Origin of the sequence: Pseudomonas sp. EA_65y_Pfl1_P113 (genome assembly GCF_963970525.1) — a bacterium.
Classification (GTDB): domain Bacteria; phylum Pseudomonadota; class Gammaproteobacteria; order Pseudomonadales; family Pseudomonadaceae; genus Aquipseudomonas; species Aquipseudomonas tritici.
The window spans coordinates 1-111,145 of the sequence record NZ_CAXAQM010000006.1; the positions used below are offsets into that span (position 1 = coordinate 1).

At 58.1% G+C, this 111,145-nt stretch carries 116 protein-coding genes, 4 tRNA genes and 3 pseudogenes (1 of these 123 cut by a window edge); 86 read left to right on the top strand and 37 right to left on the bottom strand.

What is annotated here, in order from left to right; translation table 11 throughout:
- The first annotated feature begins 247 nt into the window (after nucleotides 1–247).
- The 50 genes from birA (at nucleotide 248) to bfr (ending at nucleotide 37,583) form a co-directional block, all read left to right on the top strand.
- Nucleotides 248–1,207 carry a bifunctional biotin--[acetyl-CoA-carboxylase] ligase/biotin operon repressor BirA gene (birA, locus tag AACY52_RS07605; RefSeq protein ID WP_339428437.1) on the top strand — a complete coding sequence of 320 codons (960 nt, stop codon included), beginning with the start codon at nucleotides 248–250 and terminating at the stop codon, nucleotides 1,205–1,207.
- Nucleotides 1,197–1,946 carry a pantothenate kinase gene (locus AACY52_RS07610; protein WP_339417042.1) on the top strand — a complete coding sequence of 250 codons (750 nt, stop codon included), beginning with the start codon at nucleotides 1,197–1,199 and terminating at the stop codon, nucleotides 1,944–1,946. Before birA ends, AACY52_RS07610 begins: the two co-directional genes overlap by 11 nt.
- Nucleotides 1,947–1,953: 7 nt before the next feature.
- Entirely contained in the window at nucleotides 1,954–2,400 is a 447-nt protein-coding gene (locus AACY52_RS07615; RefSeq protein WP_339417040.1) for a hypothetical protein, read from the top strand.
- 142 nt (nucleotides 2,401–2,542) lie between these two features.
- Nucleotides 2,543–2,627 (top strand) — tRNA-Tyr (locus AACY52_RS07620).
- Nucleotides 2,628–2,651: 24 nt separating this feature from the next.
- Nucleotides 2,652–2,725, top strand: a tRNA-Gly gene (locus AACY52_RS07625).
- A 26-nt stretch (nucleotides 2,726–2,751) separates the two neighbouring features.
- Nucleotides 2,752–2,827 (top strand) — tRNA-Thr (locus AACY52_RS07630).
- Nucleotides 2,828–2,986: 159 nt separating this feature from the next.
- Nucleotides 2,987–3,062: transfer RNA gene (locus tag AACY52_RS07635), tRNA-Trp, on the top strand.
- Nucleotides 3,063–3,107: 45 nt separating this feature from the next.
- Nucleotides 3,108–3,476, top strand: a complete 369-nt coding sequence (gene secE, locus AACY52_RS07640) for a preprotein translocase subunit SecE (protein WP_058414067.1) — start codon at nucleotides 3,108–3,110, stop codon at nucleotides 3,474–3,476.
- Nucleotides 3,477–3,485: 9 nt separating this feature from the next.
- Entirely contained in the window at nucleotides 3,486–4,019 is a 534-nt protein-coding gene (nusG, locus tag AACY52_RS07645; RefSeq protein ID WP_003176436.1) for a transcription termination/antitermination protein NusG, read from the top strand.
- Between the two features lie 116 nt (nucleotides 4,020–4,135).
- Complete coding sequence (gene rplK / locus AACY52_RS07650; protein WP_003210097.1) at nucleotides 4,136–4,567, top strand: 50S ribosomal protein L11; 432 nt, start codon at nucleotides 4,136–4,138, stop codon at nucleotides 4,565–4,567.
- Nucleotides 4,567–5,262, top strand: coding sequence for a 50S ribosomal protein L1 (rplA, locus tag AACY52_RS07655; RefSeq protein ID WP_003232403.1), 696 nt, complete (start codon nucleotides 4,567–4,569; stop codon nucleotides 5,260–5,262). Before rplK ends, rplA begins: the two co-directional genes overlap by 1 nt.
- A gap of 198 nt (nucleotides 5,263–5,460) precedes the next feature.
- Complete coding sequence (gene rplJ / locus AACY52_RS07660) at nucleotides 5,461–5,961, top strand: 50S ribosomal protein L10 (protein WP_015886139.1); 501 nt, start codon at nucleotides 5,461–5,463, stop codon at nucleotides 5,959–5,961.
- 78 nt (nucleotides 5,962–6,039) lie between these two features.
- Complete coding sequence (gene rplL, locus AACY52_RS07665; RefSeq protein ID WP_003176432.1) at nucleotides 6,040–6,405, top strand: 50S ribosomal protein L7/L12; 366 nt, start codon at nucleotides 6,040–6,042, stop codon at nucleotides 6,403–6,405.
- A 219-nt stretch (nucleotides 6,406–6,624) separates the two neighbouring features.
- The gene (gene rpoB, locus AACY52_RS07670) at nucleotides 6,625–10,698 is read left to right on the top strand and encodes a DNA-directed RNA polymerase subunit beta (RefSeq protein ID WP_339417034.1); all 4,074 of its coding nucleotides are present in this window, start codon (nucleotides 6,625–6,627) and stop codon (nucleotides 10,696–10,698) included.
- A gap of 64 nt (nucleotides 10,699–10,762) precedes the next feature.
- Nucleotides 10,763–14,962 carry a DNA-directed RNA polymerase subunit beta' gene (gene rpoC, locus AACY52_RS07675; RefSeq protein WP_339438564.1) on the top strand — a complete coding sequence of 1,400 codons (4,200 nt, stop codon included), beginning with the start codon at nucleotides 10,763–10,765 and terminating at the stop codon, nucleotides 14,960–14,962.
- A gap of 217 nt (nucleotides 14,963–15,179) precedes the next feature.
- On the top strand, nucleotides 15,180–15,551 hold the full coding sequence (gene rpsL / locus AACY52_RS07680) for a 30S ribosomal protein S12 (protein ID WP_002555494.1): 372 nt from the start codon (nucleotides 15,180–15,182) through the stop codon (nucleotides 15,549–15,551).
- Nucleotides 15,552–15,668: 117 nt separating this feature from the next.
- Nucleotides 15,669–16,139 (top strand): 30S ribosomal protein S7, encoded by a 471-nt coding sequence (rpsG, locus tag AACY52_RS07685; RefSeq protein ID WP_002555493.1) that lies wholly within the window; start codon nucleotides 15,669–15,671, stop codon nucleotides 16,137–16,139.
- 30 nt (nucleotides 16,140–16,169) lie between these two features.
- Nucleotides 16,170–18,275, top strand: a complete 2,106-nt coding sequence (gene fusA, locus AACY52_RS07690; RefSeq protein ID WP_339417031.1) for an elongation factor G — start codon at nucleotides 16,170–16,172, stop codon at nucleotides 18,273–18,275.
- A 30-nt stretch (nucleotides 18,276–18,305) separates the two neighbouring features.
- Nucleotides 18,306–19,499, top strand: a complete 1,194-nt coding sequence (gene tuf / locus AACY52_RS07695; protein ID WP_003176426.1) for an elongation factor Tu — start codon at nucleotides 18,306–18,308, stop codon at nucleotides 19,497–19,499.
- 159 nt (nucleotides 19,500–19,658) lie between these two features.
- Nucleotides 19,659–19,970 carry a 30S ribosomal protein S10 gene (rpsJ, locus tag AACY52_RS07700; protein ID WP_003186070.1) on the top strand — a complete coding sequence of 104 codons (312 nt, stop codon included), beginning with the start codon at nucleotides 19,659–19,661 and terminating at the stop codon, nucleotides 19,968–19,970.
- Nucleotides 19,971–20,051: 81 nt separating this feature from the next.
- Nucleotides 20,052–20,687, top strand: coding sequence for a 50S ribosomal protein L3 (gene rplC, locus AACY52_RS07705; protein WP_003194649.1), 636 nt, complete (start codon nucleotides 20,052–20,054; stop codon nucleotides 20,685–20,687).
- A gap of 12 nt (nucleotides 20,688–20,699) precedes the next feature.
- A complete protein-coding gene (gene rplD, locus AACY52_RS07710; protein WP_049711296.1) occupies nucleotides 20,700–21,302 on the top strand; it encodes a 50S ribosomal protein L4 in 603 nt (200 codons plus the stop codon).
- Nucleotides 21,299–21,598, top strand: coding sequence for a 50S ribosomal protein L23 (gene rplW / locus AACY52_RS07715; protein WP_002555488.1), 300 nt, complete (start codon nucleotides 21,299–21,301; stop codon nucleotides 21,596–21,598). The genes rplD and rplW overlap by 4 nt, the downstream gene beginning before the upstream one ends.
- A 14-nt stretch (nucleotides 21,599–21,612) precedes the next feature.
- Nucleotides 21,613–22,437, top strand: a complete 825-nt coding sequence (rplB, locus tag AACY52_RS07720) for a 50S ribosomal protein L2 (RefSeq protein WP_003176423.1) — start codon at nucleotides 21,613–21,615, stop codon at nucleotides 22,435–22,437.
- 16 nt (nucleotides 22,438–22,453) lie between these two features.
- Nucleotides 22,454–22,729 (top strand): 30S ribosomal protein S19, encoded by a 276-nt coding sequence (gene rpsS, locus AACY52_RS07725; RefSeq protein ID WP_003232420.1) that lies wholly within the window; start codon nucleotides 22,454–22,456, stop codon nucleotides 22,727–22,729.
- An 11-nt stretch (nucleotides 22,730–22,740) separates the two neighbouring features.
- Nucleotides 22,741–23,073, top strand: coding sequence for a 50S ribosomal protein L22 (gene rplV / locus AACY52_RS07730; protein WP_003103908.1), 333 nt, complete (start codon nucleotides 22,741–22,743; stop codon nucleotides 23,071–23,073).
- A gap of 13 nt (nucleotides 23,074–23,086) precedes the next feature.
- A complete protein-coding gene (gene rpsC, locus AACY52_RS07735; protein ID WP_003176422.1) occupies nucleotides 23,087–23,773 on the top strand; it encodes a 30S ribosomal protein S3 in 687 nt (228 codons plus the stop codon).
- A gap of 12 nt (nucleotides 23,774–23,785) precedes the next feature.
- Nucleotides 23,786–24,199, top strand: a complete 414-nt coding sequence (gene rplP, locus AACY52_RS07740) for a 50S ribosomal protein L16 (protein WP_003232424.1) — start codon at nucleotides 23,786–23,788, stop codon at nucleotides 24,197–24,199.
- A complete protein-coding gene (rpmC, locus tag AACY52_RS07745) occupies nucleotides 24,199–24,390 on the top strand; it encodes a 50S ribosomal protein L29 (protein WP_002555481.1) in 192 nt (63 codons plus the stop codon). The genes rplP and rpmC overlap by 1 nt, the downstream gene beginning before the upstream one ends.
- Before the next feature lie 2 nt (nucleotides 24,391–24,392).
- The gene (rpsQ, locus tag AACY52_RS07750) at nucleotides 24,393–24,659 is read left to right on the top strand and encodes a 30S ribosomal protein S17 (RefSeq protein ID WP_003176419.1); all 267 of its coding nucleotides are present in this window, start codon (nucleotides 24,393–24,395) and stop codon (nucleotides 24,657–24,659) included.
- A 23-nt stretch (nucleotides 24,660–24,682) separates the two neighbouring features.
- On the top strand, nucleotides 24,683–25,051 hold the full coding sequence (rplN, locus tag AACY52_RS07755; protein WP_002555479.1) for a 50S ribosomal protein L14: 369 nt from the start codon (nucleotides 24,683–24,685) through the stop codon (nucleotides 25,049–25,051).
- Between the two features lie 11 nt (nucleotides 25,052–25,062).
- Complete coding sequence (gene rplX / locus AACY52_RS07760; protein ID WP_186546713.1) at nucleotides 25,063–25,377, top strand: 50S ribosomal protein L24; 315 nt, start codon at nucleotides 25,063–25,065, stop codon at nucleotides 25,375–25,377.
- Between the two features lie 20 nt (nucleotides 25,378–25,397).
- Nucleotides 25,398–25,937 (top strand): 50S ribosomal protein L5, encoded by a 540-nt coding sequence (gene rplE / locus AACY52_RS07765; RefSeq protein WP_003176415.1) that lies wholly within the window; start codon nucleotides 25,398–25,400, stop codon nucleotides 25,935–25,937.
- Nucleotides 25,938–25,950: 13 nt separating this feature from the next.
- A complete protein-coding gene (rpsN, locus tag AACY52_RS07770) occupies nucleotides 25,951–26,256 on the top strand; it encodes a 30S ribosomal protein S14 (protein WP_003176414.1) in 306 nt (101 codons plus the stop codon).
- A gap of 208 nt (nucleotides 26,257–26,464) precedes the next feature.
- Entirely contained in the window at nucleotides 26,465–26,857 is a 393-nt protein-coding gene (rpsH, locus tag AACY52_RS07775; RefSeq protein WP_003176413.1) for a 30S ribosomal protein S8, read from the top strand.
- A gap of 12 nt (nucleotides 26,858–26,869) precedes the next feature.
- A complete protein-coding gene (rplF, locus tag AACY52_RS07780; protein WP_003176412.1) occupies nucleotides 26,870–27,403 on the top strand; it encodes a 50S ribosomal protein L6 in 534 nt (177 codons plus the stop codon).
- Nucleotides 27,404–27,413: 10 nt separating this feature from the next.
- Nucleotides 27,414–27,764 (top strand): 50S ribosomal protein L18, encoded by a 351-nt coding sequence (gene rplR / locus AACY52_RS07785; protein WP_003176410.1) that lies wholly within the window; start codon nucleotides 27,414–27,416, stop codon nucleotides 27,762–27,764.
- 3 nt (nucleotides 27,765–27,767) lie between these two features.
- Nucleotides 27,768–28,268, top strand: a complete 501-nt coding sequence (gene rpsE / locus AACY52_RS07790) for a 30S ribosomal protein S5 (protein WP_003176409.1) — start codon at nucleotides 27,768–27,770, stop codon at nucleotides 28,266–28,268.
- A 2-nt stretch (nucleotides 28,269–28,270) separates the two neighbouring features.
- Nucleotides 28,271–28,447 (top strand): 50S ribosomal protein L30, encoded by a 177-nt coding sequence (gene rpmD / locus AACY52_RS07795; RefSeq protein WP_003176408.1) that lies wholly within the window; start codon nucleotides 28,271–28,273, stop codon nucleotides 28,445–28,447.
- A 3-nt stretch (nucleotides 28,448–28,450) separates the two neighbouring features.
- Nucleotides 28,451–28,888, top strand: a complete 438-nt coding sequence (rplO, locus tag AACY52_RS07800) for a 50S ribosomal protein L15 (RefSeq protein ID WP_003176407.1) — start codon at nucleotides 28,451–28,453, stop codon at nucleotides 28,886–28,888.
- Complete coding sequence (gene secY, locus AACY52_RS07805) at nucleotides 28,889–30,217, top strand: preprotein translocase subunit SecY (protein ID WP_003176406.1); 1,329 nt, start codon at nucleotides 28,889–28,891, stop codon at nucleotides 30,215–30,217.
- A 28-nt stretch (nucleotides 30,218–30,245) separates the two neighbouring features.
- Nucleotides 30,246–30,362 (top strand): 50S ribosomal protein L36, encoded by a 117-nt coding sequence (gene rpmJ, locus AACY52_RS07810; RefSeq protein ID WP_002555468.1) that lies wholly within the window; start codon nucleotides 30,246–30,248, stop codon nucleotides 30,360–30,362.
- Between the two features lie 129 nt (nucleotides 30,363–30,491).
- Nucleotides 30,492–30,848, top strand: a complete 357-nt coding sequence (gene rpsM, locus AACY52_RS07815) for a 30S ribosomal protein S13 (protein ID WP_003210063.1) — start codon at nucleotides 30,492–30,494, stop codon at nucleotides 30,846–30,848.
- Nucleotides 30,849–30,878: 30 nt separating this feature from the next.
- Complete coding sequence (gene rpsK / locus AACY52_RS07820; protein ID WP_002555466.1) at nucleotides 30,879–31,268, top strand: 30S ribosomal protein S11; 390 nt, start codon at nucleotides 30,879–30,881, stop codon at nucleotides 31,266–31,268.
- Nucleotides 31,269–31,286: 18 nt separating this feature from the next.
- Nucleotides 31,287–31,907, top strand: coding sequence for a 30S ribosomal protein S4 (gene rpsD, locus AACY52_RS07825; RefSeq protein WP_003210056.1), 621 nt, complete (start codon nucleotides 31,287–31,289; stop codon nucleotides 31,905–31,907).
- Nucleotides 31,908–31,929: 22 nt separating this feature from the next.
- Nucleotides 31,930–32,931, top strand: a complete 1,002-nt coding sequence (rpoA, locus tag AACY52_RS07830) for a DNA-directed RNA polymerase subunit alpha (protein ID WP_003176403.1) — start codon at nucleotides 31,930–31,932, stop codon at nucleotides 32,929–32,931.
- A gap of 41 nt (nucleotides 32,932–32,972) precedes the next feature.
- Nucleotides 32,973–33,359 (top strand): 50S ribosomal protein L17, encoded by a 387-nt coding sequence (gene rplQ / locus AACY52_RS07835; protein WP_017135967.1) that lies wholly within the window; start codon nucleotides 32,973–32,975, stop codon nucleotides 33,357–33,359.
- A gap of 476 nt (nucleotides 33,360–33,835) precedes the next feature.
- Nucleotides 33,836–35,257, top strand: coding sequence for a group II intron reverse transcriptase/maturase (gene ltrA / locus AACY52_RS07840; RefSeq protein WP_339421384.1), 1,422 nt, complete (start codon nucleotides 33,836–33,838; stop codon nucleotides 35,255–35,257).
- Nucleotides 35,258–35,514: 257 nt separating this feature from the next.
- A complete protein-coding gene (locus tag AACY52_RS07845; RefSeq protein ID WP_339417024.1) occupies nucleotides 35,515–36,963 on the top strand; it encodes a catalase in 1,449 nt (482 codons plus the stop codon).
- A gap of 155 nt (nucleotides 36,964–37,118) precedes the next feature.
- Nucleotides 37,119–37,583, top strand: coding sequence for a bacterioferritin (bfr, locus tag AACY52_RS07850; RefSeq protein WP_015886133.1), 465 nt, complete (start codon nucleotides 37,119–37,121; stop codon nucleotides 37,581–37,583).
- 66 nt (nucleotides 37,584–37,649) lie between these two features.
- Here bfr and uvrA read toward each other — a convergent pair whose 3' ends face one another.
- Nucleotides 37,650–40,484 (bottom strand): excinuclease ABC subunit UvrA, encoded by a 2,835-nt coding sequence (gene uvrA / locus AACY52_RS07855; RefSeq protein WP_339417023.1) that lies wholly within the window; start codon nucleotides 40,482–40,484, stop codon nucleotides 37,650–37,652.
- A 178-nt stretch (nucleotides 40,485–40,662) separates the two neighbouring features.
- Here uvrA and AACY52_RS07860 point away from each other — a divergent pair, with 178 nt between their 5' ends.
- From AACY52_RS07860 to AACY52_RS07900, 9 genes are all read left to right on the top strand, one after another.
- Nucleotides 40,663–42,057 carry an MFS transporter gene (locus AACY52_RS07860; RefSeq protein WP_339428436.1) on the top strand — a complete coding sequence of 465 codons (1,395 nt, stop codon included), beginning with the start codon at nucleotides 40,663–40,665 and terminating at the stop codon, nucleotides 42,055–42,057.
- A 9-nt stretch (nucleotides 42,058–42,066) separates the two neighbouring features.
- Nucleotides 42,067–42,594 (top strand): single-stranded DNA-binding protein, encoded by a 528-nt coding sequence (locus AACY52_RS07865; protein WP_010467282.1) that lies wholly within the window; start codon nucleotides 42,067–42,069, stop codon nucleotides 42,592–42,594.
- Between the two features lie 215 nt (nucleotides 42,595–42,809).
- Nucleotides 42,810–43,946: a site-specific integrase gene (locus AACY52_RS07870; protein WP_339560394.1), complete on the top strand. Its 1,137-nt coding sequence runs from the start codon at nucleotides 42,810–42,812 to the stop codon at nucleotides 43,944–43,946.
- 5 nt (nucleotides 43,947–43,951) lie between these two features.
- The gene (locus AACY52_RS07875; protein WP_370468015.1) at nucleotides 43,952–45,475 is read left to right on the top strand and encodes a site-specific integrase; all 1,524 of its coding nucleotides are present in this window, start codon (nucleotides 43,952–43,954) and stop codon (nucleotides 45,473–45,475) included.
- A complete protein-coding gene (locus tag AACY52_RS07880) occupies nucleotides 45,468–47,501 on the top strand; it encodes an integrase (RefSeq protein WP_339560396.1) in 2,034 nt (677 codons plus the stop codon). Before AACY52_RS07875 ends, AACY52_RS07880 begins: the two co-directional genes overlap by 8 nt.
- Entirely contained in the window at nucleotides 47,501–47,914 is a 414-nt protein-coding gene (locus AACY52_RS07885) for a hypothetical protein (protein WP_339560397.1), read from the top strand. Before AACY52_RS07880 ends, AACY52_RS07885 begins: the two co-directional genes overlap by 1 nt.
- Nucleotides 47,914–48,354: a VPA1267 family protein gene (locus AACY52_RS07890; protein ID WP_339560398.1), complete on the top strand. Its 441-nt coding sequence runs from the start codon at nucleotides 47,914–47,916 to the stop codon at nucleotides 48,352–48,354. Before AACY52_RS07885 ends, AACY52_RS07890 begins: the two co-directional genes overlap by 1 nt.
- Nucleotides 48,351–50,633 (top strand): AAA family ATPase, encoded by a 2,283-nt coding sequence (locus tag AACY52_RS07895; protein WP_339560399.1) that lies wholly within the window; start codon nucleotides 48,351–48,353, stop codon nucleotides 50,631–50,633. Before AACY52_RS07890 ends, AACY52_RS07895 begins: the two co-directional genes overlap by 4 nt.
- Before the next feature lie 494 nt (nucleotides 50,634–51,127).
- Nucleotides 51,128–51,823 (top strand): hypothetical protein, encoded by a 696-nt coding sequence (locus AACY52_RS07900; protein ID WP_339560400.1) that lies wholly within the window; start codon nucleotides 51,128–51,130, stop codon nucleotides 51,821–51,823.
- Between the two features lie 19 nt (nucleotides 51,824–51,842).
- Here the strand turns inward: AACY52_RS07900 and AACY52_RS07905 are convergent, their stop codons facing one another.
- On the bottom strand, nucleotides 51,843–52,751 hold the full coding sequence (locus tag AACY52_RS07905; RefSeq protein ID WP_339417019.1) for a LysR family transcriptional regulator: 909 nt from the start codon (nucleotides 52,749–52,751) through the stop codon (nucleotides 51,843–51,845).
- Nucleotides 52,752–52,851: 100 nt separating this feature from the next.
- Between AACY52_RS07905 and tam the strand changes: the two genes are divergently transcribed.
- Complete coding sequence (gene tam, locus AACY52_RS07910; protein ID WP_339437003.1) at nucleotides 52,852–53,613, top strand: trans-aconitate 2-methyltransferase; 762 nt, start codon at nucleotides 52,852–52,854, stop codon at nucleotides 53,611–53,613.
- 21 nt (nucleotides 53,614–53,634) lie between these two features.
- Here tam and AACY52_RS07915 read toward each other — a convergent pair whose 3' ends face one another.
- Nucleotides 53,635–54,198, bottom strand: coding sequence for a cysteine hydrolase family protein (locus AACY52_RS07915; RefSeq protein ID WP_339417016.1), 564 nt, complete (start codon nucleotides 54,196–54,198; stop codon nucleotides 53,635–53,637).
- 96 nt (nucleotides 54,199–54,294) lie between these two features.
- Here AACY52_RS07915 and AACY52_RS07920 point away from each other — a divergent pair, with 96 nt between their 5' ends.
- From AACY52_RS07920 to AACY52_RS07930, 3 genes are all read left to right on the top strand, one after another.
- Nucleotides 54,295–55,254 (top strand): GlxA family transcriptional regulator, encoded by a 960-nt coding sequence (locus AACY52_RS07920; RefSeq protein ID WP_339560401.1) that lies wholly within the window; start codon nucleotides 54,295–54,297, stop codon nucleotides 55,252–55,254.
- Nucleotides 55,255–55,425: 171 nt separating this feature from the next.
- A complete protein-coding gene (locus AACY52_RS07925; RefSeq protein ID WP_339417013.1) occupies nucleotides 55,426–56,535 on the top strand; it encodes a DUF3182 family protein in 1,110 nt (369 codons plus the stop codon).
- Entirely contained in the window at nucleotides 56,525–57,280 is a 756-nt protein-coding gene (locus AACY52_RS07930; RefSeq protein WP_339417011.1) for an alpha/beta fold hydrolase, read from the top strand. Before AACY52_RS07925 ends, AACY52_RS07930 begins: the two co-directional genes overlap by 11 nt.
- 127 nt (nucleotides 57,281–57,407) lie before the next feature.
- Here AACY52_RS07930 and AACY52_RS07935 read toward each other — a convergent pair whose 3' ends face one another.
- The 4 genes from AACY52_RS07935 to AACY52_RS07950 are packed head-to-tail and all read right to left on the bottom strand — an operon-like array spanning nucleotide 57,408 to nucleotide 60,790.
- Nucleotides 57,408–58,364: a lysylphosphatidylglycerol synthase domain-containing protein gene (locus tag AACY52_RS07935; RefSeq protein WP_339417009.1), complete on the bottom strand. Its 957-nt coding sequence runs from the start codon at nucleotides 58,362–58,364 to the stop codon at nucleotides 57,408–57,410.
- Nucleotides 58,354–59,616, bottom strand: a complete 1,263-nt coding sequence (gene clsB / locus AACY52_RS07940) for a cardiolipin synthase ClsB (protein ID WP_339417007.1) — start codon at nucleotides 59,614–59,616, stop codon at nucleotides 58,354–58,356. The genes AACY52_RS07935 and clsB overlap by 11 nt, the downstream gene beginning before the upstream one ends.
- Nucleotides 59,613–60,389, bottom strand: a complete 777-nt coding sequence (locus tag AACY52_RS07945; RefSeq protein WP_339417004.1) for an endonuclease/exonuclease/phosphatase family protein — start codon at nucleotides 60,387–60,389, stop codon at nucleotides 59,613–59,615. The genes clsB and AACY52_RS07945 overlap by 4 nt, the downstream gene beginning before the upstream one ends.
- Nucleotides 60,386–60,790 (bottom strand): DUF72 domain-containing protein, encoded by a 405-nt coding sequence (locus AACY52_RS07950; RefSeq protein ID WP_339436993.1) that lies wholly within the window; start codon nucleotides 60,788–60,790, stop codon nucleotides 60,386–60,388. The genes AACY52_RS07945 and AACY52_RS07950 overlap by 4 nt, the downstream gene beginning before the upstream one ends.
- Before the next feature lie 177 nt (nucleotides 60,791–60,967).
- Here AACY52_RS07950 and AACY52_RS07955 point away from each other — a divergent pair, with 177 nt between their 5' ends.
- Entirely contained in the window at nucleotides 60,968–63,073 is a 2,106-nt protein-coding gene (locus AACY52_RS07955) for a mechanosensitive ion channel domain-containing protein (protein WP_339560402.1), read from the top strand.
- Nucleotides 63,074–63,114: 41 nt separating this feature from the next.
- Here AACY52_RS07955 and AACY52_RS07960 read toward each other — a convergent pair whose 3' ends face one another.
- A complete protein-coding gene (locus AACY52_RS07960) occupies nucleotides 63,115–67,365 on the bottom strand; it encodes a DEAD/DEAH box helicase (protein WP_339417001.1) in 4,251 nt (1,416 codons plus the stop codon).
- 142 nt (nucleotides 67,366–67,507) lie between these two features.
- Between AACY52_RS07960 and AACY52_RS07965 the strand changes: the two genes are divergently transcribed.
- A complete protein-coding gene (locus AACY52_RS07965; protein WP_339417053.1) occupies nucleotides 67,508–68,392 on the top strand; it encodes a sugar nucleotide-binding protein in 885 nt (294 codons plus the stop codon).
- Nucleotides 68,393–68,469: 77 nt separating this feature from the next.
- On the opposite strand, the gene AACY52_RS07970 is transcribed toward AACY52_RS07965, so the two are convergent.
- From AACY52_RS07970 to AACY52_RS07990, 5 genes are all read right to left on the bottom strand, one after another.
- Nucleotides 68,470–69,168, bottom strand: coding sequence for an OmpW family outer membrane protein (locus tag AACY52_RS07970; RefSeq protein WP_339417000.1), 699 nt, complete (start codon nucleotides 69,166–69,168; stop codon nucleotides 68,470–68,472).
- Between the two features lie 94 nt (nucleotides 69,169–69,262).
- On the bottom strand, nucleotides 69,263–69,775 hold the full coding sequence (locus AACY52_RS07975) for a DUF3299 domain-containing protein (RefSeq protein ID WP_339416999.1): 513 nt from the start codon (nucleotides 69,773–69,775) through the stop codon (nucleotides 69,263–69,265).
- Nucleotides 69,776–69,866: 91 nt separating this feature from the next.
- The gene (locus AACY52_RS07980) at nucleotides 69,867–71,132 is read right to left on the bottom strand and encodes an ABC transporter permease (RefSeq protein ID WP_339416998.1); all 1,266 of its coding nucleotides are present in this window, start codon (nucleotides 71,130–71,132) and stop codon (nucleotides 69,867–69,869) included.
- Between the two features lies 1 nt (nucleotide 71,133).
- Nucleotides 71,134–71,844, bottom strand: coding sequence for an ABC transporter ATP-binding protein (locus tag AACY52_RS07985; protein ID WP_339416997.1), 711 nt, complete (start codon nucleotides 71,842–71,844; stop codon nucleotides 71,134–71,136).
- Nucleotides 71,845–71,992: 148 nt separating this feature from the next.
- Nucleotides 71,993–72,580 (bottom strand): DUF2796 domain-containing protein, encoded by a 588-nt coding sequence (locus AACY52_RS07990; RefSeq protein ID WP_339438544.1) that lies wholly within the window; start codon nucleotides 72,578–72,580, stop codon nucleotides 71,993–71,995.
- A 136-nt stretch (nucleotides 72,581–72,716) separates the two neighbouring features.
- Here AACY52_RS07990 and AACY52_RS07995 point away from each other — a divergent pair, with 136 nt between their 5' ends.
- Nucleotides 72,717–73,058 carry a hypothetical protein gene (locus tag AACY52_RS07995; protein ID WP_339416995.1) on the top strand — a complete coding sequence of 114 codons (342 nt, stop codon included), beginning with the start codon at nucleotides 72,717–72,719 and terminating at the stop codon, nucleotides 73,056–73,058.
- Here AACY52_RS07995 and trxA read toward each other — a convergent pair.
- The 3 genes from trxA to AACY52_RS08010 are packed head-to-tail and all read right to left on the bottom strand — an operon-like array spanning nucleotide 73,055 to nucleotide 75,093.
- Entirely contained in the window at nucleotides 73,055–73,927 is an 873-nt protein-coding gene (gene trxA / locus AACY52_RS08000; RefSeq protein ID WP_339416994.1) for a thioredoxin, read from the bottom strand. The genes AACY52_RS07995 and trxA overlap by 4 nt on opposite strands.
- A 57-nt stretch (nucleotides 73,928–73,984) precedes the next feature.
- Nucleotides 73,985–74,641 carry a 50S ribosomal protein L11 methyltransferase gene (locus tag AACY52_RS08005; RefSeq protein WP_339416993.1) on the bottom strand — a complete coding sequence of 219 codons (657 nt, stop codon included), beginning with the start codon at nucleotides 74,639–74,641 and terminating at the stop codon, nucleotides 73,985–73,987.
- Complete coding sequence (locus AACY52_RS08010) at nucleotides 74,638–75,093, bottom strand: YbaY family lipoprotein (protein ID WP_339436991.1); 456 nt, start codon at nucleotides 75,091–75,093, stop codon at nucleotides 74,638–74,640. Before AACY52_RS08010 ends, AACY52_RS08005 begins: the two co-directional genes overlap by 4 nt.
- 140 nt (nucleotides 75,094–75,233) lie before the next feature.
- Here AACY52_RS08010 and nrdR point away from each other — a divergent pair, with 140 nt between their 5' ends.
- The 10 genes and pseudogenes from nrdR to AACY52_RS08060 all read left to right on the top strand — a co-directional run.
- Nucleotides 75,234–75,704, top strand: coding sequence for a transcriptional regulator NrdR (nrdR, locus tag AACY52_RS08015; RefSeq protein ID WP_049713467.1), 471 nt, complete (start codon nucleotides 75,234–75,236; stop codon nucleotides 75,702–75,704).
- The gene (ribD, locus tag AACY52_RS08020; protein WP_339560403.1) at nucleotides 75,701–76,837 is read left to right on the top strand and encodes a bifunctional diaminohydroxyphosphoribosylaminopyrimidine deaminase/5-amino-6-(5-phosphoribosylamino)uracil reductase RibD; all 1,137 of its coding nucleotides are present in this window, start codon (nucleotides 75,701–75,703) and stop codon (nucleotides 76,835–76,837) included. The genes nrdR and ribD overlap by 4 nt, the downstream gene beginning before the upstream one ends.
- Before the next feature lie 46 nt (nucleotides 76,838–76,883).
- On the top strand, nucleotides 76,884–77,546 hold the full coding sequence (locus AACY52_RS08025) for a riboflavin synthase (protein WP_339560404.1): 663 nt from the start codon (nucleotides 76,884–76,886) through the stop codon (nucleotides 77,544–77,546).
- A 15-nt stretch (nucleotides 77,547–77,561) separates the two neighbouring features.
- Complete coding sequence (gene ribBA, locus AACY52_RS08030; protein ID WP_339427966.1) at nucleotides 77,562–78,653, top strand: bifunctional 3,4-dihydroxy-2-butanone-4-phosphate synthase/GTP cyclohydrolase II; 1,092 nt, start codon at nucleotides 77,562–77,564, stop codon at nucleotides 78,651–78,653.
- 90 nt (nucleotides 78,654–78,743) lie between these two features.
- Nucleotides 78,744–79,220 carry a 6,7-dimethyl-8-ribityllumazine synthase gene (gene ribE, locus AACY52_RS08035; protein ID WP_003194576.1) on the top strand — a complete coding sequence of 159 codons (477 nt, stop codon included), beginning with the start codon at nucleotides 78,744–78,746 and terminating at the stop codon, nucleotides 79,218–79,220.
- Nucleotides 79,217–79,717: a transcription antitermination factor NusB gene (gene nusB, locus AACY52_RS08040; protein ID WP_065873720.1), complete on the top strand. Its 501-nt coding sequence runs from the start codon at nucleotides 79,217–79,219 to the stop codon at nucleotides 79,715–79,717. The genes ribE and nusB overlap by 4 nt, the downstream gene beginning before the upstream one ends.
- Nucleotides 79,718–79,735: 18 nt before the next feature.
- Nucleotides 79,736–80,698 (top strand): thiamine-phosphate kinase, encoded by a 963-nt coding sequence (thiL, locus tag AACY52_RS08045; RefSeq protein ID WP_339438538.1) that lies wholly within the window; start codon nucleotides 79,736–79,738, stop codon nucleotides 80,696–80,698.
- A gap of 148 nt (nucleotides 80,699–80,846) precedes the next feature.
- Complete coding sequence (gene ribA / locus AACY52_RS08050) at nucleotides 80,847–81,464, top strand: GTP cyclohydrolase II (RefSeq protein ID WP_339416985.1); 618 nt, start codon at nucleotides 80,847–80,849, stop codon at nucleotides 81,462–81,464.
- Nucleotides 81,461–81,880 carry an MFS transporter gene (locus AACY52_RS08055; RefSeq protein ID WP_339416984.1) on the top strand — a complete coding sequence of 140 codons (420 nt, stop codon included), beginning with the start codon at nucleotides 81,461–81,463 and terminating at the stop codon, nucleotides 81,878–81,880. The genes ribA and AACY52_RS08055 overlap by 4 nt, the downstream gene beginning before the upstream one ends.
- Nucleotides 81,877–82,662: pseudogene (locus AACY52_RS08060) on the top strand (cobalamin-binding protein); the annotation flags it as partial. The gene AACY52_RS08055 and the pseudogene AACY52_RS08060, both read left to right, overlap by 4 nt.
- Nucleotides 82,663–82,673: 11 nt before the next feature.
- On the opposite strand, the gene AACY52_RS08065 reads toward AACY52_RS08060, so the two are convergent.
- From AACY52_RS08065 to AACY52_RS08090, 6 genes and pseudogenes are all read right to left on the bottom strand, one after another.
- Entirely contained in the window at nucleotides 82,674–84,569 is a 1,896-nt protein-coding gene (locus AACY52_RS08065; protein ID WP_339560405.1) for a TonB-dependent receptor domain-containing protein, read from the bottom strand.
- Between the two features lie 95 nt (nucleotides 84,570–84,664).
- The gene (gene dxs / locus AACY52_RS08070) at nucleotides 84,665–86,563 is read right to left on the bottom strand and encodes a 1-deoxy-D-xylulose-5-phosphate synthase (protein ID WP_339416981.1); all 1,899 of its coding nucleotides are present in this window, start codon (nucleotides 86,561–86,563) and stop codon (nucleotides 84,665–84,667) included.
- Nucleotides 86,564–86,674: 111 nt separating this feature from the next.
- Nucleotides 86,675–87,562, bottom strand: coding sequence for a (2E,6E)-farnesyl diphosphate synthase (gene ispA / locus AACY52_RS08075; protein ID WP_339416980.1), 888 nt, complete (start codon nucleotides 87,560–87,562; stop codon nucleotides 86,675–86,677).
- Nucleotides 87,559–87,801, bottom strand: coding sequence for an exodeoxyribonuclease VII small subunit (locus AACY52_RS08080; RefSeq protein ID WP_003176346.1), 243 nt, complete (start codon nucleotides 87,799–87,801; stop codon nucleotides 87,559–87,561). Before AACY52_RS08080 ends, ispA begins: the two co-directional genes overlap by 4 nt.
- Nucleotides 87,802–87,926: 125 nt before the next feature.
- A complete protein-coding gene (locus AACY52_RS08085) occupies nucleotides 87,927–88,304 on the bottom strand; it encodes a MerR family transcriptional regulator (protein WP_339530745.1) in 378 nt (125 codons plus the stop codon).
- Nucleotides 88,243–88,380: pseudogene (locus AACY52_RS08090) on the bottom strand (flavodoxin family protein); the annotation flags it as partial. The gene AACY52_RS08085 and the pseudogene AACY52_RS08090, both read right to left, overlap by 62 nt.
- 120 nt (nucleotides 88,381–88,500) lie before the next feature.
- On the opposite strand from AACY52_RS08090, the gene AACY52_RS08095 reads away from it, so the two are divergent.
- Nucleotides 88,501–89,532: a PDDEXK nuclease domain-containing protein gene (locus AACY52_RS08095; protein ID WP_339416977.1), complete on the top strand. Its 1,032-nt coding sequence runs from the start codon at nucleotides 88,501–88,503 to the stop codon at nucleotides 89,530–89,532.
- 96 nt (nucleotides 89,533–89,628) lie between these two features.
- On the opposite strand, the gene ycaC is transcribed toward AACY52_RS08095, so the two are convergent.
- From ycaC to AACY52_RS08130, 7 genes are all read right to left on the bottom strand, one after another.
- Entirely contained in the window at nucleotides 89,629–90,261 is a 633-nt protein-coding gene (gene ycaC / locus AACY52_RS08100; RefSeq protein WP_049711340.1) for an isochorismate family cysteine hydrolase YcaC, read from the bottom strand.
- A gap of 104 nt (nucleotides 90,262–90,365) precedes the next feature.
- Entirely contained in the window at nucleotides 90,366–90,752 is a 387-nt protein-coding gene (locus AACY52_RS08105) for an OB-fold domain-containing protein (protein WP_339416976.1), read from the bottom strand.
- Nucleotide 90,753: 1 nt separating this feature from the next.
- Entirely contained in the window at nucleotides 90,754–91,932 is a 1,179-nt protein-coding gene (locus AACY52_RS08110) for a thiolase domain-containing protein (RefSeq protein ID WP_339416974.1), read from the bottom strand.
- On the bottom strand, nucleotides 91,929–93,926 hold the full coding sequence (locus tag AACY52_RS08115; protein ID WP_339438533.1) for an acetoacetate--CoA ligase: 1,998 nt from the start codon (nucleotides 93,924–93,926) through the stop codon (nucleotides 91,929–91,931). The genes AACY52_RS08110 and AACY52_RS08115 overlap by 4 nt, the downstream gene beginning before the upstream one ends.
- Before the next feature lie 119 nt (nucleotides 93,927–94,045).
- Nucleotides 94,046–94,774: a TetR family transcriptional regulator gene (locus AACY52_RS08120; protein WP_339416972.1), complete on the bottom strand. Its 729-nt coding sequence runs from the start codon at nucleotides 94,772–94,774 to the stop codon at nucleotides 94,046–94,048.
- A 75-nt stretch (nucleotides 94,775–94,849) separates the two neighbouring features.
- A complete protein-coding gene (locus AACY52_RS08125; RefSeq protein WP_339416969.1) occupies nucleotides 94,850–96,121 on the bottom strand; it encodes an aminotransferase class III-fold pyridoxal phosphate-dependent enzyme in 1,272 nt (423 codons plus the stop codon).
- Nucleotides 96,105–97,436: an amino acid permease gene (locus tag AACY52_RS08130; protein WP_339416968.1), complete on the bottom strand. Its 1,332-nt coding sequence runs from the start codon at nucleotides 97,434–97,436 to the stop codon at nucleotides 96,105–96,107. The genes AACY52_RS08125 and AACY52_RS08130 overlap by 17 nt, the downstream gene beginning before the upstream one ends.
- 614 nt (nucleotides 97,437–98,050) lie before the next feature.
- Here AACY52_RS08130 and AACY52_RS08135 point away from each other — a divergent pair.
- From AACY52_RS08135 to AACY52_RS08170, 8 genes are all read left to right on the top strand, one after another.
- On the top strand, nucleotides 98,051–98,632 hold the full coding sequence (locus tag AACY52_RS08135; protein WP_339417052.1) for a YjfI family protein: 582 nt from the start codon (nucleotides 98,051–98,053) through the stop codon (nucleotides 98,630–98,632).
- A 17-nt stretch (nucleotides 98,633–98,649) separates the two neighbouring features.
- Nucleotides 98,650–99,348 (top strand): PspA/IM30 family protein, encoded by a 699-nt coding sequence (locus tag AACY52_RS08140; RefSeq protein ID WP_339416966.1) that lies wholly within the window; start codon nucleotides 98,650–98,652, stop codon nucleotides 99,346–99,348.
- Nucleotides 99,349–99,405: 57 nt separating this feature from the next.
- Nucleotides 99,406–99,966, top strand: coding sequence for a rhomboid family intramembrane serine protease (locus tag AACY52_RS08145; protein ID WP_339416965.1), 561 nt, complete (start codon nucleotides 99,406–99,408; stop codon nucleotides 99,964–99,966).
- Between the two features lie 72 nt (nucleotides 99,967–100,038).
- Nucleotides 100,039–101,073, top strand: coding sequence for an ion channel (locus AACY52_RS08150; RefSeq protein WP_339416963.1), 1,035 nt, complete (start codon nucleotides 100,039–100,041; stop codon nucleotides 101,071–101,073).
- Nucleotides 101,060–101,734 carry a DUF2491 family protein gene (locus AACY52_RS08155; protein ID WP_339416962.1) on the top strand — a complete coding sequence of 225 codons (675 nt, stop codon included), beginning with the start codon at nucleotides 101,060–101,062 and terminating at the stop codon, nucleotides 101,732–101,734. Before AACY52_RS08150 ends, AACY52_RS08155 begins: the two co-directional genes overlap by 14 nt.
- A gap of 16 nt (nucleotides 101,735–101,750) precedes the next feature.
- On the top strand, nucleotides 101,751–102,179 hold the full coding sequence (locus tag AACY52_RS08160; RefSeq protein ID WP_065873700.1) for a DUF350 domain-containing protein: 429 nt from the start codon (nucleotides 101,751–101,753) through the stop codon (nucleotides 102,177–102,179).
- An 18-nt stretch (nucleotides 102,180–102,197) separates the two neighbouring features.
- Entirely contained in the window at nucleotides 102,198–102,908 is a 711-nt protein-coding gene (locus tag AACY52_RS08165) for a DUF1190 domain-containing protein (RefSeq protein ID WP_339560406.1), read from the top strand.
- Between the two features lie 12 nt (nucleotides 102,909–102,920).
- The gene (locus tag AACY52_RS08170) at nucleotides 102,921–104,078 is read left to right on the top strand and encodes a glutathionylspermidine synthase family protein (RefSeq protein WP_339416959.1); all 1,158 of its coding nucleotides are present in this window, start codon (nucleotides 102,921–102,923) and stop codon (nucleotides 104,076–104,078) included.
- 107 nt (nucleotides 104,079–104,185) lie between these two features.
- On the opposite strand, the gene AACY52_RS08175 is transcribed toward AACY52_RS08170, so the two are convergent.
- Both AACY52_RS08175 and AACY52_RS08180 read right to left on the bottom strand, forming a co-directional pair.
- The gene (locus AACY52_RS08175; RefSeq protein WP_339436982.1) at nucleotides 104,186–105,274 is read right to left on the bottom strand and encodes a macro domain-containing protein; all 1,089 of its coding nucleotides are present in this window, start codon (nucleotides 105,272–105,274) and stop codon (nucleotides 104,186–104,188) included.
- Nucleotides 105,271–105,882: a DUF4433 domain-containing protein gene (locus AACY52_RS08180; protein WP_339437002.1), complete on the bottom strand. Its 612-nt coding sequence runs from the start codon at nucleotides 105,880–105,882 to the stop codon at nucleotides 105,271–105,273. The genes AACY52_RS08175 and AACY52_RS08180 overlap by 4 nt, the downstream gene beginning before the upstream one ends.
- 32 nt (nucleotides 105,883–105,914) lie before the next feature.
- Between AACY52_RS08180 and AACY52_RS08185 the strand changes: the two are divergent.
- Nucleotides 105,915–106,144 (top strand): annotated as a pseudogene (locus AACY52_RS08185) (hypothetical protein).
- 302 nt (nucleotides 106,145–106,446) lie between these two features.
- On the opposite strand, the gene AACY52_RS08190 reads toward AACY52_RS08185, so the two are convergent.
- From AACY52_RS08190 to eutC, 6 genes are all read right to left on the bottom strand, one after another.
- Nucleotides 106,447–107,223: a S24 family peptidase gene (locus tag AACY52_RS08190; RefSeq protein WP_339416946.1), complete on the bottom strand. Its 777-nt coding sequence runs from the start codon at nucleotides 107,221–107,223 to the stop codon at nucleotides 106,447–106,449.
- 214 nt (nucleotides 107,224–107,437) lie between these two features.
- On the bottom strand, nucleotides 107,438–107,965 hold the full coding sequence (ppa, locus tag AACY52_RS08195) for an inorganic diphosphatase (protein ID WP_049711351.1): 528 nt from the start codon (nucleotides 107,963–107,965) through the stop codon (nucleotides 107,438–107,440).
- Between the two features lie 109 nt (nucleotides 107,966–108,074).
- Nucleotides 108,075–108,890 (bottom strand): M90 family metallopeptidase, encoded by an 816-nt coding sequence (locus AACY52_RS08200; protein WP_339427974.1) that lies wholly within the window; start codon nucleotides 108,888–108,890, stop codon nucleotides 108,075–108,077.
- Nucleotides 108,891–108,896: 6 nt separating this feature from the next.
- Nucleotides 108,897–109,553 carry a DedA family protein gene (locus AACY52_RS08205; RefSeq protein ID WP_339416943.1) on the bottom strand — a complete coding sequence of 219 codons (657 nt, stop codon included), beginning with the start codon at nucleotides 109,551–109,553 and terminating at the stop codon, nucleotides 108,897–108,899.
- 250 nt (nucleotides 109,554–109,803) lie between these two features.
- Nucleotides 109,804–110,262 carry a GNAT family N-acetyltransferase gene (locus AACY52_RS08210; RefSeq protein WP_339416942.1) on the bottom strand — a complete coding sequence of 153 codons (459 nt, stop codon included), beginning with the start codon at nucleotides 110,260–110,262 and terminating at the stop codon, nucleotides 109,804–109,806.
- A 92-nt stretch (nucleotides 110,263–110,354) separates the two neighbouring features.
- A protein-coding gene (gene eutC / locus AACY52_RS08215; RefSeq protein WP_339416941.1) for an ethanolamine ammonia-lyase subunit EutC crosses the window boundary here: on the bottom strand, nucleotides 110,355–111,145 show its 3' portion. The gene runs 43 nt beyond the window's last position; the window shows 791 of its 834 coding nt (coding positions 44–834); the start codon falls outside the window, past its right edge; its stop codon occupies nucleotides 110,355–110,357.

The following is a 111,145-nucleotide window of genomic DNA, read 5'->3' on the forward strand; positions in this document are numbered from 1 at the left end:
TCCCGAACTCAGTAGTGAAACGATGCATCGCCGATGGTAGTGTGGGGTTTCCCCATGTGAGAGTAGGTCATCGTCAAGATTAAATTCCGAAACCCCTGTTTGCTAACGCAAACAGGGGTTTTGTTTTGGGCGGTTGGAAAGTTCGAAGAGGCTCATCTCGGCAGCCTTCAGTGCTAACGCTCGGCCTTTCTATGCAATGACTCTGCGCATGGCTATCATGCGTGCCTCATTGTGAGGCGATACCTGAATGCTGACGTTGTTAAAACTTCTGAAAGATGGCCGATTCCATTCCGGAGAAGCACTTGGCGCCGCCCTGGGCGTCAGTCGCAGCGCTGTCTGGAAGCAGCTCCAGCACCTTGAGGCTGAATTGAATCTGCCCATCCACAAGGTTCGTGGCAAAGGGTATCAATTGGCGTCACCGCTGGTTTTCTTGAGTGCTGAGGACATTGCGCTGAATGCACCTTCCTTGGCGTGGCCCGTTCATATCTCTGACTCCATTGACTCCACGAATGCCGAAGCCTTGCGTCTTGTTAATGCAGGATGCGCGGCTCCGTTCTTGGTGCTTGCGGAGCAGCAAACGGCGGGAAGAGGCAGGAGGGGACGAAAGTGGGTCAGCCCGTTTGCACAGAATGTGTATTACAGCCTCGTATTGCGCATCGAGGCTGGTCTGCGGCAGTTGGAGGGCCTGAGCCTGGTGGTGGGCTTGGCGGTCATGCAGGCCTTGCGCGAGTCAGGTGTGCAGGGGGCGGCACTGAAGTGGCCAAACGATGTCTTGGTAGGGCAGAAGAAGATTGCCGGGATTTTGCTGGAGTTGGTAGGAGACCCTGCTGATATCTGTCACGTTGTTCTCGGAATTGGTATCAACGTCAATATGCAGAGAGCTGACGAGGTCGATCAGCTATGGACTTCGGTGCAGCTCGAGACGGGCTCTCCTGTCGATCGCAACGCTCTGGCGGCGCGATTGGGCCTGCAGTTGCAAAGCTACCTTGATCAACACAGGGCACACGGTTTTGTCGCGCTTCAAGAGGAGTGGGAGCAAAATCACGCATGGCAGGGGCGTTCAGTATCCCTCATCGCCGGCGTTAACCAGGTTGACGGGGTTGTATTGGGTGTAGATCGTCAGGGAGCATTGCGCCTGAGTGTCGATGGCGTTGAGAAAATATACAGTGGTGGTGAGTTAAGCCTGAGGCTGCGTGATGATTCTTGAGCTCGACTGCGGGAATAGCTTTATTAAATGGCGAGTGCTTGATTCGGATAGGGCGAGTGTCTCGGCGGAGGGGGTTGTTGGTTCGGATCTGGCGTTGATTGAAAGCCTTGTCGCGGTCCCAGAGTTGTTGCTGACACACTGCCGATTGGTAAGCGTTCGTGCCCTGGAGGAAACAAGCAAATTAGTTACGGCTCTGTATGAGGCTTTCGGCGTTGTTGTTGCCTGCGCTGGTCCCGCGCGAGAAATGGCCGGAGTGCGTAACGGCTACGAAGATTTCGAGCGTCTGGGTCTTGATCGCTGGTTGGCGATGCTTGGTGGATTCAAGCTGGCGCGCGGCGCTTGCCTAGTGCTCGATTTTGGCACCGCAGCAACGGCGGATTTTATTACGGCTGATGGTGAGCATCTGGGCGGCTTTATATGTCCAGGCATGCCTCTGATGCGCAGCCAACTGCGGACTCATACGCGCAAGATTCGTTACGACGACGCTGCTGCTGAACGAGCGCTGGAGTATCTCTCGCCAGGTCGTACGACTGTGGAGGCTGTAGAGCGCGGCTGTACGTTGATGTTGAGAGGGTTTGTGCTAACTCAATTGGAGCAGGCGCGGAGCTACTGGGGTGATGACTTCACTGTGTTCCTGACTGGCGGGGATGCTGATCTGATATCGGATGCGGTGCCACAGGCTCGGCTCGTTCCTGATCTGGTTTTTGTCGGTTTGGCGATGGCGTGCCCTTTGTCCTGAGGTGATTATGCGTTGGCTTTTTTTACTTTTACTTGTTCTCAACGCCTTCTACTACATTTGGCATCAGCAAGAAGCGCCTTTGCGCGCTAAAGATGTCACGCCTCTAAGTCTCTACAAGGGGTCGCAGCAGGACATTCGTCTATTGAGTGAATCCTCTGACACGGTAATGCGCAGGGAGCGAGCAAGAGCGCCTGAGGCACAAAATACGTGCCTGTACATCGGCGGATTTGCGGATCAACGCCAGGCGCAGCTCGTTGAGCAGCGCCTCACAAGCCTGGATATAAAGGTCAGGGTCCAATTGCTGAATGCTGCTGATGCTTCCGGCTACTGGCTCCGCGTTGCCCCTGAAAGTCGACGCCTTGCTGACGACCTGCCCTTTGAAAACCTTGCTAAGGAATTCAATGAGTTAAAACATAAGATAATGTTGTGCGAAGGCGTTGCAACTCTCGAATAGTTTGCATAGAATGGCGCCCGCTTCGCAGTGAAGACCTTTTGGGTCAACAGTGCGAAGCGAAGGTCAACGCAGCTAACCTCATATTTTTAATGAGAAAATGCTTGACAGAAGGCCGGCGTGATGTAGAATGCCGGCTCGCTTAGGAGGGGTTCCCGAGCGGCCAAAGGGATCAGACTGTAAATCTGACGTCTACGACTTCGAAGGTTCGAATCCTTCCCCCTCCACCATTTTTAGCGTGAGCTGCAAGCTCCGCGGGTATAGTTTAGTGGTAGAACCTCAGCCTTCCAAGCTGATGATGCGGGTTCGATTCCCGCTACCCGCTCCAAGTTTGCAGGTTGTGCACGGTGTTTTGCTCTTGTAGCTCAGTTGGTAGAGCACACCCTTGGTAAGGGTGAGGTCAGCGGTTCAAATCCGCTCAAGAGCTCCATATAACAAGGCAGATATGAAAATATCTGCCTTTGTTTTAACAACTAATCTCGGTTTGATGGTGTTTTGCCTGGTGTTGTCAGGTGATTTCAAATCTCTAGAGCTTGGTTGTTGTAAAGTCTTTTTCAGGCCTGCATAATGGTCGGCCTGATTTTGTTTTAGGTCAGTAGCTCAATTGGCAGAGCGACGGTCTCCAAAACCGTAGGTTGGGGGTTCGATTCCCTCCTGACCTGCCAGATTCACGTGGTGTATCTGGCTTTCTTTTCACAGGATCTTCATAGATGACTCCTAAGGCTGAAGCTCAAAGCTCTCGTTTCGATCTGGTCAAGTGGCTCGCCGTAGTTGCCTTGGTGGTCGTAGGCGTTGTTGGCAATCAGTACTATTCTGCTTCGCCGATCCTGTACCGTGTGCTCGCTTTGCTTGCCCTTGCTGCTGTAGCTGTCTTTGTTGGCCTGCAGACTGCCAAGGGTAAGTCTTTCGCGGTACTGGTAAAGGAAGCTCGCACCGAAATACGTAAAGTCGTTTGGCCGACTCGCCAAGAAACCACGCAGACCACGTTGATTGTTGTGGCTGTTGTTCTGGTTATGGCGTTGCTGTTGTGGGGGCTTGATTCCCTGCTCGGCTGGCTTGTTTCCTTGATTGTTGGCTAAGGGTGTCCCGTGGCTAAGCGTTGGTACGTTGTGCATGCTTACTCGGGTTACGAGAAGCATGTTATGCGCTCTTTGCTGGAGCGCGTAAAGCTGGCAGGCATGGAAGATGGCTTCGGCGAAATTCTGGTTCCCACTGAAGAAGTGGTTGAAATGCGGAATGGTCAGAAGCGCAAAAGCGAACGCAAGTTCTTCCCTGGCTACGTGCTGGTACAGATGGACATGAATGAAGGTACTTGGCACTTGGTCAAGGACACCCCTCGTGTCATGGGTTTCATTGGCGGTACCGCTGATAAGCCTGCTCCTATCACCGATAAAGAGGCAGAAGCAATTCTGCGTCGTGTTGCTGATGGTAGTGACAAGCCTAAGCCGAAGACGCTTTTCGAGCCGGGTGAGGTTGTTCGTGTTACAGATGGTCCGTTTGCTGATTTCAACGGTACTGTCGAAGAAGTTAACTACGAAAAGAGCCGCATCCAAGTGGCAGTGCTCATTTTCGGTCGTTCTACTCCGGTAGAGCTGGAGTTCAGCCAGGTCGAGAAGGTCTAGCTGAGCAAGCATCCCAACCCCGCAGCCTAGGCTGTGGGGTTTTGTCGTCACTGGGATAAACGCGCAAGTAACCGGGGAGCCTTTAGAGGCGTTCGAACCCGTAATTGGAGTGCCTCATGGCCAAGAAGATTACCGCTTACATCAAGCTGCAAGTGAAGGCCGCTCAGGCCAACCCTAGTCCACCCGTCGGTCCAGCTCTGGGTCAGCACGGCGTGAATATCATGGAATTCTGCAAGGCCTTCAACGCCCGTACTCAGGGTATTGAGCCAGGTCTGCCGACTCCAGTGATCATCACTGTATACAGTGACCGTAGCTTCACTTTCGAAACCAAGTCGACCCCGGCTTCGGTTTTGCTGAAGAAAGCTGCTGGTCTGACTAGCGGTTCCGCTCGTCCGAACACCGTTAAGGTTGGCACCGTGACTCGTGCTCAGCTGGAAGAAATCGCGAAAACCAAAAACGCGGATCTGACTGCAGCTGATATGGATGCAGCCGTGCGTACCATCGCCGGTTCTGCTCGTAGCATGGGCCTTAACGTGGAGGGTGTGTAATGGCTAAGCTGACCAAGCGCCAAAAGGCTATCGCCGGCAAAATCGAAGCGGGCAAGGCCTACAATTTTGTAGACGCTGCTGCCCTGCTGACCGAGTTGTCGACTGTCAAGTTCAGCGAGTCCGTTGACGTTGCTGTAAACCTGGGTGTTGACCCACGTAAATCCGACCAGGTCGTTCGTAGCGCAACTGTGCTGCCACACGGTACTGGCAAGACTGTACGTGTAGCTGTCTTCACCCAAGGCCCGGCAGCTGAAGCTGCTCTGGCCGCCGGCGCTGATCGCGTTGGCATGGACGACCTGGCTGCCGAAATGAAAGGCGGCGACCTGAACTATGACGTAGTTATTGCTTCCCCGGATGCAATGCGCGTTGTAGGTCAGTTGGGTCAGATCCTCGGTCCGCGTGGCCTGATGCCTAACCCTAAAGTCGGCACCGTAACGCCAGACGTAGCTACCGCGGTTAAAAACGCCAAGGCTGGTCAGGTTCGTTATCGCACTGACAAAAACGGCATCATTCACACCTCCGTTGGCAAAGTCGGCTTTGATGCCGTCAAGCTGAAGGAAAACGTTGAAGCCCTGATCGCTGATTTGAAGCGTATCAAGCCTGCTTCCTCGAAAGGTATCTACGTCAAGCGCGTTACCCTGAGCACCACTATGGGCCCAGGTCTGGTCATCGACCAAGGCTCGCTGGACGTATAAGACAAAGATTGGCGCGAGCGATTGCGCCAATTGAAAAATTGGGGTCCCTGCCTGGCGGGGGCTATCCAAGACCGTAGGCGACGCAAGTCTTAAACCACAAGCCTACGCAGATGGTGCTCCCGGTTCCTTACCGAATCAGACACCAAAACGACATCCGGCTCCGGCCAGATGAAACGGTAACAAGCAGGAGTTAAACCCGTGGCAATTAATCTCGAAGACAAGAAGGCCATCGTCGCTGAAGTCAACGAGGCTGCCAAAGCTGCTCTGTCCGCTGTCGTGGCTGATGCCCGTGGTGTGACAGTAAGCGCTATGACCGGACTCCGTAAAGAGGCTCGTGAAGCTGGCGTATACGTACGTGTTGTGCGTAACACCCTGCTTAAGCGCGCTGTTGCTGACACTGAATACAGTGTTCTCAACGACGTGTTCACAGGCCCGACCCTGATTGCTTTCTCCACCGATCATCCGGGTGCTGCTGCCCGTTTGTTCAAAGAGTTCGCAAAGGGTCAGGACAAGTTCGAGATCAAGGCAGCTGCGTTCGAGGGCAAGTTCCTCGCAGCTAACCAAATCGACGTACTGGCAACACTGCCGACCCGTAACGAAGCTATTTCTCAGCTGATGAGCGTGATTCAAGGCGCTACCAGCAAGTTGGCTCGTACTCTGGCCGCAGTTCGCGAGCAAAAAGAAGCTGCCGCAGCCTAAGGCTGAGCAAATTCTCTCGCGTATTTTTGTTTATTTCGATGGCCGCGTAGGCCGTCCCCCAATTCAGGAAATACAGCAATGTCTATCTCCCAAGACGATATCCTCAACGCCGTAGCTGAAATGTCGGTTCTGCAGGTTGTTGAGCTGATCAAAGCTTTCGAAGAAAAATTCGGCGTTTCCGCTGCCGCTGCTTCCGCTGGTCCAGCTGTTGCTGCTGTTGCTGCTGAAGAGCAAACCGAATTCAACGTTATGCTGCTGGAAGCTGGCGAGAAGAAAGTAAACGTGATCAAGGCAGTACGTGAACTGACCGGTCTGGGCCTGAAAGAAGCCAAGGCTGTAGTTGACGGCGCTCCTGCCCAGGTTCTGGAAGCAGTGTCGAAAGACGCCGCCGACAAAGCCAAAGCTACTCTGGAAGAAGCAGGCGCTAAAGTCGAGCTGAAGTAAGCATCGACCTTGCGTCTCCAGCCCACGCGTCAAGCTGAAGGCTGATGGCTGGTGGCTCTTGCCACCGGCCTTTTTCCGTTCTTGGCTGTCGACTCGGTCGCCGCCATTAACGCGCTGTAGCCACCCGATGCGGTGGTGCAAACCATGGGGTTTGCAAGATTTTCTGGCTGCTCCCGTCGGGAGGGCCAAACAAGCAGGTGACCAAGCTGGGGAACGCTGATGGCTTACTCATATACTGAGAAAAAACGTATCCGCAAGGACTTTAGCAAGTTGCCGGACGTCATGGATGTCCCGTACCTTCTGGCTATCCAGCTGGATTCGTATCGTGAATTCTTGCAGGCGGGAGCGACCAAAGATCAGTTCCGCGACGTGGGCCTGCATGCGGCCTTCAAATCCGTTTTCCCGATCATCAGCTACTCCGGCAATGCTGCGCTGGAGTACGTCGGTTATCGCCTGGGCGAACCGGCATTTGATGTCAAAGAATGCGTGTTGCGCGGTGTCACGTACGCCGTACCTTTGCGGGTAAAAGTCCGCCTGATCATTTTCGACAAAGAATCGTCGAACAAAGCGATCAAGGACATCAAAGAGCAAGAAGTCTACATGGGCGAAATCCCACTGATGACTGAAAACGGTACCTTCGTTATCAACGGTACCGAGCGTGTAATCGTTTCCCAGCTGCACCGTTCCCCGGGCGTGTTCTTTGACCACGACCGCGGCAAGACGCACAGCTCCGGTAAGCTCCTGTACTCCGCGCGGATCATTCCGTACCGTGGTTCGTGGTTGGACTTCGAGTTCGACCCGAAAGACTGCGTGTTTGTGCGTATCGACCGTCGTCGTAAGCTGCCGGCCTCGGTACTGCTGCGCGCGCTCGGCTATACCACTGAACAAGTGCTGGATGCCTTCTACACCACCAACGTATTCAGCCTGAAGGGTGAAACCCTCAGCCTGGAACTGATCGCATCGCGTCTGCGTGGTGAAATTGCCGTCCTGGACATCCAGGATGAGAAGGGCAAGGTCATTGTTGAAGCGGGTCGTCGTATTACTGCGCGCCACATCAACCAGATCGAAAAAGCCGGTATCAAATCGCTGGACGTTCCTTTGGAATACGTCCTGGGCCGCACCACCGCCAAGGTCATCGTTCACCCGGCTACAGGCGAAATCCTGGCTGAGTGCAACACCGAGCTGAATACCGAGATCCTGGCCAAGATCGCCAAGGCTCAGGTTGTTCGCATCGAGACCCTGTACACCAACGACATCGACTGCGGTCCGTTTGTCTCCGACACCTTGAAGATCGACTCCACCAGCAACCAATTGGAAGCGCTGGTCGAGATCTATCGCATGATGCGTCCTGGCGAGCCTCCCACCAAAGACGCTGCCGAGACCCTGTTCAACAACCTGTTCTTCAGCCCTGAGCGCTATGACCTGTCTGCGGTCGGCCGGATGAAGTTCAACCGTCGTATCGGTCGTACCGAGATCGAAGGTTCGGGCGTGTTGTGCAAAGAAGACATCGTTGCGGTCCTGAAGACTCTGGTCGACATCCGTAACGGTAAAGGCATCGTCGATGACATCGACCACCTGGGTAACCGTCGTGTTCGCTGCGTAGGCGAAATGGCCGAGAACCAGTTCCGCGTTGGTCTGGTGCGTGTTGAGCGCGCGGTCAAAGAGCGTCTGTCGATGGCCGAAAGCGAAGGCCTGATGCCGCAAGACCTGATCAACGCCAAGCCGGTGGCTGCGGCGGTGAAAGAGTTCTTCGGTTCCAGCCAGCTCTCGCAGTTCATGGACCAGAACAACCCGCTGTCCGAGATCACCCACAAGCGCCGTGTATCTGCACTGGGCCCGGGCGGTCTGACGCGTGAGCGTGCGGGCTTTGAAGTTCGTGACGTACACCCGACGCACTACGGTCGTGTTTGCCCGATCGAAACGCCGGAAGGTCCGAACATCGGTCTGATCAACTCCCTGGCTGCCTATGCGCGCACCAACCAGTACGGCTTCCTTGAGAGCCCGTACCGTGTCGTGAAAGACGCTCTGGTCACCGACGAGATCGTGTTCCTGTCCGCCATCGAAGAAGCTGATCACGTGATCGCTCAAGCTTCGGCCACGATGAACGACAAGAAAATGCTGATCGACGAGCTGGTAGCTGTTCGTCACTTGAACGAGTTCACCGTTAAGGCGCCGGAAGACGTCACCTTGATGGACGTATCGCCCAAGCAGGTAGTTTCGGTTGCAGCGTCGCTGATCCCGTTCCTGGAACACGATGACGCCAACCGTGCGTTGATGGGTTCCAACATGCAGCGTCAAGCTGTACCCACCCTGCGTGCTGACAAGCCGCTGGTAGGTACCGGCATGGAGCGTAACGTAGCCCGTGACTCCGGCGTATGCGTTGTGGCTCGTCGTGGCGGCGTGATCGACTCTGTTGATGCCAGCCGTATTGTGGTTCGTGTTGCCGATGACGAAGTTGAAACTGGCGAAGCCGGTGTCGACATCTACAACTTGACCAAGTACACCCGCTCCAACCAGAACACCTGCATCAACCAGCGTCCGCTGGTGAGCAAGGGTGATCGGGTTCAGCGCAGCGACATCATGGCAGACGGTCCTTCCACCGATATGGGTGAGCTGGCACTGGGTCAGAACATGCGCATCGCGTTCATGGCCTGGAACGGTTACAACTTCGAAGACTCCATCTGCCTGTCCGAGCGTGTGGTTCAGGAAGATCGCTTCACCACGATCCACATTCAGGAACTGACCTGTGTGGCACGTGACACCAAGCTTGGGCCAGAAGAGATCACTGCAGACATCCCGAACGTGGGTGAAGCTGCACTGAACAAGCTGGACGAAGCCGGTATCGTTTATGTAGGTGCTGAAGTTGGCGCAGGCGACATCCTGGTCGGTAAGGTCACTCCGAAAGGCGAGACCCAACTGACTCCGGAAGAGAAGCTGTTGCGTGCCATCTTCGGTGAAAAAGCCAGCGACGTTAAAGACACCTCCCTGCGTGTACCTACCGGTACCAAGGGCACCGTCATCGACGTACAGGTCTTCACCCGTGACGGCGTTGAGCGTGATGCTCGCGCACTGTCCATCGAGAAGACCCAGCTCGACGAGATCCGCAAGGACCTGAACGAAGAGTTCCGTATCGTTGAAGGCGCGACCTTCGAACGTCTGCGTTCCGCTCTGGTAGGCCACAAGGCTGAAGGCGGCGCAGGTCTGAAGAAAGGTCAGGACATCACCGACGAAATCCTCGACGGTCTCGAGCATGGCCAGTGGTTCAAACTGCGCATGGCTGAAGATGCTCTGAACGAGCAGCTCGAGAAAGCCCAGGCTTACATCGTTGATCGTCGCCGTCTGCTGGACGACAAGTTCGAAGACAAGAAGCGCAAACTGCAGCAAGGCGATGACCTGGCTCCAGGCGTGCTGAAAATCGTCAAGGTTTACCTGGCAATCCGTCGCCGCATCCAGCCGGGCGACAAGATGGCCGGTCGTCACGGTAACAAAGGTGTGGTCTCCGTGATCATGCCGGTTGAAGACATGCCGCACGATGCCAATGGCACTCCGGTGGACGTGGTCCTCAACCCGTTGGGTGTACCTTCGCGTATGAACGTTGGTCAGATCCTTGAAACCCACCTGGGCCTCGCGGCCAAAGGTCTGGGCGAGAAGATCAACCGCATGATCGAAGAGCAGCGCAAGGTCGCAGACCTGCGTAAGTTCCTGCACGAGATCTACAACGAGATCGGCGGTCGCAACGAAGAGCTGGATACCTTCACTGACCAGGAAATCCTGGATCTGGCGAAGAACCTGCGCGGCGGCGTTCCAATGGCTACCCCGGTGTTCGACGGTGCCAAGGAAAGCGAAATCAAGGCCATGCTGAAACTGGCAGACCTGCCAGAAAGCGGCCAGATGCAGCTGTTCGACGGCCGTACCGGCAACAAGTTTGAGCGCCCGGTTACTGTTGGCTACATGTACATGCTGAAGCTGAACCACTTGGTAGACGACAAGATGCACGCTCGTTCTACCGGTTCGTACAGCCTGGTTACCCAGCAGCCGCTGGGTGGTAAGGCTCAGTTCGGTGGTCAGCGTTTCGGGGAGATGGAGGTCTGGGCACTGGAAGCATACGGCGCTGCTTACACTCTGCAAGAAATGCTCACAGTGAAGTCGGACGATGTGAACGGTCGGACCAAGATGTACAAAAACATCGTGGACGGCGATCACCGTATGGAGCCGGGCATGCCCGAGTCTTTCAACGTGTTGATCAAAGAAATTCGTTCCCTCGGCATCGATATCGATCTGGAAACCGAATAACACGTGACGCGAATCGAGAGCGGGGCTGTTTAGCCCGCTCTCTGCTCCGCCAGGAGGAAAGGCCTTGAAAGACCTACTGAATTTGCTGAAAAACCAGGGTCAAGTCGAAGAGTTCGACGCCATCCGTATTGGATTGGCATCGCCTGAGATGATCCGTTCGTGGTCGTTCGGTGAAGTTAAAAAACCGGAAACCATTAACTACCGTACGTTCAAACCTGAACGTGACGGCCTGTTCTGCGCCAAGATCTTTGGCCCGGTTAAGGATTACGAGTGCCTGTGCGGTAAGTACAAGCGCTTGAAGCACCGTGGTGTGATCTGCGAGAAGTGCGGCGTTGAAGTCGCACTGGCCAAGGTTCGTCGTGAGCGTATGGCGCACATCGAACTGGCTTCGCCGGTTGCGCACATTTGGTTCCTGAAATCGCTGCCGTCCCGTATCGGCTTGCTGATGGACATGACCCTGCGTGATATCGAACGCGTTCTCTACTTCGAGAGCTATGTCGTTATCGACCCGGGCATGACCACCCTTGAAAAAGGTCAGCTGCTGAACGACGAGCAGTACTTCGAAGCGCTGGAAGAGTTCGGCGACGATTTCGATGCCCGCATGGGTGCTGAAGCTGTCCGTGAACTGCTGCACGCTATCGACCTGGAACACGAGATTGGCCGTCTGCGTGAAGAAATTCCGCAAACCAACTCCGAAACCAAAATCAAGAAGCTGTCCAAGCGTCTGAAGTTGATGGAAGCCTTCCAGGGTTCCGGCAACTTGCCAGAGTGGATGGTGCTGACCGTTCTGCCGGTTCTGCCGCCAGACCTGCGTCCGCTGGTACCGTTGGACGGTGGTCGTTTCGCGACGTCCGACCTCAACGACCTGTACCGCCGCGTGATCAACCGTAACAACCGTTTGAAGCGCCTGCTCGATCTGTCCGCTCCGGACATCATCGTGCGCAACGAAAAGCGTATGTTGCAAGAAGCTGTCGATGCCTTGCTCGACAACGGTCGTCGTGGTCGTGCCATTACCGGTTCCAACAAGCGTCCTCTGAAATCCCTGGCTGACATGATCAAGGGTAAGCAAGGTCGTTTCCGTCAGAACTTGCTCGGTAAGCGCGTTGACTACTCCGGTCGTTCGGTAATTACCGTAGGCCCGACCCTGCGTCTGCACCAGTGCGGTCTGCCTAAGAAGATGGCACTTGAGCTGTTCAAGCCATTCATCTTCGGCAAGCTGGAAATGCGCGGTCTTGCGACCACCATCAAAGCGGCCAAGAAAATGGTCGAGCGCGAACTGCCAGAGGTTTGGGACGTTCTCGCTGAAGTGATTCGCGAACACCCGGTTCTCCTCAACCGTGCACCGACCCTTCACCGTCTGGGTATCCAGGCGTTTGAACCAGTACTGATCGAAGGTAAGGCTATCCAGCTGCACCCTCTGGTCTGTGCTGCGTACAACGCCGACTTCGACGGCGACCAAATGGCCGTGCACGTACCGCTGACACTGGAAGCCCAGTTGGAAGCGCGTGCGTTGATGATGTCGACCAACAACATTCTGTCGCCAGCCAACGGTGAGCCAATCATCGTTCCGTCGCAGGACGTTGTATTGGGTCTGTACTACATGACCCGTGAAGCGATCAACGCCAAAGGCGAAGGTCGTGTGTTCGCTGACCTGCAAGAAGTTGACCGTGTGTTCCGTGCCGGCGAAGCCGCACTGCACGCCAAGGTCAAAGTGCGGATCAACGAAACCGTCAACGACCGTGACGGTGGCAGCGTGAGCGGCACTCGTATTGTCGACACCACTGTCGGCCGTGCGCTGTTGTATCAAGTTGTGCCCAAAGGTCTGTCGTACGACGTCGTCAACCTGCCGATGAAGAAAAAGGCGATCTCCAAGCTGATCAACCAGTGCTACCGCGTGGTTGGTTTGAAAGAGACCGTGATCTTCGCTGACCAGCTGATGTACACCGGTTTTGCTTATTCGACCATCTCCGGCGTTTCCATCGGCGTTAACGACTTCGTTATCCCTGATGAAAAAGCGCGCATCATCGCGGCTGCAACCGATGAAGTGAAAGAGATCGAGAGCCAGTACGCCTCGGGCCTGGTAACACAGGGTGAGAAGTACAACAAAGTGATCGACCTTTGGTCCAAGGCCAACGACGAAGTGTCGAAGGCGATGATGGCTAACCTCTCGAAAGAGAAGGTTATCGACCGTCATGGCGTAGAAGTCGATCAAGAGTCGTTCAACTCGATGTACATGATGGCCGACTCGGGCGCACGGGGTTCTGCCGCGCAGATCCGTCAGCTCGCCGGTATGCGTGGCCTGATGGCCAAACCGGACGGTTCCATCATCGAAACGCCGATTACTGCGAACTTCCGTGAAGGTTTGAGCGTACTTCAGTACTTCATCTCGACTCACGGTGCTCGTAAAGGTCTGGCGGATACCGCGTTGAAAACCGCTAACTCCGGTTACCTGACTCGTCGTTTGGTAGACGTTGCGCAAGACTTGGTTGTGACTGAAGTTGACTGCGGTACCGAGCACGGTCTGCTGATGACTCCGCACATCGAAGGCGGCGATGTTGTAGAGCCTTTGGGCGAACGCGTACTGGGCCGAGTCATTGCCCGTGACGTATTCAAGCCAGGTACCGAGGAAGTTATCGTTCCTGCTGGCACCCTGGTGGATGAAAAGTGGGTCGAGTTCATCGAACTCAACAGCATCGACGAAGTGATCGTTCGCTCGCCGATCAGCTGCGAAACCCGCTACGGCATCTGCGCCAAATGCTACGGCCGTGACTTGGCTCGTGGTCACCAGGTGAACATCGGTGAAGCGGTCGGCGTTATCGCTGCTCAGTCCATCGGTGAGCCGGGTACCCAGCTGACCATGCGTACGTTCCACATCGGTGGTGCGGCAAGCCGGACCTCCGCAGCCGACAGCGTTCAGGTGAAGAATGGCGGTACCGTCCGTCTGCACAACCTGAAACACGTTGAGCGAGTGGATGGTTGCCTGGTTGCGGTGTCCCGTTCCGGTGAGCTGGCGATCGCTGATGACTACGGTCGTGAGCGTGAGCGTTACAAGCTGCCGTACGGTGCTGTGATTTCGGTTAAAGAAGGTGACAAGGTCGACGCTGGCGCAATCGTGGCCAAGTGGGATCCGCACACTCACCCAATCGTTACCGAAATGAAAGGTACCGTGACCTACGTGGGCATGGAAGAAGGCATCACGATCAAGCGTCAGACTGACGAATTGACCGGTATGACCAACATTGAAGTACTCGACGCGAAAGATCGTCCAGCTGCCGGTAAAGACATCCGTCCTGCCGTGAAGATGGTTGATGACAACGGCAAGGATCTGTTGCTGCCAGGCACTGACGTAATCGCTCAGTACTTCCTGCCAGCCAACGCCCTGGTCGGTGTAGCGGATGGTGCGAAGATCGCGATCGGTGATGTTATCGCGCGTATCCCGCAAGAAACTTCGAAGACCCGTGACATCACCGGTGGTCTGCCGCGTGTTGCCGACTTGTTCGAAGCGCGTCGTCCGAAAGAAGCGTCGATTCTGGCTGAGGTCAGCGGCACCATCGCGTTCGGTAAAGAGACCAAAGGCAAGCGCCGTCTGGTCATTACCCCGAACGACGGTAGCGATCCGTACGAAGAGCTGATTCCGAAGTGGCGTCACCTGAACGTCTTCGAAGGCGAACAGGTAAACCGCGGCGAAGTTATCTCCGACGGCCCAAGCGATCCACACGACATCCTGCGTCTGCTGGGTGTGAGTGCGCTGGCCAAGTACATCGTTAACGAGATCCAGGACGTTTACCGTCTGCAGGGCGTGAAGATCAACGATAAGCACATCGAGACCATCCTGCGTCAGATGCTGCGTAAAGTTGAAATCGCTGAATCCGGCGATTCCAGTTTCATCAAGGGCGACCAGATGGAACTGACTCATGTACTGGTAGAAAACGAGCGCCTGGCGAACGAAGAGAAATTCGTTTCCAAGTTCACTCGCGTGCTGCTGGGTATCACCAAGGCGTCGTTGTCCACTGAGTCGTTCATCTCGGCGGCCTCCTTCCAGGAGACCACTCGCGTACTGACCGAAGCAGCGGTAACCGGCAAGCGCGATTACCTGCGCGGCCTTAAAGAAAACGTGGTTGTGGGTCGTTTGATCCCAGCCGGTACCGGTTTGGCTTACCACAGCGAGCGCAAGCGCCGCCGTGATGCTGACAAGCCGCTGCGCGTGAGCGCCAGTGAAGTGGAAGCTGCACTGACCGAAGCGCTGAACTCTAGCGGTAACTGAGTTCTGCGATAAATAAGTCTGGGCCCTGGCAGCCCCCATTCGTCGGATCGAGGCAGTTTTGCCCCGTTTCGATGAGAGGGGATGTCGGGGCCTTGCCTTGACTGGGGGCAAGATCCTCTTTAGACTCTTGTACCCCTAAATTTGGCGGGAATTCGTTCCTGCCATTTTGCTTTTCTTGCAAGACAATAGCGTCGCAAGACAACAGTGGAGCTAGTAGATGGCAACTATCAACCAGCTGGTACGTCAGCCGCGTAAGCGTATCGTCGAGAAATCCGACGTGCCTGCGCTGCAGAACTGCCCGCAACGTCGTGGCGTATGCACTCGCGTGTATACCACTACGCCGAAAAAACCTAACTCGGCACTGCGTAAAGTATGCCGTGTGCGTCTGACCAACGGTTTCGAGGTTTCCTCGTACATCGGTGGTGAAGGCCACAACCTGCAAGAGCACAGCGTGGTGCTGATCCGTGGCGGTCGTGTAAAAGACTTGCCAGGTGTTCGTTACCACACCGTACGCGGCTCCTTGGATACCTCCGGCGTTAAAGGTCGTAACCAGGGTCGTTCGAAGTACGGTACCAAGAAGCCTAAGTAGTAGCGGCTTTTTGTAAACTGAATCATCTTATTTTCTGAGTCGATAAGAGTAAGGTCGGAGGCGTCCCGCAAGGGCACTGATTCCGAACGAACCTGAAGACCGTTTGAGGGCTTATCCATGCCAAGAAGACGCGTAGCAGCCAAGCGCGAAGTGCTTGACGATCCAAAATACGGAAGCCAAATCCTGGCCAAGTTCATGAACCACGTGATGGAAAGCGGCAAGAAAGCCGTTGCCGAGCGTATTGTTTATGGCGCGCTGGAAAAGGTTAAAGAACGCAAGAACAGCGATCCCCTGGAAATCTTCGAGAAAGCTCTCGACGCCATCGCTCCGCTGGTCGAAGTAAAGTCGCGCCGTGTAGGCGGTGCTACTTACCAGGTTCCGGTCGAAGTTCGCCCGTCCCGTCGTAACGCGCTGGCAATGCGCTGGTTGGTAGACTTCGCCCGCAAGCGCGGCGAGAAGTCTATGGCTCTGCGTTTGGCTGGCGAGCTGTTGGATGCTGCTGAAGGTAAAGGTGCTGCTGTTAAGAAGCGTGAAGACGTGCACCGTATGGCCGAAGCTAACAAAGCTTTCTCGCACTACCGCTTCTAATTTCAGCTTCACTAATTTTGCGAGGGCTTTATGGCTCGTACTACTCCGATTAGTCGCTACCGTAACATCGGTATCGTCGCTCACGTGGATGCTGGTAAAACCACCACCACCGAGCGCGTCCTTTTTTACACTGGCAAAAGTCACAAGATGGGCGAGGTGCATGACGGCGCCGCGACCACAGACTGGATGGTGCAGGAGCAGGAGCGTGGTATTACCATTACTTCTGCTGCCATTACCGCCTTCTGGAAAGGTTCTGCGAAGCAGTACAAGGACGAGCACCGCTTCAACGTCATCGATACCCCGGGCCACGTAGACTTCACCATTGAAGTTGAGCGTTCCCTGCGTGTACTCGACGGCGCGGTCGTTGTGTTCTGCGGTACCTCGGGCGTTGAGCCTCAGTCGGAAACCGTATGGCGTCAAGCCAACAAGTACGGCGTTCCGCGTCTTGTTTACGTCAACAAGATGGACCGTGCAGGTGCGAACTTCCTGCGCGTGATCGGTCAGATCAAGCAGCGTCTGGGTCACACTCCGGTGCCTATCCAGTTGGCTATCGGTGCCGAAGACAATTTCCAGGGCCAGATCGATCTGCTGACCATGGAAGCTGTTTACTGGAACGATGCTGACAAGGGCATGACTCCTCGTCGCGAAGCTATTCCTGCTGAACTGCAGGAGCTGGCTGACGAGTGGCGTAACAACATGGTTGAAGCTGCGGCCGAAGCCAACGAAGAGCTGATGAACAAGTACCTCGAAGGTGAAGAGCTCACCAACGAGGAGATCAAGGCTGCTCTGCGTCAGCGTACTATCGCTGGTGAGATCGTCTTGGCTGTTTGCGGTTCCTCGTTCAAGAACAAGGGTGTTCCCCTGGTTCTCGACGCTGTTATCGACTACCTGCCTGCTCCTACCGACATTCCTGCCATCAAGGGTACTGACCCGGATGACGAGGAAAAGGAAATGGAGCGTCATGCAGACGACAACGAGCCGTTCTCGGCTCTGGCGTTCAAGATCGCTACCGACCCATTCGTGGGTACCCTGACTTTCGTCCGTGTTTACTCGGGCGTGTTGAACTCCGGCGACGGCGTCATCAACTCGGTCAAGGGCAAGAAAGAGCGTGTGGGTCGTATGGTGCAAATGCACGCAAACGCCCGTGAAGAGATCAAGGAAGTGCGCGCTGGCGACATCGCGGCCCTGATCGGCATGAAGGACGTCACCACTGGTGAAACTTTGTGCAACGCTGACAAGCCAATCATCCTGGTTCGCATGGACTTCCCGGAGCCGGTAATTTCGGTTGCCGTTGAGCCCAAGACCAAGGATGACCAGGAAAAAATGGGTATCGCTCTGGGCAAGCTTGCTCAGGAAGACCCATCTTTCCGCGTCAAAACTGATGAAGAGACTGGTCAAACGATCATCTCTGGCATGGGCGAGTTGCACCTGGACATCCTGGTTGACCGGATGCGCCGTGAGTTCAACGTCGAAGCCAACATCGGTAAGCCTCAGGTTTCCTATCGTGAGCGCATCACGAAGAACTGTGAAATCGAAGGCAAGTTCGTTCGTCAGTCCGGCGGTCGTGGCCAGTTCGGTCACTGCTGGATCCGTTTTGCTCCTGCTGACGAAGGTCAGGAAGGTCTGCAATTCGTGAACGAAGTGGTTGGTGGTGTGGTTCCTAAGGAATACATCCCGGCGATCCAGAAGGGTATCGAAGAGCAGATGAAGAACGGTGTTGTTGCCGGCTATCCGCTCATCGGCCTGAAGGCGACCGTTTTTGATGGTTCTTACCATGACGTCGACTCCAACGAGATGGCGTTTAAGGTGGCTGCTTCCATGGCTACCAAGCAACTGGCCCAGAAGGGCGGTGGTGAGTTGCTTGAACCAATCATGGCAGTAGAAGTTGTTACGCCTGAAGACTATATGGGTGACGTGATGGGCGACCTTAACCGTCGTCGCGGCATGATCCTGGGTATGGAAGACACGGTTTCCGGCAAAGTAATTCGTGCCGAGGTTCCGTTGGGTGAGATGTTCGGTTATGCAACCGACGTTCGTTCCATGTCCCAAGGTCGCGCAAGCTACTCTATGGAATTCAAAAAATACAATACAGCGCCGTCGCATATCGTCGAAACTGTTACCAAAAAACAAGGCTGATTCAGTCCTTTAGGCAAGGAGTTAATTGTCGTGGCTAAAGAAAAATTTGATCGTTCCCTACCGCACGTCAACGTTGGCACTATCGGTCACGTTGACCACGGTAAAACCACTCTGACTGCTGCTCTGACTCGCGTTTGCTCCGAAGTTTTCGGTTCTGCAATCGTTGATTTCGATAAAATCGACAGCGCACCAGAAGAGAAAGCTCGTGGTATCACCATCAACACCGCTCACGTTGAATACAACTCGCTGATCCGTCACTACGCTCACGTCGACTGCCCAGGTCACGCTGACTATGTGAAGAACATGATCACTGGTGCTGCTCAAATGGACGGCGCTATCCTGGTTTGCTCGGCCGCTGATGGTCCGATGCCACAAACCCGTGAGCACATCCTGCTGTCCCGTCAGGTAGGCGTTCCGTACATCGTGGTTTACCTGAACAAGGCTGACCTGGTAGACGACGCTGAGCTGCTGGAACTGGTTGAGATGGAAGTGCGCGATCTGCTGAGCACTTACGACTTCCCAGGCGACGACACTCCGATCATCATCGGTTCTGCTCGTATGGCTCTGGAAGGCAAAGACGACAACGAAATGGGCACCACGTCCGTTCGTAAACTGGTTGAGACTCTGGACAGCTACATCCCAGATCCAGTTCGTGTTATCGACAAGCCGTTCCTGATGCCAATCGAAGACGTATTCTCGATCTCCGGTCGCGGTACTGTTGTGACTGGTCGTATCGAGCGCGGTATCGTTAAGGTTCAAGATCCACTGGAAATCGTTGGTCTGCGTGACACTACTGTCACCACCTGCACCGGTGTTGAAATGTTCCGTAAACTGCTCGACGAAGGTCGTGCGGGCGAGAACTGCGGCGTTCTGCTGCGTGGTACCAAGCGTGACGACGTTGAGCGTGGCCAGGTTCTGGTTAAGCCAGGTTCGGTTAAGCCGCACACCAAGTTCGAAGCAGAAGTGTACGTGCTGAGCAAAGAAGAAGGCGGTCGTCACACTCCGTTCTTCAAAGGCTACCGTCCACAGTTCTACTTCCGTACTACTGACGTGACTGGTAACTGCGAGCTGCCGGAAGGCGTTGAGATGGTAATGCCGGGCGACAACATCAAAATGGTTGTTACCCTGATCAAAACCATCGCAATGGAAGACGGCCTGCGTTTCGCTATTCGCGAAGGCGGCCGTACCGTTGGTGCTGGCGTTGTAGCTAAAATCATCGAGTAATTATCTCTTCTGAGGTAGTTTCGATGTTTTGAGAGGGCCCCCGCTTAGCGGGGGCCTTTTTTATTGGGTTGACACCTATCTGGGGCGTCTATAGAATTGCGCCTCCTTTTAACGGGCGTATTGCGCTCGCTGGGAATAGCAGCCGGAGTCTGAAATCCAATGCAAAATCAGCAAATCCGTATCAGGTTGAAGGCTTTTGACCATCGCCTGATCGACCAATCCACCCAGGAAATCGTGGAAACCGCGAAACGTACTGGTGCTCAAGTGCGTGGTCCAATTCCACTGCCTACCCGTAAAGAGCGGTTCACCGTTCTGGTCTCCCCGCACGTCAACAAAGACGCGCGTGACCAGTACGAGATCCGTACTCATAAGCGCGTACTGGACATCGTCCAGCCAACGGATAAAACCGTTGACGCACTTATGAAGCTCGATCTGGCGGCCGGTGTGGAAGTACAGATCAGCCTCGGCTAAGACTTGGGTCTTAGTCGTGTAACGCTCTGAAATGGGCGGCCATAGCGGGTGAAAGCCCCGTACACTCATGAGGTTTACAACATGACTATTGGTGTAGTCGGTCGTAAATGCGGTATGACCCGTATTTTCACCGAAGAAGGTGTCTCCATTCCGGTTACGGTCATTGAGATCGAGCCGAATCGCGTCACCCAGTTCAAAACTGAAGAGACCGATGGCTATCGTGCAGTGCAAGTCACTGTCGGCGAGCGTCGTGCTTCGCGTGTGACTGCTGCTCAAGCAGGTCACTTCGCTAAAGCAAACGTTGCAGCTGGTCGCACTGTTATGGAGTTCCGTCTCGAAGACGGCGACTACCAGGCTGGCGATCTGATCAACGCTGAAATCTTCGCCGCTGGTCAACTGGTTGATGTAACCGGTCAGTCCAAAGGTAAAGGCTTCCAGGGTACGATCAAGCGTTGGAATTTCCGTGGCCAAGACAACACTCACGGTAACTCCGTCTCCCACCGCGTCCCGGGCTCTATTGGCCAGTGCCAGACTCCTGGTCGTGTATTCAAGGGCAAAAAAATGTCCGGTCATATGGGCGCTGAGCGCGTGACCGTGCAGTCCCTCGAAGTAGTGCGCGTCGACGCTGAACGCAATCTGTTGTTGGTCAAGGGTGCTGTTCCTGGCGCTACTGGCGGCAACCTGGTTGTACGTCCAGCGGCCAAGGCTCGCGGTTAAGGGGAAGCTGACATGCAATTAAATGTAAATGACGCTCAAGCGATCGAAGTTTCCGAACTGACATTTGGCGGCGAATTCAACGAGACGCTCGTTCACCAAGCAGTCGTGGCCTACATGGCCGGCGGCCGTCAAGGTAGCAAGCAGCAAAAGACCCGTTCCGACGTTCGTGGTGGCGGTAAGCGCCCTTGGCGTCAGAAAGGTACTGGCCGTGCTCGTGCCGGTACTATCCGTAGCCCAATCTGGCGTGGCGGTGGTACCACTTTCGCAGCTCGTCCACAGGATCACTCGCAGAAGCTCAACAAGAAGATGTATCGCGCAGCACTGCGCTCTATCCTTGCTGAACTCGTGCGTACCGATCGTCTGGTTGTGGTTCAGGACTTCGCTGTTGAAAGTCCAAAAACTAAAGACCTGCTGGGCAAACTGAACGACATGAGCCTGACCGACGTTTTGATCGTGTCTGAAGCTGTTGATCAGAACCTGTACCTGGCTGCTCGCAACCTGCCACACGTTGATGTACGTGACGTGCAAGGTTCCGATCCAGTTAGTCTGATCGCATACGACAAGGTGTTGATCACCGTGTCGGCCGTGAAGAAATTCGAGGAGCTGCTGGGATGAACCAGGAACGCGTATTTAAAGTTCTGCTTGGCCCGCACGTTTCCGAAAAGGCTACGGTTCTGGCTGACAAGAAAGGCCAGTTCGTTTTCAAGGTTGCAACTGACGCAACCAAGCTGGAAATCAAGAAGGCCGTCGAAAGCCTGTTCAGCGTGAAAGTAGAGCGTGTTACTACCCTGAATGTTCTGGGTAAGAGCAAGCGCACTGCTCGCGGTCTGGGCAAGCGTAATGACTGGAAGAAGGCAGTTATCTCCCTTCAGCCAGGCCAAGATCTCGATTTCAGCAGCAGTGCTGAGTAAGGAAGGGGTGCATCATGGCAATCGTTAAATGCAAACCGACTTCCCCTGGCCGCCGTTTTGTGGTCAAGGTGGTCAACCAGGAGCTGCATAAAGGCGCTCCTCACGCACCGCTGCTCGAGAAAAAATCGAAGACTGGTGGTCGTAACAACAATGGTCGTATTACCACTCGTCACATCGGTGGTGGCCATAAGCAGCATTATCGTCTGGTCGATTTCCGTCGCAACGACAAAGATGGCATCTCTGCCACTGTCGAGCGTATTGAATACGATCCAAACCGTACTGCTCACATCGCTCTGCTGCTGTACGCAGATGGCGAGCGTCGCTACATCATCGCCCCTAAAGGCGTGAGCGCTGGCGACCAGCTGATCGCAGGTGCCTTGGCACCGATCAAGCCGGGCAACGCTCTGCAACTGCGCAACATTCCAGTTGGTAGCACCGTACACGGCATCGAATTGAAGCCAGGTAAAGGCGCACAGATCGCTCGTTCCGCTGGTGCTTCGGCTCAGCTGATCGCTCGTGAAGGTGTCTACGTGACCCTGCGTCTGCGTTCTGGTGAGATGCGTAAAGTGCTGGCTGAATGCCGCGCGACCTTGGGTGAGGTCTCGAACTCCGAGCACAGCCTTCGTTCGCTGGGTAAAGCTGGTGCCAAACGCTGGCGTGGCGTTCGCCCAACCGTTCGTGGTGTTGCCATGAACCCGGTTGACCACCCACACGGTGGTGGTGAAGGTCGTACCTCTGGTGGTCGTCATCCGGTATCGCCATGGGGCTTCCCGACTAAGGGCGCGAAGACTCGTGGTAATAAGCGTACCGACAAAATGATCGTCCGTCGTCGCAAGTAAATAGAGGGATACGACAGTGCCACGTTCTCTGAAAAAAGGTCCTTTTATTGATCTTCACCTACTGAAGAAGATCGAAGTGGCGGCGGAAAAGAACGATCGCAAACCAGTTAAGACCTGGTCGCGTCGTTCGATGATCCTGCCACAAATGGTCGGTTTGACCATCGCTGTACACAACGGTCGCTTGCACGTCCCAGTTCTCGTGAACGAAGACATGGTCGGCCACAAACTAGGCGAGTTTGCCGGTACCCGCACATATCGTGGGCACGTGGCAGACAAGAAAGCCAAGCGTTAAGGGGTTAGGAAATGGAAGTAGCCGCTAAGTTGTCGGGCGCTCGAATCTCCGCCCAGAAAGCCCGCTTGGTCGCCGACCAGATCCGCGGGAAGAAGGTGGGCGAAGCGCTCAACCTGTTGGCTTTCAGCAGTAAGAAAGCCGCCGAGATCATGAAGAAAGTGCTGGAGTCGGCCGTAGCCAACGCCGAGCATAACGAAGGCGCAGACGTTGATGATCTGAAGGTCAGCACCGTTTTCGTCAACGAAGGGCGTTCGCTGAAGCGCATCATGCCACGTGCCAAAGGCCGTGCTGATCGCATCGTCAAGCGGTCTTGCCATATCACTGTCAAGGTTGCTGACAAGTAACGGAGTCGAAGAGATGGGTCAGAAAGTACATCCCATTGGCATTCGCCTGGGAATCGTCAAGGAGCACACCTCCGTCTGGTACGCAGACGGTCGGACTTATGCGGACTATTTGTTCGCTGATCTGAAGGTGCGTGAGTATCTCCAAGACAAACTAAAAAGCGCGTCCGTAAGCCGTATCGATATCCATCGTCCGGCACAAACTGCACGTATCACCATCCACACAGCTCGTCCAGGTATCGTTATCGGGAAGAAAGGTGAGGATGTTGAGAAACTGCGTCAGGACCTGACCAAGCAAATGGGTGTGCCTGTGCACATCAATATCGAAGAGATCCGCAAGCCGGAGCTCGACGGTATGCTGGTTGCGCAGAGCGTAGCTCAGCAGCTGGAGCGTCGCGTAATGTTCCGTCGCGCTATGAAGCGCGCTGTACAGAACGCCATGCGCATTGGTGCCAAAGGTATCAAAATCCAAGTGAGCGGTCGTCTCGGCGGTGCTGAAATCGCACGTACTGAATGGTATCGCGAAGGTCGTGTGCCACTGCACACCCTGCGTGCCGACATCGACTATGCCAACTACGAAGCTCACACCACTTACGGTGTGATCGGTGTAAAGGTTTGGATCTTCAAAGGCGAAGTAATTGGTGGTCGCCAAGAAGAACTGAAACCACAAGCACCAGCGCCTCGTAAAAAAGCTGCTAAGTAAGGGGTACGCCAAATGTTGCAACCTAAGCGTACGAAGTTCCGCAAGCAGATGACAGGCCACAACCGTGGTCTGGCTCAGCGCGGTAGCAAAGTCAGCTTCGGCGAGTTCGCGCTGAAGTCTGTAGCTCGTGGTCGTCTCACCGCTCGTCAGATCGAGTCAGCGCGTCGTGCTCTGACCCGTCACGTTAAACGTGGCGGCAAGATCTGGATCCGTGTATTCCCGGACAAGCCTATCTCCAAAAAACCCCTCGAAGTTCGTATGGGTAAAGGTAAGGGTAACGTGGAGTACTGGGTTGCCCAGATTCAGCCAGGCAAAGTCCTGTATGAAATCGAGGGTGTTACTGAAGAGCTGGCGCGTGAGGCTTTTGCCCTGGCTGCTGCAAAGCTGCCGCTCGCCACCGCCTTTGTTAAACGGACGGTGATGTGATGAAAGCGAATGAACTTCGTGAAAAATCCGCACAGCAGCTGAACGAGCAATTGCTCGGCTTGCTGCGCGACCAGTTCAATCTGCGTATGCAGAAAGCAACTGGCCAGTTGGGGCAGTCTCATCTGCTCTCGCAAGTTAAGCGTGACATCGCTCGCGTGAAGACTGTGCTCAACCAGCAGGCAGGTAAGTGATCATGGCTGAAGCCGAAAAGACTGTCCGTACGCTGACTGGCCGTGTTGTCAGCGACAAGATGGACAAAACCATCACCGTACTGATCGAGCGTCGCGTTAAGCACCCGATCTACGGTAAATATGTTAAGCGTTCGACTAAGCTGCACGCGCACGACGAAACCAACCAGTGCCACATCGGCGACAAAGTCACTATTCGTGAAACTCGTCCGCTGGCCAAGACCAAGTCTTGGGCATTGGTTGATGTTCTCGAACGCGCTGTGGAAGTCTAAGGACTAGGGGTCGGAGAAATTATATGATTCAGACTCAATCCATGCTCGATGTGGCCGATAACAGCGGCGCTCGCCGTGTTATGTGCATCAAGGTGCTGGGTGGCTCCCATCGTCGTTACGCTGGTATCGGTGACATCATCAAAGTTACCGTGAAGGAAGCAATTCCTCGCGGTAAAGTGAAAAAAGGCCAAGTGATGACTGCTGTAGTAGTCCGCACTCGTCACGGCGTACGTCGTGCTGATGGCTCCATTATCCGCTTTGATGGCAACGCTGCTGTTCTTCTGAACAACAAGCAAGAGCCGATCGGCACCCGTATCTTTGGGCCAGTGACCCGTGAACTTCGCACTGAGAAGTTCATGAAGATCGTCTCGCTCGCCCCAGAAGTGCTGTAAGGAGATCCGACATGCAAAAGATTCGTCGTGACGACGAGATCATCGTGATCGCCGGCAAAGACAAAGGTAAGCGCGGTAAGGTGCTTAAGGTTCTCGCTAATAACCGTTTGGTTGTCGGTGGTCTGAACCTGGTTAAGCGCCATACCAAGCCTAACCCGATGTCGGGCGTACAAGGCGGTATCGTCGAGAAAGAAGCTCCACTGGACGCTTCTAACGTCGCCATTTTCAACGGTGAAACCAACAAGGCTGACCGCGTTGGTTTCAAAGTAGAAGATGGCAAGAAAATTCGTGTCTTCAAGTCGACCCAAAAAGCGGTTGATGCTTGAACACTGCTAGGTAGAAGACCATGGCACGACTAAAAGAGATTTACTGGAAAGAAATCGCACCGAAACTTAAGGAAGAACTTAAGCTTTCGAACGTGATGGAAGTTCCACGCGTTACCAAAATTACCCTGAACATGGGTCTGGGCGAAGCGGTCGGCGACAAAAAAGTCATCGAACACGCCGTTGCTGACCTGGAAAAGATCACCGGTCAAAAAGTCGTTGTGACTTACGCTCGGAAATCCATCGCTGGCTTTAAAGTCCGTGAAGGTTGGCCGATCGGCGTCAAAGTGACTCTGCGCCGTGAGCGTATGTATGAATTCCTGGATCGTCTGCTGTCGATCTCCCTGCCTCGGGTTCGCGACTTCCGCGGCCTGAATGCCAAGTCCTTCGATGGTCGTGGTAACTACAGCATGGGCGTGAAAGAGCAGATCATCTTCCCGGAAATCGACTACGACAAGATCGATGCTCTCCGCGGTCTGGACATCACCCTGACCACCACTGCCAAGAACGATGATGAAGGTCGCGCCCTGTTGCGTGCTTTCAAATTCCCGTTCCGCAACTGATTGGAGTAGGACCATGGCCAAGATGAGCATGAAAAACCGCGAGCTGAAGCGTCAGCTCACGGTTGCCAAGTACGCCAAGAAGCGTGCAGCACTGAAAGCAATCATCGTTGATCTGAACGCAAGTCCAGAAGCACGTTGGGAAGCTACAGTTGCTCTGCAGAAGCAGCCACGTGACGCAAGCGCTTCGCGTATGCGTAACCGCTGCCGCCTGACCGGTCGTCCACACGGCGTTTACCGCAAGTTCGGCCTCGGCCGTAACAAACTGCGTGAAGCGGCAATGCGTGGTGACGTACCAGGTCTGGTTAAAGCCAGCTGGTAAGTACTTTCAGCGTCCAGGTGGTCGGTATCGCAAGATAACGACCGCCGGTGACCTTGAATCTGGAACAAGCCCCTTTTGGGGCTTGTTTCATTTCTGGAGTGTGTTTAAAATACGCGGCTCGCCTGAGCCCGTGTTATTTATGCCCGGAGATTCTCGGCGACATATGTAGCCGCAAGGCTAATTTTTTTGTATTAGGAGCGTCTAGCCCATGAGTATGCAGGACCCGTTAGCGGACATGCTAACTCGTATCCGTAATGCCCAGATGGCTGAAAAGTCCGTCGTAAGCATGCCATCTTCCAAGTTGAAGGTAGCTGTTGCCAAAGTCCTGAAAGACGAAGGTTACATTGCGGGTTATCAGATCAGCAGCGAAATCAAACCACTGCTGTCCATCGAGCTGAAGTACTTCGAGGGCCGTTCGGTCATCGAGGAAGTGAAGCGCGTTAGCCGTCCAGGCCTGCGTCAGTACAAGTCCGCTGAAGATCTGCCGAAAGTTCGTGGCGGTCTGGGCGTGTCTATCGTCTCCACCAACAAAGGTGTGATGACGGATCGTGCTGCGCGCGCTGCCGGTGTCGGCGGCGAAGTTCTTTGCACTGTGTTCTAAGGGGGGATAAGCATGTCTCGCGTCGCTAAGAACCCCGTTAAGCTGCCAGCTGGTGTCGAAGTAAAATTCGCAGGCCAACAGCTTTCGGTGAAGGGTGCCAAAGGCACTCTTGAACTGAACATCCATTCGTCCGTTGAGATCGTTGAAGAAGCTGGTGAGCTGCGTTTCGCTGCTCGCAATGGCGATCAACAAACTCGCGCAATGGCCGGTACCACGCGTGCGTTGGTAAACAACATGGTCCAAGGCGTAAGCCAAGGCTTCGAGCGTAAGCTCCAGCTGGTCGGTGTTGGTTACAAAGCGCAAGCAAAAGGCACGGTTTTGAACCTGGCCCTTGGCTTCTCGCACCCAGTGGATTACGAACTGCCGGAAGGCATCACCGCTGAGACCCCTAGCCAAACCGATATCCTGATCAAGGGCATCGATAAGCAGCTGGTAGGTCAGGTGGCCGCTGAGATCCGCGACTTCCGTCCACCAGAGCCGTACAAAGGCAAAGGTGTGCGCTACGCGGACGAAGTCGTCCGTCGTAAAGAAGCCAAGAAGAAGTAGGGCATAGCAAATGACCGACAAAAAAGTTACTCGACTGCGTCGCGCTCGCAAAGCACGCCTGAAAATGCACGAACTCGAAGTCGTGCGTCTCTGCGTGTATCGCTCGTCGCAGCACATCTACGCCCAGGTCATCTCGGCCGACGGCAACCAGGTCCTGGCAAGCGCCTCGACTTTGGATAAAGAACTGCGTGATGGTGCCACCGGCAACATCGACGCGGCCACTAAGGTTGGCCAGCTGGTCGCTACGCGTGCTAAGGCCGCTGGCGTCTCGCAAGTGGCTTTCGACCGCTCTGGCTTCAAGTACCACGGTCGCGTGAAAGCGCTGGCTGATGCTGCTCGTGAAGCTGGGCTGGAGTTCTAAGTTATGTCAAATAACGACCAAAAGCGCGACGAAGGCTACATTGAGAAGCTGGTTCAAGTTAACCGCGTAGCCAAAACCGTTAAAGGCGGCCGTATCTTCACTTTCACCGCGTTGACCGTGGTTGGTGATGGTAAAGGGCGTGTTGGCTTCGGCCGTGGCAAGTCACGTGAAGTGCCTGCCGCGATCCAGAAGGCAATGGAAGCTGCTCGTCGCAACATGATCCAAGTTGATCTGAACGGCACCACTCTGCAGTACGCAATGAAGTCCGCCCATGGCGCTTCGAAGGTGTACATGCAGCCTGCTTCTGAAGGTACCGGTATCATCGCAGGCGGCGCTATGCGTGCTGTCCTCGAAGTTGCTGGCGTTCAGAACGTTCTGGCCAAGTGCTACGGCTCGACTAACCCGGTAAACGTGGTTCACGCCACTTTCAAAGGTTTGAAAGCTATGCAATCTCCTGAGTCCATCGCTGCGAAGCGTGGTCTGACTGTCAAGGAGATCTTCTGATCATGGCTACCGTTAAAGTAACGCTGATCAAAAGCATGACCGGCCGCATCCCTAACCACAAACTGTGCGTTAAAGGTCTGGGTCTGCGTCGCATCGGTCACACTGTAGAAGTCCAGGATACTCCCGAGAATCGCGGGATGATCAACAAGGCTTACTACATGCTGCGTGTAGAGGGTTAATCGATGAAACTCAATGATCTGAGTCCAGCGCCGGGTTCCCGTCGCGAAAAGCATCGTCCGGGCCGTGGTATCGGTAGCGGTTTGGGTAAGACTGGTGGCCGTGGCCACAAAGGTCAAACCTCCCGCTCCGGTGGCACAATCGCTCCGGGCTTTGAAGGCGGTCAACAGCCGCTGCATCGTCGCCTGCCTAAGTTCGGTTTCGTATCCCTGAAAGCCATGGACCGCGCAGAAGTGCGCTTGTCCGAGCTGGCCAAAGTGGAAGGCGACATCGTTACTGTGCAGACCCTGAAAGATGCCAACGTGATCAACGTCAACGTACAGCGTGTGAAAATCATGCTGTCCGGTGAAGTGACTCGCGCTGTCACTATCGGCAAGGGAATCGGCGCCACCAAAGGTGCGCGTTCGGCTATCGAAGCAGCTGGCGGCAAGTTCGAGGAATAAATGGCTAAGCAAGGTGCTCTCTCAGCGCTCGGCAAAGGCGGTATGTCTGAACTTTGGGCTCGTCTGCGTTTTCTGTTCCTGGCGATTATCGTCTACCGAATAGGCGCACACATCCCGGTTCCAGGTATCAACCCGGACCGACTCGCAGACCTGTTTCGACAGAATGAGGGGACCATTCTTAGCTTGTTCAACATGTTTTCCGGCGGCGCGCTGGAACGTATGAGTATCTTTGCACTGGGGATCATGCCGTATATTTCGGCATCGATCATCATGCAACTGATGACAGCCGTCAGCCCGCAGCTGGAGCAGTTGAAGAAGGAAGGTGAAGCTGGCCGTCGCAAGATTAGCCAGTACACCCGCTACGGCACTGTCATCCTCGCCTTGGTTCAAGCTATCGGCATGTCCGTTGGTCTGGCCGGGCAGGGTGTTGCGTTCACTGGTGACTTTGGCTTCCATTTCGTCGCGGTATCCACTTTTGTGGCTGGTGCGATGTTCATGATGTGGCTGGGTGAGCAGATTACTGAGCGTGGTGTTGGTAACGGTATCTCGATGTTGATTTTCGCAGGTATCGTCGCCGGTCTTCCGAGAGCAATTGGGCAGTCTTTCGAGTCTGCACGTCAGGGTGATATCAATATTTTCGCTTTGGTTGCTATCGGTTTGCTGGCAGTAGCGATTATCGGTTTTGTGGTGTTCATTGAGCGTGGCCAGCGTCGTATTGCTGTTCATTACGCCAAGCGTCAGCAGGGCCGTAAGGTTTTTGCTGCGCAGACCAGCCACTTGCCGCTGAAAGTGAATATGGCCGGCGTTATTCCGGCAATTTTCGCGAGCAGCATTTTGCTGTTTCCGGCTTCGTTGGGTACCTGGTTTGGTCAGTCTGAAAATATGGGCTGGCTGCAGGACCTCTCTCAGTCGATCGCTCCTGGTCAGCCGTTGAATATTCTGCTGTTTAGTGCAGGGATTATTTTCTTCTGCTTCTTCTATACGGCGTTGATGTTCAATCCGAAAGACGTAGCGGAAAACCTGAAGAAGTCCGGTGCCTTTATTCCGGGTATCCGTCCAGGTGAGCAGTCTGCACGCTACATTGATGGCGTTCTGACCCGTTTGACCCTGTTCGGTGCTCTATATATGACGGCCGTGTGCTTGCTTCCCCAGTTCCTGGTGGTTGCAGCAAACGTTCCGTTCTACCTTGGCGGGACCTCGTTGCTGATCGTGGTCGTGGTTGTGATGGACTTCATGTCCCAAGTACAATCGCACCTCGTTTCGCACCAGTACGAATCCCTGATGAAGAAAGCCAACCTGAAGGGCTACGGCAGCGGCATGTTGCGCTGAGTACCCCATAAGGTTCGAGGAGTTGGTGATGAAAGTTCGTGCATCGGTGAAAAAGCTGTGCCGTAACTGCAAGATTATTCGCCGCGAAGGTGTTGTTCGAGTAATTTGCAGCGCGGAACCGCGTCACAAACAGCGCCAAGGCTGAGTGTGATCCGCTTGAAGCCCGGCAGCTAGTGCGCTGCCGGGTTGATTATTTGTTATTACAGCGATATTATCTCGCGCCCTATTTCTTGGCTTCCGGGGCGTAGGTAGCTGTCAATTGGAGTCCCACTGAATGGCCCGTATTGCAGGCGTTAACATTCCAGATAACAAGCACACTGTTATCTCGCTGACCTACATCTATGGTGTTGGTCGCACTACTGCGCAGAAAATTTGCGCAGACACTGGGGTAAACCCAGCCGCAAAGATCAAAGATCTGAGCGACGAGCAGATTGAGCTGTTGCGTGGCGAAGTGGCGAAGTTCACCACTGAAGGTGACCTGCGTCGCGAAATCAACATGAAAATCAAGCGTTTGATGGACCTCGGTTGCTACCGTGGTCTGCGTCATCGTCGTGGTCTTCCAGTACGCGGTCAGCGTACCAAGACTAACGCGCGTACCCGTAAAGGTCCGCGTAAGCCGATCCGCAAGTAATCGCCCACGCGAATCGACAGGAAAATTATCATGGCTAAACCTGCTGCTCGTCCTCGTAAAAAAGTTAAAAAGACAGTGGTTGATGGCATCGCCCACATCCATGCTTCTTTTAACAACACAATCGTGACCATCACCGACCGTCAAGGTAACGCGCTTTCTTGGGCTACCTCCGGTGGTTCGGGTTTCCGCGGTTCCCGCAAGTCCACCCCGTTCGCTGCTCAAGTAGCTGCTGAACGTGCTGGTCAAGCTGCGCTGGAATACGGCCTGAAAAACCTTGACGTTAACGTCAAAGGTCCAGGTCCAGGTCGTGAGTCTGCTGTCCGTGCTTTGAACGGCTGTGGCTATAAGATCGCCAGCATCACCGACGTGACGCCAATCCCGCACAACGGGTGCCGTCCGCCGAAGAAGCGCCGCGTGTAATCCAGGAGATTGTAAAGAATGGCTCGTTACATTGGTCCAAAATGCAAACTCGCTCGTCGTGAAGGCACCGATCTCTTCTTGAAGAGCGGCGTGCGCGCGATCGAATCGAAGTGCAACATTGAAGCAGCACCTGGTATCCACGGCCAACGCCGCGGTCGCCAGTCCGATTACGGCACCCAACTGCGTGAAAAGCAGAAGGTCCGTCGTATCTACGGCGTTCTCGAGCGTCAATTCAGCGGCTACTACAAAGAAGCTGCTGGCAAGAAAGGTGCAACCGGTGAAAACCTGCTGCAACTGCTCGAATGCCGTCTGGACAACGTTGTATACCGTATGGGCTTTGGTTCGACTCGCGCCGAATCCCGTCAGCTGGTATCGCACAAATCCGTCAGCGTAAACGGCCAAACCGTTAACGTCCCGTCCTACCAGGTTCGTGCTGGTGACGTGGTCGCGATTCGCGAGAAAGCAAAAAACCAACTTCGCATTGTCCAAGCTCTCGATCTGTGTGCCCAACGTGGCCGCGTAGAATGGGTAGAAGTAGACACTGAGAAGAAGTCGGGCGTTTTCAAGAACGTTCCTGCTCGCAGTGATCTGTCCGCCGACATCAACGAAAGCCTGATTGTCGAGCTCTACTCCAAGTAAGGGCTAGAAAATAGGTGCATCCATGCAGATTTCGGTAAATGAGTTCCTGACACCCCGCCACATTGATGTGCAGGTTGTCAGTCCAACCCGCGCCAAAATTACTCTCGAGCCTCTCGAGCGTGGTTTTGGCCACACCCTGGGCAACGCGCTGCGCCGCATCCTGTTGTCCTCAATGCCCGGCTGTGCAGTAGTCGAGGCCGAGATTGACGGTGTGCTCCACGAGTACAGCGCCATCGAAGGTGTACAGGAAGACGTAATTGAAATCCTGTTGAACCTTAAAGGTCTGGCTATCAAGCTGCACGGCCGTGACGAAGTTACGCTGACCTTGTCGAAGAAGGGTTCGGGGGTGGTTACCGCTGCCGATATTCAGCTGGATCATGATGTCGAGATCGTTAATCCCGATCACGTAATCGCTAACCTGGCGTCTAACGGCGCCCTGAACATGAAGCTCACTGTAGCTCGTGGTCGTGGTTATGAACCGGCCGACTCGCGTCAGAGCGATGAAGATGAAAGCCGCAGCATTGGTCGCTTGCAGCTTGATTCTTCGTTCAGCCCGGTTCGCCGTATCGCATACGTGGTGGAAAACGCCCGTGTCGAGCAGCGTACTAACCTGGACAAGCTGGTTATTGATCTGGAAACCAACGGTACTCTCGATCCTGAAGAGGCTATACGCCGCGCTGCAACCATTCTGCAACAGCAGTTGGCTGCGTTCGTCGACCTCAAAGGTGACAGCGAACCAGTGGTAATCGAGCAGGAAGACGAGATCGATCCGATCCTGCTTCGCCCGGTTGACGATCTGGAACTGACTGTACGTTCGGCTAACTGCCTTAAGGCGGAAAACATTTACTACATCGGTGACCTGATTCAGCGCACCGAAGTAGAACTGTTGAAGACTCCGAACCTCGGCAAGAAATCCTTGACTGAAATCAAGGACGTTCTGGCCTCCCGCGGTCTGTCCCTCGGCATGCGCCTCGACAACTGGCCGCCTGCAAGTCTTAAGAAGGACGACAAGGCGACTGCCTGATCGTCGTAATCACCGAACGTGAGTTTGGTAAGGAATGAACCATGCGTCATCGTAAAAGTGGTCGTCACCTGAGCCGTACCAGCTCGCACCGCAAGGCCATGTTTCAAAACATGGCGGTGTCGCTGTTCGAGCACGAGCTGATCAAAACTACACTGCCAAAAGCTAAAGAACTGCGTCGCGTTGCTGAGCCGCTGATCACTTTGGCTAAGACAGACAGCCTGGCTAACCGCCGTTTGGTTTTCGACCGTACTCGTTCGAAAGCTATCGTTGGTAAGCTCTTCAACGACCTGGGCAAGCGTTACGCTACCCGTGAGGGTGGCTACCTGCGCATCCTCAAGTGCGGTTTCCGCACTGGCGACAACGCGCCAATGGCGTACGTCGAGTTGGTTGATCGTGCTACTGCCGGCGAAGCTGTAAGCGCCGAGTAAGACGACAAGCTGTAACGAAGAACCGGGCCTAGTGCCCGGTTTTTTGTGTGTGCGCCAGGCATGGCGCGTTGCGCGCAAGCGCAACCAGTTTGGCTGTGGTGGCCACGCTGGTGACTTGGAGGTGAAAGTCCTCTACACACCCGGCAAGGGGAAGTGTTAGCCAGAGGCAAGGGTGTCGCGGGCGACTGCGAATCTGAAGGAAGCCCGAGGCAAAATGCTGGCCTGACGAACAGGAAGCGGATAGAGGCGGCGCAGCGGGGCAAGGCGGCACAAATCGTCAAAGCCCTATACTTGCACGGAACGCTGTGACGTATATCCGACAGGCATAAGCAGGAAGGTCGCGCGGATTACCCTGGGAGATCTGTGGGTTTGCCACTGTGCTACCGAGCGTCGAGAGGCGACGGGATGAACCTGCAGAAGTCAGCCGAAGCCGTAGTAAGTGACGAATAACCACGTTACCAAGGGCCGAACAGGTTATGCCGCCAGTAGGCGTCGGAGTCTCGTCGGATGCTGAAATGCAGAATATTCTCCAAGAGAAGACTGTTTCCCCATGTCCCGGACGGTATCCGAGGATGACGGCTGACAGGGCAAAAGCACCGGCGGCGTCTGCGACGTGGACGAACGCGGAGCTGGACACGCTGATGGAGCGGGTGCTTGCACCCCCCAACCTGCGGCGTGCTTATCAGCGTGTGGTCAGCAACAAGGGCGTTCCGGGTGCCGATGGCATGACGGTCGATCAACTGGCGGACTACACGAAACGGTATTGGCCGATCATCAAAGCTCGGTTGCTGGCCGGCGAGTATCACCCGCAAGGTGTACGCGCCGTTGAAATCCCTAAACCCAAAGGTGGAACGCGGCAACTGGGTATCCCCAATGTCGTGGATCGCCTGATCCAACAAGCGTTGCTACAACAGCTCACGCCGATCTTCGACCCTCTGTTTTCGGACTACAGCTACGGCTTTCGTCCGGGCAGAAGCGCTCATCAAGCCATCGAAACAGCTCGTGATCACGTGGCAGCGGGTCATCGCTGGTGCGTGGAGCTTGATCTTGAGAAATTCTTTGATCGAGTGAATCACGACGTGTTGATGGCCTGCGTCGAGCGTCAAATCGAAGACAAGCGGGTGCTCAGGCTGATCCGCCGCTACCTCGAAGCGGGAACGATGTCGGGTGGAATCGTCAGCCAACGGCAGGAAGGGACGCCGCAAGGCGGCCCGCTCTCGCCGTTGCTGTCGAATATCCTGCTCAACGAACTTGATCGCGAACTGGAACGGCGGGGTCATCGCTTCGTGCGTTATGCCGATGACGCGAACATTTATGTGCGTAGTCGCCGTGCTGGCGAACGAGTAATGGCCAGCGTTGAGCGTTTCCTGAGGCAGCGCCTGAAACTGGCGCTGAACCGGGAAAAGAGCCGGGTGGCAAGGCCGTGGGTCTGCGATTATCTGGGTTATGGGATGAGCTGGCATCAACAGCCGAGACTGAGAGTGGCGACGATGAGTTTGGGTCGCCTGCGCGACCGACTCAGAGATCTGCTGCGCGGAGCGCGAGGCCATAAGATGGCGTATGTCATCGAGCGGATGAACCCCGTCCTGCGCGGTTGGGCGAGTTACTTCAAACTCAGTCAGAGCAAGCGATCACTTGAGGAGCTGGACGGTTGGGTGCGTCATAAGCTTCGTTGTGTCATCTGGCGCCAATGGAAACGGCCCTCTACGAGGGCGCGCAACCTAATGCGCTTGGGGCTCGACGAAGGGCGCGCCTGTAAATCAGCGGTCAACGGTCGCGGTCCATGGTGGAACTCGGGAGCGTCACATATGAATCGCGCTCTGCCGAAGAAGCTGTGGGACAGCCTTGGACTGGTCTCAATACTGGATACGATAAACCGGCTTAATCGCATAACTTGAACCGCCGTATACGGAACCGTACGTACGGTGGTGTGAGAGGACGGCGGCTGCAAAGCCGCCTCCTACTCGATGCGTAATAAAAGCGCGATTTTACAAGCGTTCACGGGCTGTGCTCGGCACTATGAGTGCTGGGGATGTTGTTAGTTATTTTCTATCGATGCCGACAATTTAATAAATTTGATAGCTTCATATCGATGATCAATACTCCCTCCAAGCCGACTAGCCGGCAGTTCCAAGTCCGACCTGAGGAAGATTGCATGAGCCAGAATAAAATCCTTACTACCGCCAGCGGCGCGCCCGTTGCGGACAATCAGAATTCCCGTTCCGCCGGTCCACGTGGCCCATTGCTGCTCGACGATTTCCACCTGATCGAGAAGCTCGCGCACTTCAACCGTGAAAACATTCCGGAACGTCGCGTGCACGCGAAAGGTTCGGGTGCCTTCGGTACTTTTACGGTTACTCAAGACATTACCCAATACACCAGCGCCAAGTTGTTTGAGTCTGTTGGCAAGCAAACCCCGACCTTCTTGCGCTTTTCCACCGTTGGTGGTGAGCGCGGTTCGGCTGATACCGAGCGCGATCCACGCGGCTTCGCCTTGAAGTTCTACACCGAAGAAGGCAACTGGGACGTCGTCGGTAACAACACCCCAGTGTTCTTCATTCGCGATCCTTTAAAGTTTCCGGACTTCATCCACACCCAGAAGCGCCTGCCGCAAAGCAATCTCAAAAGCGCTCAGATGATGTGGGACTTCTGGTCGCACTCTCCGGAGGCACTGCACCAGGTCACCATTCTGTTTTCGGACCGTGGCATCCCTGATGGCTATCGCCACATGCACGGCTTCGGCAGTCACACCTACAGCCTGATTAACGCCAATGGCGAGCGCCACTGGGTGAAGTGGCACTACAAGACTAAGCAAGGCATCAAGAACTTGGCGCCGGCTGAGGCCGCGCGCCTGGCCGGTACCGACCCGGATTACGCCCAACGCGATCTGTTCGGCGCGATTGAGCGCGGTGATTTCCCGAAATGGCGGGTCTGCATCCAGATCATGACGGAGGCCCAGGCTAATGCCCACTACGAGAACCCCTTTGACGTGACCAAGACCTGGTCGCAGAAGGAGTTCCCGTTAATCGAGGTTGGCGAGCTCGAACTCAACCGCAATCCGCAGAACTACTTCGCTGAAGTGGAGCAGGCTGCGTTTGGCCCGAGCAACATGGTGCCAGGTGTAGGCCTGTCGCCAGACCGTATGCTGCAAGGTCGTGTGTTCGCATACGCAGATGCTCACCGTTACCGCGTCGGCACCAATCACCAGCAACTGCCGGTGAATGCCCCGCGTAACCAGGTGAACAGCTATCAGCGTGATGGTTCGATGGCATTTGGCAGCAACGGTGGTGCGGCGCCCAATTATGAGCCGAACAGCTACGCAGACGCCCCGAAGCAGGCACCACAATACGCAGAGCCTGTGTTGGCATTGAGCGGTGCTGCTGACCGTTATGATCACCGGGAAGACACCGATTACTACAGCCACGCAGGTGCGCTGTTCCGCCTGATGAACGATGAGCAGAAAGCGTTGCTCACCAACAACATCGCCGGTGCAATGGGGGGCGTTTCCAGTGATGTGGTTCAGCGCCAGTTGCAGCATTTCTACAAAGCAGATCCTGCTTATGGAGAAGCAATCGCAAAGGCACTGGGTGTATCGCTTAACTAACTCTAAACGATAAGCAGAACCGCCCTCAATTGGGCGGTTTTTGCGTTATTTCAGCCACTTTTCTCGGGAAATCTTCACTTTTCTGCCGTTGATCCCGTGACCTCCGGGTCATCATGGTTCAAACTACAGACTTTCAAGCAGGGAGATGTAGGGCGATGCAAGGTCACCCCGACGTAATCGATTACCTCAACACGTTGCTGACGGGCGAACTGGCTGCTCGTGACCAATATTTCATCCATTCGCGCATGTATGAAGACTGGGGCTTTACCGAGCTCTACGAGCGTATCAACCATGAGATGGAAGAAGAGGCACAGCACGCCGACGCACTGATGCGCCGTATCCTCATGCTCGAAGGCACGCCACGTATGCGTCCCGATGATCTGGATGTGGGCACCACGGTGCCTGACATGCTCGCTGCCGACCTGCGCCTCGAGTACAAGGTCCGTGCCGCGCTCTGCAAAGGCATCGAGCTCTGTGAGCAGCATAATGACTATGTCACCCGGGAAATCCTGCGGGTGCAGTTGAATGACACCGAAGAAGATCATACCTATTGGCTTGAAAAGCAGTTGGGCCTGATCAAGCTGGTCGGCTTGGAGAATTACCTGCAATCGCAGTTCTGATTCCCGGCTACAAAAAAGCCCCTCTCACCGCAACGTGACAGGGGCTTTTCATTGGGCCTGAAAAATTCAGGCCCGGTCGCGCTCCAGTAACGGCTTCAAGTAGAAGCCCGTGTGTGATGGCGTCATTTCGGAAACTTGCTCCGGTGTGCCTACCGCGATGATCTGGCCACCTTTCGAGCCACCTTCAGGCCCCAAGTCAACCAACCAGTCGGCGGTCTTGATCACATCCAGGTTGTGCTCGATCACTACAACGGTGTTGCCGTGGTCGCGCAGGCGGTGCAACACGTCCAGCAGTTGCTGTATATCCGCAAAATGCAGGCCGGTGGTCGGCTCATCGAGGATGTACAGGGTCTTGCCGGTGTCGCGCTTGGACAACTCGCGGGACAGCTTCACCCGTTGCGCCTCACCACCGGACAACGTGGTCGCCGATTGACCCAGCTTGATATACGACAGGCCTACATCCATCAGTGTCTGCAGCTTGCGCGCCAACGCCGGAACCGCGTCAAAGAACACCCGCGCTTCCTCGATGGTCATCTCCAGGGTTTCGTGGATGCTTTTGCCCTTGTATTTGATCTCCAGGGTCTCGCGGTTATAGCGCTTGCTCTTGCACACATCGCACGGCACGTAAATGTCCGGCAGGAAGTGCATCTCCACCTTGATCAAGCCATCGCCTTGGCACGCTTCACAGCGACCGCCCTTGACGTTGAACGAGAACCGGCCCGGCCCATAACCCCGCGAGCGGGACTCCGGAACGCCAGCAAACAACTCACGAATGGGTGTAAACAACCCGGTGTAGGTCGCCGGGTTGGAGCGCGGCGTGCGGCCAATAGGGCTCTGGTCGATATCGACGACTTTGTCCAGCAGCTCCAAACCCTTGATGCTGTCGTGAGCAGCCGCTTCCAGAGTCGTCGCGCCGTTCAAGGCGGTGGCACTCAAGGGGAACAGCGTGTTGTTGATCAGCGTTGATTTGCCTGAGCCGGAAACACCGGTCACGCAGGTCAGCAGGCCCAGCGGAATTTCCAGGTCGACATTGCGCAAGTTGTTGCCGCGCGCGCCCTTGAGGTGCAGCGCCTGCTTCTTGTTGCGCGGTGTACGTTTGGCCGGCACGGCAATTTTCACACGGCCAGACAAGTACTTGCCGGTCAGCGAGTCCGGATGGGCCATGACTTCTGCAGGCGTACCTTCGGCGACAATATGGCCGCCATGCACACCCGCGCCCGGGCCAATATCAACCACGTAATCCGCCAGGCGAATCGCATCTTCATCGTGCTCGACCACGATCACCGTGTTGCCGATGTCCCGAAGGTGTTTCAGCGTGCCCAGCAGGCGATCGTTGTCGCGTTGGTGCAAGCCAATCGACGGTTCATCGAGGATGTACAGCACCCCCACGAGCCCGGCACCAATCTGGCTGGCCAAGCGAATTCGCTGGGCTTCACCACCAGACAAGGTGTCGGCACTTCGATCCAGCGACAGGTAATCCAGGCCAACGTTGACCAGGAACTGCAACCGCTCGCGAATTTCCTTGAGAATCTTGTCGGCGATTTCCCCACGGCGACCGGTCAACTTGAGCACACCAAAGTACTCGCAGGCATCACCGATGGGCAGGTTGGTCACCGCAGGCAATGTCTTCTCGCCCACCCACACATGCCGCGCCTCTCGACGCAGGCGAGTGCCACGGCAATCCGGGCAAGGCTGGGTGCTGAGGAATTTTGCCAACTCTTCGCGCACGCTGGCCGATTCAGTCTCGCGGTAGCGACGCTCAAGGTTCGGCACGATGCCTTCGAACGGGTGCGAGCGCTTGACGATATCGCCACGGTCATTCAAGTACTTGAAGTCGACATTCTGCGAACCACTGCCGTGGAGGATGACCTTCTGTTGGTCCGCCGGCAGTTGGTTGAATGGCACTTCCAGGCTGAATTTATAATGCGACGCCAACGACCCCAACATTTGGAAGTAGTAAACGTTACGCCTGTCCCAGCCACGTATCGCGCCTTCCGCCAGGGTCAAGTCACCGTTGACCAGACGCTTGATGTCGAAGAACTGCTTCACCCCCAGGCCATCACAGGTCGGGCACGCGCCGGCCGGGTTGTTGAAGGAGAACAGCTTGGGTTCCAGCTCACTGATGGCGTGCCCGCAGATCGGGCAAGCAAAGCGCGCGGAGAAGATGATCTCTTCGCCCGGCTCGTCATCCATCGGGGCCACGAGGGCAATGCCGTCGGCCAGCTTCAACGCGGTTTCGAAGGATTCCGCAAGGCGCTGCTGCAGGTCTGCCCGTACCTTGAAGCGGTCGACTACCACATCAATCGAGTGCTTCTTCTGCTTGTCGAGCTTCGGCGCTTCGTCCAGCTCGTAGAGCTTGCCGTTGATTCGCGCCCTTACAAAGCCTTGCGCACGCAGTTCTTCGAAGACGGAAAGGTGTTCGCCCTTGCGCTCACGAATCACCGGTGCCAGCAGCATCAGCTTGGCGCCTTCCGGCTGGGCGAGCACCAAGTCGACCATTTGGCTCACGGTCTGGGCTTCCAGGGGAATATCGTGGTCCGGGCAACGCGGAATACCCACGCGTGCGTACAGCAGACGCAGGTAGTCGTAGATTTCGGTAATGGTGCCCACGGTGGAGCGCGGGTTATGGGAAGTCGATTTTTGCTCGATGGAAATGGCCGGCGACAGGCCTTCAATGGTGTCGACGTCGGGCTTTTCCATCATCGACAGGAACTGGCGGGCATAGGCCGACAGCGATTCCACATAGCGACGCTGGCCCTCGGCATACAGCGTGTCAAACGCCAGCGACGATTTGCCGGATCCGGACAAGCCGGTGATGACAATCAGTTTGTCCCGTGGCAGGGTCAGGTCGATGTTCTTCAGGTTGTGGGTTCTAGCCCCACGAATCAGGATCTTGTCCAAGATGGCCTCGCACGGCGGGCGTAAATAATGCCGGAGTATACGGCTAAAGACTGGATGAATATACACTGCCAAAAGGCCGCTTGCAGCCTTAGATGAAAGCTGCGCGGCAAAGCGCCGCATATACCCTCTCAATCGATGGGACTGGTAGAATCGCCGCCGGTTCACACGAGGTTTTTCCATGCACGATCCCCACAGCGAACGCATGAGTAGCGGCGAGACCCGAGCGGCAAGCGGTCTTGCCCTGGTGTTCGCCTTCCGTATGCTGGGCATGTTTATGGTGTTGCCGGTGCTGGCGACCTATGGGATGGACCTCCCAGGCGCGACCCCGGCATTGATCGGCCTCGCCATTGGCGCCTATGGCCTGACCCAGGCGATTTTTCAGATTCCATTCGGGATCATTTCTGACCGCATCGGCCGCCGTCCGGTGATCTATCTGGGTCTGATCGTGTTCGCTCTCGGCAGTGTGCTCGCGGCGCAATCGGATTCGATATGGGGCGTGATTGCCGGACGCATCCTGCAAGGGGCCGGTGCGATTTCCGCCGCGGTCATGGCGCTGCTATCAGACCTGACCCGTGAACAACACCGCACCAAGGCCATGGCCATGATCGGCATGACCATCGGACTGTCGTTTGCCGTGGCCATGGTCGTCGGCCCCCTGCTGACACGCGCGTTCGGCTTGCACGGGCTGTTTCTGGTCACCGGCGGCATGGCGCTGTTCGGTATCGTGATCGTTGCCTTTATGGTGCCGCGCTCCACCGGTACGTTGCAGCACCGCGAGTCGGGCGTCGCGCGCAAGGCGTTATTGCCGACGCTCAAGCATCCCGACCTGCTGCGCCTGGATTTAGGTATCTTCGTATTACACGCCATGCTCATGTGCAGCTTCGTCGCCTTGCCCCTGGCGCTGGTGGAAAAAGCCGGGCTACCCAAGGAACAGCACTGGTGGGTCTACCTCACCGCGCTGTTGATTTCGTTCTTCGCCATGATCCCGTTCATCATCTATGGCGAGAAGAAACGCAAAATGAAACGAGTTCTCTTGGGCGCCGTCGCGACGTTGATGCTCACTGAGCTATTCTTCTGGCAGTTCGGCGACAGCCTGCGGGCGCTGGTAATCGGCACGGTGGTATTTTTCACCGCGTTCAACCTGCTGGAGGCTTCATTGCCTTCGCTGATCAGTAAGGTTTCACCGGCCGGTGGCAAAGGGACGGCCATGGGGGTGTATTCCACCAGCCAGTTCCTGGGTTCTGCACTGGGCGGCATCATGGGTGGCTGGATGTTCCAGCATGGCGGTTTGTCGGTTGTGTTCCTTGGATGCGCAGGGCTGGCTGCACTTTGGCTGGCCTTTGCTGTTACCATGCGCGAACCTCCATACGTCACAAGCCTGCGCCTGCCGTTGTCGCCCGAAGCCATTCGTGACGCTGGCCTGGTAGAGCGCCTTAAGGCCGTTGTTGGAGTAACAGATGCAGTCGTGGTCGCTGAAGAAGCGGCCATTTACATCAAATTGGACACCGAATTATTGGATCGCGCGACGCTTGAGCAACTGGTCAACCCAGTGCCGACAGCGCGCCCAGCCTAGGAGAACGTTATGGCCCGTGGGGTTAACAAAGTCATATTGGTCGGTACATGCGGCCAGGATCCCGAAGTTCGCTACTTGCCTAACGGTAACGCCGTGACCAACCTGAGTCTGGCGACCAGCGAGCAGTGGACCGACAAGCAGACCGGCCAGAAGGTCGAGAAAACCGAGTGGCACCGTGTGTCGATGTTTGGCAAAGTGGCTGAAATCGCCGGTGAGTACCTGCGCAAAGGTTCGCAGGTCTACATCGAAGGCAAGCTGCAAACCCGTGAGTGGGAAAAAGACGGCATCAAGCGTTACACCACTGAAATCGTGGTCGACATGCAAGGCACCATGCAACTGCTGGGCGGCCGTCCACAGCAGGGCGACCAACAAGGCGGGGGCAATAACTACCAGCAGTCCGCCCCGGCCCCACGCCAGCAGGCTCCGCGTCCGCAGCAGTCGGCACCGCAACAGTCGCGCCAGGCGCCGCCTCCACAGCAGGCTGCTCCGCAACCGGCTCCGGATTTCGACAGCTTTGATGACGATATTCCGTTCTAGCCAGCCGTAGAGACTTTTTTGTAAAGTTTCTCTTGAGAACCCCCGCGCTGCGGGGGTTTTCTCGTTTTGGGGGTGTAAAAAAATTCTTGACCGTTTTTAGCTACCTTCATACCTTGAATTAAGGTTAAGAATTCGAGGTGTGTATGCAGCTGTCGGTGCGGAGATTCATAGCGGACTCAGGGGAGAGGTTTGCAGTACTCGTTGACCATTCGGGCATGCCGCTCTTCTACCCCAACCTCTTCGTAACCGCGAAGCTGCGGAACGCATCGCTGGCTTTCAACACGATTGCCCAGGCCTTCACCGCTCTCAAAGTCGTCCTGGCCTGGGAGCGTTACTTTGCCCTGGACATAGAGTCGCGCTTTAAGCGAAGCGAGCTGCTTGAAGCACATGAAATCCACGCGCTAAGGGACTTCATGCAAGTCCCTCTCGGGGTCGATCACGACGACAAATCAAAGGTATCGCCCCTTCGTGCAACGCCTAAGGCTGTCTCGACGGAGTCGCAATACAACCGCATGACCATCGCTGCGCAGTATTTGGAATTCTTGGCTGAGCGTCTGCATCCTGCCGGAGCGACGAAGCTCAAGGCCATCGCTTCCATGACCAGTCAGATCAAGGCCAATAGGCCCAAAGTCAAAGACAAGGGAGCGACTGACCGCGAGGACAAGCACCTAGAAGAAGCATTACTCGATTCCTTGGAAGAGGTGCTCCGACCAGGATCTCCCGATAATCCTGTCGACGATTTCGGTCTCCAGGTGCGAAACGGGCTGATGTTCATGATTCTGCGGCTCACAGGTATTCGGCGGGGGGAGCTCCTCAATCTCAAGATTGAAGACTTCAACTTCGCCAAGAACACCATGAAGATCGTTCGCCGCCCAGATTCGCGAGGAGACGTGAGGGTTTTTCAGCCTGTAGCGAAAACCCGTCAACGTACATTCCCGTTGCATGCAAGTGTCATGGAGAAGATCTTTGATTATGTCAAAGATATTCGCAGTAAGATCCCTGGTGCTCAACGACATGGGTATCTGTTTGTCACCCATAAGATTTGTCAAACGCGGGGCCTGCCTCTCTCTTATTCAGCGTTTGGTAAGTTCTTTGGCACGTTGTCGAAATGTGCGGGTGGTATCGAAGGTGTCCATCCTCATGCGTTGCGTCACCACTGGAACTACATTTTCTCCCAGAGTATGGATGCTCAGGGAGTGTCTCCTGAGCGAGAGATTAAAATCCGCACCAATCTAATGGGTTGGAGTCCCACGTCAAAAACGGCGGCAACTTACAATCAGCGACATATCAAAGAAGCTGCGGGGGTCGCCATGACTGCAATCCAAACACGTATCCTTGAGAGAGTAAAATGATGTCCATGCCAATTTTGGCTGTATCTTCAGCAAGCGAAAAACTCTCAGGTGCTGTGCTTTTCTCGTCGATGGGCTATGAGTTCGATCCGGGTTCAAATCATTGGAGGCTAAGCAAGGATGATGGCTTTCGACTAGATACCCTTCCTGAGTATTTTGGTTTTGAACTGATGGATTCATTCAGAAATGTTTTAGCTCATTACGCGAAGTCGTACTCGCCAAAGCATACATCGGCGATGTATTACAGAATGAAGCATTACTTGGAAGCTACTCGTGGGCACAGTCCATTGAGCATGGAGTCATTTATCTCATACCGCGCTCAGCTCGGCGAAGATGACTGGATGCTCAGTTCTCTCCGCTCAATGCTGAATAAATGGTCATCCTTGGGCTACCCTGGAATTCCAGATGACACCCTGAGACTTCTCAAGAAGTGGAAAATCAAGGGAAATAGAAAGGGCTATGCAGTCCAATCTATGTGCCCTGAAAGCGGGCCTTTAACTGATATCGAGATGGACGCACTGATTTCGAAGCTTTTGGAAGGGTATGCAAATGACTCGGTTAGTTTGCGCGATGCTTGTTATGTCATGATCCTATCAATGACTGGGCGGAGATCTTCTCAAATTTCCGCGCTAAAGATCAAAGATTTGGTGCTGGAGAATGGGTGCTATTGGATCGCATTTCCTCGTGTGAAGCAAAAAAACTCTGGCTGGCGGAAGTCGTTTCGAAAGCTTCGGGTTATTGAGGATCTTTGGCTTCTGCTTCAGCGTAAGGCTGAAACGGTAATCGCTGATTTTCAAGGTTTGTTAGGTGCCGAGTTACCAGCCCATATTATCAAAGAGCTGCCACTGTTCCCCGTTCTCAACGCTTATGACCCTGAGCTTTCCTTGCATGATCAACTGGCAGGTGACTTCCTGCACGCTCGAACTGGTGAGGTCTATGAGAGCCTTCAACTGTTCACTGCGAAAAATACCGTAATCAGCGAACGTACGGGCGAGGCTCTGCATCTGCATCCCTACCGTTTCCGATACACCCTTGGCACCAACTTGGCACGTGAGGGTAAGGGTGAGTATTTGATCGCGGAAGCACTCGATCACTCGGATACCCAGAACACGGGGGTCTATGTAAAGAACATCCCGGACATCGTTGAGCGAATTGATAAGGCCGTGGCTTTGCAGCTCGCGCCGCTCGCACAGGCTTTCCAGGGAGTAGTGGTCGCTAGTGAAGCTTCAGCCAAGCGGGGCAAAGACCCTGACAGTCGAGTGTATAGCCCACGTGGCAATGTTGGGAGCTGCGGTAGCTACGGTTTCTGCGGCGCTCTCGCTCCGATTGCTTGTTACACCTGTTCCCATTTCCAGCCATGGCTCGATGGCCCACACGAGGCTGTTCTCGATGGCCTGATCAGCGATCGTGATCGCGTCTACGCCGAAACGGGCGACCTCAAAATCGCTGCGGTGAATGACCGTTTGATACTGGCTGTAAGCGATGTTGTGACTCGCTGCAACGAAATGCGGATCAAGGTGAAAAATGTCTAACGTATTGCTTTTTACGCCTAAAGCCAATCTCACCGCGAAACAGAATCTTTCCGACTTTGTAATTATGTGCCGGGATAGGTTGACTGTTTTTGGTGCTGATCTGGATTGGTACAATAGCTCCTGGCCCGGAGTGGGTAACTTTACAAAGAAAGATGTTCCGTCACGTGGGTATAGTTCGGATCAGCTACTTCATCCGGACATCATGTCTTTCGCCAAAGCCTATGTCCGATACCAGCAGGGCCATAACCCCACTAAGCTGAGGAATGAATTCAAGGCTTTGCGATGCATCGAGCAAGGTCTGTTGAATATCAAGGGCTGTGCAGACATCACCTTAACTGATTTGAGTGTTATGGATGAGGCTGGGCGCATTGCGCAAACCTATGATAAGACGGCCTATCAAGCAGGGTTGGCCTTGGTAATACTTCTCGAATTCCTCAACGAAAGCGGGATTATTGTCGAGAGCATTTCTTGGAAGAACCCAGCGAAGAAGGGTAAGGAAATCCATCGCACTGATGAGGAGGCTAAACAGCAGCGGGCAGATAAGATGCCGGAACCTCATCTTCTTGATGCCATGGCAGAAATGTTTTCGAATGACTTGCTGGACGCTCGGGACAGATTTACGACCTCGATGTTTGCTTTATGCATGTGCGCCCCAGCCCGAATAACTGAGGTTCAGGATCTGCCTGTCAACTGCATTCATGAAGAGACTGACAACAAAGGTGTGTTACGCCTGGGCTTGCGTTTCTTCGGAGGCAAGGGGTATGGATCCGATATTAAGTATGTCTCCACCTCATTCCGTGACATCGCAGTAGAAGCGGTTAGGCGCTTGTCCGAGCTGTCCGCGCCAGGGCGCGCATTAGCAAAATGGCTGGAGAATCATCCCGACAAATTCTACCGTCATGCAAATTGTCCAAATGTCGGTGAGCATCAGCCGTTGACCAATGTTCAGGCATGCGAAGCATTGGGCATCACTCCTGGGGAGCGACCTAGAGCTATGGTCGCCCAGGCTTTCAAAGGCTATGAACCGTACCAGGCCTTGGTAGATCGTGGTGGCAGCGTGACACTTTCCTTCATCAATGAGTTCGTCCACAGCCGCTTACCGAAGGGGTGGCCATGGAAGAACAAAGAGCGGCATATCAAGTACTCCGATGCGCTGTGCTGCTTCCGTCAAAACGAATTGCGTGCCGATTTTCCACCGAGGCCGATCCTGGTGTGGACGCCTGGTAAATCCACGTTTACCACTGACATCAATTTTATCGCAGGCCAAGAGAGAAGCATCTGGATCAGGAACGGGTACATGAACCCAGACGGCAGCCCGATGAACATGACGTCTCATCAAATTCGTCACTACCTCAACACTGCCGCAAACCTCGGGGATATGAGCCAGTTGGACATCGCCAAGTGGTCTGGGCGAGCCAACATCCACCAGAACCCGGTGTACAACCACATGAGTGAAGATGACTATGTGGAACAGGCCCGTGAGGTCGGAGTGGGCACCGCCCTAGCGAAGGTGCGCACGCACTCTCCGGTGACGCTTGCCGATCTTGACTCCGTGGGGCAGGGCATCGCTCACATCACCGAATTTGGATTCTGTGTTCACGATTATTCGATGCTTCCGTGCCAGAAGAATCGCGATTGCTTGAATTGCACGGAGCAGGTTTGCCTCAAGGGTTGGCAACCGAAACTGGATAGCCTCAAGGCTCGCCAAGCACTTATCAAAGACCAATTGGCCAAGGCTGAGTCCGCAAATGATGCTGGGGTTTACGGAGCCGATCGATGGAGTCAGCACCAGAGAAAAACACTCGCTCGCGCAGACCAGCTGATCGAAATCATGGAAAACCCTGATATCCCAGAAGGTACGGTCGTCCGCCTGAGTAATGACCAGGAATTCAGCCCACTGAAGCGCGCTCTGGCTGCCCAGTCTACGGACGTAGCGCTGGCATCGCCGGCAAAGCAGATCGCAGCAGAGAACGCTGATGACGAGCTGGATGTTGAAGAACTCCGTGATCTGCTGGGAGCTTTCTGATGGCCAAGCATCTAGCAGCAAAAGACTTGGATGTAATCGTCACTTTGATTGATGGCTGGGATGGGAAGCTGAACTGGGAAGCTCTCTGCGATGCCATCAAACCGTTGATTGGTACGCGGCCCACTCGTCAGACTCTCTATGCACATCAGCGCATCAAGGACGCGTACGGGCATCAAAAGGCGAGGCTGAAATCCGGATTCGTCTCCACTAAGCGACCCGCGAGCCTGAGCATCGCCGAGCAGAGAATTCGTCGCTTGGAAGCGGAGAACAGTCGACTGCAACGCGAGAATGATTTGCTCCTGGAGCGATTCGTGCGCTGGCAGTACAACGCTCACAAGTTCAACGTGTCGGCAGAAAAGCTGGATGCACCATTGCCATTCGCTGATCGTGATTCCTCAGAAGGAAGGCAATGATGGCGAACGGACAGCAGATCGCCGAAGAAAACCATGCCGCGTTCCTGGCTTGGGCAGCGGGCAAGTCAGACAGAGACTTCCGCGAGTACGTGCATCGCGGCAAGCTTAAGCGCTCGGAGATTGCTACTGAATGTGGGTTTGGTAAAAGCGCTCTCACACAGAACCCTGCTATCCGCATGGCCCTGGATAACCTTGAAACGGAGCTTAGGGCGGCTGGCGTGCTACCCCCCTTGGTCGTCTCTTTGCCTGCTGGCCAGAAAGCAGAGCCTGCCCTGAGAGATCCAAGCGCCAAGCAAAGACAACGGGACGGACAGCGGCTGAACTCTCTTGAGCAAGAGAATGCCGCTCTACGTGCTGAGCTTCAGGCTGCTAAGCAGATGCTTGATCGCCACGCCCTGATCAACGAGTTTCTGGAAGAAACGGGAAGGATGCCTCGATGAATGCCGTCGCTCCCGCATTGATCAACCTGAGCGTCCGGGTCACGAGCATCCGCTCGGCAAATCGGAAAGGATGCATTGCCTTCGGCCATCGCATGGATGTGGTGCGCGGCATCAATGACAGATCGAGTCCAGTTGTTCTCCGAGTAGCGGAATCCATTGCAAGGCTGTCGGATATCGCTGTGGGGGCGATCTTCGAAGTCTACGGAGAGGTCACCACAGTCCTGCGTGCGCATGGCTCGTTCGCAATCAACGAGATGACCGTGGACGTCCAGGACATTCGCCTTGTCCGACCTAGTGGTTCGCAGGTTATTCAATGGCTAGGCGATAACGTGAAGGGTGTGGGAGAAGTCAAAGCCACTCGCCTGTGGGATGCTCTCGGTGAGCGGCTATATGATGCTCTGGACAACACTGATCATTCGGCCATCGAGTCAATCATTCCGACGGAAGAGGTTCGGGAGCGGCTGTTCAACCGGTGGCTGATGGATGGGGATGCCAAAACTCTTAGGTTCGTGCAGGACAAGCGCATTCCGCTGGACATCGCTCGCAAAGCCATCCGGTTTCACCAGAAAAATCTCATCGCTGCGCTGACGAATGACCCCTACCGATTGCTGAGCTTTGCAGGTGCTTGGACAGATGTGGATAAGCTCGCTCGGGAAAGTTTCGGCATCCCTCTGGACGACCCGCGCCGGCTTACAGCGGCCCTGGAAGAATCTCTCTACAGAGCATCGGAAAAGGGCCACACCTGTAGCTCGCTCGCTGATCTGCATGCCACGGTGTCATCGCTAATCAAGCCTCACTCAGCACCGACAGCTGCGATGTCCAAAGCCCTGCTATCCGGAGCGGCAGTCGGTCAGTTTGTCTGCAAGGAGCTGGGTGAGCTTGGTCTCATGCTGTTTGCCCCCGGCTCCTGGCTGATGGAGCGCCGCTGTGCTCAATTCGTTCGAGATTTGATCATCACTCCGTCACTGCAGCCACAACTGTTTCCAGTGGATGTGGGCGACGTCATTAGTCGCTTCGAAGAGGCCGAGCGAGCTCATCTCGCCCTACCTTCGTTTGGCTTAAACCACGCTCAGCGCAACGCGGTTGCCACATCATTCTCGAATCGGTTCAGCGTCATCACGGGCGGGGCCGGAGTCGGCAAAACCACAGTTTTGAAAGCTCTCTATAAGGCGCTTGATACGACTGGCCGCCCTCGCTTCCAGATGGCTCTCTCAGGCAGGGCTACAGCCCGAATGATCGAGGCAACGGGCGAAGAGGCCAGAACCATTGCGGGTTTCCTTCGAAAGGTCAGCGACAAGGACATGGGCCCAGCACCGGTCATCGTGATTGATGAGGCGTCGATGCTTGATCTAGTGACGTTCTACCGGCTTGTTCAGAAGCTGCCTGCTGAGTGCCAAGTGATCCTCGTCGGCGATCCGTACCAGCTTCCACCCATCGGCTCTGGCCTCATCCTACACGTGCTCTGCGAGCTGGCTGGTGTACCCACCACGGAGCTAGTCGAGGTGAAGCGCCAGGCGAAGGATTCTGCGATTCCAAAAGCTGCGCTGCAGATTCGAGACGGCCAGGTTCCCAGGTTCAGCTCCGACGAGAGTGATGACGTCGTGTTTTTGCGGTGCGCTGATGACGAAATTCTTCCGACTGTGCTCAGGCTCTATGAACACGATCGAGAGAACACACAGATCCTTTCGGCAACCAAATCGTGCGATTTTGCCGGAGTGACGGCACTGAACCGCACTTGTCACCAGCGATACGCTGATCACAGCAAGCAGCTCATGGCTGAAAATCCGGAGTCTGGAGAGATCGAAGCGACTGGCTTATGCGTCGGGGATCTTGTGATGTACACCTCGAACGACTGGTCTCGCAACCTGCAAAACGGGTCACTGGGTACGTTGGATGAGCTCTTCGCCGCTCCTCGCTCTGTCGATCTCGGCGATGAAGAGAAGTCGCGTATCTGCACTGCGCTGGGGATGGCGACGTTTGACGGGGTGAGGCATTACATTCTGGATACCGACGTTGACTCACTGGAGCTTGCGTACTCGATCACGGTTCATAAAGCACAGGGCTCACAGTTCCGGCGTGTGATCATCCCGGTTCGTCAGTCCCGCATCCTAGACCGCACCTTCATCTATACAGCAGCAACTCGTGCCCAAACCCAGGTGATCTTCGTGGGTGACTTGAGTGCTGTTGAAGAAGCTATCGTGCTGCCGCCTAAAGCGTTCTCTCGCCAGGTGGGGCTGCGTGCACTCCTGGCAGCGGAACTTGGCGCACAGACGACCTAGGCTGGAGGCGGACGGTGTCTATACCGTTCGTCGGTTTTTTGGATGAGCCGCGCTAGGGTGACAGATCTTGGAGAGCGCCGAGTTTTTGTAAAGTTTGGGATTCCTATCTGGTGTTCCTGAGTGAAAATCTTACGAAATTCTGTACGTTCTGAATGGGGGTTTGAGGCTTCATACCCTCATATGCTCAATGCCTGCGGGATGTTCACTCACTCACTCGCTCACGCAGCCAGCTTTCCGGTGTTAATAACCATTCTAGGATATAGCCAAAGTTGTAGAGTGTTCCCGAAAGCCCCTGAGCCCTGCGCCAGGGGCTTTTTGTTAATACCCGCAAGAGCACGCACCCCACATACTCATGGACGAACACCGTGTATAAAAAACGTCTCTCATGGGCATTGAGCACCGTTCTACTCACCGGCTGCACTGCCCTCCAGGGAAACCCGAAGCCCGAAGTCTCCCTCGCTGACGACAAAAGCCAGATCGTAGGCCTCTGGGCCATGCAAGCGCTGAACGAAGGTCAAACGACCGTGGCTGACTTCAGGGCAGACGGCCAACTGGTGCTGCACGCGTTCGATTGCGTGACGTCCAGCCAGAAGCCGCCTGATGTAATGGGCTATTCCGTGGTCGAGGATGGGCAGGTGATCAACATGATATTGCCGTCCAAAACCCTCGAACTGAAGGTGCTGACCTTCTCTCCTGAGTTCATGCAGTTCACCAGCCGGACCGGCGGAATGACGATCAGATACGATTTTGAAAAAGTCGACAAGGTCGACTCCGTATGTGAACGCTACCCCGATCTCAAGGCTGAACAGGCCCGAATTGCACCCTATAAGGCCAGCGATTTTGTGGCCGCTCCAACCATTCCCAAACATCCGGGCATGGACCGCTATGTCGGTACCTGGGGCTCCGACAACGTAATGATGGTCACCATCGCGCGCGATGCCAGCGGCGGCTTTTATCTCAGTACGCCCAGTGACAAGAACTGGCATTACCTCTACAACAACGTCCATTGGGTGGGCGATGTGCTGCACTTTCAGCGTTACACCTATTCGGACAGTGAAGCCTCCTTTCGCTCCCCCAAGCACAGGCTACAAACCCCGACCAGCCTTGAACCGATGCCCGACGGCAGCCTGCGTGAGGACTTCATCCTCAATGGCGACCCCTACATGAGCACGTTGACACGGATGAAATAACGCAGCGCCTAATCGGTGATCAGGCGTCCGCCTCGGCCGCCGTCACCACCATCTCTTTGAACCGGCGTAACACTGCAGATCCGTCATCAATCCGCGTCGCCAAATGCAGTGGCGCCACCAGGCTCTGACACTCCGTCAGTTCCCGGTACACGATGCCGTCCCCGCGCAACCGCTGCATCGACGCTGGCACGATGGACACCCCAAGTCCCGCCGCTACCAGGCTGAGTGTCGCGGTCATGCGCGGGGCTTCCTGCACCACCTGCGGGCTGAACCCCGCTTCGCGGCACGCCACCAGAATCGCGTCATACAAACCCAACCCAACGCGGCGGCGATAGAGCACGAAGGACTCGCTCGCCAATGCCTTCAAGGGCAGGGGAGAGCCCGCATCGAGTGCCAGCGGATGATCAGTGGGCAGCGCCAGCAGCATCGGCTCCACCAGGATGGGGTCGTCCTGCAGCGATTGAGTCCCGCTGAGGGGCGAGCGGATAAACGCCGCGTCCAGTTTCTCGTGCCCCAACGCGTCCAGCAGTTCGCCGGTGCCAGCTTCTTCCAACACCACCGTGACGCCGACATAGGTTTCGCGAAACAACCGCAACACACTCGGCACAAAGGGATGCAGTGCAGCCGAGCTGGTGAACCCGATTGCCAGCCGTCCGCGCTCGCCCCGTGCGGCACGGCGCACTACATCGGCAATGCCTTCAGCCTGCGCGAGTAGTTCACGGGCTTCGTCCAGTAAAGCGAGCCCAGCGGTAGTGGGTCGCACGCCTCGGGGCAAACGCTCCATCAGCATCACGCCCAACTCGGCTTCGAGGCTTTGCAGCATCCGTGTCAACGGCGGCTGCTGCATGCCCAAGCGTTCGGCAGCGCGGGTGATATAACCTTCTTCGGCGATGGCAACGAAGGCCTTGAGTTGGCGAAGCTCCAGCATATGGATACTTTTCAGGTATGGGAGAGTGCCAATCTTGGCATTTGTTCTCATGGCTCACAAGATTTAGGCTGTGGCCAGCCTCAAACAGAAGGAAGCCGCGATGACCTGGTCAGCCAAGCAATACACGATGTTTGAACAACAACGCACTCGTCCCGTCCGCGACCTGGTCGCGGCCATTCCGAATACCGAGGTGCGCACGGCTGTCGACCTGGGCTGCGGCCCCGGCAACTCTACCGAGGTGCTGGCCGAGCGCTTCCCGCATGCGCACGTTACCGGCATGGACAGCTCCGACGACATGCTGGTCGATGCACGCCAACGGCTACCGGCGCAGAACTTCGAACTGGCGGACATCGGCGCCTGGAACCCCGCGCAGACTTTCGATGTGATCCTGGCCAACGCTTCGCTGCAATGGCTGCCTGACCACGCCACGCTTTACCCGCACTTGGTCCACCAACTGACACCCGCTGGCACGCTGGCGGTGCAAACGCCGGACAACCTCGATGAGCCTGCCCACCGACTTGCCCGTGAAGTTGCCGCTGATGGCCCGTGGTCTGCCAAGATCGGCGCGGTCAAACACAATGAACGCCACGCCGCGAGCTACTACTACGAGCTGCTGAGCAACCATTGCAGCACCGTCGATGTGTGGCGCACCACCTATCAGCACCCGCTGGCGGATCACGCTGCGGTGGTGGAGTGGTTCAAGGCCTCGGCCCTAAGACCCTTCCTGGCGCCGTTGACCGATCGCGAAAAGGCTGCCTTCCTGCAGGAGTACCAGGCGCGGATTACCCAGGCTTACCCAGCCCTGGCCGATGGCACCGTGCTGCTGCCTTTTCCGCGTCTGTTCACTATCGCTACCCGCTAACTTCGCCAAGACACGTGGCGGTTATGCCGCCGCCGCTTGCGCCTTCAAATACTCATTTGCCGACACCACGCCCGCATACCCGAATGCCAGCGACGCCATATACGCCCCATGCACCTGCGCAGCCGGGATCACCTGGCCATTGAACTCCAGGTCCCGGGTCGCACACGCGTCATGAATGACCGTGACCTTGTAGCCCAGGTCCGCCGCCGCCCGCACCACCGCATCGATACACATATGGCTCATGCTGCCGACCACCACCAGTTCGGTGATGCTGCGTTGTTCCAGCAGCGCGCGCAGGTTGGTCTCGCGAAACGAATTCACAAAATGTTTAAGCACCACCGGCTCATTGTCTTCGTTCAGCACTTTGGTATGCAGATGCGCACCCTCGGAGCCCGGTGTGAAGAACGGCGCGTCCTCAGACGTGAACTCATGACGCACATGAATCACCGCATCGCCCGCCTGGCGAAACGCCTGCAACACCTGCACGGCCTTGTCCGCTGCGGCTTCGACGCCGTCGAGTGGCCACTTGCCTTGAGGGAAGTAGTCGTTCTGGATATCGATTAGGATGAGCGCTTGCTTGGCCATGTGTGTTGCCTCGTGATGGGTTGATGGGCCCAGTATCTTAGCTGGCGCCTGCACTTGGGATTGGCTGCACCGACAATAACAGGGGGAAAACTGACAATGGTCGTGGTTGAGCTGGGCGTGTTGATCTACCAGGGGGCGCAGATGGCGGCCGTGCACGGCCTGACTGACCTGTTCGGCGTCGCCAACCGCATCGCCGCCGAGCACCAGTGCGCACAGTTGCCGCTCTTGCGGATCAGCCATTGGCAGGTGGAGGCTACCGGTGAAACGGTGCGCGTATTCGATAGCCACCCCGGCCCTGATCAACCCATGATGGCCGTACTGGTGCCCCCGTCGATTGGTGAGTTCACCGAAGAACAAGCGCCGCCTGCGCTACTGGAATGGCTTCGCCGGCAACATGCGGCAGGTACCGTACTGGGCGGCGTCTGCATGGGTTCGATCATGCTCGCGCGCAGCGGATTGCTCGATGGGCGCAGCGCCACCACCCATTGGTCTTCCGCCAAATCCTTCGCCGCGCGTTACCCGGCCGTGCGCCTTGAAGCGGATAAACCCATCGTTGATGACGGCGACCTGATTACCACCGCTGGCTTAATGGCCTGGTCCGAACTCGGCCTGCGCCTGGTCGATCGCTTGATGGGCCCCAGCATTGCGGCGGATACCGCGCGTTTCCTGGTGATCGAGCACAGTGACAGCGCCAGCCAGTGCGGCAGTAACTTCGCGCCGATTCTTGGCCACGGTGACGGTGCCATTCTCAAGGTTCAGCACTGGTTGCAGGCCAGCGGTGCAGTGGATGTTTCCGTGGCGGCGATGGCACTGGAGGCCGGCTTGGAGGAGCGCACATTCCTACGGCGCTTTCGCAACGCCACCGGTTTGAAACCCACCGAATACTGTCAGCATCTGCGCGTGGGCAAGGCTCGGCAGATGCTCGAGTTTACCAACGGCACCATTGATCACATCGCGTGGACCGCGGGCTATCAGGACCCCAGCGCCTTCCGCGCCACCTTCAAGAAGATCACCGGCCTGGCGCCCAGCGATTACCGCAACCGTTTTGGCGTCTGAATCGTGCAGAACGCCGCGACGCCGACGCGCTGTCGTGCAGAATGGAGCAGGCCAACTGCCATCGGTTTTTCGGCAACTGCTTGATTTCACAACCATCCGCCCCGAAAGCGCCTTGGCCTGATCCCTGCAACCTCTCTTGCACACACATGGCGGCAAGGCCAAGGGGGACGCATGACCCCGACTCAACGCAAGAAGCTGGTGGTCGCTCACTCCACACGTGAAGGCGCCCCTCTTCATGAGATCGAAACCAACCGCGCCCTGGCGCGCTGGCTGGCGCAGATTCTCGGGCTAAAATTCGGTGGCAGCTACGACCCTGCTCTGCATACGGGACGATCACTTTACCTGCTGCCCACGCAAACCCTGGTCGGTGCAGCCCAGGTGCGTGCGCTCAATATCAAGGGGCCGGAGGATGTGTGGGGCGGTTACGTCGACCACGATTTCATCTGCACCAAAGCCATCAGCCATGGTCTGCTCGGGCCTGAAGCCAAAGCGCCCGAAGGTTGGTCAGCGCTATTCTGCGAACGTGTGCGAAACGTCGTGCTGGATGGTTTGAGCGTCTTCGCGCTGGAAGACGCCCGGCCCGCTGCCACGCGCTTGCTCTACAGCGGACCCATTCGCCTGAAACCCGTGCAGGCCTGCGCCGGCCGAGGCCAGGAAGTTATCCACAGTCTCGATGAGTTCGAAGCCGTGCTGGCTCGACCTGAGGCCGCGAAGCTCTTCAGCGATGGTGTGGTGTTGGAGCAAGACCTGCAGGACGTGATCACCCACAGCGTCGGCCAAAGCTTCATCGGCGATCACGTGTTCAGCTACTGCGGCGAGCAATCCCTGACGAAAGACGGGCAGGGCGAAGACGTCTACGGCGGCTCCGACCTGTTGGCGGTGCCGGGTGGCTACGAAACCCTGCTGCAACTCGAACTGCCCGACGACGTTCGCGAAGCCATCGAACAAGCACAGGTGTTCGACGCGGCCGCCGATGAAGCCTATCCCGGCTTCTACGCATCGCGGCGCAACTACGACATCGCTCAGGGCCTGGACAGCGACGGCCAACGCCGCAGCGGCGTGCTCGAACAATCCTGGCGCATGGGCGGGGCCAGCAGCGCGGAAGTCGCAGCGTTGCAGAGTTTTATCAACAACCCCGGCCTGCGTGCTATCCGTGTGTCCTCTGTGGAAACCTACGCGGACCAACCCTTGCCGGCTGATGCCATTGAGGTGTATCGCGGCCCGGCGCAAAACAGCGCCTTTCTTCTCAAGTACGTGACGGTTAAATCTTATGACGGCTAGAAGCGAAAGCATTGCGATCGACATCGACGACGAACAGATGAGCGGCACCTTCCTGAGCCCCAAATCCAAAGTACCTGGCGTGTTGTTTGTGCACGGCTGGGGCGGTAGCCAAGAGCGTGATCTTGAACGAGCCAAAGGCATCGCCGGCTTGGGCTGTGTGTGCCTCACCTTCGACCTGCGCGGCCATGCCGCCACTGGCATTCCGCTGTCTCGCGTCACCCGCGAAGACAACCTGCGCGACCTGCTGGCGGCCTATGATCGACTGCTGTCCCACCCGGCCATCGACACCTCGGCGGTGGCGGTGGTGGGCACCAGTTACGGCGGCTACCTCGCGGCAATTCTCACCTCACTGCGCCCGGTGCGCTGGCTGGCGCTGCGCGTGCCGGCGCTGTACCGCGACCAGGAATGGCTCAAACCCAAGCGTGATCTGGATAAGGCCGACCTGATGGATTACCGCAGCACGCGGGTCCACGCCGAAACCAATCGCGCCTTGCACGCTTGTTCTGCGTTTACCGGTGATGTGCTGATCGTTGAGTCGCAAACCGATGCCCACGTGCCCCACGCCACCATCATGAGTTACCGCGCGGCGTGCCAGCAGACCCATTCCCTGACTCATCGCATCATCGATGGTGCCGACCACTCGCTCAGCGACCCGGTGTCTCAGCAGGCGTACACCTCAATCCTGGTGGACTGGATTACCGAGATGGTGGTGGGTGAGCGGTTGAGCATTATCCAGTCTCAATAATCGGGTGCTCTTTAGGCCGCCTTCGCGAGCAAGCCCGCTCTCACATTCGACTGCATTCCAAAGGATGTACACGATTAAACGGGGGAGCGGGCTTGCTCGCGAAGGCGGTCGACCAGTCACTACAGTCTTAAGCCGGTGCTTTCTTCACCCCCAACGCCTTGGCCTTGGCCTCTACGCCAAGGTACATCACCAGCGCGATCAGCAGCGGCAAGATGAAGTAGATCGCCCGATACGCAATCAACCCCGCCAGCAAACTGCCCCGCGACGCTTCATGCTGCAACAGCGCGATAAACACCGCCTCCAGCACCCCAAGCCCAGCCGGGATGTGGGTGAGCACGCCAGCAATCGCGCTGATCAGCAACACCCCCAACACCAGCGGATAATCCAGTTTGGCCGGCAGCAACGTGAAAATCACCGCCGCCATCAGCGACCAGTTCAACGCGCCCAACATCAGTTGCAAACACGCCATACGCAGCGACGGCAGGTTGATTTCCATGCCGCGAATCGTCCACGCACGCTTTTTCGAAAACTGGCAGGCCACCAGGTAACCCAGGCTGGCCAGTACCAACAACGCGCCAATGCCTTGCAATGCCGTGGTGCTGACCTTCCAGCCTGGTGGCATCGTGACGAGGCCGCTGCTGAAAACCACGCCGGCTATCGCCATATAGCCAAACCAATTGGTCGCCAGGCTCAGACCGAGGATCTTGGCGATATTGCCTGTGCTCACCCCCAAGCGCGAATACAGTCGATAGCGCATGGCGATGCCGCCCACCCAGGCGCTCAAGTTGAGGTTGAAGGCATAGCTGATGATCCCCACTGGCAGGATTTGCTTCCACCCCAGGGGCTGGCGAATGTACGTTCGGCCGATCAGGTCAAAGCTGGCGTAGACCAGAAAGCTGCATAACGTCAGTGCGCTGGCGATCACCAGCGTGCGCACTTTGAAGTCGCCCAGGGTCTGAACCACTTCGCTCCAATCGATGCGCCGCGCGAGCAGGGTGAACAGCGCAATCAGCAGCAAGAAGAAGACGATGGTCAGCGGCTTCTTCCAGCGTTTGAACTGCGAGCCTTTGGTTTCAGACGTCATGGCGCTGAGCCTCAAAAGGTTTCAAACGCGGCTTGTGCGCGGGCAACCAGCCGGTGAGTGCAGGAAAGTGGCGCATCACATGGAACACCAGGAAACCCACGGTCAAACGCCACAGCCACAGGCGCGGCTTGCGTTTTTCCGGCATGGTCTGGCAGTGGTTTTTTGCCAGGGCTTCCAGTCGTTCATACAGCTGTTGATTGAACGCACGGTCGCGAATCAACACGTTGGCTTCCAGGTTCAGCGACAAGCTCAATGGGTCCAGATTGCTCGACCCCACCGTGCTCCATTCGTCATCCACCAGTGCGACTTTGCCGTGCAGTGGGCGCTGGCAATACTCGTGGATCACCACGCCGTCCTTGAGCAAATAGTCGTAGAGCATGCGCGCCGCCAGCTTGGCCAGCAGTACATCGGGCTGGCCCTGCATGATCAATTGCACGTGCACGCCACGGCGCGCGGCGTTGCGGATTTCCCGCAGCAGGCGGTAGCCGGGGAAGAAGTAGGCGTTAGCGATCACCGCGCGTGTCTGGGCTTTGCTCAAGGCGTGGATATACGCTTCTTCGATGTCATCGCGATGCTGCGCGTTGTCGCGGTAAATCAGGCGCACCTGGCCATCGCCCTTATCGGTCGACCAGATCTGCGGCCGCTGCTGGCGTCGTCGCCAACCGCGTCGCGTGCGTACTTGGCGGCCGCTTTGGGCCAAGGCGAAATGATGCAAGTCCGCTACCGCCGGGCCGATCACCTTCACCGCGTAATCTTGCTTGGCCTCGGGACCGTAATCGTCCAGGTGGTCGGCGGAGAAATTGATTCCGCCGATGAAGGCCACCTCCGCGTCCACTACCACGATCTTGCGGTGCAGGCGGCGAAACCAATTGGTGCGAATGCCCAGGGTCTTTGGCGCGGGGTCGAACATCTGCACCGCAACGCCGGCCGCGGCCAGCTCGCCGAGAAACGACGGGCTCAGTTCGCCGCAGCCAAAGCCATCCAGGCTGACCACTACGTTGACCCCACGGCGCGCCGCCTCGATCAGGATGCCATGCAGCTCATGGCCCACTTTGTCTTCGAAGAGAATGAAGGTCTCCAGCAGAATCTCGCGCCGGGCTTCGCGCAGTGCAGTGAACACCTCAGGGAAGTACGCTTCGCCGTTCTCCAGCAATTGGACCTGGTTGCCACTCTGCCAGCCGTAATCCAGGTCACGTGCCTTGGCTTGGTCCGGCGGCTGGTCGGTGGAAATATGTTCTACGGCGACGTTCATAGCTCAATCTCCACTGACAGGGGGACATGGTCTGATAGATGGGACCAGGGCCGTGTCGTCAGTACTCGGGGGTTATGCACCTTCAAATTGCGCACATAAATCCGGTCCAGCGGCAGCAGAGGCAAGCGCGCCGGGAAGGTGCGCGCGGGTTTGCCCTGGGTTTCGATGAATACTTCTTTTAGGCCGCTCTGGCTCAGGTCGGCCTTTTGGCGCCAATCGTTGAAATCACCGGCAACCAGCAGCGGCGCGTCGGCAGGAATTTCGCTGATGCGCTGTTCGATCAAGCGCAATTGCTGCTGGCGGTGCACTTCGCGCAGCCCCAAGTGAATGCAGATCGCATGCACCTCTTGGCCGGTGCCCGGCAGGCGCATCACGCAATGCAAAAGGCCACGGTTTTCATGGCCGCTTTGCGAGATATCGAGGTTGTCGTAGCGCACGATCTGGAATTTCGACAGCAACGCATTGCCGTGATCGCCGTGGGGGTAGACCGCATTGCGCCCGTAAGCAAACTGCGGCCAGATGCTGTCAGCGAGGAACTCGTACTGCGGCATGTTCGGCCAGTCGCTGAAGCGCTGGGGGTGGCGCTCATGGGTGCCGTGAATTTCTTGCAGGAACACCATGTCGGCGCCCACGCTGCGTACTGCTTCACGCAGCTCGGGCAAGATGAAGCGTCGATTCAAGGCAGTGAAACCCTTGTGGATATTGACCGTCAGCACGGTGAAGCGCGTGATGGCGGCGGTGGGCGTCACGGGAATCAATTCCGGATGAGTCATGGCAGCACCCCCAATTCTGGTAGTTTGCCGGGCTCAGTGGTCATTGCTTTATCCAGCTCGAAGCGCTGTAGCAATTGGCGCGTATCGAAGGGCGCGCGCACCTTGATGTCGTTGTCGAAGAAGCAGAACACGTCGCGCGGCTTGCGTTTCGGGTCCATCAGGTGGGCGTCTGACGGTTGTTTGCCGTGGCGCCAGCACTCGATTCGGTCTGGCGTATCGGCGTACCATTGGGCGTAGCGCTGCGACGTTTGCAGCGCGTAGAACGAACCATTGATCTCAATGCTGTTGACCGCCCGTGACGCAAACTGCAACTCACGTTTCTGGGTCAGGCCCTCGGGGTAGAAGCCCCCCCGCCAAGGCGTGTAGCGCCAGCCGGAAATGCCGATATGAATCGCGGACATGGTTGCTCCCGTGGTTAATGGGTCGAATGACCTCCATGGAGGGATGACTGTGGGATTTGCGAGAAAGTTTCCAGCGCCTTACGGACGGCACGCCCCAGCGCATTGCGTTTTAGACGGGAACGATCAGCGCCAAAACCCGTCAGCTCGTTACAGACCTACCTCAAGGAGCCCGGTGTTTTGCTGAATTCAAAGACTGCATTACTGCTCGGCGCGCTGCTGTTTTGCGGCAGCGGCGCAGTGCACGCCGCGGCGGCCGCGCCTGAAGCCGAAACGCCGGCCAAGCCGGAAATTCTGGTCGAGGGCGGCCTGCTCGGGGCCATCAGCTCCAGCATCGTTGATGTGCAGGACAAGCTTGATCTCAACCAGAACCTCCTTGACGCTTGGCGCCTGCGCGCCGACCGTGCGGCCAATGAGGTGGGGCGCCTGGTCAACCGTCCCTCGGACCGCTCGCCATGGAGCGTGGCCGGGGACTTCCTGCTGTTGTCCGGCGTCTGGATCGGCGCCTTCGCGCTGTTGACCTTACTGGGGCGCAGGCTGGTCAGGCGTGTCAGCCAACGTCCCTTTGTCCATCGGCGCGGACGCTTGCAAGGCGTACTCGGTTATTTAGTGCCCTACACGATCCCGGCCGTGATCTGTCTGCCGCTGACGCTTTACGTCAGTCACTTTTTGCCGACCTCCATCGGCCGGGCGCTGGCGTTGTGTTTTGCCTATGCGACCAGTAGCGGCATCTTCTCCACGTCCATCCTGTTGTGCGTGATCGTTATGTTTGACGTCGGGCATAAACGCACGGCCGTGCAGATCATCCGCGATTACTGCCCAAAGCCGATGTTCATGATCGGGTTCCTCGCCGCCCTCAGCGATGCGCTGACCAGCCCGCAGATCGCCCGCCAGTTCGGCGGCAATATCACCAGCGGCATTGCGATGTTTACCGGCCTGTTTGCGGCGGTAACCTTCGGCATGCTGGTGATTCGCCTGCGTCGCCCGGTCGCGCACTTGATCCGTAATCAGGCGCTGACCCAGCGCCTTAAACACCCGGCGTTGCAACAATCGCTGCGGATATTTTCCGGGCTCTGGTACTGGCCGATCCTGCTGATGGTGCTGGTTTCGGCGATAAACCTGATCGGCGCCGGGGACGATAACCAGAAAGCCCTGCGCTGCGCGCTGCTCACCACCATTTTGCTAATCGGCACGGTGTTCCTGAGCACTGTGCTGCAACACCTGTTCAAGTCGCGCAGCCAAGTGGCGATCCAGCGCAGCAGTGCTTACAAGGAGCGTTTCCTCAGCGTGCTGCACGCGATCTTGCGCATTGCGATGGCGCTCGGGTTTATTGAAGTCCTTGGGCGTATCTGGGGTGTCTCGCTGTTTGAATTCGCCGAGCGCAACTCGATCGGTCGGGCGATCAGCGATTCCCTCAGCAGCATTGGCTTGATCCTGCTGATGACCGGGTTGTTCTGGGTGGTCCTGGATACGGCGATTCAGGAAGCGCTGAAACCGCCGGTCAACGATCGCTCGAGCCGCCAGCCCAGTACCCGGGTGAAAACCATCCTGCCGCTGGTGCGCAACGCGGTGAAAATCATCCTGGTGGTGATTTGCGCAATCACCACCATGGCCAACCTCGGCATCAACGTCGCACCGCTGCTGGCCGGTGCCGGCGTGGTCGGCCTGGCTATCGGTTTTGGTTCCCAGCAGTTGGTGCAGGATGTGATCACCGGGCTGTTCATCATCATTGAAGACACCCTGTCCATCGGCGACTGGGTGGTGCTCGACTCCGGCCACGCCGGCACTGTCGAAGGCCTGACCATCCGCACCCTGCGCCTGCGCGACGGCAAGGGGTTTGTGCATTCGGTGCCGTTCGGGCAGATCAAGGCGGTTACCAACCAGTCGCGGCAGTTTGCCTATGCATTCTTCTCAGTGCAGTTCACCTACGACACGGACGTGGACAAGGCGCTGGAATTGATCCGCGAGGCCGGGCAATCGATTCGCGACGATGTGTTCCTCAAGTACAACCTGCAAGGCCCGCTGGAGGTGTTTGGTGTCGACAAGATGGACCTCAACGGCGTGGTGCTGACGGCGCAGTTCCGCACGGTCTCGGGCGGGCAATACGCGGTGAGTCGCGCGTTTAACCAGCGGCTGAAAAAGCGTGTGGATAATTGTGACGAGGTGCACTTCGCGCAGACTTATCCACAGCAGATTTTGTTGCCCAAGCGTGCGCTGCTGGGGGATGAACCTGATGCAGAGGTGCCGGCTTCGGTGGTGGTCACGGAGCCGCCTCGGACTCAGTGACCTTCACAACCCGTAGCAGCTGGCGCTCGACAGCTGCTAAGTTACGGACGCTTAATCAGTTTATTCTGCACCGCCACCTGATCCACCTCCAACAACACCTGCTGCTTGCCCGCGACCATCACCGCCGCCGGCAACCCGTCCCGATACACAATTCGATTACCACTCAAGGCCGGCACCTTGGTGCCCGGCAACAACGTGCCCACCAGGTTCAGCGGATCAGGCCCACACACAACAATCAAACTGCCGTCATGGGCCCGACGTCGCACTTCACGCAGCAACGGGATCGCCTCCGGCAACGCAAACTGTTCCCCCGCCAACCCACTGACAAATCGCCCCCCGCGAATCTCCCCGCGTGCTTCCAGCCGATGAAAAGTGCGCAGCAACTCGCGCCAGCTTGGTAGCCAATCCGCCTCACGCTCGAGCAAGCGCCAGAACACCACGCCATAGCGGCGCAGCAAGGTCATTGCCACATGCTCCAGCGTCTCGGCCGAATGCGCGCCGGCGGCGGTGGGTGAACGCCGCACCAAGGCCCAGCGCCCGGCGTCGTCCATGCCGCCGATAAACGCGCCGCGCCCACGCCGACTGCTGCGCGCCTGGCGTTTGCTGGCGGGCGTGGTCAGGGCGCGCAGGCCGGCGAAGCTGTCGGCGTTTACCAGCCCGGCGCCGACCAGTTCCTGCAAGGCGCTTTCCAGTTCGCTGCGCAGCAAGTGGGCCTCGTGCACCAGCTCATCAAAAAACAGCGCGCCGTGGTCGCGCAGGGCTTGATGCACCTTCTGCGCCTTGGGTGACAGCGTGGTGGCGTCGGTGAGTTCGGTCAGTCCGCTCCACAGTCCCACCTGGCTGCGGGGCAGCAACACCACTGGCGTACTGCGTAATGCCATGGCGCCGGGTTTGTTGCTCAAGCGCGTCCACACCAGTTTGCCGCTGCGGCACAGGTCATCGAGCCAGGTGGAGGAGTAATCCTTGAGCCGTGCGCTGAGCAGGTCGCTGTCCCAGGCGGATGTGGCGGCGGCATACCCTTCAAACTGCGCAACGATCTGCGGCAACATCGCGCTGCCCTGACCGCGTGTGCCGTCGGACAGGTGCTGCCAATCGAACAGAAAACGCATGAAATCCTGCAGTGCCACCGGCTCGATTTCCCGGCGCAAGCGCTTGACCGTATAGCGATGAATACGCGCCAGCAGGTGGCGTTCGCACCATTGCTCCTCAGTGGCAGCGGGGCTGAAATGGCCGCGTAATACATAGCCTTCCTGCTCCAGGCGGGCCAGCGCCTGGACCCCATCAGATTCTCGCAAGGCCAGGGGCGCGGCGATCTCGCTCAGGCTCAGCGGGCCGAACCCACCGAGGCGTGCGCGCAGCACTTCCACCACGGCCTCATCAAAGGTCCAGGGCTCATCGAAACCAGGTAACAGCGGCAAGTCGTTGGGGAAGATTGCCTGCAAGCAACTCAAGCGTTCAACGGCGACCCACAGGTCATTGTGCAATTGAAAGGCGCGGCCGCTCTTGGCCAAGGCGTGCAACCATTGCGCCCATTGCGGCGTGACTTCGCTGGCGGCGATACACGCCAGACTCATCAACGCCTCGTGCATTTCATCCAGCCCGTTGGGCGCCGGCCAGGCTTCTTCGCGCACGCCAGCAATAGCGTCAGCATCCAGCGCCCCTAGGTCGTCGGTACTTTGCGGGTCGCTCCAGCGTCGGTTGAGCACGGCCTGGGTTCGGCGCTCTTCCAGTGGCGCATCGTCAAGAAAGGTGTAGGGCCGCGCACTGAGGATTTCGGCGGCCATCGGCGAGGGCGCTGGCAAGTCGCGGCTGATCAGGCGCACGTCGCCGTGCTCCATGCGCCGCAGCAGGGCCAGCCAGGCGTCGCTGTCCATGGCTTCGTGAAGGCAGTCGTCGAGGGTTTGCTCGACCAGCGGGTGTTCAGGCACTTCGCGCTCGCCGGCGAGGTTTTCCAGGCAGGCGATCTGGTCGGGAAACACACTGGCGATCAGGTCTTCGCTTTTCATGCGCTGGATCTGCGGCGCCACCTTGCGCCCGCCGGTAAAGCGCGGCAATGCCAGCGCCACACCGGCATTCCAGCGCCAGCGCACGCCGAAGAGCGGCGCCTCCAGCACGGCCTGGATCAGGATATGTTCGGCGCTGTGGCTGTTGAGGTAGCGCCACACCGCGTCCAGCTCGAAACTGTGGCTGGTGGACAGTGACAGCACGATCGCATTTTCGCTGGCGGCGGCCTGCAATTCGAAATTGAAGGTGCGGCAAAAACGCTTGCGCAAGGCCAGGCCCCAGGCGCGGTTGACGCGGCTGCCGAACGGCGTGTGGATGATCAGTTGGGTGCCGCCAGACGCGTCGAAGAAACGCTCCATGATCAACGTGTCCTGGGACGGCAGGGCGCTCAGGGCCAAGCGTGTGCGCGCCAGGTAATCGAGGATTTGTTCGGCGCTGGCGCGGTTCAGGCCGAGGGTTTCGGTGAGCCAGTCTTGCGCGGCTTGCAGGTTGCCGGACGTGGCGCTGAGCAGCGCGTCCAATTGGCCCTGCAAACGCGCCACCGCCGCCGACAATTCGTTGCTGCGCCCGGGCGCTTCGCCGAGCCAGAACGGAATGGTCGGCGGCTGGCCATGGGCATCCTCGACGCGCACCTTGCCGGCGTCGACCCGCAGGATTCGGTAGGACGTATTGCCGAGCTGGAAGATATCCCCGGCGATGCTTTCCACCGCAAAGTCTTCGTTGACGCTGCCGATGTTCAGGCTTTGGGGTTCGAGCAACACGCTGTAGTCGGCATTGTCGGGGATGGTGCCGCCGCTGGTCACGGCAGTGAGTCTGGCGCCGCGCCGACCGCGCAAGGTGCGGCTCAGGGCGTCGCGGTGCAGGTAGGCGCTACGGATGCCCTGGCGACCGTTGTAGCCGTCGCTGAGCATCTGCAGCAGCGCTTGGTAATGGCGTTCATCCAGCTCGGCATAGGGCGCGGCGCGGCGGATCAGGTCGAGCAAGGCCTGCTCCGACCATTCCTGGGCGCTGACCTCGGCGATGATCTGTTGGGCCAGCACGTCCAACGGCGCGACCGGTATGTGCAAGGTGTCCAGCTCACCCCGGCGTACGCAATCGAGCAGCGCGGCGCATTCGATCAAGTCGTCGCGTGTGGTGGCGAACAAGCGCCCTTTGGGCGTGCCGCCGACCTGGTGGCCGGAGCGTCCCACTCTTTGCAGAAAGCCGTTGATGGAGCCGGGCGAGCCGATCTGACAGACCAAATCCACGTCGCCGATATCAATCCCCAGCTCCAGGGACGCGGTGGCGATCAGCACTTGCAGCTCACCGGCCTTGAGTCGTTGTTCGGCGTCCAGGCGCATTTCCTTGGCCAGGCTGCCGTGGTGCGCGGCCACGGCGCTTTTGCCCAGGCGTTCGCTCAAATGCCGGGCCAGGCGTTCTGCCAGGCGGCGGGTGTTGACGAACACCAGCGTGGTGCGGTGCTCGCGGGCCAATTCGGCGAGGCGGTCGTAGACCCGTTCCCACACATCGTTGGCCATTACTGCCGAGAGCGGCACTGGCGGTACTTCGATATCCAGGTCGCGGGGGCGGGCGTGGCCGATATCCACAATCGCGCAGTGGCGGCCGGTGCCCACGAGAAAACGTGACACCGCGTCGATGGGCTTTTGCGTGGCCGACAAGCCAATGCGTGTCAGTGGTTCGGCGCACAGACCTTGCAGGCGCTCCAGGCTCAACGCCAAGTGGCTGCCACGTTTGCCGGCCGCGATAGCGTGGATTTCATCGACGATCACCGTGCGCGTGCGGGCGAGCATTTGCCGCCCGGAGTCCGACCCCAGCAGCACGTAGAGCGATTCCGGAGTGGTCACCAGAATGTGCGGCGGGCGCTTGCGCATCTGCACGCGGTCTTTTTGCGGGGTGTCGCCCGTGCGCACGGCGGTGCGGATCACCAGCGGCGGCAGGCCCTGGCTCTGCAAGTGCTGAGTGATTCCGGCAAGCGGATTCTGCAGGTTGATCTGGATGTCATTGGACAGCGCCTTCAGCGGCGACACGTAGACCACCAGGGTTTCGTCCGGCAGTTGCCCGCCGTGCGCCAAGCCTTGCTGGACCAAGTCATCCAGCACCGCCAAAAAGGCTGTGAGCGTCTTGCCGGAGCCGGTGGGCGCGGCGATCAGCGTCGATTGGCGCTGGCGGATCAGCGGCCATGCCTGGGCCTGGGCGCTTGTCACCGAAGGGAAGGTGCTGCGGAACCAGGCGCTGACGGCGGGGTGGAAGCCGTGCAACGCGCTGTCGGTGGATTCAGGAAGGTTCATGGAGTGATTGATACCGCCCGCTCCAACAAGTTGCAATCGCGCAGTTTGTCCGTGACGGTTGCGCTACGAACCCGCAAAATGCAACGATTCTGACAAATACATGAATAACCTTCGTTCCAACCAGACCGGGCCTGCTCAATCTATGCGAATGCGCCTTATGTTACTGGGCGGCGGGAATGCCCTCGGGCAGGCGCTGATTCGCCTCGGTGCAGAGGAAGACATTGGTTTCCTCGCACCCAAACCGCCCCAAGACGGCTGGGATGCCGCGAGCCTCACCCAATTGCTCGACGACACCCGTCCCGATGCGTTGATCAACCTCGCCTACTATTTCGACTGGTTCCAGGCCGAAGCGGTCAGCGAAACCCGCCTGGCCTCCCAGGAGTTCGCTATCGAGCGTCTGGCCGAGCTGTGCCAGCACCACAACATCACCTTGCTGCAACCGTCCAGCTACCGCGTGTTCGATGGCTCTCGCGCCACCGCTTACAGCGAAAAAGACGAGCCGGTGCCCCTGGGCCTGCGCGGCCAGGCGTTGTGGCGTATCGAACAAAGCGTGCGCGCCACTTGCCCGCAACATGTGTTGCTGCGGTTTGGTTGGCTGCTGGATGACAGCGTCGACGGCACCCTCGGGCGCTTCCTGGCCCGGGCCGAAAAAACCGATGAATTACTGATGGCTGACGACCGGCGCGGCAACCCGACGCCAGTGGACGATGCGGCGCGGGTGATCATTTCGGTGCTCAAGCAACTCGATTGCGCGGCGCCGTTGTGGGGCACTTACCACTACGCCGGCCATGAGGCGACCACGCCGTTGGCGCTGGGCCAGGCGATTCTCACTGAAGCGCGCAATTTTCATCCGTTGGCGATCGAATCCCCCACCGCCCAGGCCCATGCGGCCCGGCCGGATGCAAGTGAAGAACCGCAACACGCGGTGCTCGCCTGCAAGAAAATCCTCCATACCTTTGGCATCAAGCCACGGGCATGGCGGGCGGGGCTGCCGGCGTTGCTGGATCGCTTCTACCGGCACAACTGAATACACGCAAAACCAAAATGTGGGAGCGGCGGTGCGCCGCTCCCACATTTGGTTATGCAGTGTTGCTTAGGTCGGGATTAGAACTTGTAGCCAATACCCACCATGTAAACCATTGGGTCAACGTCCACATTGACCTTGGCACGCGTGCCAGGTGCCACGGCGTTGTTTTCCACGGTGGCCTTGGTGCTGATGTCGATGTAGCGCGCCTGGGCGTTGATCATCCACTTGTCGTTGATCATGTAGTCCGCGCCGATCTGTGCGGCCCAGCCCCAGGAGTTTTCAGCCTTGAAGTTGCTGAAACCTGCGCCTTGGGCACGGCTGCCGACGTGCTCGTCGTAGATCCAGGTGTAGTTGATACCGGCGCCTACGTAAGGTTGGAAGGCCGATTTGTTATCCAGCGGGTAGTACACGACGCTCAGGGTTGGCGGCAGGTGTTTCAGGGTACCAAGCTTGCCGTTGGCGGCGCCCAGGGCGGTGCCTTTGATCTTCACGTCGTGCTCGAACGGTGTGGCGGCCAGCAGTTCGATACCCACGTGGTTGGTCAGCATGTAGGCAAAGTTCAAGCCCAGTTGGGTATCGCTGCTCATGGTCGCCTTGCCGCCCAGGTTGGTGCCGGCCAATGGGCCCTGGTCAACTTTGACGGTGCTGCTGTCAGCCTTCGGATTCACGGTGATTGCACCGGCGCGAACCAGAATGTCGCCCGCTTCGTGAGCGTGTGCGACAGGGGCAACGAGGGCGAGCGCGAAGAGGGACGCGCCGAGCAGAGACTTGTTCATGGGAGCTCCAAAAGGACGTTAAAAGTTGTACGTCCAATGGTAAAGATCGTTCCGCTCGATCTTTTGACTCAGCTCAACGAAAGCGCGATCAGCGTTACTCCGGCAGCTCGTAGATGTAAATCTTCTCGGCATCCATCTGGTAACCGGCGTCGGCCAGTTCGCTGGTGGACGGTTTGACCCGCATCGCGCCTTCGATCCAGTACGGTTGATACAGTTCATCGAGCTTCACGCCGACTTCACTTTTAACGTGCACGATCTGGTTCGACGGCGGTGGCGGAACGTGGATGCACGCGCCGAAATACGGCACCAGCAAGAATTCAGTGGTGCGGCCGTTTTCGCCGACTTCCAACGGCACGATATAACCGGGCAGGCGGATGTGCTTGCCATCAAGGCTTTGCACCACAGGCGCGTGGGGCATTTCCTGCTTGGCCGCCGGCGCCGACTCCAGTGCATCCGCCATGCCGGACAGGTTGTGCAGCGGCTGCATATTGGGCACTTCGGGCATGGCATCCGGCGGGATCAGCTCCGACCAAGTCAGTTCCTTGGGCTCGGCGGCCCAGGCGGGCAGGGCCACCAGCAAAAACAGTGCAGCGAGGGCGCGACGCATGAAAACTCCTCAGTAGGTAGCTAGAAGCCGCAAGCTTTAAGTTAAAGCCGATTCGCTTGCAGCTTAACGCTTGAAACTTGCAGCGGCTGTTCTACAGCCTAATCGACAGGCCGTCGGCCAGTGATTGTCGATAGGCGCGCCACGCGGGCACGCTGCCCATCAACAGCGCGGCGGCCAGGATACCGGCGAGCAGCGTCCATTCATATTCGCTGGGCCACGACATGGGCAGGTCCAGGCCGTAATTGGCCTGCAGGTAACCGCGCGAGGCGGCGATGCACACGTACAGCAGGCCCACGCCTGCGATCACGCCGGACAGCGCCAGGGCGAAGGCTTCCACGATCAGCAAGGTTGCAATATGCCACGGCCGTGCGCCCACTGAGCGCAGGATCGCCATTTCGCGACGGCGCTCGTTGAGGCTGGTGAGGATCGCCGTGAGCATGCCGATCAAGCCGGTCAGCACCACGAACAGCGAGATCACGAACAGCGCTTTTTCAGCGGTGCCCATCATGCTCCACAGTTCTTGCAGCGCCACGCCCGGCAGGATCGCCAGCATCGGCTCGCCACGGAATTCGTTGATCTCCCGTTGCAGGGCGAACGTGGAAATCTTGTTGTTCAGCCCGAGCATGAACGCGGTAATGGCCTGCGGCGTGAGGTCCATGTTGCGCGCTTGATCGGCGCTGATGCGGCCTTTGCCTTGAGCCGGCACACCGTTGTGCCAGTCGATATGGATCGCCTCCATGCCGCCGAGGCTGATGTGCAACGTGCGGTCCACCGGCGTGCCGGTGCGCTTGAGGATGCCGACCACGGTGAAGGGTTTGTCATCGTGCTTGACCAGGCTGACCACCGCGACGCCATGGGCCAGCACCAGTTTGTCGCCGAGTTTGTAGTGCAGTGCGTCAGCCACTTCGGCGCCGAGCACCACTTCGAACGGGTCGGTGGCGAAGGCGCGGCCGCTGGCCAGTTCGAGGTGTTGCTTGCGACCGTATTGGTAGTGCTCGAAGTAGGACTCGTTGGTGCCCATCACGCGGTAGCCACGGTGGGAATCACCCAAGGAAATCGGGATCGCCCATTTCACCTGAGGGCTGGCGGCGAAGTGTTCGTAGCTGTCCCAACGGATGTTGTTAGTGGCATTGCCGATGCGAAACACCGAATACAGCAGCAGGTTCACCGAGCCGGAGCGGGCGCCGACGATCAGGTCGGTGCCGCTGATGGTGCTGGCGAAACTGTTGCGCGCCTCGACACGGACGCGTTCCACGGCCAGCAGCAGGCACACAGACAGGGCGATGGCGAATGCGGTGAGGATCGCGGTAAAGCGGCGGTTAGCCAGGCTGGCCATGGCTAGACGGAACAGATACATCTCAAACCTCTGCGGGCGTGGCGGCGCGATTGAGTTCGGCCAGCGACAGGTGGCGGTCGAACAGCGCGGCCAGACTTTGGTCATGGCTGACAAACAACAGGCTGGCGCCGGCTTCGCGGCATTCAGCGAACAACAGCTGAAGGAAAGCTTCGCGGGCGTCGTAGTCCAGTGCCGAGGTGGGCTCGTCGGCGATCACCAATTCGGGTTGACCGATCAGCGCGCGAGCGGCGGCCACCCGTTGTTGCTGGCCGATGGACAGCGAGTCGGCGCGGCGCTCCAGCAGGTCTTTGTCTTTCAACCCCAGGTGCGCCAGCAAGGTCGCGGCGGCGCGGTCGACACTGCCGTGACGTTGTTTCGCCCGTTGCGCGCGCAGCTTGGAGAAGTGGCAGGGCAACTCGACGTTCTCGCGCACCGACAGGAACGGCAGCAGGTTGAACTGCTGGAAGATGTAGCCGGTGTGGTCGACACGGAAGCGGTCGCGGGCGCCGGCCGACAGTTCGGTCAGCTCCTGGCCGAGCAGGCGGATGCTGCCCTGGCTGGGTTTCTGTACGCCCCCGAGCAGGCCCAGTAGCGTGGTTTTGCCACTGCCACTCGGGCCCTTCAGAAACAGGGTTTCTCCTGCTTCCAGGCGGAAAGCGGGGATGTCCAGCAACTGTGGCTGCCCGGGCCAGTTAAAGCCCAGGTCAGACAGTTCGATCAATGCATGGGTCATGTTAAATCAGTATTGCCTGGTTGTAGAAAATGGCGCCGATCCCTTGTAGGCGCTGGCTTGCCTGTGATGCGGGCGACTCGGTTGTTCCAGACATACCGAGGCATCCGTTCGCAGGCAAGCCAGCTCCCACATTGACCGTATTTTCAAATCAGAACTTCAGGGTGGCTGCTGTGGCCGTCGCTTCAACACCTTGCTGGCCGCTCGGGCCGATCAGTTGTACCTGAATTTTCTGGGTGGCGGGGAAGGTCTTGAACACTTGGCTCAGGTCGAGATTGCTCAAGGCTGTCGGCGTGGCGCAGGTGAACTGGTAGTGGGCGTGGATCTCGCTGTGGTCGTGATGGTGCTCGTGGGCGCCGTCTTTGGCGTCATGATCATGATCATGGTCGGCTTCGGGCTTGTCGCCGAACAACGGGCTATTGAGTTCCTGGTTGCCGACGACGCAGCCGGCGGCCTTGGGCAAGTTGAACAGGGCGACAGGGTTTTCCAGCTGTTTACGTGCAGCGGCGACTTTAGCTTTGTCCGCCGCGCTGGTGGCCACGTGTTCGAAACCCACCAGGTTCATCGCCGGGCTGTCCAGCTCAAGTTCAAGGGCTTGGCCGTCGAGCACCGCGTTGAGCCGACCAACGCCGTGTTCATGGGCGCCGAGGCTGCCGTGTTCATGGTCGTGATCGTCGTGAGCATAAGCGACCGCCAGTGGCAGCAGGGCAAACGGCAAAGCAAGCAACAGACGGCGCATGGTGAAACTCCTGAGCGAAGATAAAAGTTTTGTTATGTGATCTTATAACAATAGGGCCGGGAGTTTGACCGGCTGCTTGGCGTTGCGCAAGCCGCATGGGAGCATGCCTGTCGGAAAATGTGCAGGAGTAACGACGATGTTGCGAATTCGTGGAACCGTCGGCGACCTGCCGGTGGACTTGACCCTGGAGCTGGACGACGCTGATTGGGCACGCCTGGGCGCGCAATTGCAGGCCGCCCCAGTAGAGAGTACGCCGCCAGTTGTGCCGATAAAACAGAACGATGACCTGTGGCAGAACGCTCAGGATCTGTTGCGCGAGGCCGGGCAACTCAGTGGCCTCGAACTGCTCGACCAGTTGGAAGGCTTGGCGGGGGACGCCTCGGCGGGCAAGCGCCTGTTGGTGCGCCTGCGCCATAGCGCCAAGGTGAAAGTGGCCAGCGGCGGTGATACGCCGCTGTACAGTTGGGTCGGCGATTAATACAACGCGGCAAACAGCTTGCGGCGGTACACGGTCACCAGCGGGTGATCATTGCCCAGCAGTTCGAACACCTGCAGCAAGGTCTTGTGCGGCAGGCCTTCGTTGTAGCTGCGGTTGCGGATGAACAGCTTGAGCAAACCTTCCAGCGCCGCATCGTACTGCTGGCGCGCCAGTTGCTGGATTGCCAGTTGATAGGCCGCTTCGTCGTCCTGCGGGTTTTGCGCCAGGCGGCTTTTCAAGTCGGCGGCGTCCGGCAGGTCGGCAGCCTGGCGCAGGAAAGTGATCTGCGCCTTGGCCCCGGCGAGGGCGGCTTTGTGGTCGTCGCTTTTCACGGCGTCCAGCACGGCCTGGGCTTCGCCCAACTCACCGCGCTCGGCCAGGCAGCGTGCATACAGGATCAGTGCGGCGGCGTTGGTGTTGTCCTCGCCCAGCAGCGCGACCAGCAGGGCTTCGGCATCACTGATGCGACCTTCGGCAAACAGCGCCTGGGCCTGCTCCAACGGGTCCGCCGCAGCTGGCGGCGGCATCTGCACATGCGGCTCCAACAGCGCCCGCACCGCCGACTCCGGCTGCGCCCCGGCAAAACCGTCGACCGGCTGGCCATCCTTGAACAGCACCACCGTCGGCAGGCTTTGAATGCCAAAACGCGCGACGATGTCCTGCTCGGCCTCGCAATCAACCTTGGCCAGCAGCAACTCGCCCTGATAACTCTCGGCAACTTTCGCGAGCATCGGCATCAACGCCTTGCACGGCGCGCACCACTCGGCCCAGAAATCCACCAGCACGGGTTTTTCGAAGGAGTTCTGGATCACTGCCTGGTCGAAGGTGGCAGTAGTAACGTCGAAGATGTATGGCGTGGGCTCACTCATGGGGCGTCTCGAATAAAGCGGGAATGGGGCAACTATAAGGGCTTGCTCGCGAAGGTCTCAAGTGCGCCGCGAATGGTACAGGCTCACCTTGCGAAACTCCCAAGGCTCCGCCAAGTCTGGCAACGTCAGCGCATCCAGAATCTCCAGCCGTTGATAATCCGGGTGCTGGAAGTCCCGCACCCGCGAATCCGCCACCAAGGCTTCGCGGCCACGGGTCAGGAACTGGTCCAACAGCGGCAGGTTCGCCCGGTCGTAGAGCACGTCAGCCACCAGGATCAGGTCGAAGCGGTCTGATTCGGCGAAAAAGTCCGCCGAATAACCCAGTTCCACACCATTAAGCTCGGCATTCGCCCGGCAGGATGCCAAGGCCAGCGGGTCCAGGTCGCAGGCGACTACTTCCAGCGCGCCCGCTTTAGCCGCCGCAATCCCGGCCACACCGGAACCCGCGCCAAAATCCAGCACGCGCTTGCCGGCGACCCATTCAGGAGTCGCCGCCAGATACCGTGCCAGCGCCAAACCACTGGCCCAGCAAAAACTCCAGTAAGGCGGTTCATGCAGGATGCGCCGGGTTTCTTCGGGGCTGAAGGCGCGGTCCATGTTGTCTGCGTCCAGCAGCCACAAAGACAGCTCGGTACCCGGCAGCGGGCAGGGCACCAGTTGCGCGTCGCCGATCAGTTCGCTCAGCGCCGCTTGCAGGTCCAGCGGTGGCGTCATGGTGCCTTGACGAGTTGCAGGGGGCCGGTGGTCTGGGTGATTGCCCGGGTGATCAGCACGGCGGGCAGGTGCAGGATCAGCTCGCCGGACTGGCTGGCGCGACCACGCAGTTCAACCCGCGCACCGGCTGGGAAGGCTTCGGGGTTGTAGCGCAGGCGGAAGGCCAAGGGCTTGCCGTTGCCGCTCAATACACTGCTGGCGAGCAGTTGCTGCGGGCGCGAACGGTCGTCGATGACCAACAAGGCCATCTCGACTTCGGCACCCGCGGGTACGTTGGTCAGGCTGCCGCTGATTTCCCGCTGATAGGCAGGCAGGGGGCCCATGTCTTCAATCCCTGGGACTTTTTTCTCTTGCGCTGGCGTCGGTTGAGGTGCGGCCGGCTTTGGGGCTTCGCTGCTGCAGGCGACCAGGAAACTGAAGAGGGTAAGCAAAACAAGTGGTCGTAACTGCATGTACGGCTCCAGAAAGGACAAAATCCGTGGCTTAAAAGATATGAAACATAATAGTCAGCCTATATACCGTAAAGGCTATGGCTTGTCTTGCCACGGGGATGCGCTACCATGGTCCTCCCTTTATTTGTTGCCTGCCAACCATGCACTGTCCCTTCTGCGGTGCCAACGACACCAAGGTCATTGACTCGCGTCTGGTCGCCGAGGGCGATCAAGTGCGTCGCCGGCGCGAATGCCTGGCCTCTGGCTGCGGTGAGCGTTTCACCACCTTCGAAACCGCCGAACTGGTATTGCCACGTCTGATCAAGTCCGACGGCAGCCGCCAGCCTTTCGACGAAGATAAATTACGCGCCGGTATGCAGCGCGCCCTGGAAAAACGACCGGTGAGTGTCGAGCGGCTGGAAGCGGCGCTGGTGCACATCAAGCACAAGCTGCGGGCGACCGGCGAGCGCGAGGTCAAGAGCCTGGTAGTTGGAGAACTGGTAATGGGCGAGCTGCAAAAGCTCGACGAAGTTGCCTATATCCGTTTCGCCTCGGTGTATCGACGTTTCCAGGACCTCAATGAGTTCCGTGAAGAGATCGACCGCCTGGCCCGTGAGCCTGCCAAAGAATGAACCCACCTTCTGCTGAACAGGCGGTGCTCGACGCCCATTACATGGCCCGCGCCCTGGAACTTGCACGCAATGGCTTGTACACCACCCACCCCAACCCACGGGTAGGTTGCGTGATTGTGTGTGATGGGCAGGTTGTCGGCGAAGGCTGGCATGTGCGTACCGGCGAGCCCCATGCCGAAGTGCATGCCCTGCGCGCAGCCGGTGACAAGGCTCGCGGTGCCACGGCCTACGTAACCCTTGAACCTTGCAGCCACTATGGTCACACCCCGCCGTGCGCCGATGCGTTGCTGAGCGCCGGGTTGGCGCGGGTGGTTGCGGCGATGCAGGACCCTAACCCGGAAGTCGCCGGGCGCGGCATGCAGCGCCTGGCCCAGGCCGGGATCGAGGTGCGCAGCGGTGTGTTGGAGGGTGAAGCCAGGGCCCTCAACAAGGGTTTCCTCAAGCGTATGGAACACGGCCTGCCTTTCGTGCGGGTCAAATTGGCGATGAGCCTGGACGGTCGCACCGCGATGGCCAGCGGCGAAAGCCAATGGATCACCGGCCCCGCCGCCCGCGCCGCGGTACAGCGCCTGCGCGCCGAGGCCAGCGTGGTGCTGACTGGCGCCGACACGGTGTTGGCGGACGGTGCGCGCCTGACCGTGCGCGCCGCCGAGCTCGGCCTGGACGAGGCCACGACTGCCCTGGCGATGTCGCGCCCGCCGTTGCGCGTGCTGATCGATGGCCGCTTGCGCGTGTCGCTCAATGCGCCGTTCTTCAAGGCCGGCCCGGCGTTGGTCATCACGTGCGTGACGGCGGAAAACCAGTTCCCCCGTGGCCCCGAGTGCCTGGTGGTGCCGGGCGTCGAGGGCCAGGTCGACCTGCGCTCAGCACTGGTTGCGCTGGCTGCCCGCGGCGTCAATGACGTGCTGGTAGAAGCCGGCCCAAGCCTGGCGGGCGCGTTCGCCCAGCAAGGCCTGGTGGATGAGTACGTGATTTTCGTCGCCGGCAAGTTTCTCGGCTCCGCCGCCCGGCCTTTGCTGGACTGGCCGCTTGAGAAACTCGCCGACGCCCCCCAACTCAAGATCACTGAAATGCGCGCTGTTGGCGACGACTGGCGAGTCACTGCCATCCCGCTCCCCGCAGCGAGCGTATAATTCCCGGCCTGCGCTTGAGCGTCAGCCCCGTTTTCAGGAGAACGAAATGTTCACCGGCATTATCGAATCCATCGGCAGCATCCGTGCAATGACCCCCAAAGGCGGCGATGTACGCCTGCTGGTTGAAACCGGCAAGCTCGACCTGGGCGACGTCAAACTGGGCGACAGTATCGCCGTCAGTGGCGTGTGCCTGACCGTCATCGACCTGCCGGGCAACGGCTTCGCCGCCGATGTCAGCCGGGAAACCCTGGACTGCACCGCGATGAATGACCTTAAGGCCGGCAGCCCTGTCAACCTGGAAAAAGCCCTGACGCCGACCACCCGCCTCGGCGGCCACCTGGTCAGCGGCCACGTCGACGGCGTCGGCGAAGTCGTGGCGCGCAGCGAAAACGCGCGGGCCGTGGAATTCCGCATCCGCGCGCCCAAAGCGTTGGCCAAGTACATTGCCCACAAAGGCTCGATCACCGTCGATGGCACCAGCCTGACCGTGAACGCCGTGAACGGCGCCGAATTTGAACTGACCATTATTCCCCACACCCTGAGCGAAACCATCATGGCGTCGTACCAGCCGGGTCGCCGGGTGAACCTTGAAGTCGACTTGCTTGCCCGTTATCTGGAGCGCCTATTGCTGGGCGACAAGGCCGCAGAGCCTGCTGCCAGTAACATCACCGAAAGTTTTCTGGCCGCTAATGGCTACCTGAAATCCTGACCAAGGGGGTGCCACGTGGCGCTCAATAGCATCGAAGAACTGGTTGAAGACATCCGCCAAGGCAAGATGGTCATCCTGATGGATGACGAAGACCGCGAGAACGAAGGCGACATCATCATGGCCGCCGAGGCCTGCCAGGCTGAGCACATCAATTTCATGGCCAAGCACGCCCGTGGGCTGATCTGCATGCCCATGAGCCGTGAGCGCTGCGAGTTGCTCAAGCTGCCGTTGATGGCGCCGCGCAACGGTTCGGGTTTTGGCACCAAGTTCACCGTATCGATTGAAGCCACCACCGGTGTCACCACCGGTATCTCTGCTGCTGACCGTGCACGCACCGTACAGGCGGCCGCCGCGAAAGACGCCAAGGCCGAAGACATCGTCAGCCCAGGCCACATCTTCCCGCTGATGGCCCAGCCGGGCGGCACCCTGGCTCGCGCCGGTCATACTGAAGCGGCCTGCGACCTGGCGCGCATGGCCGGTTTCGAACCGAGCGGGGTGATCTGCGAAGTGATGAACGACGACGGCACCATGGCTCGCCGTGTTGAACTGGAAGCCTTTGCCGCCGAACACAACATCAAGGTCGGCACTATTGCCGACCTGATTCACTACCGGATGATCCACGAACGTACCGTTCAGCGGATTGCCGAGCAGCCACTGGACAGCGAACTGGGCCAATTCAATTTGGTGACCTACCGTGATTCAGTGGAAGGCGACGTGCACATGGCCCTGACCCTGGGTGCCATTTGCGCAGACGAACCGACCTTGGTGCGCGTGCACAATATGGACCCGCTGCGTGACCTGCTGATGGTCAAGCAACCGGGTCGTTGGAGTCTGCGCGCCGCCATGGCTGCGGTCTCCGAGGCGGGTAGCGGCGTGGTGTTGCTGCTGGGCAATCCGGTGGACGGCGATGTGTTGCTGGCGCATATCCGCGAAACGGCTGACAACGTGCCGGTGAAAAAACCGACCACCTATAGCATCGTCGGTGCCGGTTCGCAGATCCTGCGTGACCTGGGCGTGCGCAAAATGCGCTTGATGAGTGCACCCATGAAATTTAATGCGATATCCGGTTTCGACCTGGAAGTAGTAGAATACGTGCCCTCCGAATAAAGGCCGGCGATTGTCGCCCCTTGTTCGCGGTTCAAATATCACTAAGGGACGCGTCATACACGCGTCCCGGCTCTTTAAGAGATTTGTCGAATGACCCTGAAGACCATCGAAGGTACCTTCATCGCCCCCAAAGGCCGCTACGCCCTGGTAGTTGGCCGCTTCAACAGCTTCGTGGTTGAAAGCCTGGTTAGCGGTGCCGTGGACGCCCTGGTTCGCCACGGTGTGAGCGAAAGCGACATCACCCTTATCCGTGCCCCTGGCGCCTTCGAAATTCCACTGGTTGCGCAAAAAGTTGCTCAACAGGGTGAATACGCGGCCATCATCGCCCTGGGCGCGGTCATTCGTGGCGGTACTCCGCACTTCGAATACGTGGCTGGCGAATGCACCAAGGGCCTGGCCCAGGTGTCCATGGAGTTCGGCGTGCCGGTCGCCTTCGGCGTACTGACCGTTGATTCCATCGAACAAGCCATCGAGCGTTCCGGCACCAAGGCCGGTAACAAAGGCGCTGAAGCTGCCCTGTCCGCCCTGGAAATGGTCAGCCTGCTGTCGCAGTTGGAGGCCAAGTGATTTCCGACGAGAGCGATCGTTTCAACCCACGCGACGAGCGTCCAGCCGACGCCGGTAAGCCGTCCAAGAACGAGAAGCGTCGCGCTGCTCGTCAACTGGCCACCCAGGCGCTGTATCAGCGTCAGATGGCGGGCGCCTCGTTGAACGAAATCGAAGCGCAGTTTCGCGTCGATAACGATTTCACCTTCGCCGACCTGCCGTACTTCCACGACATCCTGCACGGTGTGTATGCACACCTGAGCGAGATCGACACGGCCCTGGCACCTTGCCTGGACCTGACCATCGAAGAGCTGGACCCGGTTGAACTGTGCGTGATGCGCCTGTCCACCTGGGAACTGCTGTATCGCGTCGATGTGCCGTACCGCGTAGTGATCAACGAAGGCATCGAACTGGCGAAAGTCTACGGTTCGACCGACGGTCACAAGTTCGTCAACGGCGTGCTCGACAAGCTGGCCCCGCGCCTGCGTGAAGCTGAAGTGAAGGCGTACAAGCGCTAACCGGCGCTTGAGTCCTGAATGGGCGAGTTTGAGCTGATCCGCAACTACTTCGCCGCCGCGCCTTGTGCGCAAGGCGGCGAAGGCATTGCCTTGGGGATCGGCGACGACTGCGCCTTGCTGGCGCTCCCTGCCGGGGAGCAACTGGCAATTTCTACCGATACATTGGTGGCCGGGGTGCACTTTTCGGACCCCTGCGACCCCTTCCTGCTCGGCCAACGCTCGTTGGCGGTGGCGGTGAGCGACCTGGCTGCCATGGGCGCCAACCCTCTCGCGTTTACCCTTGCCCTTACCACGCCGACGGTTGATGCCGATTGGCTGCAACGCTATGCACTGGGTTTGAACCGCATGGCGCAACGCTGCGGCGTGGGCTTGGTGGGCGGCGATACCACGCGCGGGCCCCTCAGCCTGACCCTGACCGTGTTTGGTCGTGTTCCGGCCGGGCAAGCCTTGACCCGCAGCGGTGCGCAGCCGGGTGACCTGCTGTGTGTCGGCGGCGAGCTGGGCAATGCGGCTGGCGCCTTGGCGCTGGTGTTGGGCCAACGCAGCGCCGATGCGACCATCGCCGACCCGCTGCTGGCCCATTACTGGTCGCCGCAGCCGCAGTTGGCCCTGGGGCTGGCGCTGCGCGGCAAGGCCACGTCTGCGATGGATATTTCCGACGGGCTCCTCGCCGATTGCGGGCATATCGCCACGGCATCAAAGGTCAGCCTGCTGATTGAGCGTCAGCGGTTGCCATTGTCCCAGGCGCTGCTGGCGTTTGTCGGCGATCATGAGGCGCGCGTAGCGGCCCTGAGCGGGGGCGACGACTACGTGCTGGCGTTCACCCTGCCACCCGCCGAATTGGCGCCGTTGCAGGCCAATGGCTGGCCGATCCATGTGATCGGCCGGGTCGGGGCGGGGCAGGGCGTGACGCTGCTCGACGACAACGGGCAGAACATCACCCCGGCCATTCGGGGTTATCAGCATTTTCGCGACGCGTGAATAGGTCTTGGCCAGTGGCGCTGCATAGAACCTGAACAAAGGCCAATCAAACCGATTGATCTTTATCAGCGATAATTCAGCTTAAGCGTCTGTAGGAACGTGCTGTTACAATGGCCGCCTCTGTAAAAACTGAAATCAGGAGCACACGGTGCCCGTCGTTTTCGTCGCCGCTTCCAAGCTGCCTACCCCTTTTGCCACGTTCACCATGAACGGCTTTCTTGAAGAAGCCACCGGGCGCGAGCACGTTGTGCTTAGCCTGGGCGATATCGCGGATGGCGCGCCGGTGCTTGGGCGTTTGCACTCCGAGTGCCTGACCGGCGATGCACTGTTCAGCCAGCGTTGCGACTGCGGCTCGCAACTCGAAGCGGCTATGCGAGCCATCGCGCGTGAAGGCCGTGGCGTGCTGCTGTACTTGCGTCAGGAAGGCCGCGGCATTGGCCTGTTGAACAAGATCCGCGCCTACGAGCTGCAAGATGGCGGTGCCGATACCGTGGAGGCCAACGAGCGCCTGGGCTTCGCCGCTGATCAGCGTGACTACGCGATCTGCCTGCCGATGTTGGAGTATCTGGGCGTCAAGTCCCTGCGGCTGATGACCAATAACCCGCGCAAGGTCAAAGCCCTGACCGAAATGGGCATCACCGTTGCCGAGCGTGTGCCGTTGCACACCGGGCACAACCCGCATAACAAGCTCTACCTGGCCACCAAGGCCAGCAAGCTCGATCACATGATGGGCAACGAGCACCAGGGCGAGGTCGACCGCGCGTGACTCGTGGCCAGGTGAAACGGCGACTGTCCTTCAATTGGTGGCAGTACCTGGCGCTGGCGCTGCTCCCTTTGTTCGTGATCAACCTGGTATTTGGCAAGGCGCAGTCCTTGCTGCCGGTGCTGGCCATGCCGTTCTTTATTGCCGGCGTGGCTTCGATGTTCCTCAGTCTGCGCTACTTCAACGGCTATAAACATGCGTTGATCGCGACCTCCAAAGCCCTCGATACCCCCGAAGAACCGGCTGCCTGGATTACGTTGGCGGCGCGTCGGCGCACGGCGTTGCTGATTGCCTCCGTGCCAGCCTGGATCGGTGCGTTGGCGGTGTTTGTCGGCCTTGAAGCAGTGCCGCTGTTCTTGCTGGTGCTATCGACACTCGTGCTGTTTTACCTCTACCGCATCCCCCGTCAATTGGGATGAGGCGTCACTGGCTGGCGTTCCTGCTGCTGGCATCGAGTGCCCAGGCGTTGGCTGCCGAACGCGTGATCAGCCTGGCGCCATCGCTGTCTGAAATCGTCGCTGAACTGGGCGCTGCCGACCTGCTGGTGGGCGTGCTCGACGGCGGCGATCGCCCGGCAGCCTTGGCGCAAGTACCGTCGGTGGGGCGTTATGGCCAACTCGACATGGAACGCCTGCTCAGCCTAAAGCCCGACCTGATCCTGCTGTGGCCCGGCAGTGTCGGCCCGGCCCAGCGTGAGCAGTTGCAGCGCCTGAACATTCCGGTGTACGTCTCCGAACCCCACAGCCTTGAGCAACTGACCACCCAAGTGCAGGCCATCGCCGAACAATTAGGTCGGCCTGAAGCCGGTCGGCAGTTGGCTGCACAGTTGCGCCAGCGCCTGGCTGAACTGCGTCAGCGTTATCAGCGGGCCAAACCGTTGCGAGTGTTCTACCAAGTATGGAACCCGCCGCTGTACACCGTGGGCGGCGGGCAGATCATCAGCGATGCCTTGGGTGTGTGCGGCGCGCGCAATGTGTTTGACGACCTCACGCTGCCCGCGCCGCAGGTGAATATCGAGTCGGTGTTGCAGCGTGATCCCGAGCTGATTCTGGTGGGGGATCAGGCGCAGAAGGAGGCCTGGAGGGTCTGGCCGGCGATGGCGACGCGGGTGCGGGTGGTGCCGGACAAAGGCCTGGAGCGGCCCAGTGGGCAGATGTTGGAGGCGGTGGCGAGGTTGTGCCAGGTGATTGCACCTGACCTGTCACAGCCAACTCAGATCTCGGGTGTCCAAGTCACCCCAATCATCCAAGCCCGGCCTTCTTCACGGTAATCCTGATTGTTCAAGAACCCCGGGTCGTTATAGCTGTAACGCGCCCGTGCATAAGACTTGTTCAACAGATTATCGACCTTCACCGACAACGCCACTTCCCGATTCAACGTCCAACTGCCGCGTAACCCCAGCAAGGCATACCCGCCAAGGCGGTGTGTGTTGTCTTCATCGTCATAGCTGCTGCTGATGGCCTGCCAACTGGCACCTACGCCCAGTTTGTCGAACTGCCGATCCAGATCCAGGCTCAACGTACGCCGCGCCCGGCGGGCCAGGGTGTGGCCGCTGTCACGGTCGCGCGGGTCGATGACCGCAAGCCCCAGGTTGCCCTGCCACCCAAACAGCTCTTGCTTCAGCGCGGCCTCAACGCCATCGATGCGCGCCGACGCCACGTTTTGGGGCTTGCTGTTACTGTCGAGAATGATCGCATCGCTCAAGTCGGTGCGGTACAGCGAGGCTTCCAGGCGCGTGCTGTCGCTCAACTGGCTACGCCATTGCAGCGCGTAGCTTTTCGAGGTTTCGGGCTGCAGGTTGGGGTTGCTGTACTTCGTATCCGGGTAATACAGGTCGTTGAAGGTCGGCGCACGAAAGCCTTCGCTGTAGCTCAGCAGCACGTCGTTGTCGGGGTTGACCGGCACGGTGACGGTGCCGCTCCAGCTGTTCTGCCCGCCAAATTGCTGGTTCTGGTCGCGCCGTATCCCCAACTCGGTGGAAAACCATTCGCCGTGGAACCGATGTTGCACAAAAGCTGCACGGTTCCGGCGGCTGTTTTCGGTAAAGGTGGTGGAGCCGTGGAACCGGTCTTCGTACCAGTCGCCGCCGAGAATCAGGCTGTTCTGGTCATTCAGCGTCAGGTCGTTCTGCCAGTTGACCGAGTCGCGGTACGTGTTGAACACGCTGAAGTCATCGCTGAGGGTATCGCGCTTGGTGTCCCGGTTCTCGCTGTGGCCCAGCTCCAGGCGCGACTGCCAGCGCTCGTTGAGCCTGGCGTCGACATAGCCGCTGGCGCTGCTGACGGTGTAGTCGGTGTAGGGCTTTTGCCCAAGCGTTTGCCCGGTGGCGACGTCGTAGCGGCCGAAACTGTTGTCGTACTCCGATTTGCCACGGTTATCCAACAGGTTGAACCCGGCCTCAAGCTCATCGCTGAAAGAATGGCTCAGGTTCAGGCTGAGTGACTGGTTGCGGTAGGCGTCGTGGTCGCCATCGCTTGGGAATGACGTGTGCGTCGAGTTGATACCCGAGGTTTCATCCAGGCTCGCGCCGAGGTTGAAACGGGTGTGCTCATCTCCGCCGGACAGGCCAAGGCTGCGCCCCCAGGTCTGGTTGCTGCCGAAACCGAACTTGAGGCGTGGTTGCAGGCCTTGCCCGGTATTACGCCGGGTAAACACCTGGATCACCCCGCCAATTGCATCGCTGCCGTAGATCACCGAGCGTGAACCGCGCAGCACTTCCACCCGTTCAATCTGGTCGACGTTCAGGTACTGCAAGCCGCTGTCACCGGAGGTGCTATTGGCGATGCGCTGACCGTCCACCAGCACCAGGCTCTGGGCGGATTTGGTGCCACGAATATAGATGCCGGGCAGGCTGCCGCGGCCACCGGTAGGCGCTATTTGCACGCCAGGAACGCGGCTGAGCAGGTCGGTCAGGCTGGTGGGTTGCAGGCGCTCGATGTCGTCGCGGGTAAACACGCTGTTGGCGGCGCTGCTGTCGTTGCGCGCCTGCACCTGTCGGTTGGCGCTGATGACGACGTTGGGGAGTTTCAGGGCGTCGTCGCGGGTGTCTGCGAGCAGGTCCGGGGAGGCTAGAAGCAGCAAGGGCAGGGCGAGGCGAAGGTGACTCATGGGCGGTCCATGGCTATCAAAATTGACACAAAACCAATCTGGGAGCGGCTTGCTCGCTCCCATATTCTAGTCTCGGTATCAGCCTGGAGATTGGGTTAGAGGCCCAATAGCGCCATGCGCTCGCGCACCGAAGCCTCGATCCCGGCCTCATCCAGCCCACACTCCGCCAGCATCTGCGCCGGCTTGGCATGCTCAACGTATACATCCGGCAAGCCCAGGTGCAGCACCGACTTGAGGATGTTTTCCCGCGCCAGGCATTCGCTGATCGCCGCACCGGCGCCGCCCATGATGGCGTTTTCTTCAACCGTCACCAGCAGCTCGTGGCTACCGGCGATCTCGCGCACCAAGGCTTCATCCAGTGGTTTGACGAAACGCATGTCGACCACGGTAGCGTCGATCTTCTCGGCGACTTTCAGGGCCTCGGCCAGCTGCACGCCGAACACCAGGAACGCGGTCTTGCTGCCCTGGCGGCGCACGATGCCTTTGCCGATCTCGATCGGCTCCAGGTCCTTTTCGATCACGGCATTCGGGCCATTGCCGCGCGGGTAACGCACGGCCGCCGGGCCGTTGTACAGATGGCCGGTGCTGAGCATCTTGCGCAATTCGTTTTCGTCGCTCGGCGTCATCACCAGCATGCCGGGGATGCAACGCAAGTAGGACAAGTCGAAGCTGCCCGCGTGGGTCGGGCCGTCTTCGCCGACCAAGCCGGCGCGGTCGATGGCAAACAGCACGTCGAGGTTCTGCACCGCCACGTCATGCACCAGTTGGTCATAACCGCGTTGCAGGAACGTCGAGTAGATAGCGACCACCGGCTTGGCGCCTTCACAGGCCATGCCGGCGGCGAATGTCACTGCGTGCTGCTCGGCAATCGCCACGTCAAAGTAACGCAGCGGGAACCGTTCGCTGAACGCCACCAGGTCGGAGCCTTCCTTCATCGCCGGTGTAATGCCCACCAGGCGCGGGTCGGCGGCGGCCATGTCGCACAGCCATTCGCCAAACACACCGGAATACTTAGGCCCGCTGGCTTTTTTCGGCGCAGCGGCGGGGGCGTCCAGCGGTTCCAGCTTGGTGATTGCGTGATAGCCGATCGGGTCGACTTCTGCCGGGGCAAAGCCTTTGCCTTTCTTGGTGACGATGTGCAGGAACTGCGGGCCCTTGAGGTCACGCATGTTGCGCAGCGTGGCGATCAGGGTCGGCAGGTCGTGGCCGTCGATAGGGCCGATGTAGTTCCAGCCCAGCTCTTCGAACAGGGTGCCGGGAACCAGCATGCCCTTGGCATATTCTTCGGTGCGCCGGGCAATTTCCCACGCGCCGGGAAGACGCGAGAGCACCTTCTTGCTGCCTTCGCGCATGCTGGCGTAGGTGCGGCTGGAGAGGATTTTTGCCAGGTAGTTGGACAGGCCCCCGACATTGCGCGAGATCGACATGTCGTTGTCGTTGAGGATCACCAGCATGTTGGCGTCCACTTCAGGCGCATGGTTCAGCGCTTCGAAGGCCATGCCGGCAGTCAGCGCGCCATCACCAATCACGGCAATCGCCTTGCGATCGCTGCCTTGCAGACGGGCGGCAATCGCCATGCCCAGCGCTGCACTGATGGAGGTGCTGGAATGGCCGACGCCAAAGGTGTCGTACTCGCTCTCGGAGCGACGCGGGAAGGCAGCAACGCCGTCCTTCTGGCGCAGGGTGCCCATTTGCTCGCGGCGGCCCGTAAGGATTTTATGCGGATACGCCTGATGGCCCACGTCCCACACCAGCCGGTCGTCCGGGGTGTCGAACACGTAATGCAGGGCGATGGTCAGCTCGATGACGCCCAGGCCAGCACCAAAATGCCCACCGGTCTGGCCGACCGTGTAGAGCAATTCCAGGCGCAACTCATCGGCCAGGGTTTCCAGCTCGGCTTCACCCAACCGACGCAGGCCGTCCGGCGTGGCAGCACGGTCGAGCAGGGGCGTGGACGGGCGCTTGCGGGGAATCTCTTGAAACGTCGTGGGCATCAGGCGAATCGTTATAGGTATAAGAAGAGGCGGCAGTTTACCTCAAGCATCGCAAACTGCCCACGCAGAGCGCCGAACTTGGCCGATATGCGGCTGAAATGGCCGCTGTAATCAGTGCCGGCGTTCGACGATATACCGCGCCAAGTCACGCAGTGGCTCGGCCGCCGCGTCGAAAGGTCGCAGGGCGTCCAGGGCTTGGTCGCGCAGTTCCAAGGCATAAACCTTGGCCGATTCCAGCCCGAGCAGCGCAGGATACGTCGGTTTGTCCCGTGCGATATCAGCGCCTTGGCGTTTGCCCAGGGTGGCGGTGTCACTTTCTACGTCGAGAATGTCGTCCTGCACCTGGAACGCCAGGCCGACGGCCAGCGCGTAGGTCTTCAGCGCCGCCAATTGAGGGGCTTCGGCCCGCCCACTGGCCAGGGCGCCCAAGTGCACGGCGGCTTCGATCAAGGCGCCGGTCTTGTGCCGGTGCATGTATTCCAAGGCGTGTTGATCAAGCTTCTGGCCTACCGAACCGAGGTCGATAGCTTGGCCGCCGACCATACCGGAGGGGCCTGCAGCCACGGCCAGGGCGGTCACCATACGCAGACGGATGTCGGCGTTGACGCTGCTCAGCGCCGGGTCCAGCAGTGCGCTGAACGCCAGGCTTTGCAGGCCGTCACCGGCGAGGATCGCGCAGGCTTCATCAAACGCTTTGTGGGTGGTCGGCTGGCCGCGACGCAAATCGTCGTCGTCCATCGCCGGCAAATCGTCATGCACCAACGAATAGGCGTGAATCAACTCCACCGCACACGCCGCGCCATTCGCCTGTTCGGCCGGCGCGCCCAAGGCTTCACAGGCCGCATAGGCCAGCAAGGGGCGCACGCGCTTGCCGCCATTCATCACGCTGTAGCGCATGGCTTCGTAAAGACGCTTGAGTTCGGGGCTTGGCGCAACAAACAAGGGTTCCAACGCCGCATTGACCCGGGCTTGGCTACTGGCCTGATACGCGTCGATCATTCGGGCTGTTCCGCATCGAAAGGCTCTTCGGCCAACTCCCCGTCACGTTCCAGCAATACTTGGACCTTCTGTTCCGCCTGTGCCAAAGCACTCTGGCAGTCACGGGTCAGGCCGATGCCTTGCTCAAACGCTGTCAACGAGTCTTCCAGCGACAATTCGCCGTTCTCCAGACGCTCGACCAGGGTTTGCAGGTCGGCGAGGGATTGTTCGAAATCGAGTGCAACTTTTTTGCGGGCCATGGCGGCTATTCCGGTAGACGGTAAACCGGCGCGACACTAGCAGACATGGGGATTCTGGGCAAATGAGCGGGGGAGGATGCCGTGGTGTGTGAGCCGATTAGCCATATTATTCGGCTCATGAGCCGTCAGGTTCTCTGCGCTACTGACAAACACTGTCCTTGTGCATCCTTCAGCTGTGCCTCAAATGCCAGCAATCCCATGCGCATCTTCTGCAATTCGGCAATGTGCACGGCCAGTTCCTGTTTTTTGCCAGCGATAGCCTGGTCCGCTCGGTCCCAGGGCAACGCATCGCCTTGATGGCCTCGGAGAATGTCCTGCAACTCCTTGAGCTTGAAGCCCAGTTGCTGCGCGCACTTGATAAACATCAGCAACTGAACGCTTTGCTGCGAATAGACCCGGTACTGGCCCTGACGCTGCGGCGCAGGTAATAGCCCGATCGCCTCATAGTGACGAATTGCCTTGATGGTCGTGCCCGACAACTGCGCGGCTTTGCCGAAGTACATGAAAATTCCCTTTTCCCAATAAAGCGCCGGTTTGTTTCAGCCACCTGGCCCGCTGCGCTGCAGTAGAGCCCAGTACCTGCAATGGCCAGCAGGGCGTTTCTGTAACCGTTGAAAGGCCCTTCCTGAACCGTTCCTGGCCCCTTGTGACAGCACATGCCCCTGACTAGCCTGCCTTAAAACACAAGAGTGCAACGGCATGAGCGAAACCGCTATCGGCTTGACCCAACCGCCTGCGGGTTACAGCGACTGGCTGACTGACCTGAAAGGCCGCATCCATTCGGCGCAACAGCGCGCAACGCTGGCGGTAAACCGAGAACTCGTGCTGCTCTACTGGCAGATCGGCCAGGACATTTTGACCCGTCAGGCTGAGCAGGGCTGGGGCAGTAAAGTCATTGATCGTCTTGCCCAGGATTTGCGTGCGGCCTTTCCCAAAATGAAGGGTTTTTCACCGCGTAATCTTAAATACATGCGTGCTTTCGCGCAGGCATGGCCAAGCTCGGAATTTGTGCAACAGGCTGCTGCACAATTGCCCTGGGGTCATAATGTGGTGTTGCTGGACAAACTACCCGGCCCCGAAACCCGCCGCTGGTACATCGCCCAGGCGATAGCACACAACTGGTCGCGCAACACGTTGGTCATGCAGATCGAAAGCCGATTGCTGGAGCGCAGTGGCAAGGCCGTCAGCAATTTCGACAGCCATCTGCCCAAACCTCAATCCGATTTAGCGCGCGAATCGCTGAAAGACCCTTACCGTTTTGATTTCCTCAGCCTGGGCTTGGACGCGCAGGAGCGCGACATAGAAAACGCCTTGATCAAACACGTCACTGACTTTCTGTTGGAGCTGGGCGCGGGTTTTGCGTTCGTCGGCCAGCAAGTGCTGCTCGACGTTGGGGGCGATGAATTCTTTGTTGACCTGTTGTTCTATCACCTGAAGCTGCGCTGCTACGTGGTGATCGAACTGAAAGCGGGCAAGTTCAAACCCGAGCATCTGGGGCAGTTGAGCTTTTATCTTGCGGCCGTCGATGCCCAGCTCAAACACCCGCAAGACGGACCAACGATTGGCCTGCTGCTGTGCAAGAGCAAGAACGAAGTCGTCGCCGAATATGCATTGCGCGACAACAACCGACCGATGGGTGTGGCTGAATATCAACTGGTTGAGTCGCTGCCCGCGGAGCTGCAGACGGTTTTGCCTAGCATTGAGCAGATCGAGCGCGAGCTGGCGGATTAGAGTGCGTGATAGGCCAAATACGCGTGGGGACGTTGTTTTAGCGAATAAAAAGAGCCTGCTTTTCAGGGCAGGCTTGTGTTGAGTGAAACGGTTGGCTTAGTCCTTACGCGCCGTCAGCGCCGAGTAACCATTCATCAAGTTGCGGTAGTTCGGAATACGCTGGGACAACAGATTGCCCAGGCCTTCGATATCGTTGCGCCAGTCGCGATGCAGCTCACAGGCCACCGAGAACCAGTTCATCATCTGCGCACCGGCTTGGGTCATCCGGCTCCACGCTGCCTGCTGCACTGTGGTGTTGAACGTGCCCGAGGCATCAGTCACCACAAACACATCAAAGCCTTCCGCCAGTGCTGACAAGGTTGGGAACGCGACGCACACATCCGTGACCACGCCGGCAATGATGATCTGCTTGCGGCCGGTAGCCTTGATCGCCTTGACGAAGTCTTCGTTGTCCCACGCATTGATCTGGCCAGGGCGAGCGATGTACGGCGCGTCCGGGAACATTTCTTTCAGCTCCGGCACCAGCGGGCCGTTGGGGCCTTGCTCGAAGCTGGTGGTGAGGATGGTCGGCAGGTTGAAGAACTTGGCTAGGTCCGCCAAGGCGAGCACGTTGTTCTTGAACTCGTTAGGGGAGAAGTCTTGCACCAGGGAGATCAGGCCAGTCTGGTGGTCGACCAGCAGCACTACGGCGTCGTCTTTGTTCAAGCGGTTGTAGGTTGGCGTGCTCATGGTTGAATCCTTTTTTGTTTAAGTGGGTTTTGCGTTGCGTTCAACATGGGCACAGATTAATGGGTGGTTGACGGGTGATAAATCGGCTGCGGTGTGTCTGACTGTCAACCCCTAAGGGACAATTTAAAAATGGGTATTTTTTGCCCATCGGGCGTCGGCGCGAAGGTCACCTCAAGCCGTTGCCCGATATGCAGCTGTTGCCTGTCCTCGCACTCGATGACGGACAACATTGTCGGTCCCTCGTCGAGCGTTACGTAGGCGATGCAATACGCTTCATCGTCTCGCCCGCTGTAGCTGAAGCTGTACAAGGTGGCGTTGCCGCTGGCGACGATCCAGTCGGTGGCCGCACTGCCGGTAAAAGGGCTGTGGTCGCGGGGGTAGAAAAAGGCCTTGCCAGTGTCGAGGCAGCGGCGCAGCAGCAGTTGCTCCCGGTTGGCCGCTTCCCAGAACGGCGCGCTTTCGGGGGTGATGTGCGGTGATGTCAGGTGCATATCAGAGTCGCTCCAGAATGAGACTAGCGCTGCCATGCCTTGAGCCCAGCAATCCACCGGTGCCGTGGGCCAGGGCCAGCGCGCAGTCAGGCCGTTGCACCGCGGGGTGTGCCTCGCCACGTAACTGACGCACGGCCTCTATCAGCCTGGCCATGCCGCCGCGATTGCCGGGGTGGTTGTTGCACAGCCCACCACCGTCGGTATTGATCGCCAACGGGCCCATGCCGCTGATCAATTTACCGTCGGCAACGAAAGCGCCGCCCTCGCCGGGGGCGCAGAAGCCGAGGTTTTCCAGCTGGATCAATACGGTGATGGTGAAGCTGTCGTACAGCGAGGCGTAACGGATGTCACTGGGTTTGAGCCGTGCCTCGGCGAATGCATCGGCGCCAGACTTCACCGCGCCCGAAGCCAGCAGGTCGAAGTAGCCGCCGTTCAGATGACTGATTGAGTAACCTGCACCGATGGGTGTAATCAGCGGCCGCTTGAGTGCCCGCGCAATGGCCGGATGAACCACCACCAACGCGCCACCGCCGTCGCTGATCACACAACAATCCAAGCGTCGCAATGGGGCGGCGATCAGCGGTGAGTTCAGCACATCGTCCACCGTCACTATGTTGCGCAACATCGCCAAGGGGTTGTGCTGGGCATGGTGCGACGCTGCGACTTTGATCCAGGCCAGTTGCTCGGCGGTGGTACCGTGCTCGTACTGATGGCGCATCGCGCACATCGCGTACAGGTTGGTCACGGCGGCGCCGTAGGGCATTTCAAAGGGGCCCTCGCAGGTGGTTTGGGGCTGATCGAGGTGGTTGGCGTCCGGCCGTTGGCGCCTGGCACGCGGGCGTCCGGCTTGGGTGATCAGGGCAACGGTGCAGCGCCCGTCGGCAATCGCACGCGTAGCCTGGGCGACGTGATGCAGGTAGGACGAACCCCAGCTTTCTGTGGTCTCCAAGTGCCGAGGATGAATGCCCAGGTACTCGACCATGGAAAAAGGCCCCACGCCCGGTGCATCCCAACCGGGTACGTCGCCGGCGCAAAAGTAGCCGTCCACATCGCTGAGGCTCAGCCCCGCATCTGCCAGGGCGCCGCGGGCCACGTCCGCGTGCAATTGCGCGAGGGAGCGGTCCACCGCATGCCGTGTGGGGTGTTCGTAGGCACCGACGATAAAGGCTTTGCTCTTCATGGTTGACGACTCCGGCGGGCGTACTCGATGAAAAACGCCAGCGCCTGCGGATCGCGCATGGCGCTGAGGTTGGCGACGTTTTGCGGGTCGTGTCCCATCAGGATTCGGCGCACCGGCACTTCCATTTTTTTACCGGTCAGCGTCAGGGGAATCTGCGGCACCGCGAGGATCTGGTCCGGTACATGCCGGGGCGTGCACGCCTGGCGCAGGCATTCACGCACGCGCTGCTGCAAGGCGTCGTCCAGCACAGCGCCATGACGCAGTTCTACAAACAGCGGCATGAAAAAACCGCCTTCGGGCAGGTCCAGATTCACGATCAGCGCATCGTCGATTTCTGCGATGGGCTCCAATGCCCGGTAGATTTCTGCCGTACCGATCCGCACCCCAAAGCGGTTCAGCGTGGCGTCCGAACGCCCCAGCACCTGGCAACCGCCGCGGGCATTGAGCAAGAAAAAATCCCCATGGCGCCACACCCCTGGCCAGGGGTGGAAATAGCTTTCGCGGTAGCGCTCGCCCCCAGTGTCATCCCAAAAGTACACCGGCATTGACGGCATGGGCGACGTCACCACCAGCTCGCCAACCTGTTCAACCACCGCCTGACCCTTTTCATCAAACGCATAAACCGCCACACCCAGGGCGCGCGCCTGGATCTCACCGGCATACACCGGCAGTGTCGGCACGCCGCTTACCAGCCCCGTACAAATGTCCGTGCCCCCGCTGCCTGTGGTCACCCAGATGTCCGTTTTGAGGTTGCGGTAAAACCAGGCATTGCATTGCGGCGAAACCGGCGAGCCCACCGGCATCACGGTGCGCAGCGCGCCCAGTTCAAAGCGCTCACGGGGCACTACGTCGTAGCGTTTCATCAACTCGATATAGGTGGGGCTGGTGCCGAAAAAGCTGGCGCGGCTGTCCTGCACGATCTGCCACAGCGTATCGATGTTCGGCCAGGTCGGATGGCCGTCATAGAGCACTGGCCGTACTCCGCAGAGCAGGGCGCTGAACAAGGTGTTCCACATCATCCAGCCGGTGGTGGTGAAGATGAATGCTGCATCACCGGGGCGAAAATCCAGGTGTAGATGCAGTGCCTTCAGCTGCTCCAGAAGTATCCCGCCATGGCTGTGTACGATGGCTTTGGGCAAGCCAGTCGTGCCGGAAGAAAACAGCACCCATAACGGATGATCGAAGGGCAATTGTTCGCAGTGGAAATCGGCTGCGGGCACGGTAGGACGCAGGAGCAAGGCGCGCCAGTCGATGGCGTTCGCAAACGTCAGCGGTTCATCGGGAAACAGCGCTGGCAGCACGATGACGTGCTCGATACTGCCCAGCTCGCGGGCAATGTGCCGGACCTGTTCGCGTCGATCAAACGCCTTACCGCCATAGCGATAACCGTCCACCGCCAATAGCACCTTTGGCGACAATTGCCGCACCCGGTCCAGCACGCCCTCCGCACCGAAATCCGGCGAGCAACTGGCCCAGACCGCGCCGATGGCTGCACATGCACACAGCGCAATCATCGCCTCGGGAACATTTGGCAAATAAGCCACCACTCGATCACCCGGCACCACCCCCACTTCCCGTAGGTAGGTCGCCAGGATGCGAACCTGACGGGCGAAGTCACTCCACGGCAGGCCTTGCAAGGCAACCGTTTCACTCTGGAAGAGCAGCGCGTCGCCTTCGCGTTCATTGCGCAGAATGTGTTCGGCAAAATTCAGTCGCGCGCCGGGAAACCACTGCGCACCGGGCATCGCACGGTCACCCAGCACTGCCTGGTGAGGGCTGCTGGCCTGAATGTGAAAATGATCCCAGATCGATTGCCAGAACGCCTCCGGATTATCGACGGACCACTGCCATAGCCCGTGATAATCGGCGAATCTGAGCGTGCGTTCGTGCTTCAGCCAATTGAGGTAATGAGTGAGGCGGGCGTGTTGAAGAAGCTCAGGGGAGGGCTGCCAGAGCAGTTGCCCCTGGGCCACGTCGTTGAATGCAGTCGCCACGATAAAAGACCTCTGACGTTGTTGTTATTCGGGTCATGGGGTGCTCTTGCGTGGCGGACTGTAGCGATAAATTGTACGTCGTACAATTAGTGGCGTGTCTGGTTTTGCTGTGCGAATTTTCAGCGGCGGGCAGCCAGGGTTTCCAGGCCGCAGAGGAGGGTGTCGACGTAGAACGTGAAGCTCTCATCCAGCGCGGCGTGCACGCCATTTTGCCAGCGCAGGCTGAAACCGCGATTGCTCAGTTGGTCCATATTCTGCGCGAGAGTGGGGTGCTGTTCTGCGTCGACGGCCCTCAGCTTCTCCTGCACTTGGCATTGCCATGCCTCGGTGTTATCCGGCAATGGTGCGTACTCCAGCGTCGTGAAACCGGCAAGAGCAGCGATAAACGTATTGTAGGCGGCGGCCAGGGAAGGGCCGCTGAAACCCGCTTGTTGCAGTGCTGCCAACACACCCTCGACCAACGTGAAGTCGGTGCTGGCGTTGGACACCAATTGCGAGCCCAACAACGGCGCGATGTTCGGATGCTGGTGCACGGCATCATGGCAGTTGACCATCGCCGCACGCAGGTAGTCCTGCCAGCGCTCCTGAGGCTCTGGCGCAACGTGCTCCAAGACTTTGGCCAGCACTTCGCTCAACAACAATTCGCGTGATGAGACGTACCAATAGATGGCCGTCGGGTACACACCCAGGCTGCTGGCCAGGTTGCGCAGGCTGCATTTGTCCAGGCCTTCGCGATCGATCAACGTCAGGGCTGCGGTGATGATCGCGTCTTTGTTCAGTGGGCTCTTTGCATCTTCGCCAGCGGTTTTTTTACGCCTGCCTCGTGGGTTTGCGGTTTTGCTGGTCATTATTGTGGGTTCCGGTTGAGCGACGGCGAAAGGATAGCGGTTCACCGATTCGCTGTCGCTCTTGCGCAATAGCCGTCAATCCCCTCCGTAGCGCTCGACGAACGCTTGCGTGGCCGTGACCAGTCGGCTCAGCTCGCGGTCAGTCAGCGGCAAACTCAGCGCAAACAACCCGCGCCGCGCGCTGTAGATCCCACATTCGAGCAGGTGAAAAAAGAACAGGTCGCGCAGGTCGTTTCGCTCCGTTGGAATATCTGAAGGACGAAGAATAGGTAAGCCCGTGGGATGCAGATTCATCACCGATCCTTGCCCGGTAAATTGCATCGGCATGGGCGCCAGCACCTCATTGAGCTGGCCGCGCAACCTGTCGCCACGGGCATTCAGTTCCAACGCTGCTTCGCGCGTGTACACCTGCTCCAGTCCGGCGATGCCCGCCGCCATGGTCAGCACATTGTTATTGAACGTGCCCGCATGGGACAGGCATCCATGGCGCGGGTCAAACTGCGCGAGGATGTCCCGCCGCCCACCGAGCACGCCGCACGGCATACCACCGCCGAGGTATTTGCCCAGCGTGATCAGGTCCGGGGTGATGCCGAGCTTTTCCTGCAGGCCGCCGGGGGCCAGGCGCGAGGTCATCACTTCATCGAAGATCAGCAGCGTGCCATGGGCGTGGCTCCTTTTGCGCAACCCTTCGAGAAAACCCGGCGCGGCACAGATACACCCGCCCGCACCCAGCATCGGCTCCACCAGGATGGCCGCAATGTCGACATGCTCATGCAACAAACGCTCGACGCTGTCCAGGTCGTTGTAGTCGGCCAAGTAGACCCGATGCGGCACATTCATCGCCGTGCTTGTCCCGGCAAAACTCAACACACCGCCGTGATAACCGCCGTTGAACGCGATGACTCCGCTGCGCCCGGTGTAGGCCTTCGCCGCCGCCAGCGCGAGCAGATTCGCCTCGGTGCCGGAGTTGGTAAACCGCACCTGCTCGATGCAGCCGAAGCGCTCCACAATCAGCGTCGCCAGCCGCGCCTCCCCTTCCGTATGGGCGCTCAGGTTCAGCCCATTCGCCATCGCCTTTGTCAGCGCATGGGTGATCACCGGATGGGAGTGTCCATACAGCGCTGCCGTGTATTCCGCGAGAAAATCGACGTAGCGGTGCCCATCCAGATCATCGAGAAAACACCCGCTGGCGCCTGTCATCACCAACGGAAACGGCTCATAAAACAGCACCGAGCGCGTGTTGCCGCCGGGCATCACCTGCGCGGCCCACTCCAACTGGCGCGCACTCTTTGGATTGGCCCGGATGTACCGTTGAATGCAACGCTCCAACTCAAGCTTGCCAGGCATCACTCACCCCCTTCGACGCAGTACGTTTCGGATACACCAGCATCAATAAGCCAAACCACGCCGCCGCTACGTAAAACGCCGCGCGCGTTTCCGGGTCGCGAATCACCAACACCGTCAGCACGCCCAGGTAACCCAGCACCAGCACACTGCTGACCTTGGGCCAGGGCAGGCGGTAATCCACTTCTGCCAGCTCGCTGCGCTGCACCTTACGGCGATAGGCCATATGCGCGGTGATGATCACCATCCACACCCAAATCAACAGGCCCAGGATTCCCGTGATCAACAGGCTGAAAATGCTCTCCGGGATCAAATAATTCAGCAGCACCCCCACTAGCAAAATGGCGGTCGACACCATCAAGCAACGGGCCGGCACCCGTTGCGGGCTCAACACCTGCAACTGACGCGGCGCCTGCCGGATATGTGACAGTGCAAACAACATGCGGCTGGTGGCAAACAGTCCGGTATTACACGAGGACGCCAGCGCGCTGATCACCACGAAATTGATGAATCCGGCCGCCACACCCAGCCCAATACTGTCGAACACCATCACAAACGGGCTTTGCGAGGTGTCGATCTGGTTCCACGGGTACAGCGCCATGATCACAGCGGTCGACCCCAGGTAAAAAATCGCCATGCGCCACAGGATGCTATTGATCGCTCGTGGCAATGTGCGCTGCGGCTCGGCTGTTTCCGCCGCCACCAAACCAATCACCTCGACCCCGGCAAAGGTAAACGCGGCCACAGGCACCGCGAACCAGAAGCCATGCCAGCCATTCGGAAAAAACCCACCGTGCTGCCAGAGATTCGCGACTGAGGGTGTCGTCTGCGCAGACGTCTCCAGCCCAAACAACAAAATCACCAACCCCGCCCCAATCAGCCCGACAATCGTCAACACCTTGATCAACGCCAGCCAGAACTCCACCTCACCAAACGTCTTCACTGCAAATAGATTGATCACCATCAACACGCCGACAGTGACCAACGCGGGAATCCACTGCGGCAACTCCGGGTACCAATACTTCATCAACAAACCAATCCCGGTCACCTCCAGCACCCCGACCAGAATCCAGATCATCCAATACGACCACCCCGTGATAAACGCCACCCGCGGCCCCAAAAATTCCTCCGCGTACGTCGCAAACGACCCACTGCTGGGTCGATACAACGACAACTCCCCCAGCGCCCGCGCAATCAGATAAACCATCCCTCCACACAACGCATACGCCAGCAACAGCGCCGGCCCCGCCGTGGCAATCGCCTTGCCCGACCCCAAAAACAACCCGGCCCCGATAATGCCGCCGATAGCGATCAACATGACGTGGCGCTCCTTGAGCGATCGCGCCAAGCCATGGTTGGAAGAGTGAAGCGGTGTTGTAGACATCAGCATTCCCCAGGCTGCATTACGCAGCAGTGGTTGAGGGTGAGCCCGGCTTGGGCCGGCTTTATTGTACGGTGTGCAATAAGCAGGTTTTGGGCCAGCGGCGAGGGGAGTCGGGGAATTGGCGTTTAAACGGTTTATTTAGATATGCGTGTAGGACGTTTCATCTGATGTTTATGCGATGGGGGTAAGGTTGCAGGGTGTCACCTGGGAACACAGGTGGGTGGGGGGAACACGGGAGTGAGTGTGGTGTGATCTTCAAAGGCCAGCAGGGCTGATCTTTGTTACGTGCAGGACGTTTCCTAGGGAGCGCCTATCGCTCGTCGACGCTTTTTGATGACCGGAAAACGTAACGCAAAAATCTCACGCGTGAGCTCTTGAGCATGGTCGAAATTGCCTGTAGTGTTTCTCACGCGTGAGTTTTTCACAACGAGGTCAGTACCATGAAAAGCAGCTCTCCATCGAGCCCGCCGGCTGGGCCCGATACAGATTCAGCAAGCCGCAAGGGAGAGCGCTTGAAATCGCCTGCGAAAAAGCCGTCGAGCTTTTATATGAAGCAGATGCGCGCGGGCCTGGCGGCCGCCGGTTATGTGAAACACGAGACTTGGGTGCTTCCCGAAAATCGAAGCCTGCTCAAGCAGATGGAGAAACAGCTTCGCCAGCCGATTCTGGCTGGCTCATTCATGTCGGAGAATTACATGAGCGCAGGTACCAACTGGAACATCAATCGCCTCTTCAGTGCACTTCAGGCCCTGGACGACGTGGTTTCCAACGACATTACGCTTTCTCTGGTTCAAGGTTCCGAGTCCAGCATCAAGCTGGAAATGAACGACTTCGGTGGCCTGCCGATTTACATCGCGGTGGTCGGCGAGCAGATCATCGTCGACACCGTTCTGGTCGACGTCGAGTCCATCAACGATGTACCTGCCTTCAATGACGCCGTGCTGCGCAGCCGGGAGATGTTCCCGCTGTCCTCGATCGGCATCGAGTCCATGCCGAACGGGCAAGTTATTTACAACATGTTCGGCGCGTTGAGCTCCGACTCCAGCTTGACGAACATCGTGACCGAGGTAAAAACCCTCGTCGATAACGTGCAGCGCGCGAGCGAAGCCTTTGAACGCTTCTTCAACTAATCAGTAGGGAATATCCAATGACTCAGTCCATCTGGAGCAAATTGTTCACCGCGCTGCGTGGCGGTGCCAACGAAGTCGGCGAATCGATTGTCGATCAACAAGCCCTGCGCATCCTCGACCAGGAAATTCGCGACGCCGACAGCGCGCTGGCTAACGCCAAGCGTGAGCTGGTCAGCATCATGGCCAAGCACAAACTGGCGAATGATCGCGTCGGCGAGTACAACGCCAAGATCAAGGATCTGGAGTCCAAGGCGATGGCCGCTATCCAGGCCAACCGTGAAGACCTGGCGCTGGAAGTGGCCGAGGCCATTTCGACCCTGACCAACGAACTGGATGTCGAGCAAAAGCAGGCCGCCGAGTTCGGTGGGTACGCTGAAAGCATGCGCAAGGACATCACCAAGGCTGAAAGCCGGATTAAAAGCCTGCGTCAGCAAGTGGACATGGCCAAGGCGCGCGACAGCGTACAGAAGGCCCAGGTCAGCGCGTCCATCGCCAGTGGCGGTGCCAACGGCAAGCTGGAAACCGCCGTCGGTACGCTGAATCGCTTGCAAGCCAAGCAGCAGCAACGCGCCGCTGAGCTGCAAGCCCAGGACGAACTGGCTGACGCCTCGACGGGTACCGATCTGGAGCGTAAATTGCGCGACGCCGGCATCACGCCGAACGAAGGCAGCGCCAATGCGATTCTGGAACGTCTGAAGCAAAAGTCGGCCGACTAAGCAACGCGGCAACAGGAAGGGCATGGTCTGCCCTTCCTTTTTTATATCGAGGTCAGGATGGATGCCCTGAAGGGTTTCAAGACAATCGCAGGCCTCGCCCTCTTGATGGTCGCGCTGCAACTACTCAATGCAGCCACCGGTTACAGCCTGATGGCATACGGCCTGGTCCCAAGAACGCTGTACGGGCTGCCGGGCATTCTCACCTCACCCTTTTTGCACGCATCCTTTGCTCACCTGAGTGCGAACCTGATCGCCTTTTTGATACTGGGCACCCTGGTCATCCTCGAAGGGTTCAATCGGTTCATCAGCGTCAGCGCGATCATTATCCTGCTGGGCGGCTTGTTGGTCTGGCTGTTCGGTTTTGCAGGCGTCCACGTGGGTGCCAGCGGCTGGGTATTCGGGTTGTGGGCCTACCTCCTGTCTCGCGCCTGGTTTCATCGGAGCTGGAGCAACCTAATAACCGCCGGCGTTGTCGCTCTGCTGTATGGCGGGCTGATCTTTGGCTTCCTGCCGCGTCAGGGTGTGTCCTTCGAAGGTCACCTGTTTGGTGCGTTCGCTGGATTTATTGCAGCCAAAGTACTTCTCTCTGCGCCGCGCAGCAGGTTTAATGCGCGGTGAACGCACTTGAGCCTCCAGACGCCCAGGCGCTGATCTCATCCGGAATCAAGTACCCAGGGAATCAGGGACAACATGTCGATTTTTTTATTGCTGCGCCTGTACGCGTCCTCCCTCTTTCACCGCTTCGGCTGGGCAGGTCTGGTCATTGCCCTGGGCGTCCACCTGAGCACGGCTTATCTGGGCCTGGTGTTTCTGGGCGAACAGCACCTCACCGCTCCCGCCACGTTCATTTACTTCTATCTCACCACCACACTCACCGTCGGCTACGGCGATCTCGCGCCGCAGACCTCGGCGGGACGAATTTTCGTGGCCTCCTGGGTCATGCTCGGGGGCATTGCGCTGTTGACGGCAGCCATCGGCAAAACCACCAGCAGTGTCATCGATGCATGGAGAAAAGGCATGAAGGGTAAAGGCGATTTCACGGGCAAGGTCGACCATACGGTGCTCATTGGCTGGGAAGGCGCATCCAGCGAGCGGGTCATTGAGTTGTTGCTGCAAGACGAAACCTCGAGCGACAACCTGATCGTCATCTGCGATTGCACCCTCGAAGAAAACCCGATGCCCGGCAAAGCGGCATTCATCCGCGGCGAAAGCCTGTCCTCCACCGCGTTACTGCTGCGTGCAGGCGTGCCCGGTGCCGAGCGTGTGCTGGTGCGAACTTCGTCTGACGACTTGACGCTGGCCACTGTGCTGGCGGTGAATCAATTGAATCCTGTGGGGCATGTGGTCGCGCACTTCAACGAAAGTGAAATTGCCGCACTTGCCAGCTCCTACGCCCCGAGCCTGGAATGCACCTCCAGTATGGCGATCGAGATGTTGGTGCGAGCCTCTCAGGACCCGGGCTCGTCAGTGGTCATTAATGAGCTGCTGTGCGTGGGCCAAGGCGCCACCCAATACCTGATGAAATTGCCCGAGGCCTTTGAAGCAACGTTTGGCGACCTGTACACGCAGATGAAGGAACACCACAACGCCACCCTCATCGGCTACCGCGCCAAAGGTGCCCAACAACCGTCGATCAACCCGCCCAGCGCCACGCGCGTTGAAGGCGGCGAACTCTTTTACATCGCCTCTACACGCCTCAAGGAAATCTCCAATGGGATGGCTTAAACAGTTGATGGGGCTTGAGGCCCCGAACGCGAATACCGCGTCGAACCGCACAGCCAGCGTAGCCCTGCCGACCACTGGCCCGCTGGGCCTGGCGCCGGGTAAAGGCGTGATCTTCGACGCAACCCTGCGATTGTTGCTCGATGATAAAACCAGCGTGGTCATCCCCGGTTCCCAGGAAATCTGGAGCAACGGCACCGTGGACCTCGGGCAGTCGACCTGGCTGTCGCGCTATTACATGAACGACGACGATTACTGGCTGCAGGTGCACACCACGGGTGACATCGCCGGGCAGGTCGAGTCGGTGATCCTGTTCAACTACCTGAGTTACGTCACCCTCAGCAGTGAGGCGGAACTGCGTCGGCTGGCAGGTCCACAGAGCCTGATCGGGCTGGCGACCTACACGCACAACGGCGTCGAATACAGCCGCGTGTGGGGCAGCGAAGAGGGCCAGACAGAATTAGTGGCAATGAGCGAGCAGGTGATCAATCCGGAGAGTGCCTACACCGTCGAGCACCGTTCGATGTTGTACGCCCGCGATACCGGCCTGACCGATCGCCGGGAGTTCCTGCTGTTTTCCGTTGAAGAAGACGCTGAAGGCACCGTCAGCCTGAGCACCTCGCTGGGCATTTCACTGTACACAACCGACCTGAATACGCTCTGAAAAAAGGAAGAAATCCATGCTAGAAGCTCTGTCCATCTCGCTGAATAAACCCGCCGTGTTCGGGTTTGTCACCTACATCCTGGGTGCCGCCGTGCTGTTCGCGCTGTTCCAGTTCATCTACACCCGCGTCACCCCGCACAAGGAATTCGAACTGATCCGTGCGGGCAACGTGTCGGCTGCGGTCGCGCTGGGCGGTGCCATCATCGGTTTCGCGATTCCGGCCAGCAATGTGATTGCCTTCTCGATCAGCCTCCTCGACTTTGTCGTTTGGGCCGTGATCGCCGCCCTCGTCCAACTGTTGGCGTTTCTGGTGACCAGCCTGGTACTCAAAGGCACTTCCGAACGTATCAAAAAAGGTGAACTCGCGGCCGGTATCTACGTGGCAGCCGTGGCCATCAGCGTCGGCATGTTGAACGCCGCCTGCATGACGCCTTCCCAGAACTGATTGCGCACGGAGCTCCCGATGAAACGAAGCAAGTACGTCCAGCTTTCGCTGGCAGCGTCGGTCGCCATGGCGATATCCGGCTGCGGGCCGACGGAAAAAACCTACGAGTTGCAGAAGAAGTACAACTTCCAGTCTGTTCAGCAGTGCGCCGATGAAAAGCTACCGGTGGACGTCTGCTCGGACGCCTACATGAAGGCCATGGCCGAGCACCGCCGCATTGCACCGGTGTACGACAGCCAGGCCGACTGCGACGCCGACTTTGTCGCCGACTGGTGCCAGCAAGACTCCGCCGGCAAGTTCATCCCCAAGCTGGGTGGTTTCGAACTGACCGCCGAAGGCCAAGTCACGCAATCCCAGGTTGACGCGGCCAAGGCGCAAACGGGCGAATCGCAAGCGAGCGGCGGCTCAGGCTTCTCCACCAGCAGCCTGCTGACGGGGTTGCTGATCGGCAACATGCTGAGCAACAACCGCAACAGCTACCGCTCTGAGCCGGTGTATCGCTACCGCGACGATCGCGGCAGTTATGGTTCCTCGACGCTGAGTCAGCGAGCCTCCAGCGGGGCGACATTCGGCCGCTCGAATCAGGCACGGTACGGCAGCAGCAATTACTCGAACACGCTGCGCTCCTCCAGCGCGTCCAGTGCCGTATCGTCGGCCACCTCCCGTGGCGGCTTCGGCAGCAAGGCCAGCGCACGCAGCGGCTGGAGCGGCGGCGGGTCGAGCAGTTAAGGAAACCGGGCCATGAAGAAGATCCATTGCGCAGAGCGTCATGACTGGAAACAGACCGCCGACAGCCTCGGCTTCCTGTTCCACACCATCGACGACGAACCCTACTGGGACGAGCGCGCGTACTACCAGTTCACGCTCAAGCAAATCGAGCAAGACCTCGAAGACCCGACCACCGAGATCCATGACATGTGCATGGACCTCGTGGCCCGCGTGGTCCACAGCGAGGAACTGCTGGACCGCCTGAGCATCCCCGCGCCGTTCTACGACATGATTCGAACCTCATGGCTCGAAGGTCACCCGCACCTGTACGGGCGCATGGACTTCTCCTACAACGGCACTGGGCCCGCCAAGCTGCTTGAACTCAACTACGACACCCCCACCAGCCTGTACGAAGCGGCGGCGTTCCAGTGGGGCTGGCTGGAACAATGCATCGAACGCGGCCTGCTGCCCAAGCACGCCGATCAGTTCAACAGCATCGACACCAAACTGCACCAGGCCTTCGCCCAATTGCAGATCAACCAACCTTTCTACTTCGCCTCGATGAAAGACTCGATCGAAGACAAAGGCACCACCGACTACCTGCGCCTCGTCGCGGAAAAAGTCGGCATCGAATCACGCCACATCGACATCGAAGACATCGGCCTGACAGCCGAAGGCCGCTTCGTCGACCTCGAGGACCGCTGGATCCCCCACCTGTTCAAACTGCACGCCTGGGAATTCATCTTCCACGAGCCCTTCGGCTCGGCGATTGCCCAGAGTGATACGCAGTTTTTCGAGCCGGCCTGGAAGTCCATTATTTCCAACAAAGGCATCCTGCCGCTGTTGTGGGAATTCAATAAAGGGCATCCGAATTTGCTGGCGTCCCACCTGGATACCGACCCGGGTAAAGCCGTGCCAAAGGGCTGGGTGCGCAAGCCGTTCTTCTCGCGGGAAGGGGCCAACATCGAGCTGCAAACGGCGGACGGGCTGATTGTGAAGGAGGATGGCCCCTATACGGATGCGCCGTTCATTCTTCAAGAGTTTGCGCCGCTGCCGAAGTTTGGGGACAGCTATACGTTGATTGGGTCTTGGGTGATTGGTGATCAGGCGGCGGGGATTGGGGTGCGCGAGGATAATAGTTTGATTACCAAGGATTCGAGTCGGTTTTTGCCGCATTTGATATTGGATTGAGAAAATCCGCCGAGCTCCTCAGTCAGTATTGACTGGACACGACTCAATAATTGGGTAAATGCCCGCGCCAGCGGGCAGGATTCTGAGCATCTCGAAGATTGCGCGGCTCAGCAGGTAGCCATCTGAGCATTGGAGTGGTTGTGCGTAAGCCGTTTCAGTGCGATCTCAAGCGCTTGATCGTCGAACAGCTTGTTTTTACGAGCACCAGCACCGACTCCACCCTCCCAATTTTTCAATGCCTCGCGCACAGCAGAGATGGTAGGGGGGATATTTTTCCGACTCAGCAACCAATCGACTGTCGCCAGCAGTTCCATACCAAACGGGGACTCAAAGCCGTCAATCAATTCGGCAGTGCACTCCAGGGCTTCGGAGTATTCCTTGGCTTCTGTTTTAAGATAGGTTTGTAGAAAGGCTTTGCGGTCTTGGTCGAACCAGATCACATCACTGTTTTCCGCATCACCGATGCGCTTATCGCAATGCAGATAACTACCATCCAGGTTGTTAAGCAGATGCTCTAATCGATTGGCATACGGCCCGTATTTATGAGCAACAAACTGAAGGTCCAGTGGGTTCTTAAGATCTGGCCGCTTCTCGATAGCGCGTTCCAGAAACCAGGCCAGTTTCTGAATCTCAAGCAGGCTACATTCCATACCTAAAACCCAGTAACGCCGAACCAGTTCCGCAATGAGTGCGCGGGCCGGCGTGAGTTTCTCCACGCCGGTGCGCTTCGCGACATTCAGGTATTGATTGGAAGGCTCGAATACCAACACATCAACATCCAGATCGCTTAAGACGTCAATAATCTGCTCACGTACTTCCGGCCATTTGAGACCTCCGTTACCTGCACCCAGCGGCGGAACCGCTACAGATTTCACATGGTTTTCGATCAAAAAACGACGTAAGTCGTGCAGGCCTTCGGTTATCCATGCCATCTGCGACGGTGATCGCCAGTGACGTTTGGTCGGAAAGTTAACGATCCATTGAGGACCTTCCAATTCGTTGACAGCGGTTACGTGAACTTTACCGGTCTCCACCTCACCAGCCTTGCAGGCGGCCGCGTACAAGCGATAGTTCTCCGCAAACCGCTCTTTGAACATCAGCGCAATACCTTTACCCATCACACCTACGGTATTCACCGTGTTGACGAGGGCTTCGGTGTTGGCTTCCAGAAGGTTGCCCTGGGTGAATCTGATCATTGGAAATACCATCCCGGACGCGCATGAACAGACAACGTCAGACCTCTAGCGGCAACGTCCTGCTCTATACGTTTTTTCGTTGCATCGGTGTAACACATGATGCCAAGGAGTCCTGTAATCGGTAGGTGGTGGTGAATCAGCGCTTCTGCCTGATAGCGCTCCATCTTTCGAGGGTCATCTGGATCGCGTTTGAAGTCGCGTCTTTGAAGGATAGACCAATCGATCTCATGGAGACTCGCCAGATCGCTGTAATAGTCTGTCCAATCCGGGTACGCATGTGCGTTTGTGAAGACGAACGGTAAGCCAAGCTCGGCCACGCGGTGCAGGCTTGAGACCAGAATTACGATCTCTTCGTTGTTGCGCTGCTGAACGCTCCACCCGGAGTGAATGTTTTTCATCATCACAGAGAAGGGGGTGAAATAGAAGGGTACGTAGTCGGACAAGACACCTGCAGGTGCAATGGGTACGCAGCGCGTGCGGCGCTTGTCGATTAAGTCAACGTTGCCGATGTTCACGTACTGCGGTGCCTGCAACTCGGCGCTGGCGCAGTGCAGGCCGTTGTCCAGAATCCAGGGCAGATTGTCGCGATGAACGATCCGCCAGATCAGTGCAGCTCCAAATTATCGATTGGAGTTTTGCTATGGATAACGTTGTTTCAGATTCGCCATCATCGGGCGCGACTCACCCATTTACCGTTAATGAAGAACTGAGCTTTGAGGATGCCTGGGTGCGTGTGGCTGAGTTACTGCAGTGGCCACGTCGCAGGCGCTTGGTGAACCGCTGGGTGCGCCGCATAGAGCGGTGATGCACTTGGTGGAGATGGCGAAGATGGTGGCGGATCGGGCGGTGGAGTGTATGCAGCCCAACTGATGCGGCTTGATAATCGGTCAGGTCGCTAGGAGGCCCGCCTTTGCTTATCCAGTTGTCCAACAGCTGTTGGACAATTGGTTTGTGATTTTTACAGGCATTAAAAAGCCGGCTTGTGGCCGGCTTCTCGGGGACTGCCTCAGCTTGTTTTTGACAAACCTCACCAGCCTTCAAATCGCTCAGCCCACATTGCGTCAGGCTGAATAGTAGGGGCATCCGCGGGAACGCCTCCGCATCGCCGAGCAGGGTGGATAGCGCAAAGCCACCCCCTGCCAAATGTGCGGCGCATGATACCCACATTCATTTCAAATGCCCACCTCCGGCTCCGATTTAGAGCCTTCCCAGCCCAAGAGGTGTTCATCCAGCGGCACTGGGGGCCGGCGGTTGTTCAGAGTGGACCACCAGAACACCCACCCCAGAATCTGGAAGTTCTGTTCAAAGCGTTGCTCGTGCGTGAGGTATTCGTCCGGGTGTTCACTGGCATTGTGGCTACGCATGCGCAAACCACCGCCAGGTCGGTTGTAGAGGTATTTGATGCGCAGCATGCCGTCGTGTTCAACGGCGTAGATTTCGCCGTCGATGAGTTGCGTGCGGCCTCGGTCGATGGCGAGGGTGGCGCCTTGTTGGATGATGTCGATCATGCTGTTGTCGACCATGTAGGCGCCCAGGGCGCGGTCGGGGTTTACGGTGAGGGTTTGGAGGGTGTGCAGGGAGACGCGGATGCGTTCGGTGGAGGTGAATGAGGGGTGGAGGTCGATCTCCACGTCGATTTTTTCTGGAGGGCAGGCGGGGCCTGTGAGGTATTTGCCGCTTCCTTCGCGGGTTGAGGGCAGTCCTTTTCGGGTGTCCGGGCCTTCCAGCAGGAAGTTGGCCGGTGGGTGTTTGGGGCCCTCGCCGGTGCGCAACCAACGGCTGGAGATGCACAGCAGTTCTGCGATCTCGTTGAGTCGGCCCATGGGTACACCGCGCTTGAACCAGTTGTTCACGTGTTGAGGCGTGACACCACGGTTCTTGGCGAAGTCGGAGGCGGAAAGATGAACTTCCCGCAGTAGCGCTTTTAAACGATCACCTGATGTATTCATAAACGCAGAGTTTACTGGCGGGATTTACAGATCAAATAAACCATGCGTTGAGTTGCGCCTGTAGGTTTTTGCTTAGTTGTAGCTCAATACTTCGGATTCGCTCGCTAGTTAAACATTACTTATAAAGAGTTGAACGTGTCGTTTAATTTTTCCCACAAAAAAAGCCCCGAATGATCGGGGCTTTTTCAATTGCCGAGGCAATGAGGAGCAGGTGTCAGCCTTTGTAGGCCGCGACCGACTTCATGATTTCGGCACGAGCGGCTTCTGCGTCGCCCCAACCGTCGATCTTCACCCATTTGCCTTTTTCGAGGTCTTTGTAGTTCTCGAAGAAGTGTTTGATCTGCTCCAGCAACAGGGGCGGCAGGTCGGTGTATTCCTTCACGTCCACGTACAGCTGGGACAGCTTGTCGTGTGGCACTGCGATTACTTTGGCGTCGCCGCCGCCGTCGTCGGTCATGTTCAGGATGCCGACTGGGCGTGCGCGGATAACCGAGCCTGGGGTAACCGGGTAAGGGGTTACAACCAGCACGTCGAGGGGGTCACCGTCGTCAGCCAGGGTGTTCGGGATGAAACCGTAGTTGGCCGGGTAGAACATCGGGGTGGCCATGAAACGGTCAACGAACAGGCAGTCGCTGTCTTTGTCGATTTCGTATTTGATCGGCGCGTGGTTGGCCGGAATCTCGATGGCGACGTAGATGTCGTTCGGCAGGTCTTTGCCAGCCGGAATCTTGCTGTAGCTCATTGGGCGTTGCCCCCGTTAATTGGCCAAGAAACTTGGCCGGATTGGCCTAAAAGTGGCGGCGATTATAGGCACATTCTGACGCCGATGCCATGCACCAGACGTCGTACGGTCATTCGCCTTGTGGCTGATAACGTGGGTCGCTGGCCTGCAGTTCGGTGAGGCGGGCCAAGGGATCCTGGCGATAAAAGCGGCTGAGTTGCGCGTACACCTGTGGATAACTGTTCACCAGCAAATCCGGGGCGCTGAAAAAATATTCGCTGGTGACGGCAAAGAATTCCGCCGGGTTTTCGGCGGCGTAGGGGTCGATCTCGGTGTCGGCGTCCGGGTTGGCGTCCAGCTGGCGATTGAGGTCGTCGTAGGCGCTTTGCATCACGCTGGCCCAATCCTGCACGCGCATGTCGTGGTGCAGCGGTGGTAGGCCGTTGGCGTCGCCGTTGAGCATGTCGAGCTTGTGTGCCAGCTCGTGGATCACCAGGTTGTAGCCTTCCCAGTGGCCGCTGGCGAGTACGCCGGGCCAGGCGAGGATGATCGGGCCTTGTTGCCAGGCTTCGCCGCTGTGTTCGCCGTCCCATTCGTGTTCGATGCCGCTGCTGTCGCGATGGCGCTGGGGGCTGACGAAGTCGTCGGGGTACAGCACGATTTCGTGGAAGCCTTGGTACCAATCGAGGTCGCCGAGGTTCATCAGCGGCAGTTGCGCCTGAGCGGCGAGCAGCAGGCGTTGTTCCTGGTGCAGTTCGACGCCGGGCAGGGCGGTGAGGTGTTTTTCGACGAGGAACACCACACAGGCTTCGCGCAGCCACTGGTCCTGCTCCGCAGCGATGCCGTCGAGGAAGGTCAGGTGCTGGCGCACCCGCTGCCAGGTCTCATCGGCAATCGGGTGCCTGGCCAGCAAGCGCTGGCGACGCCAGGCGCTGAGGGACCACATCGTCGCTTACTGCGACTTGGCTTCGGAGGAGGTGCGGCCAAAACGGCTGCGCAATACACCAATGATCATCGGCACCAGCGACAGCAGGATGATAAACACCACCAGCAGCGACAGGTTTTTCTTGATGAACGGCACGTTGCCAAAGAAGTAGCCCAAGGTGACCAAGCCGCCCACCCAGAGGATGGTGCCCAGCACGCTGAAACCAAAGAACCGTGCGTAGGGCATTTTCGCGATGCCGGCGACGAACGGCGCGAAGGTGCGCAGGATTGGCAGGAAGCGCGCCAGGGTCACGGTTTTGCCGCCGTGCTTGTCATAGAAATCATGGGTTTTTTGCAGGTAATCGCGACGGAAGATTTTCGAGTTGGGGTTGTTGAACAAACGTTCGCCCACCGTTCGCCCGATGACGTAATTGGTACTGTCGCCAAGAATCGCCGCCAGCATCAACAGGCCGCCCAGCAAGACCGGGTCCATGCCACCACCAGCGGCCACGGCGCCGGCGATAAACAGCAACGAATCACCGGGCAGGAACGGCATGACCACCAGGCCGGTTTCGCAAAAAATGACCAGAAACAGAATGGCGTAGATCCACGGACCGTAATTGGTTACCAGCAGGTCGAGGTAAACATCGAGATGCAGGATAAGGTCGAGCGGGTTGAAATCCATGGATGGCACCTGTGTGAATGGCCCGGTTCTGCAGGCCTGTGCGGAAGCTCGGGTAATAAGGCTACAAATGTATGCCGCATTTCTTACAACCCTGAAAGGTGCGCATTATACGGATAGAGGGGTGAAAAGCGTGTTGGTTTTGTAGCGGGGGATGTCGTGGCACGCGGTCCGCAGATCACCACACATCCAAATGTGGGAGCGAGCAAGCCCGCTCCCACAGGGGAATTGTAGTGTTTGAAGTATTCAGGTTTCAGTCTTCACTGATCGGCAGCGTGTAGTTCTTGAATTCAGTATCCTCACGGAACCCGATCGACTCATAGGTCTTCTGAGCCACTTCATTGTCACTGCTGGTCGACACCCGCATCCGCACCGCATATGTCTCCTTGGCCATCTTCTTCGCCGTGCGCATCAGGTTATCCGCCACCAACTGGCGGCGCGCGTCTTCCGCCACGTAGATGTCATTAAGAATCCACACCCGCTTCAGCGACAGCGACGAATAGCTGGGGTACAGCTGGCAAAATCCAAGCAGCTTTTTATCGTCATCGTCCGCCAGGGCCAGGTAAATCACCGACTCCTTGCGGCGCAGGCGTTTTTCCAGAAAGGCCCGTGAGGAGTCCGGGAAGGGCAAGGCGCCATAAAACTCGCGGTATTTGACGAACAACGGGGTCAACAGGTCCAGGTGTTCCAGGGTCGCTTGAGTAATCCGCATGCCAGGCCTCAACTTCCAGATTGGGTATGACCACGCAAGCGGCCGTGACTCGATGCTGCCTAATGGCGTGAAAAAGCGCAATCGCCCATCAATCAGTCATCCGGTGAACTGAGCAGGAAATTGCCTTTCATCAGGTCCGGATCGTCGGATTCGATTGTCTGAACCTGCGCTTCGTCCTTGAGATTGACCCCCGACAACTGCCGACGACACGCCTCTCGCATCAGATACAGCAAGCGATGGGCCGCCATGCCGTAACTCAGTCCTTCCAGGCGTACGTTGGAGATGCAATTGCGATAGGCGTCAGTAAGGCCCACTTTGGGGTTGTAGGTGAAATACAGCCCCAGGCTGTCCGGCGAGCTGAGCCCTGGCCGTTCGCCAATCAGGATCACCACCATCCTGGCACCGAGCAATTGCCCGATTTCATCCGCCACCGCCACGCGGCCTTGCTCCACCAAAATGACGGGCGACAAAGACCAGCCTTCAGCGTGGGTTTGTTCCTCCATGCGTGTAAGAAACGCCAGGGTGTGTTTATGCACCGCCAGCGCCGATAAACCATCGGCTACCACCACCGCCAGGTCCACACCGCCGGGATTGGCCGAGGCATGGTCGCGCAGTGCCTGGGCCGACTCATCACTGAGGCGCCGCCCTAAATCCGGGCGTTGCAGGTAGCTGTGCCGGTCGGCAGCAGCGCTGTGCAGTAACAAACTATCGCGTCCGCGTTCTGCCAGTTGACTGCTCAGGCCCGCGTGGTCGAAGGGCAGGTGCACCGCGTCCCGCGCCTGGGCGTGAGCATATTGGAAGTCCAATTGCGCGCTGGTGGGGATGCTGGTGCCGGTTCGGCCCAGGGCAATACGCGCCGGCGTCAGGCGGCGCAGTTCCAGCC

Excerpts from the sequence above, each read along its gene's own strand:
- birA (WP_339428437.1), top strand. The coding sequence starts at position 248 with ATGCTGACGTTGTTAAAACTTCTGAAAGATGGCCGATTCCATTCCGGA.
- AACY52_RS07610 (WP_339417042.1), top strand. The coding sequence starts at position 1,197 with ATGATTCTTGAGCTCGACTGCGGGAATAGCTTTATTAAATGGCGAGTG.
- AACY52_RS07615 (WP_339417040.1), top strand. The coding sequence starts at position 1,954 with ATGCGTTGGCTTTTTTTACTTTTACTTGTTCTCAACGCCTTCTACTAC.
- secE (WP_058414067.1), top strand. The coding sequence starts at position 3,108 with ATGACTCCTAAGGCTGAAGCTCAAAGCTCTCGTTTCGATCTGGTCAAG.
- rplK (WP_003210097.1), top strand. The coding sequence starts at position 4,136 with ATGGCCAAGAAGATTACCGCTTACATCAAGCTGCAAGTGAAGGCCGCT.
- rplA (WP_003232403.1), top strand. The coding sequence starts at position 4,567 with ATGGCTAAGCTGACCAAGCGCCAAAAGGCTATCGCCGGCAAAATCGAA.
- rplL (WP_003176432.1), top strand. The coding sequence starts at position 6,040 with ATGTCTATCTCCCAAGACGATATCCTCAACGCCGTAGCTGAAATGTCG.
- rpoB (WP_339417034.1), top strand. The coding sequence starts at position 6,625 with ATGGCTTACTCATATACTGAGAAAAAACGTATCCGCAAGGACTTTAGC.
- rpsL (WP_002555494.1), top strand. The coding sequence starts at position 15,180 with ATGGCAACTATCAACCAGCTGGTACGTCAGCCGCGTAAGCGTATCGTC.
- rpsG (WP_002555493.1), top strand. The coding sequence starts at position 15,669 with ATGCCAAGAAGACGCGTAGCAGCCAAGCGCGAAGTGCTTGACGATCCA.
- fusA (WP_339417031.1), top strand. The coding sequence starts at position 16,170 with ATGGCTCGTACTACTCCGATTAGTCGCTACCGTAACATCGGTATCGTC.
- rpsJ (WP_003186070.1), top strand. The coding sequence starts at position 19,659 with ATGCAAAATCAGCAAATCCGTATCAGGTTGAAGGCTTTTGACCATCGC.
- rplC (WP_003194649.1), top strand. The coding sequence starts at position 20,052 with ATGACTATTGGTGTAGTCGGTCGTAAATGCGGTATGACCCGTATTTTC.
- rplD (WP_049711296.1), top strand. The coding sequence starts at position 20,700 with ATGCAATTAAATGTAAATGACGCTCAAGCGATCGAAGTTTCCGAACTG.
- rplW (WP_002555488.1), top strand. The coding sequence starts at position 21,299 with ATGAACCAGGAACGCGTATTTAAAGTTCTGCTTGGCCCGCACGTTTCC.
- rplB (WP_003176423.1), top strand. The coding sequence starts at position 21,613 with ATGGCAATCGTTAAATGCAAACCGACTTCCCCTGGCCGCCGTTTTGTG.
- rplV (WP_003103908.1), top strand. The coding sequence starts at position 22,741 with ATGGAAGTAGCCGCTAAGTTGTCGGGCGCTCGAATCTCCGCCCAGAAA.
- rpsC (WP_003176422.1), top strand. The coding sequence starts at position 23,087 with ATGGGTCAGAAAGTACATCCCATTGGCATTCGCCTGGGAATCGTCAAG.
- rplP (WP_003232424.1), top strand. The coding sequence starts at position 23,786 with ATGTTGCAACCTAAGCGTACGAAGTTCCGCAAGCAGATGACAGGCCAC.
- rpmC (WP_002555481.1), top strand. The coding sequence starts at position 24,199 with ATGAAAGCGAATGAACTTCGTGAAAAATCCGCACAGCAGCTGAACGAG.
- rpsQ (WP_003176419.1), top strand. The coding sequence starts at position 24,393 with ATGGCTGAAGCCGAAAAGACTGTCCGTACGCTGACTGGCCGTGTTGTC.
- rplN (WP_002555479.1), top strand. The coding sequence starts at position 24,683 with ATGATTCAGACTCAATCCATGCTCGATGTGGCCGATAACAGCGGCGCT.
- rplX (WP_186546713.1), top strand. The coding sequence starts at position 25,063 with ATGCAAAAGATTCGTCGTGACGACGAGATCATCGTGATCGCCGGCAAA.
- rplE (WP_003176415.1), top strand. The coding sequence starts at position 25,398 with ATGGCACGACTAAAAGAGATTTACTGGAAAGAAATCGCACCGAAACTT.
- rpsN (WP_003176414.1), top strand. The coding sequence starts at position 25,951 with ATGGCCAAGATGAGCATGAAAAACCGCGAGCTGAAGCGTCAGCTCACG.
- rpsH (WP_003176413.1), top strand. The coding sequence starts at position 26,465 with ATGAGTATGCAGGACCCGTTAGCGGACATGCTAACTCGTATCCGTAAT.
- rplF (WP_003176412.1), top strand. The coding sequence starts at position 26,870 with ATGTCTCGCGTCGCTAAGAACCCCGTTAAGCTGCCAGCTGGTGTCGAA.
- rplR (WP_003176410.1), top strand. The coding sequence starts at position 27,414 with ATGACCGACAAAAAAGTTACTCGACTGCGTCGCGCTCGCAAAGCACGC.
- rpsE (WP_003176409.1), top strand. The coding sequence starts at position 27,768 with ATGTCAAATAACGACCAAAAGCGCGACGAAGGCTACATTGAGAAGCTG.
- rpmD (WP_003176408.1), top strand. The coding sequence starts at position 28,271 with ATGGCTACCGTTAAAGTAACGCTGATCAAAAGCATGACCGGCCGCATC.
- rplO (WP_003176407.1), top strand. The coding sequence starts at position 28,451 with ATGAAACTCAATGATCTGAGTCCAGCGCCGGGTTCCCGTCGCGAAAAG.
- secY (WP_003176406.1), top strand. The coding sequence starts at position 28,889 with ATGGCTAAGCAAGGTGCTCTCTCAGCGCTCGGCAAAGGCGGTATGTCT.
- rpmJ (WP_002555468.1), top strand. The coding sequence starts at position 30,246 with ATGAAAGTTCGTGCATCGGTGAAAAAGCTGTGCCGTAACTGCAAGATT.
- rpsM (WP_003210063.1), top strand. The coding sequence starts at position 30,492 with ATGGCCCGTATTGCAGGCGTTAACATTCCAGATAACAAGCACACTGTT.
- rpsK (WP_002555466.1), top strand. The coding sequence starts at position 30,879 with ATGGCTAAACCTGCTGCTCGTCCTCGTAAAAAAGTTAAAAAGACAGTG.
- rpsD (WP_003210056.1), top strand. The coding sequence starts at position 31,287 with ATGGCTCGTTACATTGGTCCAAAATGCAAACTCGCTCGTCGTGAAGGC.
- rpoA (WP_003176403.1), top strand. The coding sequence starts at position 31,930 with ATGCAGATTTCGGTAAATGAGTTCCTGACACCCCGCCACATTGATGTG.
- rplQ (WP_017135967.1), top strand. The coding sequence starts at position 32,973 with ATGCGTCATCGTAAAAGTGGTCGTCACCTGAGCCGTACCAGCTCGCAC.
- ltrA (WP_339421384.1), top strand. The coding sequence starts at position 33,836 with ATGCCGCCAGTAGGCGTCGGAGTCTCGTCGGATGCTGAAATGCAGAAT.
- AACY52_RS07845 (WP_339417024.1), top strand. The coding sequence starts at position 35,515 with ATGAGCCAGAATAAAATCCTTACTACCGCCAGCGGCGCGCCCGTTGCG.
- bfr (WP_015886133.1), top strand. The coding sequence starts at position 37,119 with ATGCAAGGTCACCCCGACGTAATCGATTACCTCAACACGTTGCTGACG.
- AACY52_RS07860 (WP_339428436.1), top strand. The coding sequence starts at position 40,663 with ATGCACGATCCCCACAGCGAACGCATGAGTAGCGGCGAGACCCGAGCG.
- AACY52_RS07865 (WP_010467282.1), top strand. The coding sequence starts at position 42,067 with ATGGCCCGTGGGGTTAACAAAGTCATATTGGTCGGTACATGCGGCCAG.
- AACY52_RS07870 (WP_339560394.1), top strand. The coding sequence starts at position 42,810 with ATGCCGCTCTTCTACCCCAACCTCTTCGTAACCGCGAAGCTGCGGAAC.
- AACY52_RS07875 (WP_370468015.1), top strand. The coding sequence starts at position 43,952 with ATGCCAATTTTGGCTGTATCTTCAGCAAGCGAAAAACTCTCAGGTGCT.
- AACY52_RS07880 (WP_339560396.1), top strand. The coding sequence starts at position 45,468 with ATGTCTAACGTATTGCTTTTTACGCCTAAAGCCAATCTCACCGCGAAA.
- AACY52_RS07885 (WP_339560397.1), top strand. The coding sequence starts at position 47,501 with ATGGCCAAGCATCTAGCAGCAAAAGACTTGGATGTAATCGTCACTTTG.
- AACY52_RS07890 (WP_339560398.1), top strand. The coding sequence starts at position 47,914 with ATGGCGAACGGACAGCAGATCGCCGAAGAAAACCATGCCGCGTTCCTG.
- AACY52_RS07895 (WP_339560399.1), top strand. The coding sequence starts at position 48,351 with ATGAATGCCGTCGCTCCCGCATTGATCAACCTGAGCGTCCGGGTCACG.
- AACY52_RS07900 (WP_339560400.1), top strand. The coding sequence starts at position 51,128 with ATGCAAGCGCTGAACGAAGGTCAAACGACCGTGGCTGACTTCAGGGCA.
- AACY52_RS07905 (WP_339417019.1), bottom strand. The coding sequence starts at position 52,751 with ATGCTGGAGCTTCGCCAACTCAAGGCCTTCGTTGCCATCGCCGAAGAA.
- tam (WP_339437003.1), top strand. The coding sequence starts at position 52,852 with ATGACCTGGTCAGCCAAGCAATACACGATGTTTGAACAACAACGCACT.
- AACY52_RS07915 (WP_339417016.1), bottom strand. The coding sequence starts at position 54,198 with ATGGCCAAGCAAGCGCTCATCCTAATCGATATCCAGAACGACTACTTC.
- AACY52_RS07920 (WP_339560401.1), top strand. The coding sequence starts at position 54,295 with ATGGTCGTGGTTGAGCTGGGCGTGTTGATCTACCAGGGGGCGCAGATG.
- AACY52_RS07925 (WP_339417013.1), top strand. The coding sequence starts at position 55,426 with ATGACCCCGACTCAACGCAAGAAGCTGGTGGTCGCTCACTCCACACGT.
- AACY52_RS07930 (WP_339417011.1), top strand. The coding sequence starts at position 56,525 with ATGACGGCTAGAAGCGAAAGCATTGCGATCGACATCGACGACGAACAG.
- AACY52_RS07935 (WP_339417009.1), bottom strand. The coding sequence starts at position 58,364 with ATGACGTCTGAAACCAAAGGCTCGCAGTTCAAACGCTGGAAGAAGCCG.
- clsB (WP_339417007.1), bottom strand. The coding sequence starts at position 59,616 with ATGAACGTCGCCGTAGAACATATTTCCACCGACCAGCCGCCGGACCAA.
- AACY52_RS07945 (WP_339417004.1), bottom strand. The coding sequence starts at position 60,389 with ATGACTCATCCGGAATTGATTCCCGTGACGCCCACCGCCGCCATCACG.
- AACY52_RS07950 (WP_339436993.1), bottom strand. The coding sequence starts at position 60,790 with ATGTCCGCGATTCATATCGGCATTTCCGGCTGGCGCTACACGCCTTGG.
- AACY52_RS07960 (WP_339417001.1), bottom strand. The coding sequence starts at position 67,365 with ATGAACCTTCCTGAATCCACCGACAGCGCGTTGCACGGCTTCCACCCC.
- AACY52_RS07965 (WP_339417053.1), top strand. The coding sequence starts at position 67,508 with ATGCGAATGCGCCTTATGTTACTGGGCGGCGGGAATGCCCTCGGGCAG.
- AACY52_RS07970 (WP_339417000.1), bottom strand. The coding sequence starts at position 69,168 with ATGAACAAGTCTCTGCTCGGCGCGTCCCTCTTCGCGCTCGCCCTCGTT.
- AACY52_RS07975 (WP_339416999.1), bottom strand. The coding sequence starts at position 69,775 with ATGCGTCGCGCCCTCGCTGCACTGTTTTTGCTGGTGGCCCTGCCCGCC.
- AACY52_RS07980 (WP_339416998.1), bottom strand. The coding sequence starts at position 71,132 with ATGTATCTGTTCCGTCTAGCCATGGCCAGCCTGGCTAACCGCCGCTTT.
- AACY52_RS07985 (WP_339416997.1), bottom strand. The coding sequence starts at position 71,844 with ATGACCCATGCATTGATCGAACTGTCTGACCTGGGCTTTAACTGGCCC.
- AACY52_RS07990 (WP_339438544.1), bottom strand. The coding sequence starts at position 72,580 with ATGCGCCGTCTGTTGCTTGCTTTGCCGTTTGCCCTGCTGCCACTGGCG.
- AACY52_RS07995 (WP_339416995.1), top strand. The coding sequence starts at position 72,717 with ATGTTGCGAATTCGTGGAACCGTCGGCGACCTGCCGGTGGACTTGACC.
- trxA (WP_339416994.1), bottom strand. The coding sequence starts at position 73,927 with ATGAGTGAGCCCACGCCATACATCTTCGACGTTACTACTGCCACCTTC.
- AACY52_RS08005 (WP_339416993.1), bottom strand. The coding sequence starts at position 74,641 with ATGACGCCACCGCTGGACCTGCAAGCGGCGCTGAGCGAACTGATCGGC.
- AACY52_RS08010 (WP_339436991.1), bottom strand. The coding sequence starts at position 75,093 with ATGCAGTTACGACCACTTGTTTTGCTTACCCTCTTCAGTTTCCTGGTC.
- nrdR (WP_049713467.1), top strand. The coding sequence starts at position 75,234 with ATGCACTGTCCCTTCTGCGGTGCCAACGACACCAAGGTCATTGACTCG.
- ribD (WP_339560403.1), top strand. The coding sequence starts at position 75,701 with ATGAACCCACCTTCTGCTGAACAGGCGGTGCTCGACGCCCATTACATG.
- AACY52_RS08025 (WP_339560404.1), top strand. The coding sequence starts at position 76,884 with ATGTTCACCGGCATTATCGAATCCATCGGCAGCATCCGTGCAATGACC.
- ribE (WP_003194576.1), top strand. The coding sequence starts at position 78,744 with ATGACCCTGAAGACCATCGAAGGTACCTTCATCGCCCCCAAAGGCCGC.
- thiL (WP_339438538.1), top strand. The coding sequence starts at position 79,736 with ATGGGCGAGTTTGAGCTGATCCGCAACTACTTCGCCGCCGCGCCTTGT.
- AACY52_RS08065 (WP_339560405.1), bottom strand. The coding sequence starts at position 84,569 with ATGAGTCACCTTCGCCTCGCCCTGCCCTTGCTGCTTCTAGCCTCCCCG.
- dxs (WP_339416981.1), bottom strand. The coding sequence starts at position 86,563 with ATGCCCACGACGTTTCAAGAGATTCCCCGCAAGCGCCCGTCCACGCCC.
- ispA (WP_339416980.1), bottom strand. The coding sequence starts at position 87,562 with ATGATCGACGCGTATCAGGCCAGTAGCCAAGCCCGGGTCAATGCGGCG.
- AACY52_RS08080 (WP_003176346.1), bottom strand. The coding sequence starts at position 87,801 with ATGGCCCGCAAAAAAGTTGCACTCGATTTCGAACAATCCCTCGCCGAC.
- AACY52_RS08085 (WP_339530745.1), bottom strand. The coding sequence starts at position 88,304 with ATGTACTTCGGCAAAGCCGCGCAGTTGTCGGGCACGACCATCAAGGCA.
- AACY52_RS08095 (WP_339416977.1), top strand. The coding sequence starts at position 88,501 with ATGAGCGAAACCGCTATCGGCTTGACCCAACCGCCTGCGGGTTACAGC.
- ycaC (WP_049711340.1), bottom strand. The coding sequence starts at position 90,261 with ATGAGCACGCCAACCTACAACCGCTTGAACAAAGACGACGCCGTAGTG.
- AACY52_RS08105 (WP_339416976.1), bottom strand. The coding sequence starts at position 90,752 with ATGCACCTGACATCACCGCACATCACCCCCGAAAGCGCGCCGTTCTGG.
- AACY52_RS08110 (WP_339416974.1), bottom strand. The coding sequence starts at position 91,932 with ATGAAGAGCAAAGCCTTTATCGTCGGTGCCTACGAACACCCCACACGG.
- AACY52_RS08120 (WP_339416972.1), bottom strand. The coding sequence starts at position 94,774 with ATGACCAGCAAAACCGCAAACCCACGAGGCAGGCGTAAAAAAACCGCT.
- AACY52_RS08125 (WP_339416969.1), bottom strand. The coding sequence starts at position 96,121 with ATGCCTGGCAAGCTTGAGTTGGAGCGTTGCATTCAACGGTACATCCGG.
- AACY52_RS08130 (WP_339416968.1), bottom strand. The coding sequence starts at position 97,436 with ATGTTGATCGCTATCGGCGGCATTATCGGGGCCGGGTTGTTTTTGGGG.
- AACY52_RS08135 (WP_339417052.1), top strand. The coding sequence starts at position 98,051 with ATGAAGCAGATGCGCGCGGGCCTGGCGGCCGCCGGTTATGTGAAACAC.
- AACY52_RS08140 (WP_339416966.1), top strand. The coding sequence starts at position 98,650 with ATGACTCAGTCCATCTGGAGCAAATTGTTCACCGCGCTGCGTGGCGGT.
- AACY52_RS08145 (WP_339416965.1), top strand. The coding sequence starts at position 99,406 with ATGGATGCCCTGAAGGGTTTCAAGACAATCGCAGGCCTCGCCCTCTTG.
- AACY52_RS08150 (WP_339416963.1), top strand. The coding sequence starts at position 100,039 with ATGTCGATTTTTTTATTGCTGCGCCTGTACGCGTCCTCCCTCTTTCAC.
- AACY52_RS08155 (WP_339416962.1), top strand. The coding sequence starts at position 101,060 with ATGGGATGGCTTAAACAGTTGATGGGGCTTGAGGCCCCGAACGCGAAT.
- AACY52_RS08160 (WP_065873700.1), top strand. The coding sequence starts at position 101,751 with ATGCTAGAAGCTCTGTCCATCTCGCTGAATAAACCCGCCGTGTTCGGG.
- AACY52_RS08165 (WP_339560406.1), top strand. The coding sequence starts at position 102,198 with ATGAAACGAAGCAAGTACGTCCAGCTTTCGCTGGCAGCGTCGGTCGCC.
- AACY52_RS08170 (WP_339416959.1), top strand. The coding sequence starts at position 102,921 with ATGAAGAAGATCCATTGCGCAGAGCGTCATGACTGGAAACAGACCGCC.
- AACY52_RS08175 (WP_339436982.1), bottom strand. The coding sequence starts at position 105,274 with ATGATCAGATTCACCCAGGGCAACCTTCTGGAAGCCAACACCGAAGCC.
- AACY52_RS08190 (WP_339416946.1), bottom strand. The coding sequence starts at position 107,223 with ATGAATACATCAGGTGATCGTTTAAAAGCGCTACTGCGGGAAGTTCAT.
- ppa (WP_049711351.1), bottom strand. The coding sequence starts at position 107,965 with ATGAGCTACAGCAAGATTCCGGCTGGCAAAGACCTGCCGAACGACATC.
- AACY52_RS08200 (WP_339427974.1), bottom strand. The coding sequence starts at position 108,890 with ATGTGGTCCCTCAGCGCCTGGCGTCGCCAGCGCTTGCTGGCCAGGCAC.
- AACY52_RS08205 (WP_339416943.1), bottom strand. The coding sequence starts at position 109,553 with ATGGATTTCAACCCGCTCGACCTTATCCTGCATCTCGATGTTTACCTC.
- AACY52_RS08210 (WP_339416942.1), bottom strand. The coding sequence starts at position 110,262 with ATGCGGATTACTCAAGCGACCCTGGAACACCTGGACCTGTTGACCCCG.